Here is a 100,132-nt window from a genome sequence, read left to right on the forward strand (position 1 = left end):
CGAAGCCGTCGGTGTTGTCGCCGTACAGCGTGCCGTCGTCGCGGCAGACCAGCGTGTTCACCGCGCCGATGCGTTCGGCCAGGTCGGAAACATCGTCGCAGGCCCGCAGCGCGGCTTCCTTATGGGGGACGGTGACGTTGGCGCCGGCGAAGCCCAGCATGGGCAGGGCGCGCACGGCGGTCGCGAAGTCCTCGGGGCGGACGGGCAGGGGAATGTAGGCGCCGTCGATGCCGTGCTCCTCCAGCCACCAGCCGTGCAGGCGCGGGCTTCGGGAATGCGTCACCGGCCATCCCATGACGCCGGCGACGCGGGTCTTGCCGGACATCATCATGGTGTCAGAACCCCATGATTGCGCAGCACGTCCAGAAGCGGCAGCAGCGGCATCCCCAGGATGGTGAAGTAGTCGCCCCGCACGTGGGTGAACAGCTGCGCCCCCAGCCCCTCGATCTGGTATCCGCCGACGGAGTGAGTCGCGTCCTCGCCCACCTTCTCCAGGTACTCGGACAGGAAATCCTCGGAGAACGGCCGCATGGTCAGCTTGGCGCTGTCGATGTGGTGCCAGATGCGCTTGCCGCCCTGAACGACCACGGCGCAGGAGACCAGCTCGTGCGTCCGTCCGCGCAGGCCGTGAAGCTGGGCACGGGCGGCTTCGATATCGTGCGGCTTGTCGTACCACAGCCCCTCGCACGCGAGCATCTGGTCGGCGCCGACCACCAGGGCCTCGGGATGCTTGCGGCTGACGCGGGTGGCCTTCAACTCGGCGAGGGCCTCGGCCACGTCGCCGGGCTTGGCGCCTTCGTTCTTCATGCCGGCCTTGACGCCGTCCTCGTCGACGCGCGGCACCTCGACGGTGAACGGCACGCCGGCATCGGCCAGCATCTTCTGCCGCGTGCGGCTGCCGGAAGCCAGGATCAACTGGGTCATGGAGGCTCCTTCGCGGGGGGTCCCTGGTTCGGTTGTAGCGCCCCGAGAAGGGATTTTGAACCACCAAGACACCAAGACACCAAGGCTTTCCGACTGCGCCGGAATTTGGTGCGAGGGAGGCCAGGCCTCCCTCGCGCTCCCGCGATTCCTTTTCATCATCATGGCGAAGACCGGGCGACAACGGCTGCCGGAATGATGATGGCGCGCCTTCGCGCGCTGTCTTGGTGCCTTGGTGTCTTGGTGGTTCTACAACAACCGCCTCACTCCGCCCGGTTCCGGTGCAGCTGCATGATGGCCGCCGCCGCTTCCTCAATGCTGCGGCGGGTGACGTCGATGACCGGCCAGCCGTGGCGGGTGAACAGGCGCCGGGCGGTCAGGACCTCTTCGCGCACGCGCTCCACGTCGGCGTAATCGGTGTTGGCCTCGTCGTTCATCACCTTCAGCCGCGTCTTGCGGATGTCGGCCAGGCTGCGCGGGTCGCGGGTCAGGCCCACCATGAGCGGGCGCTTGAGGCGCAGCACCTCGTCGGGGATGCCGATGCCCGGCACCAGCGGCACGTTGGCCGCCTTCAGGCCGCGGTTGGCCAGGTACATGCAGGTGGGCGTCTTGGAGGTGCGCGAGACGCCCATGATGATGATGTCCGCTTCCCCCAACCGGTCCATGCCCTGGCCGTCGTCGTGTTCCATGGAATAGTGGATGGCGTCGATACGGCGGAAGTAGTCGGCATCGGGCACATGCTGGCGGCCCGGCTCGCGGCCCACTTCCACCTGAAGATAGCCGCCCAGCGCCTGCATGACGGGATCGAGCACGGGGATGAAGGGCACCTCCGCCTCGCGGCAGCCCTGTTCCAGCAGGGCGCGGATTTCCGGGTCGACGACGGTGCACAGCACCACGCCCGGGGCGGCCTGCACGCCTTCCAGCGCCCGCAGGGCCTGGCCGCGGGTGCGCACCAGCCACCACAGGTGCTGCTCGGCGTGCACCTCGGACAACTGCACCAGGCAGGCGCGGGCGATGGCGCTGACGGTCTCGCCGCTGGAGTCCGAGATCAGGTGAAGATGGAAGCTGCGCACGATGGATCCTCTTTCCTTCCGCAAAAACGCGACTCGGTGCCTGTGGATAACGCCCGCGAGTCGGGGATAAGTGGCTGCCGCGCCCCCGGGGCGAAAATTTCACACACCTTGCCCCTGCGACCGCCCCCGATGCCGCGCTCATGGGGATTGTGCGGCGCGGCTTGCGGGGGAGTCGTGGACAAGGCACTCTGGTGGCCGAGTTATCCACGTTATCCCCAGGGTTCTCCACCGTGTGTGCGACTCGGCGGAGTCCAGGGCGAGTCTGGCGGGACGTCCCCGTCCGATCCACAGTTTCACGTGAAACACCCACAGGCCGTCCGAGTCGCTGTGGACAAACCTGGGGACGGACTCTAATCCACAGGATTCACAGGACCAACAAGCCACTACAACATTTCACCCCAACACCCCTCTCTGTTATGAGGGACCGTGGAAAACAGCCCGGAACCGCCATGCCTGAGACCTCCGAGAAGCGCTTCCTCCGTGTCCTGAACGGAGAAACGCTCAGCCCGCCCCCCATCTGGCTCATGCGCCAGGCCGGCCGCTACCTGCCCGAATACCGGGAGGTGCGGGCCAAGGCCGGCGACTTCCTGACGCTCTGCTACACGCCCGACTACGCCGTCGAGGTGACGCACCAGCCGCTGCGCCGCTACGGCTTCGACGCCGCCATCCTGTTCTCGGACATCCTGGTGATCCCGCACGCGCTGGGGCAGCCGCTCCGGTTCGTGAAGGGCGAGGGGCCCAAGCTTGATCCGGTGCGGTCGGTGGAGGAGCTGGGCAGCCTGGACCCATCGCGCGTCCTTCCCACCCTCGCGCCCGTGTTCGAGACCGTGCGGAGGCTTGGCAAGGAGATACCGCCGGCGACCGCGCTCATCGGGTTCTGCGGCGCGCCCTGGACGGTGGCCACCTACATGGTGGAAGGCGGCGGGTCCAAGGACTACGCCAACACCAAGAAATGGGCCTACAGCGACCCCGAGGGCTTCGACCGCCTGATCGGGATGCTGGTCGACGCCACCACGGCCTACCTGATCGAACAGGTGGACGCCGGCGCCGAGGCCCTGCAGATCTTCGACAGCTGGGCCGGCGTGCTGGCCGACGACGCCTTCGAGCGCTGGTCCATCCGCCCCATCGCTGACATCACCCGCCGGGTGAAGGAGGCGCGGCCGGGCACCAAGGTCATCGGCTTCCCGCGCGGCGCCGGCCCCATGTATCCCGCCTTCATCGAGAAGACGGGCGTGGACGCCGTCAGCCTGGACACCACCGTGCCGCTGGACTACGCCCGCGACCACATCCAGCCGCGCTGCCCGGTGCAGGGCAACCTGGACCCCATCCTGCTCATCGCCGGCGGCCAGGCCATGCTGGACCGCATCGACCGCACGCTGGACGTGCTGGGCAAGGGGCCGTTCATCTTCAACCTGGGCCACGGCATCACGCCGGAGACGCCGCCGGAGAACGTGGCGATGATGGTCGAACACATCCGAAAGGCCGGTTCCTGACGTAGAAGCCTCCGTCCACCCGTTTCGCGTTCCCAGCCGCAATCGGATTGCCGATGAAGAAGCTTGCCGTCGTTCTTTTCAACCTGGGCGGTCCCGACAGCCCGGAGGCCATCCGGCCGTTCCTGTTCAACCTGTTCAACGACCCGGCCATCATCGGCGCGCCGAAGCCCGTTCGCTGGGCGCTGGCGCAGGTCATAAGCCGCCGCCGGGCGCCGGTGGCGCGGGAAATCTACGCCAACCTGGACGGCCGCTCGCCCCTGCTGCCCCACACGCAGGACCAGGCGACGGCCCTTCAGGCGGCGTTGAAGGGCGCGGCCGACGAGGTGGGCGTCTTCATCGCCATGCGCTACTGGCATCCGTTGACGGCCGAGACGGTCAAACGGGTGAAAGATTTCGGGGCCGAAAAGGTCGTCCTGCTGCCGCTCTACCCGCAGTATTCCTCCACCACGTCGGGCTCCTCCATCGGGGAATGGACGCGGGAGGCCGCCCGGCAGGGGCTGACGGCCGATACGGTATCGGTCTGCTGCTACCCCACCGACCCCGGCTTCGTGCGCGCCCAGGCGGCCCTGCTGGCCGAGACGCTGGATGCGCTGGAGGCCGAGCGGGGCGATCTTCCGCCGCCGCGGGTGCTGTTCTCCGCCCACGGCCTGCCCAAGAAGGTCATCGAGGCCGGCGACCCCTACCAATGGCAGGTGGAGCAGACGTCGGCCGCCGTCGCCGCGCACCTGAACCGCCCGGACCTCGACTGGAAGGTCACCTACCAGAGCCGCGTCGGCCCGCTGGAATGGATCGGCCCGGCCACCGACGACGAAATCCAGGCGGCGGGGGCGGAGAAGCGGCCGCTGGTGGTGGTGCCCATCGCCTTCGTGTCGGAACACTCGGAAACGCTGGTGGAACTGGACATCGAGTATGGCGAACTGGCGGAGCAGAGCGGCGTGCCGCTCTACCGCCGCGTCTCTACCGTGCTGTCGGCGCCGCCGTTCATCGAGGGGCTGGCCGGGCTGGTCCGCCAGGCGGCGGCCTCCGGCGACACCCCCGTCAGCGAGAAGGGCGGCCGGCTGTGCCCGGGGACCTGCGGCCGCTGCCCCAACCGCACGTCCGCCCATGCTCACGGCGAGGCCGCCGTCGCGCCGGCGCAGGCCGCCCTTTAAACCACCCGGACCGAGCCGAGGGGAGACATCAACCGTGCTGGACTACGGCAGCGAAATCTACAACTGGGTCAAGGTGTTGCACATCATTTCGGTCATCACCTGGATGGCCGGCCTGTTCTACCTGCCCAGGCTTTACGTCTATCACGCCATGGAGGGGGCGGGGACGCCCACGTCGGAAACCTTCAAGGTCATGGAGCGCCGGCTGCTGAAGGGGATCATGAACCCTTCCATCATCGTGGTGTTCATCACCGGCCTGCTGCTGATGTTCCCCACCTGGGCGACGGCGGGGTGGATGCACACCAAGCTGCTGCTGGTGCTGCTGATGGCCGGGATGCACGGCGCCTACGCCAAGTGGCGCAAGGACTTCCTGAATGACACCAACAGCCGCGGCCACAAGTTCTATCGCTGGATGAACGAGGTTCCGACGGTTCTGCTGCTGGCCATCATCCCGCTGGTGATCTTCAAGTGGTTCTGACCTTTGGTGGTCCTTGATGCGGACGGGCGGTGCCTTTCGGGGCTGCCCGTCTTGTTTTTTCTGCTTTCCTGCCCATCTTCCGCTGGCGCGGTGGAACGAACGGAGCCGTTGATTGTTCCGGCTGTAAGATTCGTTTGACTTGCAAACCCGTTTGCGTATGGTGACCTGAAACGCGGGCCCGTCCTGGGCCCGCCACAAACGCACCCACCCCACATTCGCGACAATCCGGCCACGGGCCCGGCGCCGTATCAGCCTTCATCCAGGGCTGACCCCGCTCCATACCGACATATCGCCTGTCGACCGGATCGCCTCGCGCATTCTCCCCCGCCGTTGCCGCCTAGCCGGTCCCCATTCCCGTTTGATATCGCCTGGAAAGATCATGCACCTTCAGGAGCTGAAGCAGAAATCCCCCGCCGAACTGCTGGCGTTCGCCGAGGAACTTGAGGTCGAGAACGCCTCGTCCCTGCGCAAGCAGGACATGATGTTCGCCATTCTCAAGCAGCTCGCCGAGAACGACACGCCCATCTACGGTGATGGTGTGCTGGAGATTTTGCAGGACGGATTCGGGTTCCTCCGGGCGCCGGAAGCCAACTACCTGCCGGGGCCGGACGACATCTACGTCAGCCCCAGCCAGGTGCGGCGCTTCGGCCTGCGCACCGGCGACACGGTGGAAGGCCAGATCCGCGCGCCCAAGGACGGCGAGCGCTACTTCGCGCTTCTCAAGGTCAACCAGATCAACTTCGAGGCGCCGGAGGCGGTGCGGCACCGCATCAACTTCGACAACCTTACGCCGCTCTACCCCGACCAGAAGCTGAACCTGGAAATCGACGATCCGACGAAGAAGGATCGCACCGCGCGCGTCATCGACCTGGTGGCGCCGCTGGGCAAGGGGCAGCGCGCCCTGCTGGTCGCCCCGCCGCGCACCGGCAAGACCGTGATGCTGCAGAACCTGGCGTCCTCCATCGCCGCCAATCACCCCGAGGTCTACCTGATCGTGCTGCTCATCGACGAGCGGCCGGAGGAAGTGACCGACATGGCGCGCAGCGTCAACGGCGAAGTGGTCTCCTCCACCTTCGACGAACCCGCCCAGCGCCACGTCCAGGTGACCGAGATGGTGCTGGAAAAGGCCAAGCGCCTGGTGGAGCACAAGCGCGACGTCGTTATCCTGCTGGACTCCATCACCCGCCTCGCGCGCGCCTACAACACCGTCGTGCCGTCGTCGGGCAAGGTGCTGACGGGTGGTGTGGACGCCAACGCCCTGCAGCGGCCCAAGCGTTTCTTCGGTGCGGCCCGCAACATCGAGGAAGGTGGCTCGCTCACCATTATCGGCACCGCGCTGATCGAGACCGGCAGCCGCATGGACGAGGTGATCTTCGAGGAGTTCAAGGGCACCGGCAACTCCGAGATCGTCATGGACCGCAAGCTGTCCGACAAGCGCATCTTCCCGGCCATCAACATCACGGCCTCGGGCACCCGCAAGGAAGAACTGCTGGTCGAGAAGTCCACGCTGTCGAAGATGTGGGTCCTGCGGCGCATCCTGTCGCCCATGGGCACCCAGGACGCCATGGAGTTCCTGCTCTCCAAGATCAAGGAGACCAAGAACAACGCCGACTTCTTCGAGAGCATGAATACCTGATTCCCCCCGCCAAGGGCCGCCGCGCGAGACACCGCCGGCGGCCCTTTCCCTTTCCGGGCCGGCGAGCCGGCTCGTTCCGCCCGGGCAACTGTCCTTTGTTTCTGGCGAGTCGCATCCCGTGAAGATCCTTCGCACCCTGTTCGGAAACCTGCGCCACGGCACCATGCACCGGGTGCCCTTCTTCTGGCATATCGCCGGGCTCTGGGCCGTCGGCGGCGCGGCGGTCATGGCGGTCGTCGTCGGCATGGGCATCAACCAGCCGACCGACGGCATGACGCCGGAACAGGCCGGGCAGGCGGTGCGCGATGCCCTGGGGCCGGTGGTGCATACGGTTCTGGTGGTCCTGGCGGCTGTGCTGGTCTTCGCCCAGGTCAACATTATGGCCAAGCGCCTGCGCGACACGGGATTGCCGGGATGGCTGACGCTGGTGGCCGTGGTGGCGGTGACCGGCCTGGTCTCCGGCTTCATCAGCCCGGCGGCGGGCGGCTTGGTGAACATCGTCTTCTGGCTGGCGCTGCTGTTCACGCCGCCGGTGGTGTTTGCGCGGCGGAAAAGCGGCTGAGGGTGCGCGAGCGAGGCCACCAAGGCACCAAGGACACCAAGAGGGTGTGCTGATTGTGGCGGCGGTGCATCATTGGCTGACGGTAGTTTTTGAACCACCAAGACACAAAGACACCAAGAAGATGTGCGGGCGGTAAGGCCGTCGCGCCAACGGACCGACCCGCTTTCCGGCGGCGCCGGAATGATATGTGAGGGAGGCACGGCCTCCCTCACGCTCCCTCGATTGTTATTCATCAACACATCGGGCAGACCGGGAAAGGCTGGCTGACTAAGGAATGATGGCGCGCCTTCGCGCGCTGCCTTGGTGCCTTGGTGTCTTGGTGGTTCCCTTAAACAACCGCCGGCCACCGGAGCCATAACGTGTTTCACGTGAAACACAAAAAAGGCCGCCGCTTCATGCCGAAGCGGCGGCCTTATCCGTCAACGGCTCGGATTTACGGCATCAGCACCGTGGAGCCGACGATCTTGCGGGCCTCCAGGTCCTTGTGCGCCTGGACGGCGTCTGTCAGCGGGTAGACGGTGGCCTTCTCGATGGTGACGGCACCGGTGCCGATAACCTCGAACACCTCGGTCGCCGACTCGATCAGTTCCGGCCGGGTGCCGCAATAGCCCATGAGCGTCGGGCGGGTCAGGAATAGCGAGCCTTTGGCGGACAGAATGGCCGGCGAGAAGCTCTCCACCGATCCCGAGGCGTTGCCGAAGCTGACCATCATGCCGCGGCCCTTCAGGCAGTCCAGCGAGCCCTCCCAGGTGGTCTTGCCGACGCCGTCATAGACGACAGGCACGCCGACGCCGTTGGTGATCTCCTTGACGCGCGCGACGAAATCCTCGGTGGAGTAGTTGATGACGTGGTCGGCCCCGAGCTTTTTCGCCACCTCGGCCTTCTCGTCGGAGCCGACGGTGGTGATGACTTCCGCGCCGATGTGCTTCAGCCACTGGATGGCGATCTGCCCCAGCCCGCCGGCGCCGGCGTGGAAGAGGACCTGCTCGCCGGGCTGGACCTTGTAGAGGCGGCGGAGGAGGTATTGCGCCGTCAGGGCGCGCAGCATGTGGCCACCGATCTGGTCATCCGCCAGGTTCTCCGGCACGCGCACCAGCTTTTCCGCCGGGATCAGCCGCTCGTCGGCATAACCGCCGATGGGGCCCGTGGCGTAGAAGACCCGGTCGCCTTCCTCGAATTCCGTCACACCGTCGCCGCGGGCCTCCACCACGCCCAGGCCTTCCAGGCCGATGCCCGAGGGCAGGTCCACCGGATAAAGGCCAGTGCGGTGGTAGGTGTCGATGAAGTTTACGCCGCAGTGACTCTGGCGCAGAAGAACCTGGCCGGGGCCGGGGGCGCCGACGTCAACCGTCTCCACCTTCATCACCTCGGGGCCGCCGGTTTCGTGCATGCGGATCTGTGTCGCCACGGTTTCCTCCAAAAAATGTCGTCAGTTGAAAATGCGGGGCCTGGTCAGGCCGCCGGTTGGGGCAGGGCGGCCCCCTCCAGCAGCAGCAGGCGCTTCTTGGTGTCAACGCCCTCTGACCCCGTATAGCCGCCTAGCGCCCCGTTGCCGCCGACGATCCGGTGACAGGGGATCAGGATAGGCAGGGGGTTCTTGCCGCAGGCGCCGCCCACGGCACGGGCCGATGTACCCAGGTCGGCGGCCACATCGCCATAGGTGCGGGTGTGACCATAGGGGATGGACCTCATGGCCTGCCACACCCGGCGCTGGAAGGCGGTGCCGCCGGCCGGGTTGAGCGGCAGGCTGAAGGCCATGAGGTCGCCGGAGAAATAGGCCTCCAGCTGCCGCCGCGCTTCGGCCAGCAGCGCGGTTTCCTCCTGGTCGGGCACCCAGCCCCATTCCACGGCGACGATGGCACCGTCGGCCTCGAACAGGGTGATGTCCCCGACCGGGGAATGCAGCGAGATCTGGCTCATGGGGTCTCCGCGCGAGGAAAGGGCCTGGACGGGGCGCCGGGAGCTTGACCTTAGCGCGCCGCAAGCTGCGCCCGCAAATCCTCGGCATCGGTGACCGGGGCGGAACACACCGTGCCGCGGCAGACATAGGCGGCGGCCTGGCCGTCCACCGGCGTCTTGCCGTGGGCCGGGTGGCTCTGGGGCAGGGCGGCGGGATCGGTCGCCCGTTGCAGGATAAGCCCCGGAGCCGGCGCGTCCAGGGCCGCTTCCGCCAGTGCCCCGGCAGCCGATCCGGTGCCGGCGATGACCACCTGCACGGCGTCTTCCAGCACTTCGAATCCGTGCAGCAGCGTCGCCCCGTGGGGATAGCTGTTGAGCGCCAGCGCCCGGAAGTGCTCGATCAGGTCGATGGCGCGGCGGCGGTAGCGCTCCTCGCCCGTCAGGTGCCAGAGCGTCGCCAGCACCACGGCCATGGTGCCGTTGCCCGACGGCGTGGCGTTGTCCTGGGCGGACTTGGTGCGCAGGATCAGGTCCGTGGCGTCGGCGGCCGTCAGGAAGTAGCCGCCGGCGGCGTCGTCCCAATATTCGGCATCCAGCACCGCCACCCAGCGGCTTGCGTGGTCGATGAAATCCGCCACACCGGTGACCTGATGCAGCGTCAGGGCAGCGCGGGCCATGTTGGCGTAGTCGTCGAGCATGGCGACGTCCTGCAGCCGGCCCTTGCGGAAGCTGTGGCCCAGGCGGTCGCCGGGGCGGCTCATGGTGTCGCGGATACCGTCGTAGGCGGACCGCGCGAGGTCCACCCACTCGGGCCGGCCGAAGGCGGCGCCGGCGCGGGCCAGGGCATGGATCATCAGGCCGTTCCAGTCAGCGAGCACCTTGTCGTCGCGGCCCGGCATCACCCGTTTGTCCCGCTCCCGCAACAACAGCATGCGGGCCCGGTAGAGCTTTGTTTCCAAGGCCGGTTCGTCGCCCACGTCGGAAAAGTTCCGGTTCAGCACCGTTTTGCCTTCCCAGTTGCCGCCGGGGCGCACGTCGTAGGCGCGCTTGAACAGGGCGGCGTCGGCGTCCGTGCCGAGCACGCGGTCGATTTCGTCTTTGGTCCAGACGTAGAAGCGGCCCTCCTCGCCTTCCGTGTCCGCGTCCAGGCTGGAGGCGAAGGCGCCGTTCTCGGCAATCATCTCGCGCTCCAGCCAATCGACCGTTTCCTCGACCCGCGCCTGGAGGAGGGGGCTGCGCGTCTCCTGCCAGACGCTGGTCATCAGGTCGATGAGCTGGGCGTTGTCGTAGAGCATCTTCTCGAAGTGGGGCACCAGCCATTGCGCGTCGGTGGAGTAGCGGGCAAAGCCGCCGCCCAGGTGGTCGTAGATGCCGCCCTGGCACAGGCGGTCGAGCGTCAGTAGCACGGCGTCGTGCAGTTCCTGCCGCCCCGTGCGGTGCCACGACCGCCACAAGGCGTCGAAGGCGAAGACCACCGGGAACTTCGGCGCCCCGCGCAGACCGCCCCATTCCGGGTCGACGTGGCCGGCAAGGCTTTCCGCCAGCTGGTCGACGACGGGTAGGGCGAGGGCGGCCGGCGGTTCGCTGCTTTGGGGCAGGTTCAGGCCCTTGCGCAGCGCGTCCACCAGGGCGCCCGTATTGTTGGACACCTTCTCCGGGGACTGGTGATAGGCGTCCGCCACCTGGCGCAGCACGTCCTTGAAGCCGGGCCGGCCGAAGGCGCTGTCCTTCGGAAAGTAGGTGCCGCCCCAGAAGGGCTCGCCGTCCGGCGTCAGGAACATGGTCAGCGGCCAGCCGCCCCTCTGGCCCATGAGCTGCAGCGCACTCATATAGATGGCATCGACGTCGGGGCGTTCCTCGCGGTCGACCTTGATGTTGATGAACAGGTCGTTCATCACCGCGGCCGTCTCGGCGTCCTCGAAGCTTTCGTGGGCCATGACGTGGCACCAGTGGCAGGCGGCATAGCCGACGGACAGCAGCACCGGCTTGCCCGCCGCCTTCGCCTCGTCCAGCGCGGCCTGGCTCCACGGCCGCCAGTGCACCGGGTTGTCGGCGTGCTGCAGGAGGTAGGGGCTGGTTTCCTGGCCGAGCTGGTTGCCGGACATCATGCGGTCTCCCTCTGGGTCGGGCCTGAGACGTTTGGCGCGGAGCAGACATTGCGCACCCGGTGCGCGTGGCTTACTTTGTGTTGCCATGCCTCTGTTGCAACCGGACGCGGGGAAGGGGGACCCTCATGAAGATCAGCATCGACATAGACTGCACGCCGGAAGAGGCGCGCACCTTCCTCGGCCTGCCCGACGTGAAGCCCATGCAGGACGCCATGATGCAGGAAATCCAGAACCGCATGATGAGCAGCCTGAGCGCCATGGAGCCCGAGGCCCTGTTCAAGACCTGGCTGCCCGTCGGCGTCCAGGGCTGGGAGCAGATGCAGAAGGCCTTCTGGAGCCAGATGAGCCGGGCCGCGCAAGGCGGCTCGTCCTCCAAGAGCAAGGAGTAGCGTTTCCGTGACCGCCGCCGCCGCCGATCCCGCGCCGTACTACCGCGCTCACGTCTTCGCCTGCACCAACGCGCGGCCCGAGGGGCACCCGCGGGGCTCCTGCGCGCGGCGCGGCTCGGAAAAGCTGCGCAACTACATGAAGGCGCGCGCCAAGGAACTGAAGATCGAGGGCGTGCGCATCAACAACGCCGGCTGCCTCGACCGCTGCGAGCTGGGCCCGGTGATGGTGGTCTACCCGGAGGGCATCTGGTACGCGGTCCGCACCTTCGCGGACGTGGACGAGATCCTGCAAACCCACCTGATCGACGGCGGCCGGGTGGAGCGCCTGATGCTGCGCCCCGAGGAGACAGAGCGCGAGCAGATCGCGGGGCGCGTCGGCGAGGCGGCGGAGTAAGGTGCAGGGCTCCGGTGGCTTGGTGCGGTTATAGCCACGAAGACGCGAAGGACACCAAGAGGGTGTGCTGACTTCGGTATCGTGGCGTCAGCGGTGGGCGGTGCTTTTTGAACCACCAAGTCACCAAGACACCAAGACAGCGCGCGAAGGCGCGCCATCATTCCTTCTGGTGATGCTTGACCCGGTTTCGGGATTGTTATGATTAGGACGCGAGGGAGCGCGAGGGAGGCCGTGCCTCCCTCGCATTCATATTCCGGCGCAGCCGGAAAGCCTTGGTGTGTTGGAGTTTTAACGGCGCCGGCCACGAAGCCGCAGCACCCCCGTCAGCACACCCGCTTGGTGTCCTTCGTGTCTTGGTGACCGCGCTGCACAGAAGCCGACCGCTGATCCGCGTTCACCCGCTCCCTTGGTGTCTTGGTGTCTTGGTGGTTTAATCCCTGGCAGCACAACGCCAGGATAGTTCCATGACACCCACCATCTTCGCCCCCGCCACGGCTCCGGGCCGAGCCGGCGTCGCCATCGTCCGCATCTCCGGGCCGCTGGCCGATGCCGCCCTTTCGGCCCTGACGGCAGGCGCGCCTCTGCCTCAGCCGCGAAGGGCCGCGCGGGTCAGGGTGTCGGGCGAGGGCGGCGAGCAGGTGGACGACGGCCTGGCGCTGCGCTTTCCCGCCCCTGCCAGCTTCACCGGGGAGGACGTGGTGGAGCTTCACCTCCACGGCAGCCGTGCGGTGATGGAGGCCGTCATGGCGCTGCTGTCGGCGCAGGAAGGCCTGCGCGTGGCCGAACCCGGGGAGTTCACCCGGCGGGCCTTCGAGAACGGCAAGATGGACCTGACACAGGCCGAGGCGCTGGCGGACCTCATCGACGCCGAAACGGCGGCCCAGCGGCGGCAGGCCCTGCGGCAGATGGACGGCGCTCTGGCGCGGCTCTATGACGCCTGGCGCGACCGGCTGGTGCGGGCGCTGGCGCACCTGGAAGCCTTCATCGATTTTCCCGACGAGGAGTTGCCCCCGGCGGCCGAGCGCGCCATCTGGGGGAGCGTCGAGGGCCTGACCGCCGAGATGCGGTCGCACCTGGACGACGGCCACCGGGGTGAGCGCCTGCGCGACGGCCTGCACATCGCCATTATCGGCCCGCCCAACGCCGGCAAGTCGAGCCTGCTGAACGCCCTTGCCCAGCGCGAGGCGGCCATCGTCTCCGACATCGCCGGGACGACGCGCGATGTGGTGGACGTTCACCTGGACCTGGGTGGCTACCCGGTGGTGCTGGCGGACACGGCGGGCTTGCGCGAGGCGGCGGAGACCATCGAGTCCGAGGGCATCCGCCGTGCGCGGGCTCGGGCGGAGCAGGCAGACCTGCGGCTGGCGGTGTTCGACGGGGCGGAGTGGCCGGCGGTGGATGACCACACGCTGTCGCTGGTTGACGACTCGGCGCTGGTGGTGGTCAACAAGGCGGACCTGGGTGCGGTGCCCGAGGCGCCGGCGGTGAACGGGCAGCCGGCGCTGCCGTTGTCGGTGAAGACCGGGCGCGGGCTGGATACCCTGCTGGAGCGGCTGACCGCGCTGGTGGCCGATCGGCTTTCGGGCGGTTCGGCGGCGCCGGCGTTGACGCGGGCCCGCCATCGGGCGGCGCTGGCGGAGTGCGTGGACGCTCTGGCCCGCGCTCAGGCTGCCGACCTGGCGGAACTGGCGGCCGAAGACCTGCGGCTGGCGGTCCGGGCGCTGGGCCGCATCACCGGTCGGGTCGAGGTGGATGAGCTTCTCGACGTGATCTTTCGCGATTTCTGTATCGGCAAATGATGATGACCAAGGGCTTTGACGTGATCGTGGTCGGTGGCGGCCACGCGGGAACCGAGGCGGCGGCGGCGGCCGCCCGCATGGGCGCGGCGACGCTGCTGCTGACCCACAAGGTGGAAACCGTCGGCGAGATGTCGTGCAACCCCGCCATCGGGGGGCTCGCCAAGGGCCACCTGGTGCGCGAGGTCGATGCGCTTGACGGCATCATGGCCAAGGCCATCGACCGGGGCGGCCTGCAGTTCCGCATGCTCAACCGCAGCAAGGGGCCGGCGGTGCGGGGGCCGCGCGCCCAGGCCGACCGCAAGCTCTATCGGCAGGCGGTGCAGGACCTGCTGGCCGAGACGCCCAACCTGACCATCCGCGCCGCCGCCGTGGAGGACCTGGACCTGGACGACCACGGGCGTGTGCGCGGAGTGGTGACGGGGGAGGGCGAGACCATCCCCTGCGGTGCCGCCGTCATCACCACGGGCACCTTTCTGCGCGGGGTGATCCATCTGGGCGAACAGACCTGGCCGGCGGGGCGCGTCGATGAGGCGCCGGCGCTTGGTCTGTCGAAAACCCTGGAACGGGCGGCGCTCGCGCTCGGCCGCCTGAAGACGGGCACGCCGCCGCGGCTGGACGGGACGACCATCGACTGGGCGAGCCTCGACAGCCAGCCGGGCGATGACCCGCCGGTGCCGTTCTCGTACATGACGCGCGCGATCACGCAGACGCAGATCCATTGCGGCATCACCTACACGAGCCCGGCGGTGCACGCGATCATCCGCGACAACCTGCACCGGGCGCCCATGTACTCGGGCCAGATCGAGAGCATCGGCCCGCGCTACTGCCCCTCCATCGAGGACAAGGTGGTGCGGTTCGAGGACCGCGACCGCCACCAGATTTTCCTGGAGCCCGAGGGCTACGACGATCCCACCGTCTACCCCAACGGCATCTCCACCAGCCTGCCGGAGGACGTGCAGGAGCAGGTGGTGCGCCTGATCCCCGGGCTGGAAAAAACGCGCATCATCCGCCCCGGCTACGCCATCGAGTACGATTTCGTCGACCCGCGCGAGCTGCGGCCGAGCCTGGAGGTCCGCAAGGTGCCGGGCCTGTTCCTGGCCGGGCAGATCAACGGCACGACGGGCTATGAAGAGGCGGCGGGGCAGGGGCTGCTGGCCGGCCTCAACGCCGCGCGGCTGGTCAGCGGGTCGGAGGCCTGGACGCCGGATCGCGCCGACGGCTATCTGGGCGTGATGGTGGACGACCTGGTGACGCTGGGCACGCAGGAGCCCTACCGCATGTTCACCAGCCGCGCCGAATACCGGCTGCTGCTGCGTGCCGACAATGCCGACCTGCGCCTGACGCAGCCGGGCATTGATTTGGGCGTCGTCGGTCCGGAACGGGCGCGGGCCTTCGCGGAGAAGGTGGCGCTGCTGGAGGAGGGCCGCGCGCTGATGACCGCGTGCGCCATGACGCCGAAGGAGTTGAACGCACGCGGACTGAAGGTCAACCAGGACGGCGCCCGCCGCTCGGCCATGACGCTGCTGGGCTATCCCGAAGTTGACATGGCGCGGCTCCGCGATCTGTGGCCGGAGCTGAACGCGCTTCGGGCCGACGTGGCGGAACAGCTTGAGATCGAGGGCCGCTATGCCGGCTACCTCGGCCGCCAGGAAGCCGACATTCGGGCCTTCCGCAAGGACGAGGCCCTGCGGCTGCCGGACGGACTGGACTATGCGCAGGTCGGCGGGCTGTCCAACGAGGTGCGCCAAAAGCTTGCCGCCGCCAAGCCGTCCACCCTGGGGGCGGCGGCGCGGCTGCCGGGAGTGACACCAGCGGCGGTGACGGCATTGCTGGGCTACGTCAAGCGGCGCCGAACCGACGCAGAGGTAGCGCCCGCCGAGTAAGCCGGGCTATAAGAAGGGCTCCCGATGTTTCACGTGAAACACAGGAGCCCTTTTTTACAGCCATGCCTCAGCCTCCCATGACCCCGGCGGAGTTTCAGGCCACCACCGGTGTTTCACGTGAAACACTGGACCGTCTGAGCCTCTACGCCGAACTGCTCGTCAAGTGGCAGAAAAAAATCAACCTCGTCGGCCCGGCGACGATTCCAGACCTGTGGCGCCGCCACATGCTGGATTCGGCGCAGCTTTGGCCGCGTCTTCCGGCAGGCCTGCCCCGGCTCATCGACATCGGATCGGGCGCGGGATTTCCGGCGCTGGTGCTCGCCATCATGGGCGTGCCGGACGTGCACGTAATTGAGTCCGATCAGCGGAAATGCACCTTCATGCGCGAAGTGGCCCGCCAGACGGGCGCACCGGTGACGGTCCACACTCAGCGAATCGAGCAGGTGACGGACCTCCAGGCGCCGGTCGTGACCGCGCGCGCCCTTGCCGCACTGCCGAAATTAATAGACTTGGCAGCGCCTCTTTTGGCTGAAAATGGCGAGATGCTGCTTCTGAAGGGTCAAAATATAGACGAAGAATTGACCCAGGCCCGCAAAATCTGGATATTCGAAGACACACGTTCCCCGAGCCAGTCCGACCCGTCCGGTGTCGTTTTGCGCCTGCGAGAGGTTCGCCCCAATGAATAGCCTGTCTCCGTCCCGCCGCCCGCGCATCGTCGCGATCGCCAACCAGAAGGGCGGTGTCGGCAAGACGACCACCGCCATCAATCTGGCCACCGCCCTGGCTGCCGCCCGCAAGAAGGTGCTGATTATCGACCTGGACCCTCAGGGCAATGCCTCCACGGGTCTCGGCATCGGCCGCGGCAATCGCAAGATTTCCAGCTACCACGTCCTGATGGGCGAGGCTGCGCTGGATCAGGCCGTCATCAAAACCAGCGTGCCGGGCCTGGACCTGGTGCCGTCCGCCGCCGACCTGGCGGGCGCCGAACTGGAACTGGTCGACGTCTCCCGCCGCGAGGGGCGGCTGCGCGATGCCGTCTCCCACCGCCTGGCGGAGATGGACTACGACTACATCTATGTGGACTGTCCGCCGGCTCTCGGCCTGCTGACCCTGAATGCGCTGGTGGCCGCCGACAGCGTGATCGTGCCCCTGCAGTGCGAGTTCTTCGCGTTGGAGGGTGTGAGCCACCTGATGAAGACCATCGAGCGGGTGAAGAAGGCCTTCAATCCCGACCTGGACATCCAGGGCATCGTGCTGACCATGTTCGACCGCCGCAACAATCTGTCCGATGCGGTCGCCAGCGATGTGCGGGACTACTTCAAGGGCAAGGTCTACGACACCGTGATCCCGCGCAATGTGCGGGTGTCCGAGGCACCGTCGCATGGCAAGCCGGTGCTGCTCTATGATCTCAAGTCCACCGGCGCACAGGCCTATGTGCATCTGGCGGGCGAAGTGTTGAAGCGCGAGAAGCAGGAGGTCCGGGCATGAGCGCTGCACGCCGCGGACTCGGCCGGGGCCTGTCCGCCCTGTTCGGGGATGAGGAAGACACCACCACCGCCGGGGCCGAGGCCTCGGGCGCAACGCCGTCCGGCCCCGCCGCCGCCGGGGAGCAGGAACAGAGCGACCGCCTGACGGCCGAACGCCTGGTGCCGGTCGGGCGTCTGCGGTCCGGGCGCTTCCAGCCGCGCAAGGACTTCGACCAGCAGGCTATCGACGATCTGGCGGAAAGCATCCGGGAGAAGGGCATCATACAGCCCATCCTGGTGCGCACGCACCCTGACGACGCGGACCTGTTCGAGATCATCGCCGGCGAACGCCGGTGGCGCGCCGCCCAGCAGGCGCAGTTGCACGAGGTGCCGATCCTCGTCAAGGCGTTCACCGACCGTGAAGCCCTGGAAGTGGCGCTGGTCGAAAACCTTCAGCGCCAGGACCTGAGCCCGCTGGAGGAGTCCGAGGGCTACCAGCGCCTGATGGATGAGTTCCAGCACACCCAGGACGATCTGGCGAAGGCCGTCGGCAAGAGCCGCAGCCACGTCGCCAACATGATGCGCCTGCTGGCGCTTCCCGACCCGGTGAAGGGCATGCTGCGCGAGGGCCGCCTGACGGCCGGTCATGCCCGCGCCCTGCTCAATTCGGAAAACCCGGAGGTCCTGGCGGAGCGGGTGGTATCCCGTGGCCTGAACGTGCGCCAGACCGAAAAGCTGGCGATGACCGAGGGCAAGAAGCAGCCCCGTAAAAAGAGCGCCGCCAAGTCCGCCGAGAAGGATGCGGACACCCTTGCGCTGGAGCGGGACCTGTCGCAGCTTCTGGGCCTGAAAGTGTCCATCACCTTTGCCGGCCGCGGCGGCACGCTCGCCATCGAGTACGATACGCTGGAGCAACTGGACGACATTCTTCACCACCTGTCCGACGGCGCCCACCGCGCTCCCGGTTCCGAGGACGAGGAGCCGCTGACCGAGGGCGAGGACCTGGAGGCGGCCGTGGCCGCCGACCTGGAAAGCCAGGTGGGGGAAGAGGACCTGAAGTCCACGGTATGGGAGCAGGGGCTTGATGCACTCGGCCCGGCCGACGTGCCCGAAGGGGCGGGGACTGAGGATGCCGGCGGGTCCGACGACGCCGATCGGGACCCGGGGGCGGGCCTGGACGAGGACACTGCCGCCGGTCACGCCCTGACGGTGGAGGAGGCCGAGGCCGCGCTCGCCGACAGTCTGGACGAGGACAGCATCGACTGGTCCGACGATGCCGTTGGCGACGAGGACGAAGGCGACGCCGCCTTTGATCCCAACGCCATGAAGGATGTCCTTCGCGAGGAAGGGCTCGACGCGCTCTACGACGAAGAGGCCGACGCGACCGGCGAGGGCGAGGGCGAGGGCGAGGCCGAAGGCGACGGTGAGGGCGGCCCGGCCGAGGCATCGGACGCCGCGCCCGACAAGGACGCGCTGCGGGAGGAGGGCCTGGATGCCCTGTACGGCTCGGAAGAGACCGCGTCCGAGGATGACGCGACCGACGAAACCGACCGCGCCTGACGGCCTGCGGCCGTTGCGCCTGATGCACCGATACGTCGCCGCCGCCGGACTTCTTCTGGCGGCGGCGATGCCGGTTGCGGCCCAGGAACCGGCGGTGGGCGACCCCGATCCCCGCGCCCAGGCGCTGGTGGAGGATCTGCGCCGCGCGGTGCTGCAGGCCGAGCGCAGCGGCGCGGCGACGGCGGCATTCATCGAGGAACTGCGCGCCCTCATCGCCCGCTACGACGCGCCCTATGCCCAGCTTGTGGTGCGCGACACCTTCCAGGATGGCGCCTATCGATCGGACCCGCGATGGGTCGTCGTGTCGGGACAGTGGCAGGCCGTCGCCGGCAGCGTCGTCAGCCCGCCCACCGGTCCGGCCCTGGCGCCGCCGGACCGCCCCCCGGATGACGCCGAGCGGCTGCAGGAGCAACTCGGGGCCGTGACCCGGCTGGTCGAGCGCCTGCGCGGCCGCGCGACCTCTGCCGATGGTGAGAAAGACGCGCCGCCTCCGACCATTCCGGCGCCTGTGCCCCAGGCCGGCGCCGAGAGCGCGCCTTCGGCCATGTTGGCGCTGCCGGTGCATGTGCCGCCGGTATTCCGCCTGACGGCGCGGGTGACGCTGGAGGACGATCCCGAACGGCATGACGCCGGCCTGTCGGTGCGCGACGGCGAGGGCGAAACCGGCTACCGCGTTCGGCTGGGGTCCTTCGCCTCGCGCTCGCGGGTGGAACTGGAACGCCTCACCGACCGCGGCCCCCGCACGCTCGGCAGCGAGGTTCTGGACGACTCGCTGGCGGGCGGGCCGGTTCACAGCATCGCCCTGGAGCGCGACCAGGACGGGCGCCTGACCGTGCGGGTGAACGACGTGGCGGTGGTCAGCGTGGAAGAACGGCAGGAGTCCGCGCGGCTTGAGCACGTCATGCTCGAGCGCATGGCCGGCCGGTTGATCGTGTCGCAGGTGGAGGTCTGGACCGCCGTGCGGTGAGCGGCGCCGATCCGTCAGCGAAAAAAGGCCCGGCACCAGGGTGCCGGGCCGCAGTCGACCGGAGGTTGGGTTGGGAGCGGTGATCACTCCGCCGGATGCGCAAGCCCCGACGGGTGATGCGCGGACGACCCCGTGGGCACACCCGTGTAGTCGGTGCCCAGGTCGTCGCGCCACGGACGCCAGCGTTCCAGGAAAACCAGACCGCCGGCGATGACGGCCGCGAGGATGAGGGCCAACGCCCAGTAGGGCAGGCCGGTCATTTCCGCGATGGTAAGCTTGCCGGGCCCGCCCGAGAGCGCCGGACCCAGCACCGGTTCGGCGTAGCCATAAGCCATGGCGCCGAAGATGGCGCCGGCCAGGATGAACCAGCTGTCCTTGTATCCGGCGCCGATCTGGGCCAGCACCGTACCGGGGCAGGCGCCCGCAATGGCGATGCCGGCGCCGAAGATCAGGCCGCCGATCAGGTTGTTGAGGTATTCCGTGCCCTTGGGGTGCAGGGGCGCGAGGCCGCTGCCGTTGAGCACGGCCAGCACCACCAGGCCGGTGGCGATGGCGGTGAGGAACATCTTGAGCATGATCCAGCTGCGCAGCTGGAACTGTCCGATCATCACGCCGGGTTCGAAGACGCGCCCCTTTTCCAGCGCGATGCCGAAGACCAGGCCCATGGCGAGGCCCAGGATGACGAGCCAGAGAACGGTCATGGCGGAGCCTCCTTAGACCTTGCGGTACATCATGGCGACGGCGATGCCGCCGACGAACATGGCGACGATGGTCAGGATCGAGCCGACCGCCAGTTGTCCGACGCCGGAAATGCCGTGGCCGCTGGTGCAGCCGCCGGCCATGCGGGCGCCGAACAGCATGACGAAACCGCCGGCGAAGGCCATGGCCGCGCGCCCGCCGAATCCCGAGACGGGCAGGGCGGCCCGCCACAGCGGCGACATGCGCGGCCGGCGGGTCTTCGCCAGACGGGTGGAGATCAGGGCGCCCAGCGCGATGCCGACGACCAGCGCGCTCTGCCACGCGTACTTGGTCGACGTCATGTACTTGGCGAAATAATCCATGTCCCGCACCGCCGGGTCGAACACCGACGCCACGTAGCCAGCCACGGATACGAAGCTCGACGAGGCGCCCAGCGCCGTGTCGGCCAGCAGAAAGGCGGGAATTTGGAGCAGGCCGATCACCACGCCGGCGGCGTAGGGGGACCAGGCCTTGTCGGTCAGCGACAGCATCGCATCCTCCCGAGAACGTCTTTTGTATCCGCAAAGTCTAATATTAGAGCGGACGGATATGCAAGGCGTTCAGAGGGAGGACCGGATGTCCCGGGTCCCGGGTGCCGCGGTGTCAGCCGTCGGCCTTGGCGGGCTTGGCCTTGGCGCCCTCGGCGCCGCCCGCGTCGCCGGCGCGCATCTGCACAAGGCGCTCGACCCGGTGCAGGTTCTTTTTCGCGACCTGGGCGTTGCGGACGATCTTGTGTTCCTCGAACACGGCGACGGCCTCGCGGTAGGCGGCGGCGGCGGCGTTCAGGTCGGCCGGGCTGTTGGTGCGCTTGGATTTGGCGAACAGCGCCGCGCCGATGTTGTTTTGCAGGTTGGCCCAGAAGACCGGCGCCTTGGCCCGGCCATAGACCTTCGCCACACCCTGGAACACACCGACGGCCTGGTCGAGGAATTCGCCGGTGTGGGTGAATTCGCCCAGGGTGGTCAGCAGGCGCCCGACGCTGACCTGCATTTCCGCCCATTTTGCCGGATGGCTGGCCTTGGTCCAGACCGAGCACGCCAATTGGTAGGCCTGGACGGCCTCGCGCAGATGGGCGGTGCGGTTGTCGATCTGTCCGCGCCGCTGATAGATCCAGCCAAGAAGCGCCTGGATGGCGGCATATTCCTCGGGCATGGTCTCGCGGGTGATGATCGCCGACGCGGCCTGCGCCATGGTGGCGGCTTCCTCCATGCCGGCGCTGTCGCGGCCCTCGGCGGCAATGGCGGCAAGGGCGGCCGAGAGGTGGCAACGGATGCCGGCGACCATGGATTCGCCCAGTACCTCCGTCCCGTGGCCGAGGGCGCCGCGGTAGCGCTGTACGGCCTGCTCCACATCCGCCATGCTGTTGCGCAAGGTCGGGTGCAGGGCCAGGTTGCCGAGCCATGCCTGGCCGGCAGGCATGCAGCTTTGCGGCAGGCCGTTGCGGGCCAGCACACGCATCCCGGCGGTGACGGCGGCGCGGAAACTGTCGGCGCGCGCCTTGCGGATGTCGTCGTCGGCGGGGCGGGCGGCGGCCAGCACCAGCATTTCCAGAACGTCCGCCTGTTCGTCGGTCAGGTCGGCGGGCAGGTCCAGGTGTTCGGTCGGCAGCGGCGCGCCGGACCCGAATTCCATGGGGGCGGGCAGGGTGACGAAGCGGATGCGCAGGACGCCGCGCCCGATCTCGCTCCACAGCAGGACCTCGGCGCCGGCCTTGTCCAGGGCGTTGCGGCCGGCCTGGGCGGCGGAGGCGATGCGCGCGGGAAGCTCGGTGCCCGAGGCGACCGCGCGGGGGTGCAGGTCGACGGTCAGGCTGGTGCGTCCGGCCAGGGCCTGATGCAGGTGTTGCTGCAGGCTGCCGGTGTCGTCGCCGGTCACGGGCGCGATCAGAACGCGCACCGGTCCCGCGGCGACGGGCCGCTTCGGCGCGGCCGGCTGCGCGGACGTGCGTCCACCACCCACCAGGCGGCGGAAATTGTCGAACAAGGCCATATGTCCCCCGTGACCGGAATGGCGCGCCGATCCGATCAGGTGACCGGCACGCATACCCCCTACGATGGAACTATGCCACAAAGTTGAGTTGGTTCAAGTGATTGCCATCATAGGACAAGCGCACCATCCGTGCGTGCCGGTCAGTCCGTCAGGCCGACGAGGGACGAGGGCGAGGGGCGAGGGCGGACGGCGGTGGCGTCCGGCGGAGGTGTCACTCGCACCACGATTCGCGGCGCCCGCCCTCATAGGGGCGGGCAAGGCCGGCATCGGTGAGGACGCGGGCGAGGTCGCGCCCGCTGGCGTCGGCGACGCGGGCGAGTACCCGGCCGCCGAACTTGTCCTGCTCGATGCCGGTCAGCATGACCACGCCGCCCACGGTTTCCACCGCGTCTTCCAGGGCCGCGCGGGCGGCCTGGGCGCGCTGCTTCTCCTCGTCGCAGCGCCCGCGCATTTCGGGAGCGTCGATGCCTGCCAGCCGCACGATGGTCTCGACGTCCTGCGACAGCCAGATGCGCGCCTTCACGCGCAGCGAATCTCCGTCGATGACGTCGACCACCCGGGCCTCTACAGGCCCGGGCAGGGCATCGGCCCAGGCGGCGGTGACGGGAACGGCGGCCACCGCGGCGGACAGGATAAGGCGGAGAAGGGTCTTGCGACTCACCATGGCTCCCGGCTCCCAATTACTCTCTTTAAGAGAGAATACCGCGAGAACAATCTTAAAGGGAGTCAAAAGTGTATCTGCGTCTATAGAACATTACAAGAACAAAAAGCGCCGCAACACCGTTGCGCAATGAAAATGAAACCCGTACGCCGGTCGGTCAGAAGTCTGAGACGCGGCCCTTGCGCTCCCAGTCCCCATAGCGGGTGGGCTCGGGCCCCCGCGGACCACCGACCTCGTCCTCCTGCGACGGCGGCATGTCGCGCAGGTTGACCTTGCGCACCCCGGACGTGCCGGCCTCGCGCTCCGCGGCGGCCGTCTCGGTCTGGTCGGCAGGGGCGGCACCGGCTTCCTCGGCGGCGGCGGGATCGATCTTTTGGTCCTTCTCGGACATGGCGAAATCCTTGGTACTGGCGGGTTGCTGCACTGCGGCATGCCTCTTGATCGACGGCGCGCCGCACACTATTCATGAATACGGATATAGCGATGGGAGAGTCCCATGAACACCCTTCGCGTCGGTCTTCTGCTCGCCGCCATGACCGCCCTGTTCCTGGTGGTCGGCTGGCTGATCGGCGGCACCGCGGGCATGGTCGTCGCCCTGGTGGTCGCGACAGGCATGAACGCCTTCGCCTACTGGAATTCCGACCGCATGATCCTGCGCATGTACAAGGCGCGGGAAGTCGACGCCCACACGGCGCCGCAGCTTTACGGCATCGTGGAGCGACTGGCCCACCGGGCGGACCTGCCCATGCCGCGCGTCTACGTGATCGAGAGCGCCCAGCCCAATGCCTTCGCCACCGGCCGCAACCCGCGGAATGCGGCCGTCGCGGCCACGACGGGGCTTCTGCGCCTGCTGAACGCCGAGGAACTGGCCGGGGTCATGGCGCACGAGCTGGCGCACGTGAAGCACCGCGACATCCTGACGGGCACCATCACGGCGACGCTGGCCGGCGCCATCGGCATGCTGGCCAACTTCGCCCTGTTCTTCGGCGCCACGTCCAACGACGAGGAGGGCAGCCCCCTCGGGTTCGTGGGGCTGCTGCTCATGTCCATCCTGGCGCCGCTGGCGGCCATGATCGTGCAGATGGGCGTCAGCCGCTCGAACGAGTACGCCGCCGATGCCGCCGGCGCCGAGATCTGCGGTCAGCCCCTGTGGCTGGCGAGCGCGCTGGAAAAGCTGGAAACCGGCACGCGGGCCATCGACAACGTCCGGGCCGAGAACAACCCCGGCACGGCGCACCTGTTCATCGTCAACCCGCTGCACGCCCACGCCGTGGACAGCCTGTTCTCCACCCACCCCAAAACCGCCAACCGCATCGCCCGCCTGCGCCAGATGGCCGGGACCGACGGCCTGGGAACGCTCGCCGCCACCGGCCCCTGGGGTTGACGCGCATCCATTTCTTTTTCGCAACGAACCGGTGCCCCGGCTGTCCTCGGGTTGTCCTTGTGGCGCCGGGCCGATCGGCGTAAAGAGCCTGCATGACCGACCGCCGCCGACCCTCCGACCCCGCGTCCGCCCACTCCCGCAAGGGGGCCGTCAGGGCACCGCGCCCGCCGCGCGATCCTGTACTGGCCGCGCGCCATGCCGCCGTGCGCCTGCTGCAGGCGGTGCTTGACGACGGCCGGGCGCTGGATGAGCCCTTCGAGACGGAAACCCGCCTGCTCGAACCCCGCGACCGCGCCTTCGTGCGCCTGCTGGTGACCACGACTCTGCGGCGCCTGGGGCAGATCGACGGCGTGCTGAAGGCCTTCCTGCAGCGCCCGATCGCCCGCCGGCACGGTGCGGTGAAGCACGTCCTGCGGCTGGCGGCGGCGCAGATCCTGGTGCTGGAGACGCCGGCGCATGCCGCCGTCGACACCTCGGTGGAGCTGACGAAGTTCCTGAACGCCCCCGGCCTGACGGGGCTGGTGAACGCGGTCACCCGGCGTCTCGCGCGGGACGGGGCTGCGGTCCTGGCGGACCAGGACGTGCGCCTGAACACGCCCCGCTGGCTGTGGCAGACGTGGCTGGAGGCCTACGGTGAGGCCGCCGCCCGGCGCATCGCCGAGGCCCACCTCCACGAACCGCCGCTCGACATCACCGTCAAGGCCGACGCGCCGGGCTGGGCGGAGCGGCTGGAGGCGGAGGTGCTGCCGACCGGCTCGCTGCGCCGGCGCGGCCCCGGCATGGTCGCAAGCCTGCCCGGCTACGACGAGGGCGCCTGGTGGGTGCAGGATGCCGCCGCCACACTGCCGGCGCGCCTGCTGGGCGACGTGGCGGGAAAGACGGTGGTCGACCTGTGCGCCGCACCGGGCGGCAAGACCGCCCAACTGGCCGCCGCCGGCGCGCATGTGATCGCCGTCGACCGCTCCGGCGCCCGGCTGGCGCGCCTGCACGACAACATGGCACGGCTCGGGCTCGCCGACCGGGTGACGGTGGTGGAGGCCGACGCGACGACCTGGCGGCCGGACACGCCCGTGGACGCCGTGCTGCTGGACGCGCCCTGTACCGCCACCGGAACGATCCGCCGCCACCCCGAAGCCCTGCGCCTCAAGAAGGCCGCCGATGCCGAGGCGTTGACGGCGCTGCAGGATGCGCTGCTGGCGGCGTCGGCCGAGATGGTGACGCCCGGCGGCACGGTGGTCTACTGCGTCTGCTCGCTTCAGCCCGAGGAAGGGGCGGCGCGCCTGGCGGGGGCGGCGGGGCTGGCGGTCGATCCGGTCCGGCCGGAGGAGATCGGCGGCCTGGCGGAGTGCGTCACGGCCGAGGGATACCTGCGGACTCTGCCGTTTCACCTGGGCGAGGCCGGCGGCATGGACGGGTTTTTCGCCGCCCGCCTGATCCGGACCTGACCCCCGGGCCGCTCCTTCGAGGTAAGATCATCCCCGACCATCGTAGCGGGCGTTGCCGCAAGGGTTGATGCGCGGATGCGGACGTGCGCCGTGGCTGCCCCCTATGGGGCATTGCCGCCGAAGTCATACTCTAATACCGTCAAATCCTTGTTCCGCGATACCGCCGCAACAGGGAGGCCGGGCAAATGTTCGCAGACGGATTCTTGAAGTCTCTTCTTGACGATTATGGCGGAAAGGTCGAATTCGACATGCCGCCGTCCGATCAGGCCGGAGACGAAACCGATGACGACGGCTGGAGCGTCTCGTTCGACGTGCGCGGGGCGGAAAACCACGGCGCCGGCAGCACCGGTTTCACGCTGACGGCCTCGCTGGAAACGCCGGGCGCCGACGCCTCGGTTTCCGTCACCGGAACCATCGACGACGTCGACGCCTGGTGGGCGTGAGGCTCCGTCCTCAGTCCACGGCCAGGCCCAGGACGTCGAACATGGAATACTTGCCGGGGGCGCGGCCGTCGCACCACAGGGCGGCGCGCACCGCGCCCTTGGCGAAGACGGTCCGGTCGCTGGCCTTGTGGGTCAGTTCCACCCGCTCGCCGTCGGCGGCGAAGACCACCGTGTGATCGCCCACCACGTCGCCGCCGCGCAGGGTGGCGAAGCCGATGTCTCCGGCCTGGCGCGGCCCGGTGTGGCCCTCGCGCGCCCAGACGGCGGCCTCGTCCAGCGCCACGCCGCGCCCGGCCGCCGCCGCACGGCCCAGGCCGAGCGCCGTGCCCGAGGGCGCATCGACCTTGTGACGATGGTGCATCTCGACGATTTCGATGTCGTAATCAATCCCCAGCGTGGCGGCGACCTTCCGGGTCAGGGCGAACAGCAGGTTGACGCCGACGCTCATGTTGGGGGCGAGCACGATGGGGGTCTTCTCGCCCAGACGCCCGATTTCGGCCTCCTGCTCCGCCGACAGGCCGGTGGTGCCGATGATGAGCGCGGTGCCGGCCTCGGCGGCGAGTTCGGCATGGCGCATGGTGGGCTCGGGCCGGGTGAAGTCGATCACCGCGTCGGCGGCCTGGAACAGGGCCTTCGGGTCGGCCGAGACGGTGACGCCGGCGTCCTCGGCGCCGACCAGCGCACCCAGGTCGCGGCCGATGGCGGGGCTGCCCTCGGGCTCGGTGCCGCCGGCAAGCTCCGCGCCATCGGTCTTCAGCACCTCGCGCACCAGCATCTGCCCCATGCGGCCGGCGCAGCCGACGATCCCGATCTTCATGGCCTGTCTCCGTATCCGTAGTCGTGTTGCCCGTGGTGTCAGCGTTATAGCAACAGCGGCGCGTGCTTGACACCCGCCGCGATGCCGCGCACTGTTCGGGGCATGAGCACGCACGCGATCCATACCGCCCTCTGCACGGGCCGTTGGTGGCGCCCCGACTGACGGGGCGGCCGACCACTCGCGCGCAAGCACGACACGCCGCCTCGGGGACGAGGCGGCTGTTTCTTTTTCCGAAGCATCACGCGGGCCCTGCCTGGGCCGTCTCTCCCCGGATCGAGAGTTTCGACCACCGAGAGAGAGAGACACCGACCCATGACAGAGCCCTCGCCCACCCCCTACCGCACCGCCGGCGGCCTGGCCGTGCGCCGCGCCGTGACGCCGCTGCCTTACGCCGGGGCCACCGAACCACTCGCCGCAGCCCTGGACCGCCGGCCGGGAGTCCTCTTGGCGTCGTCCTACGAGTTTCCCGGCCGCTACAGCCGTTTCGATCTGGGATTCCGCGATCCGCCGCTGGTGCTGACGGCGCGGGGACGGGCGATCGGCGTGCGCGCCCTGAACGATCGGGGCCGCGTGCTGCTGCCGGCGGTGGCTGCCGCCTTCGACGGCCAGGCCCATCTCGGGCACGTGACGGCCGATGGCGACCGCGTCACGGCCACCGCCGCCGCGCCGCCGGAGCGTTTCGCCGAGGAGGACCGCAGCCGCCAGCGCTCGGCCTTCTCCGCCGTCCGGGCGCTGACCGAGCTGTTCGGCAGCCCCGAGGACCCGCTGCTCGGCCTCTACGGCGCCTTCGGCTATGACATCGCGCTGGCCTTCGAGCGCATCCCCCACCGCCTGCCGCGCCCGGCCGATCACCGCGACATGGTGCTCTACCTGCCCGATTCGGTGACCTGGGTGGACCATGCGGCGCGGCGGGCGATCCGCGTCGACTACGATGTCACCGCCCCCGACGGCACGGCGACCGACGGCCTGCCGCGCGCGGTGGCCGACGATCCCTTCGTCGCCGCGCCCGACCGGCCCGTGAAGGACGACATGGCCGACGGCGCTTACGCCCGGATCGTTTCGCAGGCGATACCGCGGTTCGCGCGCGGAGAGATGTTCGAATGCGTCCCCGGCCGCGTCTTCCGCCGGCCGGCCGCCACGGCGCCGTCGGTGCTGTTCCACCGGCTCAAGCGGCGCAATCCGGCGCCCTACGGGTTCCTCATGAACCTGGGCGGCGGTGAGCATCTGGTGGGGGCAAGCCCCGAGATGTACGTCCGCGTCACCGGCGGACGGGTGGAAACCTGCCCCATATCGGGCACCATCAGGCGCGGCGCCGATGCGCTGGAGGACGCCGAGAACGTCCGCAAGCTGCTCAACTCCGCCAAGGACGAGGCGGAGCTGACCATGTGCACCGACGTCGACCGCAACGACAAGGCCCGCGTCTGCGACCCCGCCAGCATCCGGGTCATCGGGCGGCGGCAGGTGGAGATGTACTCGCGCCTGATCCACACCGTCGACCATGTGGAGGGCCGCCTGCGGGCCGGCTATGACGCCCTGGACGCCTTCCTGACCCACTGCTGGGCGGTCACCGTCACCGGCGCGCCCAAGCGGGCGGCCATGGCCCATATCGAGGCCGTGGAGCAGAGCCCGCGCGCCTGGTACGGCGGGGCGGTCGGCATGGTCGGCTTCAACGGCGACATGAACACCGGCCTGACGCTGCGCACCATCCGGCTGAAGGACGGCGTGGCGGAGGTGCGCGCCGGCGCGACGCTGCTGTTCGACAGCGATCCGGCGGCGGAAGAGGCGGAAACGGTGCTCAAGGCGAGTGCGCTTCTCGACGTGCTGGACCGCGACGATGCCGCCGCCGCGTCCGCGTCCGCGTCTGCGCCCGCGCCGGCGTCCGCGCCACTGCTGCCGGGGGCGGGACTGCGCGTGCTGCTGGTCGACCACGAGGACAGCTTCGTCCACACCCTGGCGGGCTACCTGCGGGCGGCGGGGGCGGAGGCCGTCACGCACCGCGCCGGGTTCGATCCGGCGCTGCTCGACGACCTCGCGCCCGACCTGGTGGTGCTTTCGCCCGGTCCGGGGCGGCCGGCGGATTTCGATCTGTCGGGGACCCTGTCGGCGGTGCTGGCGCGCGGGCTGCCGGTGTTCGGCGTCTGCCTGGGCCTGCAGGGCATCGTGGAGCATTTTGGCGGCACCCTCGGGCAACTGCCGACGCCGGTGCACGGGAAGCCCTCGACCGTGCAGCTGAAGGCCGGCGATCCGCTGTTCGCGGGGCTGCCGGAGACGGTGACCGTGGGACGCTACCACTCCCTGTACGCCGCGGCGCTGCCCGAAACGCTGGAGGCGACGGCGCGCAGCGAGGACGGCATCGTCATGGCGGTGCGGCACCGCACCCTGCCGGTCTGCGCCGTGCAGTTCCACCCCGAAAGCCTGCTGACCAGCCGCGGCGACGCCGGCGCGGCCATGGTCGCCAACCTGTTCCGCGCGCTGGAAAAGGGGCGTCGGCAAGCCGCCTAGGGCTCAGGCGAGGCCGGTGCCGGCCCATCCGGCCACACCGGCCAGCCGCCGCACGCGGTGCGGGCTCATGCCGCCCAGCGCCATCACCGGCCGGGGCGCCGTGCGCGCCCACAGGCTCGCGCGCCAGGGGCCGAGGGTGGCGGCCCCGGGATGGCTGGCCGTCGGAAACACCGGCGACAGCAGCGCCGCGTCGGCCTTCAGGCGGCCGGCGATGGCGAGCGCGCTGCGATCGTGTGCGGCGATGGTGAGCAGGCCCCCCGTCCGCCGGCGCCACAGCAGGGCAGGGGAGAGGATGCCGTGGCGGGCCAGGCCCTCGGGCAGGTGCAGGCCGTCGGCCCCCAGCCGCGCGGCAAGGCGCCAGTCGCCGGCCACCAGAAAGCTGATCCCGCGCCGGCGGCAGACGGCGGCGAGGTGCACGCCCAGGCTTTCGCGGTCCGGCGCCTCGTAATGGCGGAAGACGATGGCCGCGCCGCGCGGCAGCGTCGCGGCCACGGCCGCCGGATCGGGCATGCGGCGCGTGTCGGTGACGGTCAGGGTGGGGACGCGGCGCGTCTTTGCGCCGGCGCGGCGGCTTGCTAAGGTGCGGGTCTTCATGCCCCCGATCCTAGCCACGGACCCGATCCCGCGCCATGACCGCTGACGATTTCGATTCCGCCGCCGCCCTTTCCGAGGTCAAGGAGGCCATCGCCACGGCCGAACGCGACGCCGCCCGGCGCGAAGGCTCGGTGACGCTGGTGGCCGTTTCCAAGGTGCACGGGGCGGATCGCATCGTGCCGGTGCTTCAGGCCGGACACCGCGTCTTCGGCGAGAACCGCGTGCAGGAGGCGCAGGGCAAGTGGCCGGCGCTGAAGGAGCGGTTCGCGGGTGTGGAACTGCACCTGATCGGTCCGTTGCAATCCAACAAGGCGGGCGACGCCGTCGCCCTGTTCGACGTGATCGAGACGGTCGACCGGGAAAAGATCGCCAGGGCGCTCGCCGCCGAGATGGACAGGCAGGGCCGCCGCGTGCCCGTGCTGGTGCAGGTCAACACGGGGAAGGAGCCGCAGAAGGCCGGCATCGACCCCGAGGACGCCGACGCCTTCATCGCCCGCTGCCGCGACGACTACGGGCTGGAGGTGCGCGGCGTCATGTGCATTCCGCCTGTGGACGAGGAACCCGCCCTGCATTTCGCCCTGCTGCGCGAGATCGCCCGCCGCAACGGCCTGCCGGTCCTGTCCATGGGCATGAGCGACGACTACCCCACGGCCATCGCCCTGGGCGCGACCCATGTGCGCGTCGGCACGGCGGTATTCGGGCACCGCCCGGTGAAAGGGTAGGCGCGGGGCGGGCAGGGGAGGCCGCCGCGGCCGCCCGGTCAGGGCGCCGGCGGATGATCGTCGGCCAGGCATTTGTCGTGGTCGGACAGGATCTCGATCACGCGGCACCGGTCGACCGTTCCGCACTCGCAATGCTCCGTCATGCGCTCCAGTTCGGCTTCCAGAAGCTTGAGCCGCTGGATGCGGTGGCGCACCGACTCCAGGTTCCGGCGCGCGATGCGATCGGCCTCCGCGCAGGAGGCCGTCGGCGTTTCCGTCAGCCCCAGCAGATCCCGGATGTCGTCGAGCGGGAACCCCAGGTCGCGGGCATGGCGGATGAAGGTCAGGCGCTCGGCGTGGTGACGGGTGTAGACCCGCTGGTTGCCGGCCGTGCGCGCCGGCGGCGGCATGAGGCCCACCTGCTCGTAATAGCGGATGGTCGGAACCTTGCAGCCGCTGGCCTGCGCCAGCCGGCCGATGGAGAACGTGGGGTCGGCCATGAGTCGCATTTTCCGCTTGAAGCTATAGCGACTAGAGAATTTAGGGTGCCGGCAATGAAGGTCAAACCCGTGAAACGCTGAGGAGCCGACCATGGCCGGTCAATGCTGCGGCGCCAACGCCCGATTCGACGGCACGTCGCGCGCCTACCGCCGCGTGTTGTGGGCCGTCATCGCCATCAACGCCACCATGTTCGTCGTCGAGATGGCGGCGGGCCTGGCGGCGCGGTCCCAGGCGCTGCAGGCCGACGCGCTGGATTTCCTGGGCGATTCGGCAACCTACGGCATCAGCCTCGCCGTCATCGGCATGGCGGCGACGGTGCGGGCCAAGGCGGCGCTGGTGAAGGGCATCAGCCTGTCGATCATGGGGCTGTGGGTGCTGGGCAGCACCCTTTACCGTGTCACCGTGCTGGGCACGCCCGAGGCGCCGGTGATGGGCGCCATCGGTTTCCTGGCGCTGCTGGCCAACCTGGGCAGCGTGCTTCTGCTCATGCGCTGGCGCAACGGCGACGCCAATGTGCGGTCGGTGTGGCTGTGCAGCCGCAACGACGCCATCGGCAACGTGGCGGTGATGCTGGCCGCCAGCGGCGTCTGGGCCACCGGAACCGGCTGGCCGGACGTGATCGTCGCGGCGATCATGGCGGGGCTGTTCCTGTGGTCGGCGGTCCAGATCATCGGCCAGGCCCGCCGGGAACTGGCCGATGCCGCCACGGCGTCGGCGTCGGCGCCGGCGGAGTAGAACGCCGGGTCAGCGCCGCCGACCGGCCGCCCGCGCCACCTGCATCAGCGCGCGGGCGCACATTTCCTCGGCCGGCAGGCCGGTGGACTTGCAGTCGATTTCCGCCTCCAGCAGCAGGTCCAGGGCCTGGCCGATCAGCGGCACAGTCCAGCGCCGCATCTGGCCCTGGAAGCGGTTGGCGACCTTGAAGAACACCGGCGGGCGCAGCGACTTCATGGCCGCCTCGGGGCTTTTGCCGGCCTCCACGGCGCCGACGGCCAGGTGCAGGCGCTGGAAATGACGCTGCACCATGCGCAGGATCTGCACCGGGTTGGTGCCTTCGCGGAACAGGCGGTCGAGCATGCGCTGCGTGCCGGCGACGTCGCCATCGGCGACGGCGTTGCTCAGGTCGTCCAGGCCGAGCGATGCCGAATCGCCGACACAGGCCGCGGCGTCCTCCAGCGTCACCTCGCCGCCGGCCGCACCCTTGTAGAGCACCAGCTTCTCCAGCTCGGCGCGGGTCAGTTGCCGGTCGCCGCCCAGGTGCGAGAGCAGGAAGGCCATGGCGTCCGCCGAGGTCCGCAGGCCCGCCGCCCCCAGGGTGTCGCGCACCACCGTCTCCAGCCCCGCGCCCTCGTCGGCGTAGCACGGCAGGGCCGCGGCGATGTCGGCGCCCTCGCACAGTTTGCGCAGCGACGACGACTTGGCCAGGTCGCCGGCCTGGAGGATGACCAGCGAATCGCCCTTGGGGTCCTCGATGAACGGCTTCACGCGGGCCGTGACGGCGTCGGCGGCGTCGCGCAGGCGCACGACGCGCCGTCCGCCCGTCAATGCCATGGCGGCGGCCTCGTCGGCCAGACGCGACGGATCTTCCTTGAGCGTCGCGGCGGTCAGGTCGGCGACGCGGAAGGGGTCGGACGGGTCGTCGACAACGGCGCGCGTCAGCTTGTCCACGCGCTCGCGCACAAGGCCGGTGTCGGGGCCGTAGACCAGCACCACCCGGACCTTGGGATCGGGCCGGGCGACGAAGGCCTCGATGCGCCCGCCGGTGAGCTTCACGCCTCCTCCTGCTCCACGAAGAACGCGGACAGGCGGTTGACGATCTGCTGGGCGACGTCTTCGGCGGCCCGGCGCTCGGCATCCTCGCGCGAGACGATGGCGGCGTACTGGTCGTCCAGGATGTTGTAGCTGGCGATGGACCGCGCGGTCTTCTGCAGCACCCGCTCGTCGCCGCGTGTCAGCTCGTAGTCGACGGTATAGAAGATGTTGGCGCGGGTTGCGGTGGCGTCCTTGCGGATGCCGACCTCGGTGCTTGTCAGATCGGCCGAGAAGGTGAGGGTGTAGACCTTGGGCACGTTCCGCCCCGCCGCCGCCACCTGGCGCTCGATCTCGGTGCGCATGATCTGGCCGACGCGGTCGCCCGCCCGGCCGACGCGGATCGCGGCCAACTGGCGCGAGACCGTGCCGTTGCGGGCGCCGCCCCCGTACATGGGCTGGTAGCCGCAGGCTGCGGTGGCGAGCGCCAGGCCCGCCGCCCCGGCGCCGCGCAGCAGGGCGCGGCGCGTGGTCAGGCCGCGGCCGCTCATTTCGCCGCCACCACGTTGACGATCTTGCCGGGCACGACGATCACCTTGCGCGGCGGCTTGCCGCCCAGCTGCGCCTGCACGTTGGGCAGGTCCAGCGCCAGCTTTTCCGCCTCGTCCTTGGGGCAGTCCTTGGGCACCTCGATGGTGCCGCGCAGCTTGCCGTTGACCTGCACGGCCAGCGTGACGGTGGCGTCCACCAGCATGGACGGGTCGGCCTTGGGCCACGGCGTTTCCGCCAGGATGGTGTCGTGGCCCAGGCGCTGCCAGATCTCCTCGGCGATGTGCGGCGTCATGGGGTTGAGCAGCCGCACCACCGTTTCCAGACCGAACCTGACGGCGGCGGGGTCGGCCTTGCCGTCCTTGACGGCATCGGCGACGGCGTTGGTCAGTTCGCGCACGCGGGCGACGACGGTGTTGAAGCGCAAGGCCTCCAGGTCGGCCGTGACGCCGTCGATGGTCTTGTGGGCGGCCTTGACAAGCGCCAGCGACTCGTCCGCCGCGCCCTCGGGCGACGGGCCGCCGGGCACGGCGGGGCCCAGGTCCATCCCGGAGCCCACGGCGAGGCGCCACAGGCGGTTGAGGTAGCGCCAGGCGCCCTCGATGCCGGCGTCGGACCAGTCCAGATCGCGGTCCGGCGGGCTGTCGGACAGCATGAACAGGCGCGCGGCGTCGGCCCCGTAGGTGTCGATGATGTGGGTGGGGTCGACGGTGTTGCGCTTGGACTTGGACATCTTCTCCGATCGGCCCACCGTGATGGGCGCGCCGTCGGAGACGCGCTTGGCGGTGCCGTCGGGCAGCTTGTCCACGTCCCCCGGCTCGACCCACTTGCCGTTCGGGTCCTTGTAGGTTTCGTGGTTGATCATGCCCTGGGTGAACAGGCCGGCGAAGGGCTCGGCGGCCGACAGGTAGCCGCAGTCCCGCAGCGCGCGGGTGAAGAAGCGCGAGTACAGCAGGTGAAGCACCGCGTGCTCGATACCGCCGATGTACTGGTCGACGGGCAGCCAGTGGTCGGCGCGCGCCTTGGAGAAGCCCACCGAGTCGTTGGTCGGGTCGGCGAATCGGGCGAAGTACCACGACGACTCGAAGAAGGTGTCGAAGGTGTCCGTCTCGCGCCGGGCCGCCTTGCCGCAGGTGGGGCAGTCGACGTGCTTCCAGGTGGGGTGATGGTCCAGCGGGTTGCCCGGCGTGTCGAAGGACACGTCCTCGGGCAGTTCCACGGGCAGCTGGTCCTCGGGCACGGGAACGGCGCCGCAGCTGTCGCAGTGGATGATGGGGATGGGGCAGCCCCAGTAGCGCTGGCGGGAGACACCCCAGTCGCGCAGGCGGAACTGGATGGTGCCGGTGCCCTTGTCCAGCGTCTCCAGCTTTTCGATGGCGGCCCGCTTGGCGGTTTCCGTGTCCATGCCGTCCAGGAAGCCCGAGTTCACGGCGACGCCGGGATCGGTGTAGGCTTCGGTCGCGTGCACCGCCATCTCGCGCGAGAAGGTGTCCACGTCGGCGTCCGTCGGCGCCACGACGGCCTTGACCGGCAGCTTGTATTTGCGGGCGAAGTCCATGTCGCGCTGGTCGTGGCCGGGGCAGGCGAAGATGGCGCCGGTGCCGTACTGCATCAGCACGAAGTTCGCCACCCACACCGGCAACTCCCACGAGGGGTCCAGGGGGTGGCGGACCGTCAGGCCGGTCTCGTAGCCCTTCTTCTCGGCGGTCTCGATGGCCTCTTCCGAGGTGCCGATGCGGTCGCACTCGGCGATGAAGTCCTTGAGCTTCGGGTCACGCTCGGCCAGCGCCGCCGCCAGCGGGTGGTGCGGCGACAGGGCGACAAAGCTGGCGCCGAACAGCGTGTCCGGGCGGGTGGTGAAGACCTCCACGTGCGGCAGGTCGTAGGCCAGCTTGCCGGCCGGCTGCGCCACGATGTCGAAGTTGACGCGCGCGCCCTCCGACTTGCCGATCCAGTTGTGCTGCATGGTCCGGACCTTCTCCGGCCAGCGCGGCAGGTCGTCCAGCGCGGCCAGCAGGTCGTCGGCGTAGTGGGTGATCTTGAGGAACCACTGGTTCAGCTCGCGGCGCTCCACGGGCGCGCCGGAGCGCCAGCCCTTGCCGTCGATCACTTGCTCGTTGGCGAGCACGGTGTTCTCCACCGGGTCCCAGTTGACCCAGCTTTTCTTGCGGTAGGCGAGGCCGGCCTTCAGGAAATCCAGGAACATCTTCTGCTCGTGCCGGTAGTACTCCGGCTCGCAGGTGGAGATTTCCCGGCTCCAGTCGATGGACAGGCCCATGGGCTTGAACTGGTCGCGCATGGCCGTGATGTTCTCGCGCGTCCACTTCCCCGGATGCACGCCGCGCTCGATGGCGGCGTTTTCCGCCGGCAGGCCGAAGGCGTCCCAGCCCATGGGATGCAGCACCGCATGGCCCTGGGCGCGCTTGGCGCGGGCCACCACGTCGCCCAGCGTGTAGTTGCGCACGTGCCCCATGTGGATGCGCCCTGAGGGGTAGGGGAACATCTCCAGCACGTAGTACTTGGGCCTGTACTGGTCCTCGGTGGCGGTGAAGCAGCCGCGGTCGTCCCAGACCTTCTGCCACTTTTCCTCGGTTTCCTTGACGGTGTAGCGGTCGTCGGGACGCGACATCGTGGGCAACTTCCTGCTTGGGTCTGTGTGGAACGTGTCGGGCGAAGAAGGCCGGCGCGGGCGGCGCCGGTCAGCCTTCGTTGGAGGCCATGCGCAGTTCGCGGGCACGCATCAGCACGGCGTCCTCAAGCTCGGTGGAGACGCCCGGCGCGACCGGCGCGTCCACCCAGCCGCCGTTCTGCGGGTCGCGGACCTGGCGGAAGACGGTGACCTTCAGGCCGTCGGCGCGCAGCTCGCGGCCCAGGATGTAGGCGTTGGCCTTGAAGCGCTCTCCGGGCGTGGCGGGGTCGGCGTACCAGTCGGTGATGATGACGCCGCCGAAGGGATCGGCGGAAACCAGCGGCATGAACGACACGGTGTCCAGCGTCGCACGCCACAGCCAGGCGTTGACGCCGATGCCGGTGCCGCCGCCGTTGGAGTCCGTGTCGTCGCCGAACAGGTTCAGCCCGCCCTGGCCGAAGACCGTCTCGCGTTCCTCAAAGGACTCACGCATGGTCTGCATCTCGTAGGTCCCGCCGGGATTTTTCCGGCGTTCCTTGTCCGTCGGGAACACCGCCTGGGTCTGGCTGCAGGCGGCGAGCGCCACCACGGCGGCCAGCGACACCAGGACGCTGCGGACGGCGGGGGTGCGGCGGCGGGCGCTGAACGTGGTCTTCATGAACTCTCTCTCATCATGCGACATGCGGTCCGCGACGGCGGCCGGTCCCGTTTGCGGGTCCGGCGACCGTGTCGGCCACCTTTATATACCGCGCGCGAGGCAAGGGCGCGAGAGCCGACTGGCCGAAGGGGTTGTTGCAGCGCTGCCACAGTGTGCAGAAAAGAACACGTTTCTCCGGATCGGCGAATTGACCTTTCTCATACCTCGTGGCTAATTGTCCACCGTAGCCGCTGGGGAGAAGCCTCCATGGGGGTCCCCCGGCGGGATATCAGTTTCGGCTTTGCAAACACGATTTGCGAGAGAAGAGGAAGACATCATGAAGAAGGTCCTGCTTGGCACCTCCGCGCTGATCGCCGCGGCTGCCGTTTCCGCTCCGGCCATGGCCCAGGAGCAGATCCAGCTCGGCATCGGCGGTAAGATGGAGCAGTACTTCGGCGTCACGTCGATGGACGACAACGACTACACCGGCGTCCCGGCGACCGTCGAGAGCACCTCGACCGGCATCAACACCGACACCGAGGTGTACTTCACCGGCGCCACCACCCTGGACAACGGCCTGACCGTCGGTGCCGTGATCCAGCTCGAGGCCGGTGTCGGCGCCGCCGGTGCTGACGAGCAGTACGCCTACATCGAAGGCGCCTTCGGTCAGATCGTCGCCGGTCAGCGCAACGGCGTGAACGGCATCCTGGCCCACGACGCCCCGCAGTTCGGCATTGCCGAGACCGACGTCATGGGCTTCGTGACCTGGAACGGCGTCGCCAACAACCACTTCAACCCGGCCGGCTACACGCAGAACTACTTCCGCGGCGCCACCTCGGGCACCTTCACCGACACCACCATCTCCAGCGATGACGCGTCGGTGTCCTACATCACCCCGACCCTGGCTGGCTTCTCCGCCGGTCTGACCTGGACCCCGAACCCGGGCGGTGCGCTGCAGGCTGACCAGAACGCTGGTTCCAGCAACCAGTGGGAAGCTGCCATCGCCTACAACGGTGAGTTCTCGGGTGTCGGCATCGGCGCCGACGTCGCCTACATCACCGACGACGGCCAGAACGTCCCCGGCGGCACCGACGCCGACGACCAGACCATGTGGCGCGCCGGCCTGGTGCTGTCCTACGCCGGCTTCCAGCTGGGCGGCAGCTACATGAACGTCGACGACGTGAACCGCACCGCCAGCACCCCGACCGTCGCGTTCGAGGACGAGCACACCGCCTGGAACGTCGGCGCTGGCTACGAGACCGGCCCGTACGGCGTGTCCGTGACCTACAGCCGTGCCATCCTGGACTTCGACTCGGCCGCCGCTGGCGTCGCCCAGATCGACGAGGACAGCTACGAGCAGGTCATGCTGAACGGCACCTACGACCTGGGCCCCGGCATCACCGCCGCCGGTTCGGTGTTCTGGGCCGAGGGTGAGCGCGACTTCAACGCCGTCGCCAACACCGCCGGCACGGCCGACGTGTCGCGCGATGGCACCGGCGGCATCGTCGCCCTGCAGCTGTCCTTCTAATCGAAGGCTGCTTCAGAACAGTCAAGGGAAGGGAGCGGCATTCGCCGCTCCCTTTTCCTTTTCCGGCATGACGAAGGCGGGTGCTCCCCTGGCGGAGGCGCCCGCCTTCGTCATGCGTCATGTATGCCGTGGCTGGTTTTATCCCAGCGCGCCACGCTGCCCACAGCAGAACGCTGTCGCGCTCGGGGCGGCAGCCCCAAGCCCCGCTTCATGGGCGCGCCACGCGCCCACACCCGCGATCTGATGGCGGCTCAGCGAAGTCGCAAACGCCTTCGCCAGCGGCCGTCCCGTTCATCATTGAAAAACTGGATGGTTTGGAAGGCCGGGCCTTCCAAGCGGGCGCGGGCGGCAGCCCGCTTGCCGACGGCAAAATAAAAGAAGGCCGGTGCCCTTCCGGGTACCGGCCTTTCCCGTCGCGATGAACGACGCTGCGGTCAGAGGATGAACTTGCTCAGGTCGCCCTTCTCCGCCAGGCCGCCGACGCGCTCGTGCACCAGCTCGGGTGTGATGGGCACGGTTTCCCCGGTGCGGTCGGAGGCCGTGAAGCTGATCTCTTCCAGCAGGCGCTCCATCACCGTGTGCAGGCGGCGGGCGCCGATGTTTTCCACCGACTTGTTGATGTCGGCGGCGAGGCCGGCGATGGCGTCGATGGCGTCGTCCTGGAAGTCGAGCGTCAGGCCTTCGGTCTCCATCAGCGCCTTGTACTGCTTGATGAGGCTGGCCTCGGGCTCGGTCAGGATGCGCTTGAAGTCGTCCTTGGTCAGCGCCTTCAGTTCCACGCGGATGGGCAGGCGGCCCTGCAGCTCGGGCAGCAGGTCCGACGGCTTGGCCAGGTGGAAGGCGCCCGAGGCGATGAACAGGATGTGGTCGGTCTTCACCGTGCCGTGCTTGGTGGCGACGGTGGTGCCCTCGATCAGCGGCAGCAGGTCGCGCTGCACGCCTTCACGGGAGACGTCGCCGCCGCGGGCATCGGACCGCGCGGTGATCTTGTCGATCTCGTCCAGGAAGACGATGCCGTTGTTCTGCACCGATTCGATGGCCTCGCGCGTGACCTCTTCCTCGTCCAGCAGCTTGTCGCTTTCCTCGCGCACCAGCACGTCATAGCTGTCGCGCACCATCATCTTGCGCGGCTTCTGGCGGCCGCCGAAGGCCTTGCCGAACAGGTCGTTGAGGTTGAGCATCCCCATCTGGGCGCCCGGCATGCCTGGAATGTCCATGGTGGGAAGCTGGCCGGCGCCGGTGTCCTGCACCATGACCTCGATCTCGCGGTCGTTCAGCTCGCCCTCGCGCAGCATCTTGCGGAACTTCTGCCGCGTCTCCTTGCTGGCGTTCTGGCCGACCAGGGCGTCGATGACCCGTTCCTCGGCGTTCAGCTCGGCCTTGGCGAGGACCGACTTGCGCAGGCGGTCACGGGTGTCGTTGATGGCGATTTCCACCAGGTCGCGGACGATGCTTTCCACGTCGCGGCCGACATAGCCCACTTCCGTGAACTTGGTCGCCTCCACCTTCAGGAAGGGAGCCTGCGCCAGCTTCGCCAGCCGGCGGGCGATCTCCGTCTTGCCGACGCCCGTCGGGCCGATCATCAGGATGTTCTTGGGCAGCACTTCCTCGCGCAGGCCCTCGGGCAGCTGCTGGCGGCGCCAGCGGTTGCGCAGCGCGATGGCGACGGCGCGCTTGGCCTCGCCCTGGCCGACGATGAAGCGGTCCAGCTCCGAGACGATTTCGCGGGGGGAGAAACTGGTCATAGCGCTTCCACCGTGAGGTTGTCGTTGGTGTAGATGCAGATGTCGCCGGCGATCTTCATGGCCTTGCGGGCGATGTCCTCGGCCTCCATGCCGTCCACGTCCACCAGCGCGCGGGCGGCGGACAGGGCGAAGGCGCCGCCCGAGCCGATGCCGATCAGGCCGTCCTCGGGCTCCAGCACGTCGCCGTTGCCGGTCAGCACCAGCGAGACGTCGGCGTCGGCAACCGCCATCATGGCTTCCAGCCGGCGCAGGTAGCGGTCGGTCCGCCAGTCCTTGGCAAGCTCCACGCAGGCGCGGGTGAGCTGGCCCGGATGCTGCTCCAGCTTGGCCTCCAGGCGTTCGAACAAGGTGAAGGCATCGGCCGTGGCGCCGGCGAACCCGGCGATGACGCTGCCGTCGGCCAGGCGGCGGACTTTGCGCGCGTTGGCCTTCATGACCGTGTTGCCGAAGGAAACCTGCCCGTCGCCGGCAATGACGACGCGGCCGTTCTTGCGCACGGACAGAATGGTGGTGCCGTGCCAGGTGATGTCGGAAGAATCTTGGCTCATGGAACCCGCTGCGGTTGGTGGGTCCGAACGGCCGCCCGGGCGGGGGCCGTGGCTTGGAATGAGCCGGAAGATGGGAAGATGCGGGCTCGGGGTCAACCCTGCCGAGGAGCGCAACAACCATGAAGTTCAAAATGAACGCTCGCCCTTTTCGGTTGCCAAAGCCGGAAAGCAAAGGTATTGCTATGGGTTAAGAGATACGTATTCCGTGTATCAGGCGGCGCCGTCGTGGCTCCGCTGATCCTGGTGGGGAGCAACGGTGGCGAGAGCATCCAGCAGCGGCGGCATGAGCCCGGCGAACCTGCGCGAGATGATCACGATGGTCGTCAAGGCGGCGCGAGAGGCCGGGCAGACCGAATGCGTGACGCATCTTCTGCAGGCGCGCGATGCCGTGACGCCGGACTCCGCGACCGGTTCAAAGACGCCACGCCGCTGACCGGCGGCACCTGTCCGCGCGGCGTCCGGCACGGGACCCCATGCCCAGAGGATGATGATCACCCCCGATCCCGGCCGATCTGCCTGTCACCCGCCCTGATCTTGAGGTCGGGTGGTGCGGCCAAACCGGATCAATCGCGGCGGCCGACGGCCTTCAGCATCTTCAGAACGGCTTCCCGCTGCTCGTCGCTGGGCAGGCGCCAGTAGGCGTGAACCAGTTCCAGCGTCTCGTTCTTTTTCATGGGGTCCTGCTCGAACGGAGCCTGCGGCATTTCCGCCAGGCCGGCCATGGCGGGCAGGTTCTGGGTGGGGCGCTTGCCGGTGACCTCGTCGTCGATGTCCTCGAAAAAGTACTGAATCGGCACGCCCATGACGCGCGCGATGTCGTACAGCCGCGAGGCCGAGACCCGGTTGGAGCCGCGTTCGTACTTCTGGATCTGCTGGAACGTCACGCCGACGGCAGCGGCGAGCTGTTCCTGGCTGAGGCCCAGAAGCGTCCGGCGAAGCCGCAGGCGGCTGCCCACGTGCACGTCGACCGGATCGGGCCCATATTCCTTGGCCGTAATGGGTTGCCGGCGTTTCTCAAAAGGTTTTTGGTTCTGCGTCACAGCGATACACCGTTGTAAATCATGAGGTCCGATCTATGCTAACCGGAGCGCAGTCAAGATATCGCGCTCCGGTTTGCGGCTCCAGTTGTTTCACAACCGCACCAACGCTCAAGACGTGCAGTTTTCACTTCTGAACTGCCGTCTAAGGCATTCAAAGTCATGAAGGATACCCTCGCGACATGCGTAAAGCGTCCGTCGATCGTGTCACCAAGGAAACCGAAATCAGTGTCAGCCTGAACCTGGACGGAACCGGGCAGTACGACGTGTCCACCGGAATCGGCTTCCTCAACCACATGCTTGAGCAATTCTCGCGCCACAGTCTCATCGACCTGACCGTGCGTGCGAAGGGCGACATCCACATCGACTTCCACCACACGGTGGAAGACACGGGGCTGGCCATCGGCATGGCGTTGACCAAGGCGCTGGGCGATCGCAAGGGAATCCGCCGCTACGGCAGCCAGGTGATCGTCATGGACGAAACCTCCACCGAAGTCTCCCTGGACCTGTCGAACCGCCCCTACCTGGTGTGGAAGGTGGCGTTCACGCGCGACAAACTGGGCGACTTCGACACGGAACTGTTCAAGGAATGGTATGCAGCGCTGGCCCAGACGGGGGGCATCACGTTGCATGTTGCGAACCGTTATGGCGAAAACAACCACCACATCATTGAAACTTGCTACAAGGCCCTGGCCCGCGCCCTGCGCCAGGCGGTCGAGATCGACCCCCGGGCCGTGGACGCGGTGCCCTCCACCAAGGGTGTGCTGGGCGGCTCGCTGTAGGGCACCCGCCGCCTCGCGAAGTGCGAGTATGGCGGCAACGGAAAACGCCGCGCCAGGGGAATGGCGCGGCGTTTTTGCTTTGTCACGTCGGTCGCCCGGCGGTCACAGGGCGGAGACGGTGGGGCTTGGTGCCGGTTTTCCAGGCTGTCAGGACAGCGGCTGGTCGCCACCAACGGCGCCGCAAGGGCGACTGGCGGAGTGCGCGGCCTGCCGCGCTCCCGTCGACGGATCATAGGCCGATTTCGTGACAACCTCTTTCGCAGGAATATCGGGTATTCCTGTTCGCCGACCCGCGACACGCCCGATGGCCAAAAAAACCGGAGAGCGCGAGAGGCTGCGCCTCTCGATCGGGGTTCCGGGGGCGGAAGCCCCCGGACACCGTGTCCTCCAGTCTCCGCCTTACGCCGCCGAGGCGGGCTGGCTCACCGGCACCAGCGCGCGCGCCGGACCCTGCCAGGTGACCGAGGCGAAGGTGCCGCAGGCCGGGCAGGTCGGCGCCCACTGCGGCGGCACATGGCTGCAGCTCTCGCACTGCCAGTGCGGCGGCACTGCGGAGCGGTCGCCGCTGGCGGCGTTGTCGGCGGCGCGCTTCAGCCAGTCCAGGGCGGCCTTCGTGTCGTTCATCTCGCCCTCTTCCACGCGCGCCATCAGGCGGGCGAAGCGGGGCCCGACGGGCTCCTCCGTCAGCGGCTTGAGCTTGGCGCGGGCCTGGCCCCACAGTTCGGCGTCCAGGGCGGCCTCGGCCGACAGCAGGCGGCTTTCCCGTGCCTCGGGATTGACCTGGGCCAGGGCGTCGGCCCGCTTGGACCGCTTGAGGGCCCCCTCCTCCTCGAACAGCGCCAGGTAGGCCGCGCCCAGGTCGGGGTGCGGGCTGCGCTTCCAGGTGGTCTCGATGACGTGGGCGGCCTTGCGCTCCTTGTTGTCCTGCTTGTAGGCGCGGGCCAGCAGCAGGGCGGCGGGCACGAAGCCCGGATCGCTGTCGTGCGCCTGCTTGGCCAGCTTCACGCCTTCCCACAGGGCGCCGTTGGCCAGTGCCCCTTCAGCGCGGGCGATCAGCAGGGTGGCGCGCAGGGTGTTCAGGCGCTCGCCGGTGAAGATGCCCGCCTTGGCGCCGGCGTCCAGCGTGCCCTGGGCGGCTTCGTACTCGCCGTTGCCGGCCTGCAGGTTGAACAGGGTTTCGCCGGCCCAGGCGGGACGGCCCTTGGCGAAGGCGCGCTCGGCGTATTCGCGCGCCCGCACGCGATCGCCCGACGCCAGCGCCTGATCCATCAGGCCGCGCAGGGCGGGCAATTCGGTGTCGGAGTCGTCGAGCAGCGCCTCGAAGCGCTTGCGCGCGTCGTCGCCGTCGCCGGACAGCAGGGCCGCCTGGGCGGCCAGAAGGCGCGTCGCCTGCGGCGCGTCGAGCAGCTTTTCCGCATCGCCGGCATAGGACCGCGCCCGGCGGGCATCGCCCGCCGCGACGGCGGCATAGCCGCTGCCCAGGGCCGACAGGCCGCGCTTGCGGCGCTTGTCGCGCACGCTTTCGCGCACCACGCCGGGAATGGCACCGATGCCGCGCAGAATGCGCAGGACGGCCCAGATGATCGCCACCACCACAAGGATGGCCAGCAGCAGGATGGGCACCGAGGTGTCCACCCGCCAGCCCTGCCAGACCAGAGTCACGTCGCCGGGGCGTTCCGCCATCCAGACGGCGCCGGCAACGATAAGGGCGACGAGAACGATATAGCCGAGAACCCGTAGCATCGGATCAGCCCCCCGTTCCGGTTGCACCGCTGGCGCCCGTGGCCGCGCCCTGCCCCGCCGCGCCGCCGGCATCGGGGCCGGTGTTCGCGCCGGTGTCGGACGGATCGGTGCCGCGCTCGGTGGCGGCGAAGCGCGCCAGCGCCTCGGACGTCAGGTCGGAGACGACATCCTCGGCGGCCAGGCGGGCCCGGGCGGCGTCGATCCAGCCTTGCGCGGCGGCGGCGGCCTCGCCTTCCAGCTTGGACAGCTCGTTCAGGGCGGCCTGAAGATTGCCGGCATTCAGCGCGCTGTCGGCGCGGGCGACCACGGCGGGCGCGCTGTCGCCCACGGCCTCGCCGTCGGTGCGGCGCACGGTGACCAGGCCCATGACCCGCTGGACGGTCTTCTGCACCCAGGCCGGCGCGTCGTCGGGGGCGGCGGCGGCGCGGATGATGTCGGCGCTCAGGCGGTCGAACCGTTCGCCCAGCATCTCGCGCGTCGGGATGCCGGTCTCGGCATGGGCGGTCAGCACGCCGTCGTCGGGCAGCGAGACCTTGGGCATCTCGTCGGCGATGGCGCGCACGGTCCGCAGTTCGGCCTCGTACGGATTGCCCTGGTCGACGGCCTGGCGCAGCTGCGCGGCGGTCAGCACGAAGGCCAGCGCCGTGTCCTGGCGCGAGGCCATCTGCTGCGCCATGCCCTGCACGCGATCGAGCCGTTCCTGCATGGCGAGCACGGTGGAGGCGTCGGCGGTGCCGCGGCGGATCTCCTCAAGCTCCTGGCGCAGGGCCTGGACCTCCTGCCCGGCGGCCTCGCCGGCGGCGGCGACCTGCTCCAGCGCCTGCGGGTCCAGGTTGGACAGCACCTGAAGCTGGCTTTCCATGTCGGCCAGGCGCTGCGTCACGTCGGGCGGCAGTTCGGCCGCGGCCGCGGGGCGGTCGGCGACCTCGGACACGCGGCTCTGCAGGTTGCCGATCTGGCTGGAAAGGTCCGACAGGCGGGCCTGCAGGTCGGTGACCTGGCCGCGCAGGGCCTCGTTCTCGGCCTGCACCTCGGTCAGGCGCTGGTCGGCCTGCGGGTAGGCCGGCAGGAAGCCCTGGTAGGCGGCCGGAATGCTGTCGCGCCAATAGGGCATGGAGCCGTAGGCCACGCCCAGCGCAACGATCACCACGCCGACGCCGATGGCCGTGTTGCGCACGGGGTGGCCCTGTTTCTTCGCCGGCTGCCCGCCGCCCGAGCCCGATCCGCCGGGGCCGCCGGTGGTGCGGCCCGGGCCGCCCGGCCCCGAGGACGAGGGGGAGGACGCCGCCGTCGACGTCGACGTGCTGGTGGAGCCGCCACCCGCCGTCGCCGTCGAGGACTTGGTGCCCGCCGTGGCCGGCGGCACGCTGCCCACGCCGCCGGCGGCGGTGGCGTCCTTGTCGGACCCGGGCTTGCCCTTCTCCTGGGCCTTGCCGTTGTCCTTGTCGGCGTCCTTGCCGCCGCCCTTGGCCGTGCCGGAGCCGCCCTTGCCTTTTCCGGAGCCGCCCGGTCCGTTGCCGCTGGCGGGCGAGCCGGCGTCCGCCTTGCCCTTGCCGGTGTCGGAGGCCCCGCCCTTTCCGGCGGGCTTGCCCGTGTCCTTGTCCTCGGTCTCCTTGGCGTCCTTCTCCGGACGGTCGGTCATGACGATGTCTCCCTCGGCATCAGCGAACACGCCGGCGGCCCGGTCGGCGTCGAACAGCGCCAGGAGCGAATCCTGGTTGGGTTCGGCGGCCGTCCGGACGCGGGCGAAGGGGATTGGGCGCAGATCGTCTGCCACGGCCTGCGACAGGCAGTACGCCACGATGTCCGCGCAAGCGTCCGCCACTTTCGCCTTGCGTGCAAGGTCCACGAAGATTTTCGCGGTACGCGGCGAATAGAACAACGCGGCGTGGACACCCTTGGTGGCAAGAAGGTCGGCGGTTTCACGCGACAGCGCAACGGCTTGACGGGTTTCGTACAGGCGCTGGCGGCGGACGGTGAAGCCCGCGTCCTCCAGCAGCCCGGCCAGATCGCCGGCCACGTGCGTGCCGGCGGCGTGGACCAGCACGCCGTCTTCGGGCCGGGCCTTGGCGCGCACCAGCCCGGCCAGCGCGGTCACGTCGCCGTCGGCGCTGCGCACCTGGGAAAAGCCGCGCTCCCGCGCCGTGGCGGCAGAGGCGTCGCCGACGCAATAGGCCGGCAGGGCAAAGGCTTCCGGGTGGTCGCGCCCCAGGGTCTCGGCCAGCGAGCGGGCGCCGTTGGCCGAGGTGATGAGGAAGCCCTGGGCGCCGGTGGTGTCGACCTTGGCGGCGGGAATGGTGGAGATGCTGAACAGCGGCTCGATCACCGGCTCGACTACCCGGTCGCGCATCAGGTCGGCGGTCGTCCGGGCGTCGGCGAGGGGGCGGGTGATCAGGACACGCATCAGCGGCTTTTCCACCTCATTCCGTGGACATGATGAAGTATTCGGGGCCGCAATGGGCCTTCAGCTCCTTGCCCGCGTCATCGGCCAACGCATGCGCCTCCGACACGGGTCCCTCGCGGAAGGTTTCCAGCAGCCCCGTGCCGTCGGGACGCACCACCAGGCCGTCGAAGCGAATGGTATCGGGGCCGGTGAAGCGGCACCATCCGCCGATGGGCGTGCGGCAGGACCCGTCCAGCCTGCGCAGGAAGGCGCGTTCGGCCGTCACGCAGGTGTACGTCTCCTGGTGGTTCAGGGCCTCCACCAGGGCGATGGACTCGGAGTCCCCGGCGCGGCAGGTGATGCCGATGGCGCCCTGCCCCACGGCGGGCAGCATTTCCGTCGGCTCCAGGGCGGCGGTGGCCTTTTCGGCCATCCCTAAGCGGTTGAGGCCGGCCATGGCGAGCATGGTCGCGTCCACCTGGCCCTCGTGCAGCTTGCGCAGGCGGCTCTGGACGTTGCCGCGGAAGTTCACCACCTGGATGTCCGGCCGGCGCGCCTTGATCTGGGCGCCCCGGCGCAGGGACGCGGTGCCGACGACGGCGCCTTCCTTCAGTTCGGCGATGGACTTGGCGGTCAGGCACATGAAGGCGTCGCGCACGTCCTCGCGCGGCAGCAGGGCCGGCAGGACGATGCCGTCGAGGATGTTGGTCTCGACGTCCTTCATGCTGTGCACGGCGATCTCGATGTCGCCGCGCAGCATGGCGTCGTCCAGCTCCTTGGTGAACAGAGCCTTGCCGCCGATCTCCGACAGCGGGCGGTCGAGGATCTTGTCGCCCGTCGTCTTGACGTCGATGATCTCCAGCCGGCCGGGCTCGGCCAGGTCGGGGTGGGCGGCGATGAGGCGGTCGCGCACCTCGTGGGCCTGCGCCATGGCGAGCGGAGAGCCGCGGGTGCCGATGCGAATCGTGCGATGCGTGGTCATGACCAGGATTTGTAAGGGCTGACCCCGATGGTGAAAAGGGATAAATAGGCGGCCATGATCGTACTCGGACTTGAAACAAGCTGCGATGAGACGGCCGCCGCCCTTGTCGACGGCGACCGCAACATCCTGGCCGAGGTGGTGCTCTCGCAGTTCGAGGAGCACCGCCCCTACGGCGGCGTCGTGCCGGAAATCGCCGCGCGCGGGCACCTGGACCACATCGACCGCCTGACGGCGGAGGTGATGAAACGCGCGCGCCTGCCCTTCGACGCCATCGACGGCGTGGCGGCCACCACGGGGCCGGGACTGATCGGCGGCGTGATCGTCGGCGTGATGACCGCCAAGGCCATCGCCGCCGTGCACCGCAAGCCCTTCCTGGCGGTCAACCACCTGGAGGGCCACGCCCTGACTGCGCGGCTGACCGACGACGTGGCCTTCCCCTACCTGCTGCTGCTGGTTTCGGGCGGGCACTGCCAGATTCTGGCGGTGGAGGGCGTGGGCCGGTACCGGCGGCTCGGCACCACCATCGACGACGCGGCCGGGGAAGCCTTCGACAAGGTGGCGAAGATGCTGGGGCTCGGCTATCCCGGCGGACCGGCGGTGCAGGCGGCGGCAGAGGCCGGTGATCCGGCGCGCTTCCCCTTCCCGCGCCCCATGAAGGGACGGCCGGGCTGCGATTTTTCCTTCTCCGGCCTGAAGACGTCGGTGCGCCAGATGGTGGAAAAGCTGCCGCCGGGGCCGTTGGCCGAACAGGACAAGGCGGACCTGGCGGCCGGCTTCCAGGCGGCGGTGGTGGAGTCCATCGCCGACCGGGTGAAGCGCGCCCTGCGGGAGTTCAGGGGCTCGGCCTTCGTGGTGGCGGGCGGCGTCGCGGCCAACAGCGCGTTGCGCGCCCGTCTGACCGCGCTGTCCGCCGAGGCCGGCCTGCCCTTCATCGCGCCGCCGCTGCGCCTGTGCACGGACAACGCGGCGATGATCGCCTGGGCGGGGCTGGAACACTTGCGCCTGGGCCGCACCGACCCGCTGGACACCCGACCCCGCCCGCGCTGGCCGCTCGACCCCGACGCGCCCAAAAGCCGGGGCGCCGGGGCGGTGAAGGCCTGACCTAATCGCGCGCCGCGCCCACTCGCGCGCCGCGCTACGCCACGTCCTTCAGCTTGCCGATGAAGGTGCCGACGCTGTCGGACATGGTGCCGGCGTGGTCGGACAGCGTATGGGCGGCGGCGTCGACCTCGCCCACCGCGGTCTCGGCGCCGGCCGCGGCGGTGTCGACGCGGTCCACCACCGTGTGGACCTCGCGGGCGTGCTGGGTGGCCTGCAGGGCGTTGCGGACGATCTCGTCGGTGGCGGCGCACTGTTCCACCACGGCGCCCGCGATGGCGGTGGAGATTTCCGTCAGGTCGGAGATGATGCCGCCGACCTCCTGCATGGCGTCGGCGGACTCGGTCACGGCCGACCGCACGCTGCCGATCAGCCCGCTGATCTCGCCGGTGGCCTGGCTGGTCTGGTTGGCGAGTACCTTGACCTCGTTGGCGACCACGGCGAAGCCCTTGCCGGCGTCGCCGGCGCGGGCGGCCTCGATGGTGGCGTTGAGCGCCAGCAGGTTGGTCTGGCTGGCGATGGTCTCGATCAGGCTGATGATCTGGCCGATGTCGTTGGCGGCCGTCTGCAGACGGTCGACCACGGCACGGGCGTCGCCCAGCTTGCGGTCGGCGGCCTGGCTGCGGCCGGAGATGTCCTGAACCTGGCGCTCGATCTCGCGGATGGAGGCCGACAGTTCCTCGGCGGCGGCGGAGACCGCCTCCACGTTCTCGCTGGCCTTTTCGGCGGCAGAGCGGGCGTTGGCGGCCTCGCCGCGGACGGTCTGCGTGGCGTCGGTCATGGTCTTTGCCGAGGCTCCCAGCTGGGTGGCGGCGGCGGACAGGCCGCCGACAATGCCGCCCACCGTGCCCTGGAAGTCGCTGCTGTGGCCTTCCACGGCGCGGTTGGTACGGGTCCTTTCGATCTCGAAATAGACTTCCAGGCTCATGGTCAGGTCGAGGAACAGCGCCGCGTGCACGGCCTTCATGGCGCGCACGGCAAGCCTGGGCTTGCGCTTGTAGAAGGTGATGACGTGTTCCGTCAGCGCATCAAGGAAGAAGCTGTAGCCAGCCAGGTAGAGGCGCGGGGGAATGCCGTACTTGGCGTGGGCGCCGCCGATGCGCCGGCAGTTGGCCTCGTACTCCGCGGTCCAGCGGCCGGCAAACAGGAGGTCGATCCAGTGGCGGCGCTGGGCGGCCTTCACGTGGTCCAGCGTCTTGTGATTGCGGAAGGGTTCCGCCATGCCCGGCGTGGCGAGGATGAAGGCGTAGAAGGCGTCGATCACCTCGTCCACATGGGCCGTCAGCACCGGGCGGGCGAGTGCGAGGTCGGCAAGGGTTTCGTCGGTGATGCGCAAGGCGGACAGGGTCTGCGGTTCCATGACTTTTCTCCCCGGGTGGCGTCCTCTTCATGGGACTGTAGGCACCGGGCCTTTCCTGGAGTGGCCGGCGCCAGCCTATTGAGGACCAACGGAAAGCGCCGGGTAAACGCGAATAGTCAGGGGTGATACACGCCTCGGCTGCTTACATGAATTCATTCTAAGGTACATATACCTTTTCGCGGCGCAGCATGACCTTGCCGGGCTTGTGGATTCCCGCGGTTTTTGGCGGAACAGAAGGCAAAGACATGACACGAGCAAACGTTTGCGTCCGTTTTCATTCCCAGGCCAAATGGTATACTTTATAACTACCGGGTTCCAAAGGTGAGGTTGCCACCGGATCACAGCCGGTCGGCGGCCGGATCGTGCGCCTTGTGGCGCGCCCGCGCGGCGTCGGGGCTGCGCACGGCATAGCAGTAGGCGCAGCCGTGCGGACAGGTGTCATAGCCTCCGATATCGCGGCTGGCGGCGCAGGCGCAGGTCTTGCGGTGCGGCCGGGCGAGCGCCCTGAGCGGCCGCCCCGCCACGTCGGACAGGCGGGCGGCGTCGACGCAGGCGGCCTCCCCCACTCCGGCGGCGGAGGGCGCCAGGTCCCGCAGGTGCGGCTGGCCGCACAGCGACAAGGCCAGGCCGTGGCCTCGCGCCCGGGCGGCAAGCCCCTCCAGCACCGCACGCTTTTCCGCGTCGTCGGGGTCGTGCCATGTGAAGCCGTGGGCGGCGGCGGCGCGGTCCATGTTGCGGGCGGTCTTGCGATAGACCTGGGCGATGCTGACCACGCATTCATCCGTCGCGCCCGCCAGAGCCCCCGCCAGCCGGTCGAACGTCTCGGCATGCCACGCGGGCGGCGTGAGGCTGGTGAACAGCACGGGGTCGTAGCGCCACACCGCCGCCCGCGGCCCGAAGCGCGCGTGCACGGCGTGCAGGGCGTCCACGGCCTTTTCCGGTGCGACCACGGCACGGTCGATGGCGCGGGGATAGCCCAGGATGGTGTGGTGGACCAGGAACGGGAAGCCGCGCGCCGCCACCTCGTCGAGCACCGGCAGGAAGGGGATGACGTTGCGCGTCCAGAACACGAAGCCGTCCACCGCATCCGGCGTCAGCGGAATGGTCGAGACCTGGGCGGCGTTGTAGGGGTTGGGCACGCGCACGACGCCGTCGTCCAGGCGGCGGCGGAACCAGTCGCCGTAGAAGGCCGGGATGTCGGTGCGGTAGCTCGCGGAGATGATCACCGGTCGCGGGCAAGGCCCTTGAGGCTGAGAAGATCGGCGCCGACCGCCTGCTTGATGGCCTCCAGCGCCCGTTCCAGTTCCTCCGCCCGGTCGCGCAGGTCCTTCAGTTCGTCCAGTTCCTGACGGCTGGGCGGATTGCGGCTCTGGGCCATGGCGAGCGCCACGCCGATGTGCTTGGCGCGGTAGTGGCTGATCTGGCGGGCGATGTCCACCAGCTCGCGCGGGTCGATCTCGCCCACGTAGCGGCGGTAGACGGGGCGCGCCTCGTCGGCCAGGACGCTGTCCATGTGGCGCAGGAACTGGGACGCCGTGACGTAACCGCTGTCCAGCAGCGCCTCGAGCGCCGGCGCCACCGGCCGGCGGCCGGCGCGGGTGTCGCGGATGTCCTCGTCGTCCATGCCTGCCCTTTGCCCTTGCGTGAGGGTCCAGTATGGCCGCTTGGGCGGGCTTGCGCAACGGCGCCGCCGGAGGCTTCTACATTCATCGAAAAAGCAAAGGATTCTGCCGAGTCGCGCCGAACTTTCGGCGGCATATTGCCCCATCCTTGTCACAGAATCGGCGGGCTGGGACAGGTAGTCTGGTGCGGCTTTCAATCCATGGCAGGAGGCTTTGGCAATGCGGTCGTTGATTCGCAGGGATCATCACTCCAACACCGGCTCGCAGTCCGGCGCCGAGGAGCCGCGGTCGTCGTCCGCGTCCCCGGCCCAGCCGGCGGGGTCGGGCACCAACCCCTATCCGCCGCGCCCCGGCGGCCCCACGGTCGGCGGAAAGCCGGTCGAAGGATCGGCCCGCCCGTCGTGGCTGCAGCCCGAGGGCGGCGCGGACCCGTCGTCCCCCTCTCCGGCCGAGCCGGCCGCCGGTGAACAGGCCCAGCCGGCGGCGGCCACCCCCGCCGCGCCCCCGGCGGAGGACCGGCGCTCGACGGAAAACACCCTCATCGTCGGACCCAATATAAAGCTGAAGGGCGAGATCGCGGCCTGCGACACGCTGGTCGTGGAAGGCACCATCGAAGCCGAGATGGACAGCCACCACATCGCCATCGCCAAGGGCGGCGTGTTCAGCGGCAAGGTAACGGTGGACACCGCCGAAGTCGCCGGCTCGTTCGACGGCAACCTGACGGTGCGCGACCGCCTGCTGGTGCGCAGCACGGGCCGCATCTCGGGCACCGTGCGCTATGGCGCGCTGGAGGTGGAGAACGGCGGCCGCCTGGCCGGCACGCTGGATCTGCTGGAGGACGGCGACCGCAAGGCGTCCGGCACCGCCGGCCCGTCGTCGGCGGCGGTCTCGCCGCTCAAGACCTCTGAGCCCAAGGCCAAGCCCGACGACAAGGAAAGCACGCCCCCCGCCGCCACCGGGACCTGATCCGGCGGCGCAAGACCGAGGCGAGAGAGGAGAGCGGATGCCGGTGCGGTGTCCGCTCTTTCCTTTTGTGTGGCGGCGCCGCCGATGATTTTTGCAGGGGCGGCCGCTGGCGGGCGCGGATGCCGGCCAAAGAAAAAGCCCGGCCGCCGCGTCGGGGGCCGGGCTTTTCACGTCTGGCGGTGCGCCGGAGGTCGATCAGGCGGTCTGGTTGCCGTCGTCGCCCTCGGTCTTCTCGCCCTGCGCGCCCTCGCCTTCCTGCTGGGCCTTGGCGGCGGCGATGCGCTCGCGGTAGAGCTGCACGAAGTCGATGGGCTGCAGCATCAGCGGCGGGAAGCCGCCGTCGCGCGTCACCTCGGAAATCAGGTTGCGGGCGAACGGGAACATCAGGCGCGGGGCCTCGATCAGCAGCATGGGCTGGACGTGTTCCTTCGGCGCCGTGCACTGGACGACGGCGCCGTAGACCAGTTCCATCACGAAGCCCGGCTTGCCCTCGACGGTGGCCTTGATGTCGAAGTGGGTGGTCACCTCGAAGTGGTTGCCGCCCAGGTGGCGGGCCTGCACGTCGACGCTGATGGGAATCTCCGGCGCCTTCTTCATCTCGCTGAAGATCTGCGGCGCGCCCGGCACCTCGAAGGACAGGTCCTTGATGTACTGCCCGGCGATGGACAGGCCCGGACGCTGTTCCTGCTGCTGCTGGTCGCCGGCCGCGCCGGCGGCGCCATTTTCCTCTGCCATGAAACTCGGTCTCCCTGAGGTCGATGTGTTGCCGAAGGCCTAGCACGCCCGCACCCCACAGGCAACGGGGTAGGCCGGCACCGTCAGGAGCGGGGCGGACCGGGGCGCGGCGGCATGTCCTCGGGCGGCGGCGCGTCGTCGCGGTCGCCGTCGCGGTGGCCCACTTCGCCCTCGGGCCGGCCGGGGGTGACATCGCGGTAGTCGCCGTCTATCTCCGCCCCGCTGCCCGGCGTGCCCGGCCCGTCGGCACCGAAGGCCCCGCCGCCGGACTGGCGGTGGTGGTGGTGGCCCGAGGCGTCGGTATAGGTGGCGCTGTAGTGCATCTTGCCCCGCTTGACCAGCGCCGGGACGATCGTCCGGCGCAGGGCGTCGCGGAATGGCGGCAGGAACAGCAGCAGTCCCGTCGCGTCGGTGACGAACCCCGGGGTGAGCAGCAGCGCCCCTGCAAACAACAGGCAGGCGCCGTCGAACACCTCGCGCAGGGGCATCTCGCCCCGGTTCAGGCTGTCCTGGGCGCGGCGCATGACGGCCAGGCCCTGCTGTTTCAGCAGCGCCGTGCCCGCCACGGCGGTCAGGATGACGATGCCCAGCGTCGGCCACAGGCCGATCAGCCCGCCGACCTGGATGAAGACGCCGATCTCGATGACGGGAACGGCGATGAAAAGCACCAGAAGAATGAGTGGCATGCTTGCCCTGCGTCCCTTCGCGGCTTATGTACGGAGGGACCGCTTGCCCCGCCGCAAACATCGGACTGTCGCGGACGACTTTGCTTTGTTATCCCGGCCCGTCCCATGTAGCGTAGGGAAGCACTTGGGTCCAGCCCCGACGATGGAGCGGCAACGGACATATGAGCCAGGGTATTCAGTTCGTCGACATCATTTTCCTCGCGCTCGTCGCGGGATTCCTCATTCTGCGCCTGCGCAGCGTGCTCGGCCGCCGCACCGGCGACGAGGAGTCACGCCGTCGCCGCGCCGAAGAACGCATGGGCATGAGCCGGCGCGAATCGCCCGCCGAGGAACGCGGCAACGTCATAGAACTGCCCGGCCGCGGCCAGCAGGCGCCCGAGCCCGAGGAGCTGGACCTGGGGTCCTATGAAGGGACACCGCAGGAGGATGGCATCCGCGCCATCCACGCCCGCGATCCGTCGTTCGAGCCCAACGGCTTCCTGCGCGGCGCCCGTGCCGCCTTCGAAATGATCGTCGAGGCCTACGCCAAGGGCGACAAGGAGACGCTGCAGCCGCTGCTGGCCGACGAGGTCTATCAGGGCTTCGCCGGGGCCATCGACCAGCGCGCCGCCGCCGGCGAGACCATGGAAACGCGCATCCTCGGCATCACCAAGCTGGAGATCCGCGAGGCTGCCATGCGCGGCGACGACGCGATGGTGACCGTGCTGTTCCAGTCCGAGCAGCTGAACATGGTGCTGGACGCCGACGGCAACGTGATCGAGGGCGACGAAAAGCACCCGACGGACGTGACCGACGTGTGGACGTTCGCCCGCGACGTCACCAGCCGCGATCCCAACTGGAAGCTGGTCGCCACCACCGCGCCGGAGTGATCCGGCCGGCGGCACGGCAAGCCTGTGCCGCCCCACCCTTCTTCCTTCATCGGCCGCGGCCCTGGCCGCGGCCGTTCGCTTGAGCGGATTCCCCAGAATGCGTCATCCCGCCGCCGCCCCGTCCCTCCGGCTGCCCACCGCCGTCCGGCGGGTGGCGGCCGTTGCCGGCCTCGCCGCCGCCCTCGCCGCCTGCGGCGAACGCCCGGCTCCCGAACCGACCGCCGAGGGCCCGCCGACGGCGGTGCTGACGCGGGTCTCCTTCGACGCCCTGCCCGGCTTCGGCGCCGACCCGGTGGCCGAGGCGCTGCCGGCCCTGGACCGCAGTTGCGAGCGCATGGCCGGGCGCAATGCCTGGCCCGACAGCGCGCCCTCGGGCCTTGCCGAGCCGTCGAGGGGCCTGTGGCCGGGTGCCGATGCCTGGCGCGAGGCCTGCGCCGCCCTGCTGGCCGTGCCCGAGGGCGACGACGCGGCCCTGCGCCGGGTGCTGACGGAGGAATTCGCGCCCTACGCCGTCGCCGATCCCGCCAAGGAGGAAGACGACGGCGGCCCGGCCACGCCCGGCACCTTCACGGGTTATTACGAAGCCGAACTGAAGGCGGCGCGGGAGCGCGGCGGTGCTTACCAGACGCCGGTCTACGGCGTGCCCCAGGATCTGGTGACCATCAATCCGGCGGCGTTCGACGACAGCCTGCCGTCGACGCGCCTGGTGGGCCGGGTGGAGGACGGCCGGCTGGTGCGCTACTGGACCCGCGCCGAGATCGAAACCGGCGCGCTGGAAGGCCGGGCGCCGGTGCTGCTGTGGGCGGAAAACCCTGTCGACCTGCACGTCCTGCATATCCAGGGCTCGGGCCGCGTCGCCCTGCCCGACGGCTCGACCACGCGCATCGGCTATGCCGGCAACAACGGCTGGGGTTTCGTCGGCATCGGCCGGGTGATGCTCGACCGCGGACTGGTGGAGCCGGGCAAGGCCTCCATGCAGGACATCCGCGCCTGGCTGAAGGCCAATCCCGACCAGGCGGATTCGGTGATGCAGGCCAACCCGCGCTACATCTTCTTCCGCGAGATCACCGGCGCCGGCCCCATCGGCGCCCAGGGCGTGCCGCTGACCCCGCGCCGGTCGATGGCCGTGGACCCGCGCTTCATCGCCTATGGCACGCCGCTGTGGCTGGACACGGTCGACCCCGACGGCCGCCCGCTGCAACGCCTCATGGTCGCCCAGGACACCGGCTCGGCCATCAGGGGCCAGGTGCGCGGCGACTTTTTCTGGGGCACCGGCGAGGCCGCGCTGGAGCACGCCGGCCGCATGAAGAGTACCGGACGGTACTACGTGCTGCTGCCCAAGGCGACGGGAACGGGGGCGTAGGAGCGCGGCGCCGACCGGAAGCGCGAGGAGCCGCGCCCCTCGCAAGAGTCCCATTACGCGCCAGCGCAAGGCCTCCCGCCCGTCAGGCCGCCGGCTCGGCCTCCCGCACATGCGTTTCAGGGCGCGGTCCGCCGCCGGTGACACGGGCCAGGAACGACAGGATATGCGGTGCCGCGGCTTCGATGCGGTCGACGCTGTCGTGGTCGCAGCGGGTGTAGACGATGAGGCTCACGTCCTCGTCGGTGCGGCGGTTGGCATGGATGGCGTAGGCGTCGGAGACGGGCACCACGCGGTCGGTCTCGCCGTGCAGCAGCAGCACCGGCGCCTGGGCGCGGCGGATGGTGTTGCGCGGCGCGATGTCACGGAAGCGCCAGCCGATGCGCCATTCCACGTAGCGATTCACCAGCCAGCCGATGGGGCGGTAGGGTACGCGCACGCGCTCCATGAAGCGGCGCATGGTGGTTTCCGGGTCGGCGAAGGCGGAAATGGCGACCACCCCCACCAGGTCCGACCGCCGCGACGCCAGCAGGAGGGATGCGCTCGCGCCCAGGCTGTGGCCCAGGATGGCGATGCGGTCGCGGTCGATCTCGGGTTCGGTGCGCAGCCAGTCCACGGCCGCCGCCAGATCCTCGGCGAAGCGGGGCATGCTGGCGAAGGTGTCGCGGTCGCTGCCGCCGTGGCAGCGGCTGTCGACCATCAGCAGGGCATAGCCGGCCCGGTGCAGGGGCGCGACCACCGGCAACAGCTGGGCGCTGTTCGACCCCCACCCGTGCAGCACCGCCAGGGCCGGGGCCGGGCGCCTCACGCCGTCCGGGGCCGGGATGTACCAGGCGGCGAGCCGCTTGCCGTTGACCGCCGTCAGTTCCACCGACGCGTAGGCCATCCCCAGGTCCGACGGCAGGGTGTCGGGAGCCACGCGATCGGGGCGGAAGCCGACGTCGATGAGCACCAGCCCCGCCACGGCCAGCACCAGAAGGCTGCCGACGACGGCCAGGCATCCGATCAGCCAGGGGTCCATGGCGGCCTCCATCGCAAGCGGGTCAGGCGGCGCCGGCCGTGCGGGGCCGGGCCTGCAGCAGGGCCTTCACGCGGTCCCTCAGGGCGTGAAGGCGGCGGTCGGGGATGCCCATCTCGTCCAGGTGGTCGACGGTGGACATCAGGTATTCGGCGCAGGAGCCCAGGCCGCCCTCGGCGTGGGCGATGACGCGGGCGGCGTCCTCCAGGGCCAGCTTGCCGGCGTAGCGCGGGGCGCCGTGGTTGATGGTGAAGGCGATGGCGCGCACCGGTCCGGCATCGGTGCGCACCGTCGCCCATCGGGGGGTGTAGCCGTCGGAGACCATCTCGCGGCGCCAGACGATGTCCAGTTCCTCCCACGCCTGCGCCGCCCGGATGCGGAACGCGACGCCGCGGCACGAGCCGCCGTTGTCCAGGCCGAGCACCAGCCCCGGATTGTCCGGCGAGCCCCGGCCGAGCGGCGTCCACAGGCAGAAGCGGCGGTGCCAGCCGGGTAGCGTGCCCAGGCGTTGCTCGGCATGGTGAAAGGCCGGGTTCCACATGAGCGACCCGTAGCCGAACACCCACACGTCCTCTGCCGGTGTGCCGCGCCCGCCCAGCATGGCGGCGATGGAGGCATGGCGTTCCTCCTCGGTCGTCACGTGGATGGAGACGCCGCTGCGCTCCAGCATGTCCTGCAGGATCCCGTCGCGGATGCTTTCCCGGGTCAGGCTCACCGATGATCCCCTGTCGTCATATCCGTATTTCCTTAAACATAGGGTTCCTGTGCGGCCGGCGAAATGGGGCAGGCGCCGCCTCTTCGACGGGAGAAGTGGCCCTATGCGAAAGGGGAAACCCCGTGCTTTAGTCAGCCGCACCCTCACCCCGACCGGAACGCCAAGCCCTTGACCACCGCCGCAAACGGCCACGAGACACTGTCCCTGCGCGGGGTGATCGCGCGGGTTTTCCTGCCGTTCGCGCTCGGGTATTTCCTGAGCTACCTGTTCCGTTCCGTCAACGCCGTCATCGCGCCCTACCTGCGCGAGGACGTGGGGCTGACGGCCGGTGACCTGGGGCTTCTGACCAGCGCCTACTTCCTGGCCTTCGCCGCGGCCCAGTTGCCTATCGGCCTGGCGCTGGACCGCCTGGGCCCGCGCAAGGTGGAAGGCGTGTTGCTGATCTTCGCCGCCATCGGCGCCGGGCTGTTCGCCGTGGCCGACAGCGTCGGTGCCCTGGTTGCCGCCCGCGCGCTGATCGGGCTGGGTGTGGCGGCCTGCCTGATGGCGGCGCTCAAGGCCATGACCCAGTGGTTCCCGCTGGACAAGCTGCCGGTGGTCAACGGCATCGTCGTCGCCTCGGGCGGCGTCGGCGCCCTGGCCGCGACCGCGCCCACCGAATGGGCGGTGGAGGCCATCGGCTGGCGGCCCGTGTTCGGCGTGCTTGCGCTGGCGACCGTCGCCGCCGCCGTCATCCTGTGGGCCGTCGTTCCGGACAGGAAACGGCCCGCCGACGTGCCCGAGGAGACGCTGCCCCAGGCGCTGGGCAAGCTGGGGGTGATCTTCAAGAGCCGCGCCTTCTGGCGGGTGGCGCCCGCGGTGGCCATGAACCAGGGCGGTTTCATGGCGATTCAGGGCCTGTGGGCCGGCCCCTGGCTGCGCGACGTGGCCGGGCTGCCCAAGGGCGAGGCGGCGACCGTGCTTCTGTTCATCGCCGTCGCCATGGTCTGCGGCCAGATCGGCATCGGCCTGATCGCCGAGCGCCTGGGCCGGCTGGGCGTGAGCACGCTGACGGTGGTGGCGGTGTGCATGGCGGGCTTCATCGGCACCGAAGTGCTGGTGGCTGTCGGCTGGACGGCGGCGCCCCTGCCCCTGTGGATGGCCTTCGGGTTCCTCGGGACGGTCGGCATCCTCTGCTACGCCGTGCTGTCGCGCCAGTTCTCGACGGCGCTGGCGGGGCGCAGCAACACCAGCGTCAACCTGACCATGTTCATTGCCGCCTTCGCCTTCCAGTGGGGCATGGGCGCCATCATCGATCTGTGGCCGGCGGATGCGGAAGGCCGCTATCCGGCCGAGGCCTACGGCGCGGCCATCGGGGCGGTGGTGGTGCTGCAGGTGGCGGCCTGGGTGTGGCTGATCCTGCCCCGCCGGCAATCCTGATCCGCGCGTGCGGGTACGTCGCGAAAGTTTATTTTTTCCAATGGCATCGGTCCATCACGGTTGTTACTCTTTTGCACCCGGTCGGGGCCGGGAGCTTGCTTGAGAGACGACCCAGCCAAGAGGGCATGATCCACCATGAAACGACGTGATTTCCTGACCGGCGCCGCCGTCGCCGGCGTTGCCGCCACCGGCGCCGGAACCCTGGCCGCCCCGGCCTATGCCCAGGGCAAGCAGGAATGGAAACTGGTGACGACCTGGCCGCGCAACGCGCCGGGCGTGGGCGTGAATGCCCAGCGCTTCGCCGACTACGTCACCGCCATGAGCGACGGTCGCCTGTCGGTGCGCCTGTTCTCGGCCGGCGAGTTGGTGCCGCCGCTGGAGGCTCTGGACGCGGTGCAGAGCGACACCGCCCAGATGGCGCACTCCACGCCCTACTACTGGGTCGGCAAGACGCCGACGCTGAACTTCTTCTCCACCATCCCCTTCGGCCTGATGGCGTGGGAGCTGTCGGGCTGGCTGTACTTCGGGGGCGGTCAGGAACTGTGGGACGAGGTGTACGCGCCGTTCGGCGTCAAGCCCTTCTACGCCGGCAACTCGGGCGTCCAGGCCGGCGGCTGGTTCAAGAAGGAAATCAACACGCTGGACGACATCAAGGGCCTGAAGATGCGCATCGCCGGCCTGGGCGGCGAGGCCATGCGGCGCCTGGGCGCGGCGGTGACGCTGACCCCGCCGGGCGAGATCATGCCGTCGCTGATGTCCGGTGCGGTGGACGCCGCCGAGTGGGTGAGCCCCTGGCTCGATATCTCTTTTGGGCTTCAGAAGGCGGCCAAGTACTACTATATGCCCGCCTTCCACGAGCCCGGTCCGGCCCTTGAGGTGACCGTCAACAAGGAACGGTACGACGCCCTGGACGACGACCTGAAGGCGATCATCCAGCGCGCCGCGCAGGCCTCGGCGGGCGAAAGCCTGGCCGACTTCACCTATCACAACATCGACGTCTTCGACCGCATGAAGAAGGAATACCCCGAGGTCGAGGTCCGCACCTTCAACGACGAGATCCTCCAGGCGCTCGCCGGCGCCACCAAGGAGATCCTCACCGAGCTGCGCGCGCGCGACGAGCTGACGGCGCGGGTGCACGACAGCTACATGGACTTCAACCGCAAGGCCCAGAACTATCAGAACCGCGCCGACCTGCCGGTGCTGCAGATGCGGCGGTTCCTGACCGACATGGGCTGAGGCCGGGCGGCATCATGCCGCGCGATGAGCCGAATAAGCGAAGACGGGGCGGGGCGCGGCGGCGCTTCGCCCGTTTTTTCGGAGGAGGGATCCGCCGTTCGCGCCTTCAACGCCGGCCGGGGCGCCGGGCGTTGAGCGGACATCGGCAACGGAGGTGGAGCCCCATGAGCATTACCCAGCGCGAGGAACGGCGCGTGCTTGGCAACGACGAGTTCGACGTCGTGCGCGCCACCCACTACCCGCACATCTGCGACCTGGACCAGACGGCGCTCAAGGACCGGCAGCAGCGCCTGCGGGAGCTGCGCGACAAGGCCCGCACCCAAAGCCGTCAGCAGCGCCGGCAGGCCCGCGGCAAGGGCAAGGAGCCGCCCTCCGAGCGCGGCTTTTCGCTGAAGGAACAGGCCTTTGTCGGCGCCATCAAGCGGGTCAACCGCGAACTCAGCCGCTTCCATCGGGCGGAGCGCCGCGAGAGCCAGCGCGAGATCATGCTGCGGGCCCTGGAGCAGAAACGGGCGGCGCGCAAGCGCAACCACCCTTCCGCCGGCCGCACGCCCGAGACTGGCATGTCGGCGACACCCGCCGATCCCAAGCAGGCCGACATCGCGCCCAGCCCGCCGCCGCCGGCCGACGCGCCTGAGTAATACGCCTCGATGATTGAAATCATCGAGGCTGCGTTCATTCGCCACGCAGGCTCACGCGCCATAAGGCGCGGCGGCCGGTCGGCCTTGCCGGGCGACAAGTGTACGATTTCAAGTGTCACCCGGTATAAGGCGCCGCGGACGGTCCAGGGTGCGAGGGAAAGGCCCGGCCTCGCCCTCGCGCTCCCCCGCGAACCTGGGGACGGCAGCGGCGGTCGGTGGGGCGCCGAGGGCGGCCCGACGCGCCTGCGCGCCCCTCTGGCCGACAGCGGGAGTGGAGTCCTGCTTTCGAGGCTGTAAAGAAATCGGTGGACGTTCACCAGAGGGAGCGCGGCAGAATGGCCAGCACCGTATGTGGATTCCTGCTTTCGCAGGAATGACGGGTGATTTTTTGTTCTAGGACAGTATCTTAAGAAATCCGTCGCTCCTGCAAAAGCAGGGGCCCACGCACTCCGTCAGCCGCCCTTGCGACGCCTCTTCTGGCAGTCAGCCGATTTCTTGACACCCTCTTTCGCAGGAATGGCGGGTAAGAACAGCCTAGAACCCCGCGCGCCCGGTGAACGGTTTGCCCGTCACCAGGCTGACGATGTGGGCGCCCAGCACCAGCATGACCAGCAGCGACAGCGCCATCACCAGCCGGGCCGGGAAGCGCCACGGCTTTCCCGGCACGTAGGGGCGGCGGTCCAGCCAGACGGACAGGCCGAACAGGGCCGCTGCCGCGCCGAAGGCGGTCGCCGTCGTGGGCAGGTCCATGCGGACGTCAGCTGCCCAACTGGTCGAGGCGGCGCTCCACCTCGGCCCGGTCGGGAGAGCCTTCGGGCAGCGCGTCGCGCAGGCGGGTCCAGTAGTCGCGTGCCTCGTCCGTCTCGCCGGCGGTGGCGGCGTTCTCGCCCAGCAGCTTGAGCGCGGCGACGTCGGCGGGTTCCACGGCCAGGATGGCGCGCAGGGTGTCGTAGAAGGCGGCGTCCGGGCGCGTCAGGCCCTCCACCTGGGCCGTCGAGGCCTGGGCGTTGGCGAGACCGCGCAGGGCGTCGAGGTTGTCGGGGTCCTGGTCGACGGCGCGCTGGTAGGCGTCGACCGCGTCCTGCGGCTGCTGGAGCACCAGATAGGCGCGGCCGAGACGCAGCCAGCCGTCCACGTCCTCGGGGTTCTCCTCCAGGCGCTCGGCCAGGCCCGAAACCATGCCCTGGATCATCTCCTGCTCTTCGGCGGTAAAGCCGCCGCCGCGCTGGGCGCGCTCGGCGTCGGCCTGGGCGCGCATCCCGGCACCCGGATCGGCGTCCTCCGCACCGGCCTCCGGCACTTCGGCGCGCGGTTCCGGCGCGGTGTCGTCGCCGCCCTGCCCTTCCGGAAGGGCGGCGGCTTCGGTGCCCTCGCCGGGCAGGTCGAGCGGATGGACCGGGCCGACACCGATGGGCGGAATGCTGTTCTGCATGGCCGCCTGCCGGATGGCGTCCTGGATCATGGGCATCCACGGCGCGTCGGCGGGGCTTTCGGCCTCCAGGTCGCGCCAGATGGCGATGGCCGTGCGGGGCTCGCCCTGCTGCAACTGGAACAGGCCCATGTAGTAGCGCGAGCGCGGGTCCTGGCGGCTCTTGGACAGCGCGTTGCGGAAGGCGACGGCGGCCTGCGGCGTGACGGTGCCCTGCTGGGACGCCACATGCGCCTCCCCCAGGGCCGCCCAGGTGTCGGGGTCGGTCTGGCCGCGCTCCACCGCCTGCCGGAAGGCGCGCAGGGCGGCGTCGTAGCGGCCCAGCGCGGCGTAGGAGCGGCCCAGCATGGCCCAGCCCTGCGGGTTGTCGGGCTCGGCCTCCAGGCGCTCGGCCAGTTGCTCGGTCAGCTGGACCATCTCGTCGGCGGCGCGCTGGTCCATGTCCATGCGCTCGGCCATGCGCTCTGCGTGCGGCTGGTCGGGCATGCCGGGCGTGCCCAGGTAGATGTACATGGCCAGCGCCCCGGCCGGCACGATGATGACCGAGGCGATGCCGGCCACCCGCGCCCACCCCGACAGGGGCTGCGGGCCGGCGGCCTGTGCGGCCTTGCGGTCCTTGGCCTTCTTGCCCTTGGCGGTGACCGGTGCCTTTTCCACAGGCGCGGCGGCCAGGATGCGGCGCTCGATCTCCAGGCGGGCGGCGGCGGCTTCCTCGTCGCTGAGCAGGCCGCGCTCGCGGTCGCGGTCCACCTCCTTCAGCTGGTCCTTGTAGACGGCCAGGTCATAGGTCGCCTGGTCCACCGGGCCCTGGGGCCGGCGCAGCAGCGGCATGACGAGCAGGAGGATGACGGCGCCGGTGATGAGCGCGAGGGCAATCCAGAAGGCGATCACGATGGGGGCTCGGCTCTAGCTCTTGGAGGAAGTGTCGGTGTCGTCGCGCAGCAGCGCGTCCAGGCGGGCGCGTTCCTCGGCACTGAGGCCTGCGGGCCGCACGGTCTCCGCCGGAACGCCGCCGGTGCGGCTGCGGTAGTAGGCATAGCCGGCACCCGCCGCCAGCAGCAGGAAGATCGCCGGACCGAACCACAGCGCATAGGTCGACGCCTTGAAGGGCGGCTCCAGCAGCACGTAGTCGCCGTAGCGGTCGACCATGAACTGCAGGACCTCTTCGTTGGTGTCGCCGGCGGCGATGCGATCGCGCACGATCAGGCGCATGTCGCGCGCCAGTTCGGCGTTGGAGGCATCGATGCTTTCGTTCTGGCAGACCACGCAGCGCAGGTTCCGCGAGACCTCGCGGGCGCGCTCTTCCAGCTTGGGATCGTCCAGCATCTCGTCGGGCAGCACCGCCCCCGCCGGAAGCGCGACGGCGACGGTGACGGACAGGGCGGCGGCGGCGGCCAGGGTGCGGAGGCGGTTCATGCTCATGACGTGCGCAGCTTTTCGATCAGGGGCTTGAGCGTCTTTTCCCACACCTCGGCATTGACGGGGCCGATGTGCTTGTAGCGGATGACGCCCTGCTTATCGACGACGAAGGTTTCCGGCGCGCCGGTGACGCCGAAGTCCACCGCGACCTTGCTGTCCGGGTCCAGGCCGACGTGGTCATAGGGGTCGCCGTACTTCTGCAGCCAGCGCATGCCGTCGCGCGGGTCCTTCTCGCGCCAGTCGATGCCGTGGATGGGGACGAAGCCGCTTTCCTTGATCTGCATCAGGAAGGGGTGCTCCACCTGACAGGCGACGCACCACGAGCCGAAGATGTTGACCAAGCTGACGTCGCCTTTGAGGGACTCCGACGTCAGCGGCTTGCCGCGGCCCGGCAGGGGCTCCAGCGCGAATTCGGGCACCGGGCGGTCGATGAGCACGCTGGGCAGCTCGGCGGGGTTTTCGCCCAGCTGCTTCACGAAGAAGCCGATCAGCACCAGGAACACCAGGGTCGGCGCGATGAAGACCAGGCGCTTGCCCCAGCCGGAGCCCTTGGGCTCCTGCTGGGGCGCGTCGGCGGTCTGCGTGTTGGTCTCGGACATGGTCGGTCGGTCCTAGGCTGTCGTTCAGGCGCTGGCCGGCTTGGCCCCGGCGGTGGCGGCGGCCACCTTGCGGCGCGTCGGCGCGCCGACGCGGTGGCGGCGGTCGGTCAGCGAGACGAAGCCGCCCAGCGCCATCAGCCCCGAGCCGTACCACAGGAAGGGCACCAGCGGCTCGAAGTAGATGCGGGTGACGAAGCCCGGCCCGTCCTCGTTGGGGTCGCCCACGACGGCGTAGAGGTCGGCCCAGCCGTTGGTGTGGATGGCGGCCTCGGTGGTGGGCATGGGCGGGCTGGTGTACTCGCGCTTCTCGGGGTCGAGCTGCGCGATGGGCTCGCCGTCCTTGGTGACGCCGAAGTGCCCCTTCACGGCCGAATAGTTCGGGCCTTCCACGCGCTCGGCGCCCTGGAAGGTGAACTCGTATCCCGCGACCGTGATGGTCTGGCCGGCCACCATGACCTGCACGCTTTCCTGCTTGTAGGCCGAGGCGGCGGTGACGCCCGCGACGATGAACGCCATGCCGAGGTGGGCCAGCGTCATGCCGAAGGCGGCGCGCGGCAGGCGGGCGAAGCGGCGGCCCGACTCGGCCAGCGGCGCCTTGAACAGCTTCACGCGCTCCGCCAGTTCCACCAGCGTCGCCACCAGCAGCCAGACGGCCAGGCCGAAGCCGAAGGCGGCCAGCACGTCGTCCAGCGCACCGCCGGCCAGCACCCAGGCCAGCCCGAAGGCCAGTAGCGCGGCACCGGCGGCGGCCTTGAGGCGGCTGAGCGCGCCGGCCAGGTCGCCGCGCTTCCAGCTCAGCATGGGGCCGAAGCCCATGGCGATGACCAGCGGGATCATCAGCGGCACGAAGACGGCGTTGAAGAACGGCGGGCCGACGGTGACCTTGCCCAGGTTCAGCGCGTCGGCGAACACGGGATACAGCGTGCCCAGCAGCACGGTCGCCGTGGCGGTCGCCATCAGCAGGTTGTTGAGCAGCAGCGACCCTTCCCGCGAGATGGGGGCGAACAGGCCGCCGCCCTTCAGGTCCGGCGCGCGCAGGGCGTAAAGCAGCAGCGCCCCGCCCAGGGACACGCCCATAAGCAGCAGAATGAACATGCCGCGCGTCGGGTCGCTGGCAAAGGCATGGACGCTGGTGATGATGCCCGAGCGCACCAGGAAGGTGCCCAGCAGCGACAGGCCGAAGGTCAGGATGGCGAGCAGGATGGTCCAGCTTTTCAGCGCGTCGCGCTTTTCCACGACGACGGCGGAATGCAGCAGCGCCGTGCCGGCCAGCCAGGGCATGAACGAGGCGTTCTCGACCGGGTCCCAGTACCACCAGCCGCCCCAGCCGAGTTCGTAATACGCCCACCACGACCCCAGCGCGATGCCAAGCGTCAGGAACGTCCAGGCCAGCAGGGTCCAGGGCCGCACCCAGCGCGCCCAGGCGGCATCCACCTTGCCCTCGATCAGGGCGGCGACGGCGAAGGAGAACGCCATGGAGAAGCCGACATAGCCCAGGTACAGCATGGGCGGATGGAAGGCGAGGCCGGGGTCCTGCAGCAGCGGGTTCAGGCCGTTGCCGTCGATTGGCGCCGGGTCCAGCCGCAGGAAGGGATTGGAGGTCAGCAGGATGAACAGCAGGAAGCCGCCGGTGATCATGCCCTGCACCGCCAGCGTGCGGGCGCGCAGGGCCGGCGGCAGGTTGCGGCCGAAGAAGGCCACCGCCACCGAATAGGTCACCAGGATGGTGATCCACAGCAGCAGCGACCCCTCGTGGTTCCCCCACACGCCGCTGATCTTGTAGAGCATCGGCTTGTCGGTGTGGGAGTTCTGGGCCACGTTGATGACCGAGAAGTCGCTGACGACGTAGGAATAGGTCAGCGCCCCGAAGGACGTGCCCACCAGCAGGAACATGGCGATGGACGCCGGCCGGGCCAGGTCCATCATCACCGCGTCGCCGCGCTGGGCGCCGATCAGGGGCACGCTGGACTGCACCAGCGACACCATGAACGCCAGCACCAGGGCGTAATGGCCGAGTTCAGCGATCATCGCTTCGCATCCCGTGTCCGTTAAGGCGGCGCGCCGCCCGTATCAGGGGGCGGTCGCGCCGGCAAGCATTGCGTCAGTTGGTGGCCTGGGCGGGATCGACACCCTCGGCGGTGCGGCCCAGCTTCTTTTTCCAGTCCGGGTCGCTCTCGGCCAGGGCGTCGGCGACTTCCGGCGGCATGTAGTTCTCGTCGTGCTTGGCGAGCACTTCCTGGGCGACGAAGACGCCGTCGGCGCCGATGGTGCCCTCGGCCACCACGCCCTGCCCCTCGCGGAACAGGTCGGGCAGGATGCCGCTGAAGACCACCGGCGTGGAGGCGGCGTAGTCGGTGACGTTGAAGCGCACCATTTCGCCGGACTTCTTCACCGTGCCTTCCTCGACCATGCCGCCCAGGCGGAACCTCTGGTCGGCCTCGACCGTCTTCTCCTGAAGGTCGGACGGACTGTAGAAAAACACCAGGTTGTCCTGGAAGGCGGTCAGCACCAGGCCGGCGGCGGCGAACAGCATCGCCATGCCGGCCCCGATCAGATACATGCGGCGCTTCTTGCGGGTCATCGGCTCTCTCCTGCGGCGCCGGCGGGCGCCTTCTCGGTCTCGCGCGCCTGGGGCTGGCTCTGGCTCTGTGCCGGGGCGGCCGGGCCTGCGCCGCGCTTGCCGCGCGGGCGCCGGCCGCGGGCGGCCTGCAGGGCCTCCAGGCGGCGTTCACTGGTCTTCAGCAGGCGCCAGGTCAGGGCGAAGACGAGCGCGAGAAGACCGAAGGTGATGATGTAGGACGGCCAGACGAAGCCGGCATACCCGCCCATGTCCAGGAACTCTTGCACGTTTCCAACTCGCTTCTTGTCTGTCTCGTCAGCCCGTCAAGCCGTGGTGCGGGGCGCCTTCAGCCGTGCACCTGGCTCATGGATATGGCGCGCACCTTGGCCTCGGCGATCTCGCCGCGCATGCGCAGAAGCGCGACCGTGATGTAGTAGGCCTTGAAGGCGAACGCCATGAGGAACAGCGGGGTCAGCATGGCGGGATCGATGGCCGGGCCGTCCATGCGCGCCACGCTGGCCGGCTGGTGGAGGGTGTTCCACCAGTCGACGGAAAACTTGATGATCGGCACGTTCACCACGCCCACCAGCGCCAGCACGGCGGCCGCCTTGTACCCGCGCTGCGGATCGTCGAAGGCGTTCATCAGCGCCATGTGGCCGAGGTAGAGGAAGAACAGGATCAGCATGCTGGTCAGGCGCGCATCCCACACCCACCAGGTGCCCCACATGGGCTTGCCCCACAGCGCGCCGGTGACCAGCGCGATGAAGGTGAACGCCGCGCCGACGGGGGCCGAGGCCTTGGCAAACAGGTCGGAGACGGGATGCTTCCAGATCAGCGCCACCGCGCTCGCCACCGCGATGGCGGTGTAGACGAACAGCGCCATCCAGGCCGCCGGCACATGCACGTACATGATGCGCACCGTCGCGCCCTGCTGGTAGTCCTCGGGCGAGGCGACCAGCGCGTAGTACAGCCCGGCCAGGGTGAGGATCACCGTCAGCCCCGCCGCCCACGGCAGGATGGCGTTGGCCAGCTTGAGAAATCGGTTGGGATTGGCGAAGCGATGCATGGTGCTCTCTGTCATGCGTCACGCGGCCCTGCGGCCTGCGTGAGGGGGTGCCGCGTGTCCAGTCTTTCGGCCCGGCGTGAGCCGTACATTAGAGGATGACGCCTGAACGTCACCTTAACCATTGTCAATTCGGCGCACACCCGTCAATTCACCAAACCGTATCCGCGCGCCGGCGCCGGGCCTATTCCACCGCCTGGCGCAGCGCCGCCGCCGTGGCCCAGGGGCACAGCGCCGCGGCGCCCAGCAGAAAGCCGCCCAGGATCAGCAACTGCGCCTTGAACGGCAGGTCCATGATGGCGGCGTCGACGGCGGACACCCCGAAGACCAGGACCGGGATATAGAGCGGCAGAACCAGGAGCGAAAGGAGAACACCGCCCCGCCTCGCGCCCAGCACAAGCGCGGCGCCCACGGCGCCGATGAGCGACAAGGTAGGCGTTCCCAGCGCGAAGGCAACCACCAGAACGCCGAAACCGTCGGCGTTCATGTTCAGCAGCACCGCCAGCAGCGGGGCCGCGGCCAGCAGCGGCAGGCCGGTGGTCAGCCAGTGCGCGGCGACCTTGCCCAGCACCAGCACCGACAGGGGCTGGGGGCTGCGGGTGATGAGGTCCAGGCTGCCGTCCTCGTAATCGGTCTGGAACAGCCGGTCGAGGGACAGCATGGAGGCCAGCAGGGCCGTCACCCACAGCACGCCGGCGGCGACGCGCTCCAGGATGCCGGGCTCGGGTCCGATCCCGAAGGGGAACAGAACGACGGTCAGCACGAAGAAGGTGACCACCATCATGCTGTCGGAGCCCTGGCGCAGGGCGAGGCGCAGGTCGCGGCGGACGACGGCGAGGAAACCGCTCACGGGCGCACCCCCTCGGTCCAGGGCTCGTCCTCGGCGACCGCCATTTCCGCATCCAGGCCCGACAGCGCGGGGTCGACGGCGAAATCGTCCATCTGCAGCACCTTCGCGCCCGGCAGGGAGACGTCGGTGTGGGTGGACAGAACGACCATGCCGCCGCGCGCGCGGTGCTCGGCCAGCAGGTGTTCCACTGTGGCGACGGTGGCGCGGTCGAGCGCGGTGGTCGGCTCGTCCAGCAGCCACAGCGGCGCCGGGGCGGCCAGCAGGCGCGACAGGTTCACGCGGCGCTTCTGCCCGGCCGACAGCCAGCGGCCCGGCACCTCCAGCAGGTGGCCGATGGAAAAGGCGTCCAGGGCCTTTTCAACGGTTTCGCGCGACCCGTCGCCGGCCCACAGGCGCGACCAGAAGGCGACGTTTTCGTGGACCGTGAGCACCGGCTTGATGGCGTCGTGGTGACCGATGTAGCGGCTGCGCCCGCCGTGCGCCTCGGGGTCGTCGGCGACGGGCTCGCCGCCCCAGGTCAACTGCCCGGCCGAGGGGCGCAGCAGGCCCGCCATCATGCGCAGCAGGCTGGACTTGCCGCTGCCGTTGGGGCCGAGCAGCAGCAGCGCCTCGCCGGGGCCCAGCGAGAAGGACAGGTCCGCGAACACGATGCGCTCGCCACGGATGCAGACGAGGTTTTCCCCTGCGAATTCCGCTGCGTCAAAGGCTTGGTCGGTCATGGGGCGGGAGGATAGGCGACGACGGGCGGCTTGTCCCGCCGAAAGTTATGGACGCGCAGGCGGAAACGGAAGCGGAAGCGGCCGGCGCCGGAGGGGAGAGGAGGGGAGGCGCCGGCCGCCACGCTGCGGCTCCGGCCGGATCGAGGGGCATGCCCGGCCGGGAGAAGAGGTCCGGGGGAAGGACCTGACGTTAAGATGGCCCGCGAATGTGGCGCAATTGCGATGGGATGGTGGCGGGACGGGGGTATTTCGGATGCGTATCGCGTCTAGCTCGCCTTCCTGTCATGCTCCACGAACTTGCGGAGCACCGCGTTGATCCGCGTCTGGTAGCCGGGGCCCTGAGCTTTGAAATGCTCCACGATGTCCGTATCCAGGCGCAGCGAGACAGGGGTCTTCGGGCGGGGCTCGACGTAATCCGCGTCTGCCCACCATTCCTTGGACCGCAGCGGCGGCGCGTCGGGATTGTCGGCGACGGCCCGCGCGATATCCTCTTCGGACTGGGCGTCAAGGGCCCGCAGTTCGTCGGGATCAGCCCTTTTCAAGGCGTGCCTGCTGATACGTTTCTCGTTCGTCACGGCTGGCTCCTCTCGCCGAGATGATCCGGCAGACATTGGGTTCGCGGATGGTGAAGACGAGCGTCACGAAACGGCCTTCGATGCAGCCGGTGGCGATAAAGCGGTCCTCGCCATAGTCCTGCCGGTCATCGGCCTTCACCAGAACGCCCTTATCGAACAGCAGCGCGGCGGTCTCGGAGGAGAGGCCGTACTTGGTTTTGTTCGCGGCGTTCTTTCGCTCGTCCCATTCGAAGTCCGTTCACTGGATCCGTTCCAGCACCGCTCCCCCCTTCGGCACCTGCCCATACATCTGTATATACACCCGCCGCGCGCCGACCGCAATGCACCCCCACCGCCATTGACGGCCGCGCCCGCCTCGGCTACCTCCATCGCGGGCCGGCCTTCCACCCGCCGGTGTCTTCAACAGCCAGACGGATCACACTCCATCATGAAGCGCATCTTTTCGGGCGTTCAGCCCACCGGCAACCTGCATCTCGGCAACTACCTGGGCGCCATCCGCAACTGGGTGCGGCTGCAGAACGAGTACGAGTGCATCTTCTGCGTCGTCGACATGCACGCCATCACCGTCTGGCAGGACCCCGCCGAGCTGAAGAAGGCCACCCGCGAGGTCACCGCGTCGTTCATCGCCGCCGGCATCGACCCCGAAAAGCACGTACTGTTCAACCAGTCCGCCGTGCCGGCGCACGCGCAGCTGGCGTGGGTGTTCAACTGCGTCGCCCGCATCGGCTGGCTGAACCGCATGACGCAGTTCAAGGAAAAGGCCGGCAAGCACCGCGAGAACGCGAGTGTCGGCCTGTACGCCTATCCCAACCTCATGGCCGCCGACATCCTGTCCTACAAGGCCACCCATGTGCCCGTCGGCGAGGACCAGAAGCAGCACCTGGAGCTGTCGCGCGACATTGCCCAGAAGTTCAACAACGACTTCGAGGCCGAGGTCTTCCCCCTGCCCGAGCCGCTGATCTTCGGCTCGGCGACCCGCGTCATGAGCTTGCGCGACGGCACCAAGAAGATGTCGAAGTCCGCGGAAAGCGACTTTTCGCGCATCAACATGACCGACAGCGCCGACACCATCGCCCAGAAGATCCGCAAGGCCAAGACCGACCCCGAGCCCCTGCCGGAAAGCCTGGACGGCCTGGACAGCCGGCCCGAGGCCGCCAACCTGGTGGGCATCTACGCCGCGCTGCGCGACATCGACCGCGCCCAGGCCATCGCCGAGGTGGGCGGCAAACCCTTCAGCGAGTTCAAGGGCATTCTGACCGAAGTTGCGGTCGAGCACCTGGCGCCCATCAACGCACGGATGCGCGAGCTGCTGGACGACCCGGCCCAGATCGACGCCGTGCTGCACCGGGGCATGGAGCGGGCGCGCGCCATCTCCGAGCCGGTCATCGACGAGGTCTACGAAAAGGTCGGCTTCCTCAAGCCGTAACGCCGGGCAACACACGAAGACGGGCGCATACAGAGAATCCCTCTGGCGTGGCGGGCGCGGAAACCCTATGACTCAAGGAACCGACCGCCACCGCCCGACGGAGCCCATGCCCCGCCGCTTCGCCGCCTTTCGCCGCTTGAGCCCCCTGCGCGCCGCCGCCACGGCGGCCTGCGTGGCGCTGTCCTTGTGGCTGGGGGCCATGGCGGCCAAGGCGGTCGAGCAGCCGCTTGTGGCCGACCTGTCCAAGCACCTGGTGGCCATCACCACCGGCTTCGCCGGCACCGACGTGCTTCTGTTCGGCGCCACCGACGCGCCCGGCGACGTGGTGCTGGTGGTGCGCGGGCCCGAGCAGGAAGTGGTCGTCCGCCGCAAGGACAAGCTCGCGGGGGTCATCTGGGCCAACGTGGAGTCGGTCACCTTCGAGGGCGTGCCCAGCTTCTACAAGATCGCGGCCAGCCGGCCACTGCTCGACTTCCTGCCGCCGGAGCTGCGCGAGCGCCACCGCATTGGCTTCCGGCACCTGGACTTCCGGGCCCCGGGCACCGAGGGCATGGCGCCCGCCGCCCGCGAGGCCTTTCGCGAGGCGCTGGTGCGGCTGAAGGTGGACACGGGCCTCTATCAGGAGCGGGAGGGCGGCGTGCGCACGCTGGCCAACCGCCTGTTTCGGTCGGAGCTTTACTTCCCCTCCAACGTGCCCACCGGGACCTACATGGTGGAGGTCTACCTGGTGCGCGACGGCGAAGTCGTTTCGGCCGAGATCACGCCGCTGGTCATCAGCAAGGTGGGCATCGGGGCTGAAATCTTCCATTTCGCCTACACCCAGTCCGTCCTATATGGATTGGCCGCCATTCTTGTGGCGGTGGCGGCGGGCTGGCTGGCCGGGCTGGTCTTCCGCAAGACCTGAGCCTCTGTTTAAGGGTTTCCACGATGTCCGACGCCTTCACCACCGACGGCGCCCCCACGGGCGAGGCCGCATCCCTGGTCGGAAACAAGGGAGGGCGGCCGCGCACCTTCCTGGTGGTCGTCGACGAATCCGAGGAGATGGGCGCGGCCCTGCTGTACGCGTCGGCACGGGCGCGCGCGACGGGCGGCGTGGTGGCGCTGCTCAAGATCATCGAGCCGCCCGAGTTCGCCCACTTCGCCGCCATCGGCGAGCGCATGGCCGACGAGAACCGCGAGGCCGCGGAGCAAACATTGCACCGGTTCGCCGCAGAAACCGTGAAGATGTCCGGTCGGCCGCCGGTCCTCTACCTGCGCGAAGGCCATCCCGAGGAAGAGGTGCGCGACCTGCTGGAGACCGACGGCGAAATATCGGTCCTGGTGCTGGCGACCGGCACGGGGGCCGAGGGTCCGGGCCCGCTGGTGTCCGCCCTGACCGGCAAGGCGGCGGGCCGTATCCGGGTGCCGGTGACCATCGTCCCGGGCAACCTGACCGAGGACGAGATCCTGCGCCTGGCCTGATGCCGGCGGGAGCGCCGTCTTGACCGGCGCGGCACTTCGGACCATTTATTGCCCTAGCGCAGATGTCAGACATTCGACGCGCGCGCGCCGCCGCGCCGCTCCCGCCGGAGCGCCGGCCGCGCCGTCGCCGTACCAGAGGGATGCCCCACGATGTTCATCCAGACCGAGCCGACTCCCAACCCCGCGACGCTGAAGTTCCTGCCGGGCCGTCAGGTGATGCCGGCGGGCACGGCCGATTTCACGTCGCCCGAGGAGGCCGATCCGTCGCCGCTGGCCACCCGTCTGTTCGGCATCGACGGCGTGACGGGCGTGTTCCTGGGGGCGGACTTCGTGACCGTCACCAAGCAGGAAGGCCGCGACTGGCAGGTCATGAAGCCCATGGTCCTGGGCGCCATCATGGAGCACTTCACCAGCGGTCAGCCCGTTATCCGCGAAGACGCGGTACAGGGTGACGCCGCCGCCGACGAGGAAGACGACGAGATCGTCGCCCAGATCAAGGAACTGATCGACCAGCGCGTCCGCCCGGTGGTGGCCCGCGACGGCGGCGACATCGTCTATCGCGGTTTCAAGGACGGCGTGGTCTACCTGCACATGCAGGGGTCCTGCTCGGGCTGCCCCAGCTCCACCATGACGCTGAAGAACGGCATCGAGAACATGCTGCGCCACTTCGTTCCCGAGGTGCGGCTGGTGGAAGCCGTCAACGGCTGATCTTTCGCACTGCCGAAGACCGACATGGGGCCGCGCCTGACCGGGCGCGGCCCCATGTGTTGTGGCATGTCGCCGCCGCGTCACGGAACGGCAACAAAATCTTGACTTCCCCGTCAGGTTTACCCAAAAGGATCGTACACATGCGTTCGATCGCGCATGCGCGCCGGGCCTTCGGGAGCCAGCCGGGACCGTGACCAGGTGGGGCGCCTTGCCGAGACGAACATCGATGAAACCGCCGCCGGGGCCTTCTCCGGCGGCGGTTTTCCTTTCGGCCAGACCGATCCCGAGACTACACCTGCCGGAAACCTTCACCGCGGCCGCCTTCCGCCACGGCGGCGACGATGGCGTCGGCGTCCAGGCCGTAGGCGTGATGCAGGTCGGCGATGCTGCCCGACTGCCCGAAGTGCTCCACCCCCAGCGCCTGCACGCGGTGGCCGCGCACCCCGCCGAGCCACGAGAGCGTCGCCGGATGGCCGTCGATGATGGTCACCAGCAGGGCGTCGCGGGGCACGCGCGCCATCAGCCGCTCCACGTGCGACGGCCGTGCCCGCCCCTCGCCTTCGCGGCGGCGGGTGCGTTGCGCGGCGCGCCAGCCGGCGTCCAGACGATCGGCGGAGGTGACCGAGAGGATGCCGACGCCGCCCGGCGTCGTGGTCATGCGGCTGGCGGCCTCCAGCACATTGGGCGCCACCGCCCCCTGATAGGCCAGCACGACCGACGTTGCCGGCGTCGGCTCGCGCAGCCAGTAGCCGCCGGCGACGATCTGGTCGCGTAACGGTTTGTCGAGCGTGCGGCTCGGCTGCTCGATGCCGCGGGTGGACAGGCGCAGGTAGACGCTGCCGCCCTTCTCGTCACGCAGCCAGTCGTGTTCCGGCGCGGGGTCCGACCCGTCGCGCTGGATGTAGTCCAGGCTCCAGGCCAAAATGGCTTCCAGTTCGTCCACCCAGGCCGGTTCGAAGGCCGCGAGGCCATCCTGCGCCATGCCGATGAGCGGCGTGCCGACGGACTGGTGGGCCCCGCCCTCGGGCGCCAGCGTGACGCCGGACGGCGTGCCCGCCAGGATGAAGCGGGCGTCCTGGTAGCAGGCGTAGTTCAGGGCATCCAGCCCGCGCATGACAAAGGGGTCGTACAGCGTGCCGACGGGCAGCAGGCGCTCCCCGAACAGGTCGTGCGACAGGCCGGCGGCGGACAGCATGAGGAACAGGTTCATCTCGGCGATGCCCAGTTCCACATGCCGGCCCTCGGGCGAAAGCTGCCACTTCTGCATGCTGGGCACCTTCTCGGCCTTGAAGGTGTCCTCCTGCGGCAGGCGCGAGAACAGCCCGGTGCGGTTGATCCAGCCCGTCAATCCGGTGTTGGACGCCACGTCGGGCGAGGTGGTGAGGATGCGCGTGGCATAGTCGTCCTTCGACCGGCCCAGTTCGTCCATCAGCGTGCCGAAGCCGGCCTGCGTGGACATGGTCTCCGCCGGCCGCCACGTCAGTCGTTCCGGGACCGAAACGCGGGGGGCGGAGAGGCGCCGACGGCCCTTGGCGTTGAAGGGAACGTCCTTCAGAAAGGTTTTCAACTCCGCGGCCGGTGTCTCCAGTCCCTCGAACGGCGCCCATTCCTCGCCGTCGCGGATGCGGTGGGCCTGCCTGAAGGCGGCCATCTGCTCGGGCGTCATGATGCCGCCGTGGTTGTCCTTGTGGCCGGCCAGCGGCGTGCCGTAGCCCTTCACCGTGTAGCAGATGAAGACCACCGGCCGGTCGGTCGGTGCGGTTTCGAACGCCTCCAGCAGGGCCGGCAGGTCATGGCCGCCCAGGTTGGTCATCAGCGCCTGCAGGTCGTCGTCGGAGTGCGATTCGATGAAGGCCTGGAGCGGCCCCTGGTCGCCCAGTTCGTCCAGCAGGCGCTTGCGCCAGGCAGCACCCCCCTGGAAGGTGAGCGCGGAATAAAGCTGGTTGGGGCAGGCGTCGATCCACTCCCGCAAACGGTCGCCGCCGGGTTGGGCGAAGGCCTCTTGCAGGCGGTGGCCGTATTTCACGGTCACGACCTCCCACCCGAAGGCGCGGAAGACGCCGTCGAAGCGGGCATAGAGCCCCTCGCGCACGACTGCATCAAGGCTTTGCCGGTTGTAGTCGATGATCCACCAGCAGTTCCGCAGGTGGTTCTTCCAGCCTTCCAGCAGGGCCTCGTAGATGTTGCCCTCGTCCAGTTCGGCATCGCCCACCAGTGCGATCATGCGCCCGTCGGGCCAGTCGCGCTTCCAGCCCTTGCCGTCCAGGTAGTCCTGCACGATGGAGGCGAACACCGTCTGCGCCGCTCCCAGGCCGACCGAGCCGGTGGAGATGTCCACGTCGTCGGTGTCCTTGGTGCGCGACGGATAGGACTGCGCGCCGCCCAGGCTGCGGAAATCCTTCATCTTGTCCACCGACTGGTGGCCCAGCAGGTACTGGATGGCGTGGAACACCGGCGAGGCGTGCGGCTTGACCGCCACACGGTCCTCGGGACGCAGCAGGTGGAAATACAGCGCCGTCATCAGGGTCACCATGGAGGCGCAGGACGCCTGGTGTCCGCCCACCTTGAGGCCGTCGTGCTTGGGGCGCAGGTGGTTGGCGTTGTGGATCATCCAGTGCGACAGCCACAGCGCCTTGCGTTCCAGCGCCGACAGCATGGCGAGGCGGTCGGCGTCGACGGTCGGCGGCGAGGCGGCGGCGGTGGCGGCGGCGGAACGGTCATCGGGCATGGAACAGGGGGTCCTTGGTGGCCTGGGAGAACCCTCTTATGTCGTTGGAGAGCCGGCCGCCTTCAACCCAAGCCATTGCGGGACGGCGGGCGCTGGGGGGCCGTTGCCTGCTAATCCTCCACCACCACGAACACGCCCGGCAGGTCCGGGCCGGCCGGAAGAAGGTCGGCGGGGCGGCGGCCGGCGGCATGGTCGGCCGGGGTGAACAGGGCGCCCTCCAGGTAATCCCGCCGCGTCGGCGCCGTTCCGGAATCGAAACGCTCCACCGTCACGGCGCCGCCGAGGCCAAGCGCCTGCACCGCCGCGTTCAGGGCCGTGGCGATGCCGTAGACCAGGAAGGCGTCGCGGGCCGGGGCCCCCCGCGGCAGGCCGCGGGCGTCGGCATCGGCGTGCAGGGCGACCACGTCCACGGCGCCGGCCAGGGCGGGATGGTCGACCTCCGTCAGGTCGTCGCGCCAGTGGGAGCACACCAGCCGCCCCTCCAGCCGGAAAACCGCCAGGCATACGTTGTCCAGCGAATCGGCAGTGACGCGCGCCGGCCCGAGCGGCAGGCCGATGGCGGCGAAGTCGCGCTTCAGGCGGTGCAGCTCGGCCTCGGGCAGGCGGTGGCGGACGGGGCGTGCCCGTCGCACGGGCGCGGCCGACGGCGCGGGGGCCGCAGCCTCCGTCCTTGCGCTTCTGTCGTCCGTCCGCCGTGCCATGATGTGCGTCCCGCACCCCGGTTGCCGTCACGGCCGTGAAAGCAAGGGGCAGGCCAGAGCCGGCGGGGCAAGGTTTCTTTGTCGGGCGCGGCACGCGCGGGGCCGGCGGCCGGCTGTCAAGAGGCGGGATTGCCGGGGCGGCGGCAAGTTTTTCCCCGCGCCCGGCGGGATGTTCCGGTAGGCTTCCGCCCATGCCGCACGTTCACCACGACTCCCAGGACACGGCACCTCCCGACCGGTCGCCCTCGCCGCTCGCCGAGCCGGCCTATCGGCGCCTGTTCGCGGCCCAGGTGGCGTCGCTGCTGGGGACGGGCCTGACGACCGTGGCGCTGGCGCTTCTGGCTCACGACATGGCCGGCGGCGACGCCGGTGCGGTGCTGGGCACCGTGCTGGCGCTCAAGATGGTGGCCTATGTGGTGGTGGCGCCGGTGTTCGGCGGCGTGGCCCACCGGCTGCCGCGCAAGGCGACGCTGATCGCGCTGGACGTGGTGCGGGCGGCCATCGTCGCCGCCCTGCCCTTCGTCACCGAACTGTGGCAGGTCTACGCCCTGATCGTCGCGTTGAACGTGGCGGCGGCAGGCTTCACGCCGACCTTCCAGGCGACCATTCCCGACGTGCTGCCCGACGAGGCCCGCTATACCCGCGCCCTGTCGCTGTCGCGCCTGGCCTACGACCTGGAAAGCCTTGCGAGCCCGACGCTGGCCGCGCTGGCCCTGACGGTGATGACCTACGACGGCCTGTTCCTGGCCGACGCCGTGACGTTCCTGGTGTCGGGCCTGCTGGTCGCCGGCGCCGCCCTGCCCCCGCCGCGCCCGGCGGAGCGCACCCGCGGCGTGGGCGCCAACCTGACCTTCGGCCTGCGCGGATACCTGAAAACGCCGCGCCTGCGGGGGCTGCTGGCGCTGCTGCTGGCGTCGTCTGCGGCCGGGGCCATGGTGATCGTCAACACGGTGGTCTACGTGCAGGAGCGCCTGGGCCTGTCGGAGACCCACACCGCCTGGACGGTGGCGGCGGCGGGCGGCGGCTCCATGCTGGCGGCGCTGATCCTGCCCCGGTTGCTGTCGGCCGCGCGGGACCGGGCGCTGATGCTGGGCGGCGCGGCCCTGCTGTTGGCGGTTCTGGCGGTGACGGCATGGCGCCTGCCCGACTGGCCGGGGCTGGTGATCCACTGGGCGCTGCTGGGGCTGGGCACCGGCCTGATCCAGACGCCCGCCGGCCGGCTGGTGCGGCAGAGCTGCAATGCCGGCGACCGCCCCGCCTTCTTCGCCGCGCAGTTCGCCCTGTCGCACGCGGCGTGGCTGGTGGCCTATCCGGTGGCGGGACTGGTGGGGGCGGCCCATGGCCTGGGGACTGCGCTATGGGCGCTGGCGGGGCTGGTGGCGCTGGGCCTGGGCGCGGCGGCGTGGCTGTGGCCGGCGCGGGATGCCGAGGTGCTGGAGCACGTCCACGATCCCGTCGATCACGAGCACCTCCACACCCACGGGCCGCACCATGCCCACGATCACGAGGGCTGGGAAGGCCCGGAGCCGCACCGCCATCCCCACCGGCACGAACCGGTGCGGCACCGCCACGCCTTCGTCATCGACCTGCACCACCCCGACTGGCCGAACCGGGGCTGAGGCGGCGGTCTCCCGGCCCGTCACCAGCGCCCGGCCGTCGCGGCGCGATCAGACACCGCAGGCCTTGCTGATCGCCTCGTGCGCGGCGGTGAAGCCGCTGAGCGAATAGGTGTCGGTGGTCTCGGTGCCGCGCTCGCTGGTGCCTTCCACCGTCAGGGTGCGGCCGGCGCGCATGCGCTGGACCATGTCCTTGTCGGTGGCCGTGTCGCGGGCCCAGGCGCGTCCGCCGTGGGTGAACAGGCTGTATTCGCGGCCGTCGATGTTGGCGGTGACGTCGCTTTCGTCCTTGTAGTCGTAGCCGGCGACCACGCTGACCACGTCCGAGGTGCCGTCGGCGGGGCGGTGGGTGACCAGCACGAAAATGTCGCCGCGCTTGTCGTAGTCGCCTTCCGCCTTCTTGGGCTGGCTGGCCATGTAGCACACCTTGTTGCCGTCCTCGGTGTAGGTGTAGGCGGTCCAGTCGGTGTAGGAGCCCAGGATCTCGGGTTCTGCGTCCTGGGCCTGCGCGGGGGCGGGCGCCACGGCGGCGGCCAGCGTCGCCGCGCACAGGGCGGCCATGGTCAACAGTCCCGGGCGGATGGCGCGTCGCATGATGATCGTCTCTCCGTTGTCGTAACCGGCGGTCGGGAACCTGAAAGGCCGACGCGGATGTGGGATGGCCGGCCGCACGACACAAGCCTACGACGCGCAGCCGATTTCGTCAGTGCGTTTGCACGTCCCGGTAGGGGCAACGCCTGACACCTTCATACCGTGCCGACCTCTTGCTGTCTAAGCCCGGCGGCGGGGTGGCTTGCCGGCACCGGCGGTGGCGGCCTCCTCCACCTCCGCCAGGGGCGGCTGTTGGCGGAACGGGTCCATGGAGCGGAACACCGGGCCGCCGTGCACGTGCTCGGGCAGGTCCTCGGTGGGGCCGCCCGGGCGCACGGGCCGGTCGGCGAAGCGTCCGCGGCTCAAGAGCCGGTCGTACATCACCAGGACCCCCGCGATCCCCACGTTCAAACAGAATTTGGACGGAATCTTGACGATGAAGTCGCACCGCTCCTGCATCCCGGGCGACAGGCTGCCGGCCTCGGGCCCCAGGATGTACGCCGCCTGGATGGGGTGGCGGAAGCTGGGCAGGGCGATGGCGTCGTCGGTCAGTTCCACGCCCACCAGGCGGCAGGTGCGGGGCAGCATCATATCGTCGGCGCTGTCGAATTCGTAGTACGGCAGCGCGCCCAGCGCGTCGGAGGTATCGACGCGGTGCAGCTTGCGCCGCTCGTACTGGGCATCGACGGTGAACACGAAGCTGGCGTCGAAGGCATGGGCGGAGCGGAACAGGTTGCCCACGTTGAAGGGCTTGTGGATGCGCTCGACACCAATGCCGAAATAGCCGCGCATGACGGTCGTCTCTCTCTGTGATCGCACTGTTCAGGGGTGTTATAACGCGGCAAACTTAAGGAATTGCACAAACCAATCAAGCAGGAGGTGGTTTCATGCGGGCTGTCGTGGTCAAGGAATGGACCGCGCCCGAGGCGCTGACGGTGGGCGACATGGACGCGCCGCCGATGATCGAGAACGGCGTGCGCATCGCCATCCACTGCGCCGGGGTGAACTTCGCCGACGGCCTGATGGTGCAGGGCAAGTACCAGGAAAAACCGCCGTTTCCCTTCGCGCCGGGGCTGGAAGTGGCCGGCGAGGTGACCGAGGTCGCGCCCGGCGTCTCCCACGTCTCCGTCGGCGATCGGGTGATGGCGGTGGTCGACCGGGGCGGCTTCGCCGAAGAGGTCGTGGCCCACGCACCCGACGTGATCCGCATTCCCGACGACATGGACTTCGCCACCGCTGCCGCCTTTCCCGTGGCCTACGGCACCAGCCAGTTCGCGCTGGCCGACCGCGCCAAGCTGAAGAAGGGCGAGGTGCTGGTGGTCCACGGCGCGGCGGGCGGCGTCGGACTGACGGCGGTGGAGTGCGGCAAGGCCCTGGGCGCGACAGTCATCGCCACCGCCGGCGGGCCGGAAAAGCTGGCCGTGGCGAAGGAGCACGGCGCCGATTACGGCATCGACTACAAGACCGAAAGCATCAAGGACCGGGTGCGCGAACTGACCGGCGGTCGCGGGGCGGACGTGATCTACGACCCCGTCGGCGGCGACGTGTTCGAGCAGTCGTTGCGGGCGACGGCGCCCGACGGCCGGCTGATCGTGATCGGTTTCGCCGGCGGAACGGTTCAGCAGATTCCAGCCAACATCCTGCTGGTGAAGAACGTGGACGTCATCGGCTTCTACTGGGGCGCCTACCGCAAGCTGGGGCCGGAGCGCATCCACAAAAGCTTCGCCCAGTGCCTGCGCTGGTACGAGGACGGATTGCTGAAGCCCCGCGTCAGCCACCGCTTCCCGCTGGAGGACGCCGGCAAGGCCATCCTGGCGCTCAAGGACCGCAGCGTGACCGGCAAGGCCATCGTTACGGTGCGGTAACCATCACGGCGGAGCGAGGGAGTCCCATGCGACAGCACCAGATCGTCCTGGAGATCGCCACGCGCGGCACCGGCTTCGTGGAGATCACGCGGCAGGTGGATGGCGCGCTGGCGGAGGCCGGCATCGGGCAGGGGCTGGTGACGCTGTTCATCCAGCACACCAGCGCCAGCCTGACCATCCAGGAGAACGCCGACCCCGACGTCATGCGCGACATGACCAACGCGCTGGAGCGCCTGGCCCCGCGCGACCCCTCGCTCTACCGCCACACTACGGAGGGGCCGGACGACATGCCGGCCCATATCCGCAGCGCGCTCACCGACGTGTCGCTGACCATCCCCGTCCGCGACGGTCGCCTGGCGCTCGGTACCTGGCAGGGTGTCTTTGTCTGCGAACACCGCGCCCAGCCGCATCGCCGGCGCGTGGTGGTGCATGTGCTGGGGGAATGATGGAACAAAGTCATGACGCGTTGCGTTATATAACGTGAGGCGTTATTGTCTGGAGCATGATCCTGTCGTTCAAGTGCTCCGAGACCGGGCGCATCTTCGGCGGCCGTTCAAGCAGGCGGTTACCGCCCGACATTCAGAGGACAGCGCTGCGCAAGCTGCGATATCTGAATCGGGCGCACGTCTTGGAGGACCTTCGGGTTCCACCGGGCAACCGCCTTGAAGCTTTGCGCGGTGACAGGCAAGGCACCCACAGTATCCGGATCAACGGCCAGTGGCGTATCTGTTTTCGGTGGGACCAGGATCCCGGAGGACCGAGTGATGTCGAAATCGTCGACTACCATGACTGACATGATTGAAGAATGGCTTCCCAATCCCCATCCGGGTGAAATTCTGTCAGAGGATTTCCTCAAGCCCATGGGCTTGAGTCAAAACGCGCTTGCCCGGGCTGTTGACGTGCCGCCGCGCCGGATCAATGAGATCGTTCAGGGAAAGCGGGCCATCACGGCCGATACCGATCTGCGTCTCTCCCGCTACTTCGGCGTCTCCGAGGGATTGTTCATGGCGCTTCAAAACGACTACGACCTCATAAAGCGCCGCCGGCAGATCGCCGATCAGCTCGACCGCATCACCCCGCGCGCCGCCTGAATCGGACGCCGGGGAAACGGGGACTCGCCACGGCTGTATCATTCCGGTAGAACCGGAATCACGCGGCGGCCGGTGGGCGGGGCGTCGCAGGCTGAAAGAGCGCGCGGCGGACCGTGTCGAACCGGAAAACCTTTCATACCCGGACCCTGAAGGCGATCATCTTCGATCTCGACGGCACCATCGCCGAGACCGAGGACGCGCACCGCGCCGCTTTCAACCGCGCCTTCGCCGCCGCCGGGCTGGGCTGGCACTGGGACCCCGCCACCTGGTCGGGCCTGCTGGAGATCGCCGGCGGCCGCAACCGCCTGCACGCCTGGCTTGCCGACAACCGGCCGGAGCTGCTGCAGGGGCCCGAGGCGACCCACCTGCTCGACACCCTGCACGGCGCCAAGGACCGCCTCTACCGCGAAATCCTCGAGGCCGGGGAAATCCCCCTGCGGCCGGGCATCCGCGCCCTGATCGAAGAGGCGCGGGCGGAGGGTCTGAAGATCGCCATCGCCACCACCTCGCGCCGGGCCATCGCGCAGCGGGTGATTGAGTGCTGCCTGGGCGAGGGCGCGCTTGCGTGGTTCGACGCCTTCCTGGGGCACGAGGACGCCACCTACCGCAAGCCCCACCCCGACATCTACCGCCGCGCGAGCGCCCGCCTGCGCCTGCGCCCGCGCGACTGCCTAGCGCTGGAGGACAGCGCCATCGGCGTCGCCAGCGCGGTGGCGGCCGGCGTGCCGGTGGTGGCGACCGTCAATGCCTACTCCGGCGACCGCCCGTTCGAGGGGGCGCTGGCGGTGCTGTCGGACCTGGGGGCCGAGGCCGCGCCCTTCCGCCGCATGGCGGGGCCGGCAGAGCCCGCGCAGACTCCGGCGCGGGCCGGACTGGCGCTTCTGTCGGCGTGGCACGAGGCTGCGGTCGCGCCGGGGCGGGAGGGCTCGGCGGACCGGCGGCGGCGGGCCGCGGACGGCGCCGGGCGGCTGTCCGACAACCTTTTGGCAACCTCCTTCCGGCCATAATCCCACCCTGGACCATCGGCCCTTGGCGAACGACCGATGGACGGATGCCCTATGCCTTCGGTACAAGAAGGGGTGGGATCGAGTGGGGAATGAGGGATTTGCCGGTTCATTTCATCAGCTTCCGCTGGCGCCGGACGGCGCCCTGGCGCGTCGTGGCGGGGCTCTGCCTGGGCCTCGGCGCGGCGGCGGCCGTGGGCGGGCCCGCTGGGCCGGTCCTCGCCCAGCAGCCGGACGCGGCGGCCGAGGCCACCGGAGCCGCCGCACCGCCGCCGCCGACGGCAATGGGCGCCGGCGCCGGGCCGGCGCTCGCCCAGCCCATGGACCAGGACCCGCGCCCGCCCGCCGTGCCCGGCACGCCCGATGCGGCGCAGGCCGTCGCCCAGGGCCGCACCTGCCTGGAGGAAGCCCGCCGCCAGGAACAGGCGCTCGACATTCCCGAGGGCCTGCTGACCGCCGTCGCCCTGGCCGAATCCGGCCGCTGGGACGCGCAGGCCGGCGCCCTGCGCGCCTGGCCGTGGACGCTGAACGTGGACGGCACGGGCCTTTACTTCGACAGCATGGCCGAGGCCCGCGCCGCCGCCGTGGACGCCCTGCGCCAGGGCATCCGGCAGGTGGACATGGGCTGCATGCAGGTCTCCATGGCCTGGCACGCCCGCGCCTTCGAGACGGTGACCGAGGCCCTGACCCCCATCGACAACGTGGCCTACGGCGCGCTTTACCTGCGCCAGCTCTACGACCGGCACGGCGAGTGGGGGGAAGCGGTGCGCCGCTACCACTCCGGCGATGCGGCGCGGGGCGAGGCCTATCTGCGCCGGGTGCTCGACCTGTGGCAGGGCGGGGCCGAGACGCAGGCGGACCTGCCCGGCCGCATGGTCACCGCCGACCGCCGCGACAGCCCGCACCACAAGGCCGCCGACCGCCTGAAGGCCGGCGACCACGCGCAGGCGCTGGGCCTCTACCGCGGCATTCTTGAGCGCAACCCCGACGACCGCACGGCCCTGGCCGGACGGGCGCTGGCGCTGGAAAACCTGGACCGCCCGCGCGAGGCCGCCGCCGCCTGGACCGACTACCTGCGGCGCGAGCCGGAAAGCCGGCAGGCCGCCGACCGCCTGGGGATGCTGGCCCGCGCCGGCCTGCCCGCCGCCGAGGCCCGCAGCGTGCTGTCGCGGGCGCTGGCCGTGGCGCCGCGCTCCGTCACCCTGCTGGATGCGCTGGCGCGGCTGGAGCTGGCCGCCGGCGACGCCGCGTCCGCCGCCGGGCTTCTCGGCCGCGCCGCCACGCTGGCGCCCGAGGACGCCGGCGCCCAGTACAACGCCGCCGTAACGCTGGACCGCGCCGGCCACATGCGCGAGGCCGCCGGCTTCTACGAGGCCGCCCTGCGCGCCGCCCGCAAGAACCCAGCCGCCGCCGCGGCGCTGCCGCTGGACCAGGCGCGCGACCGGCTGGGCTGGCTGCGCGGAAGGCTGGCCGGCCGGCCATGAGCCCTGCCCACCGCACCCGCACCCACACCCTTAACCGCACTGACGCCAACCGGATGGACCTTCGATGAGCGAGCAAGAGCTGGACATCACCGACCTCCTCGCCTTCACCCACCAGCAGGGCGGGTCGGACCTGCATCTGACCAGCCAGCGCGAGCCCATGCTGCGCCTGTCGGGCGAGCTGCGGCCGGTCAAGACCGGGCCGCTGGAGCCCGACACGGTCAAGCGCATGCTGACCAACATCATGTCCGACGAGCTGCGCGCCGAGTACGAGCGCGAGCAGGAATGCGACTTCGCCATCAGCTTCGGCCGCGACAGCCGCTTCCGCGTCAATGCCTTCACCACCATCACCGGGCCGGCGGCGGTGTTCCGCACCATTCCGACCAAGATCCCCAGCCTGGCGGACCTCAACGCGCCGGACATTTTCAAGAATTTCGCCGACAAGGAAAAGGGTCTGGTGCTGGTCACCGGCCCCACGGGCTCGGGCAAGTCGACCACGCTGGCGGCGATGATCGACCACATCAATGAGACCCAGAACAAGCACATCCTCACCATCGAGGACCCGGTGGAGTTCGTGCACGACAACAAGCTGTCGCTCATCAACCACCGCGAGGTGGGCAAGCACACCAAGTCCTTCGCCCGCGCGCTGAAGTCCGCCCTGCGCGAGGACCCCGACGTCATCCTGGTGGGCGAGATGCGCGACCACGAGACCATCAGCCTCGCGCTCACCGCCGCCGAGACCGGCCACCTGGTCATGGGCACCCTGCACACCAGCAGCGCGGCCAAGACCATCGACCGCATCATCGACGTCTTCCCTGGCGACGATAAGGAAATGGTCCGCGCCATGCTGGCGGGCTCGCTCCAGGCCGTCATCAGCCAGAAGCTGATGAAGAGGATCGGCGGCGGGCGCGTCGCGGCGCACGACATCCTGGTGGGCACCGACGCCGTGCGGAACCTGATCCGCGAGAACAAGGTGCCGCAGATCTTCTCCATGATGCAGGTCGGCCAGCGCTACGGCATGCAGACGCTGAAAGACAGCGTGCAGGCGCTGGTGGACCAGGGCGTGGTCGACGAGTCCGAGTTGAAGGCCTTCGCCAAGGGCGACGAGGAGTACCAGGCCCAGCGTGCCGCCCAGGCCGCCGGCGGCAAGGGGGGCGGCGGCGGCGGCGGTCCCCGTCAGGAGCCCGCCCGGCGCCCGGTGGCGCGGCAACAGCCTGCCCCGCCCGCCGCCGAGCCGTCGCCGGCGCGCGAGCCCGAACCGGCCGCCTCCGAGGCCTCGGCCGGCGGCGGCGGGCGCGGCAAGCGCGGCATCCGGTCGTTCTTCGGCTAAGGGGGGAGAAACGGCGCCATGATGCTCGACTACCTGCACGCCTGGCTGACGGACCTGTCCGGCCCCAAGGGCTCGGACCTCTACATCACCGTCGGCGCACCGCCCATCCTGCGCGGCGACGCGTTCACGCCGCTGATCGACGATCCGCTTCAGGCCGGCCACGTCCAGGCCATCGTCGACGAGTTCCTGACCGACGAGCAGCGCGCCACCTTCGAGCGCGAGCGCGAGTTCAACATGAGCTACATGATGGAGGGCGTGGGCCGTTTTCGCGTCAACATCTTCATGCAGCGCGGCCTGCCCGGCTTCGTCATCCGCAAGATCACCACCGAGATCCCGACGCTGGCCGACCTGCACCTGCCCGACCAGCTGTACGGGCTGGCGGAGGCCAAGCGCGGGCTGGTGATCATGGTGGGCGGCACGGGCTCGGGCAAGTCGACGACGCTGGCGGCCATGATCGGCCACCGCAACAAGACCGCGCCGGGGCACATCATCACCATCGAGGACCCGGTGGAATACGTGCACGAGCACGCCCGCTGCATCGTCACCCAGCGCGAGGTGGGGGTCGACACGGCCAGCTTCGAATCGGCGCTCAAGAACGCGCTGCGCCAGAAGCCAGACCTCATCCTGCTGGGCGAGATCCGTGACGCCACCACCATGGAATACGCCATCAACATCGCGGAAACCGGCCACCTGTGCCTGGCGACGCTGCACGCCAACAACGCCAACCAGGCGCTGGACCGCGTGCTCAGCTTCTTCCCGCAGGACATGCACCGCCAGGTGCTGCTGAACCTGTCCATGAACCTGAAGGCGCTGCTGTCGCAACGGCTGGTGCGCACGACGGAAGGCGGCCGGCGCGCGGCGCTGGAAATCCTGCTGAACGAAGGGCTGGTGACCGACCTTATCCGCAAGGGCGAGGTCAAGGACCTGAAGAAGGTCATGGCCGAGAACCGGGCGCTGGGCATGCTGACCTTCGACCAGTCGCTGCTGGACCTGGTGGGCGCGGGCGTCATCGACGAGGACACCGCCATCGCCGAGGCCGACACCCCCGCCGACCTGAAGATCGCCCTGCGCGAACAGAAGATGGGCGGCGAGGCCGGGCTGACGGGCGTGGACACCTCGCGCCTGTCGCTCTAGCCGGCCGGCCGGGTCATGGACGCACGCCGGCGCCACCGCCAGGCCGGGCGGACGAACACGCACACCACCGTGCTGGTCCTCATCGTCGGGCTGCTGATGGTGGCCGTCGCGTGGAGCGGCCGCGACCTCTATCGCGCCGTCCAGGCCTTCATGACCCGCCAGGACATCGAGTCGGTGCGCAGCATGGTGCTGCGCTACCACCACCGCTGGAACGCCCTGCCCGGCGACGACCCCCGCGCCGCCGCCCGCTGGGGCCTGCCGCCGCCGCTGACCCCGGCGGATGACGGCGCATCGCGCGACACCACGGGAAACGGCCGCATCGACGGCCCGGTGCTGGCCCTGGTGGACGTGCGTACCGAAGGCCACATGGCCTGGCGCCACCTGGAGGCCGGCGGCAGCGGCTGGGACGGCGCCTGGGGCCGGGTCGGCTTCGCGCGGGCGCCGGTCAACCGCTATGGCGGGCTGATGGCGCTGGCCACCGGCGCCTTCGGGCTGGAGGGGGCGGCGCTCTGCCTCACCAGCGTGCCGGCCGAGGCGGCGCGCGCCCTGGACGCCCGGCTGGACGACGGTGCCGCCGAAACGGGCCGCGTGCGCGGCGGCACTCCCGACGCAAACGGAACATTAAGGCGTGCCGGTCTACCTTTGGAGGAAGATCGGGCGGCCGTGCTGTGCGCCGGCGTCGCCCCTTCGGGCGGCTAGCCCAAAGGTCATATGAGGTATGCCACGGCTCAAAACGTCTTCAATTTGAGTTATGTTACCCCTATCTATCGCGTGCCATTGCGCGATGGGGCCATGGCCCATGGGCCGGCGCGCGCGATGGCCGACGACTTAGCGAAACCGTCCCTCTGGTGAGGGGGACGCCGGGGCGGTGGCCCGTCACCGGCGGTGTGGGAACAGAAGGAGAGGTTCCGTGCTCAAGACTTTCCGCGAGCGTCTGGCGCTGAAGCGTGACCGCCAGTCGCAGAAGGGTTTCACCCTGATCGAGCTGTCGATCGTGCTGGTCATCATCGGCCTGCTGATCGGCGGCGTCATCAAGGGCCAGGACCTGATCGAGAACACCAAGACCACCAAGGCGATGCAGGAACTGGAAGCCGTGATCGGCGCCACCCAGGCCTACATCGAGCGCTACGGCGTGCGCCCGACCCAGGACGACACCAACCGCTTCGGCCTTGGCACCGTGGCACAGGACAATGCGGCGATCACCGGCGCGCAGGAAACCGCCACCATCGAGCGCATGCGCCAGGCCGGTCTGCTGCCGCTTGAGCCGGGCACGGCGCAGGTGACCGGCACCTTCCCGCAGCACGTCTTCGGCGGCAACATCGTGGTGACCGACTCCTTCCGCCTGGGCTTCCAGGGCGGTGCCGGCGCCGCGGCGACCCCGACCACGAACACCGTCTGCCTGGTGGGCGTGCCCAGCTCCATGGCCTCGGCCGCCGACGCCAAGTACGACGACGGCGTCGCCAACACCGGCTCGGTGCGCGGCTTCTGGCAGACCAACCAGCAGCCGGACATCGACGACACCGACACCACGGCCGCCGTCGCGAACTTCGGCTGGACCGATCCGGACAGCGGCATCATCTGCCAGGTCGTCCGGTAAGGTTGCTTGAGTGCAAGGGCGGCGCGCCACGGGCCGCCGCCCTTTCCTTTTCCGCATCAGTCGGGAGTCGCACCCCTTGGTCAGACCGCACAGCGCCGACCAGCGCGGCTTCAGCCTCATCGAAATCTCGATCGTCCTGGTGATCATCGGCCTCCTCCTGGCGCTCAGCGCCGAGTTCGCCGGCAATTACCTGGAGAAACAGCGCTACGCCAACGCCAGCAGCAAACTGTCGGCGATAGAGAAGGCGATGGTGCGCTTCGTCGCGGTCACGGGCCGTTTGCCCTGCCCGGATACCAATGCCGACGGTGTGTCCGACGGATCGCCGGGTAGCTGTCCCAACATTACCGGCTTCGACTCGGCGCTGGGTCTCGGCACCGTACCGTACGAAACGCTGGGCATTGCCCGAGATATCGCGACCGATCCGCAGGGCACCCTGTTTGCCTACGCGGTGTTGGAAGACCTTACCGACACCGGATCGCCACCCTCCACGCCCGCACCCTTCACGATTACGCAGCCGGCACAGTTGCAGAACGAGGGCTTCGAGGTGCAGGTCGACAACGCCACAGTACAGGACCCCACGCTTGATCCCAGTGCGGGCGAGCTGCCGACCGGTGCTGCATATATCCTGATGGCGGAGTTGTGGTACGACGATCCGGCAACCAACGGTGAGGACGGTCTGGGCGACGCCATCGACGCAACAACCAACGACATCGACCTCGCTCCCTCGTACATCAGTGAGCTTGTGCGCCGCCCGACCGTCGCGGAGGTGGCACGCGAGGCCGAACGAATGAACTTCTCGTCGTGAACAGCTGCGAGAAAGGCTCCGTCCTGCCGATCATGGCGGCCATCGTGACGGGCATCGGCCTTGTCGTGGCTGGCATCAGCGTGTTCGTGGAGGAAGAAGAGTCTACGCGCCTGGAAACCTCGGCTCATCCGAAGCTGGAGCGCATCGCCGATAGTCTGGTGACATACTACAAGGCCACCGGCGCGCTGCCCTGCCCGGCGGATGGCCGGGCCGGCGATGGCGAGCCCGCCAAAGATGCCTCCGATGAGTGCGACGCAAACCTGGACGCCGAATACGCCGTCGTGCCCTATGTCGCGCTCGGTATGGCCGACGCCCTTGATCCTTGGGGTCAGCAGATCAGCTACAGGCCGCACTCCGAACTGGCGAAGAGTCCACCGCCGTCGCCGCCGTTGGAAGACAATCGGTTCACTGTCGATGATCCAATGAACGTTTGCGCCGATTTTGAAGCGGCGTCCTGCACTCTTGTCAAATCGGGTGCCGACGACGCTGCTTTCGTCATCTTCAGTCACGGCCGTCCTCGCGCGGGCTCAGAGGACGGCGAGAGCGTATACGGGAACGGAGCTTTCGACGCCGCGGGCAACCGCAATCTTCTACCCCAAAACCCTGCCGAGCTACACAACATCACTACGCCGCCGGGCGACGATGTGAATTATTTCGCCGAACCCCGCACGGCGCCGGCCTTGATGGGCGGCGATCCCGAAAATGACGTTCCCGCCGAGGCCTTCGAGCAGATCCTTGCCTATCGCGAAGTCGATAAGGACCTTGGGGCGTCTGACGGCACCGGCGGCACCGAGGACGACTACGACCTGGACCTGAACAAGGACTCCCAGCACGACGAGTTCGTCACCACCAAGGACGAATCCTCGGGCAGCGACAAGTCGCAGCCGGCGGCGCTGGGCGAGCGCCAGGGCGACAACAAGAACTGGGTCGGCTTGGGGAACAACAACAACGACGATCGCGTCGGCGAGGGGCAGAACAGCCGCGCCGCCTGCGCCTGGTATCCCAAGGCCCTGCGATGGGAGCGCGGCGAGACCATGCGCGGCGCCTTCGAGTTCCAGTTCGCCCCCGGCGAGGCGGACGAAACCGAAGACCAGGAGCACGGCGGCGGCTTTACGCTCGCCATCACCGCCGGCCCGCGCCGTGTCACCGATGCCGACGGCAACGCCATCTGCGGCGAGGGCAACGACAACAGCAACATGGGCCTGGGCTACAAGCACGGCACCTTCGGGCTGTCGGGCAAGTACGACCCGGATTTCGACTGGGATTTCTTCTTCGGCGGCCAGAAACCGCCGCTGTTGGGAACCGGCACCGATCTGCGGATGCCGAAGATGGCCATCGAGTTCGACACCTTCAACAACGAGTACGGCGACGAGGACAACCTGGAGCGCAACCACGTCGCGCTGCTGACCACCTGGGACAAGGACTACATCGGCAACGGCAACGGCAACAATCCGTCCTGTCCGACGACGCTGAACCTCAACGCCGCGACCTATGATGCGACCGTGCCGCGCTCGGGCACCTCGGCGCGGGCCTGCACCTACGACGCCAGCCTGGCGTCGTGGCTGGAATTCGTCGGCAAGGGCAACACCAAGCAGGAATACCCCGCGCCCTGGTTCACCGGCAGCGGCGGCGCGGCGCCCTATGTGACCCGGTTCGAAATCGCGCGCCTGTGCGACGACACCTGCACCACCTGCGGCATCGCCGAGCCGGACAGCTACACCACCAACACGGAATACAAGGACAGCCGCGACCACATGTGGGTCCGCGCCTGGGTCCAGAAGAAAGAGGACATGGTGACGGAGAAGTTCCTGACGGAACTGTCCATCAACCTCGTCGACATTGATGAATACAAGACCGGCGGCCGACCGGCGAATTTCATCAACTATTGCGGCAAGGACCCGAGCATGCAGTTCCAGAACAGCGCCCTGAACCAGTCCAGCTTCCGCCGCGACATGGTGATGTTCGACACGGTCAAGGTGGGCCTCACCGCCGCCGCGCCCAAGAGTGGCGGCGGCGCCAAGGGCTCGGGCATCTCCATCACCGACCTGCGGGTCAAGCTCGCCCCCTGACCGCGGGGAGCGCGAGGGGGCCGCGCCGGCTCCCTCGCATCCTCTGGCGGCGCGGGCCGCCGTCCTCGGCCATGGTGATGTTCGACACGGTCATGGTGGGCCTCACCGCCGCCGCGCCCGGGAGTGGCGGCGGCGCCAAGGGCTCCGGCATCTCCGTCACCGACCTGCGGCTCAAGCTCGCCCCCTGATCGCGGGGAGCGCAAGGGGGCCGCGCCGGCTCCCTCGCATCCTCTGGCGGCGCGGGCCGCCGTCCTCGGCCATGGTGATGTTCGACACGGTCAAGGCGGGCCTCACCGCCGCTGCGCCCGGGAGAGGCGGCGGCGCCAAGGGCTCCGGCATCTCCGTCACCGACCTGCGGGTCAAGCTCGCCCCCTGACCGCGGGGAGCGCGAGGGGGCCGCCCCGGCTCCCTCGCATCCTCTGGCGGCGCGGACCGCCGTCCTCGGCCATGGTGATGTTCGACACGGTCAAGGTGGGCCTCACCGCCGCCGCGCCCGGGAGTGGCGGCGGCGCCAAGGGCTCCGGCATCTCCGTCACCGACCTGCGGGTCAAGCTCGCCCCCTGATCGCGGGGAGCGCAAGGGGGCCGCGCCGGCTCCCTCGCATCCTCTGGCGGCGCGGACCGCCGTCCTCGGCCATGGTGATGTTCGACACGGTCAAGGCGGGCCTCACCGCCGCTGCGCCCGGGAGTGGCGGCGGCGCCAAGGGCTCCGGCATCTCCGTCACCGACCTGCGGGTCAAGCTCGCCCCCTGATCGCGGGAAGCGCGAGAGGGCCGCGCCGGCTCCCTCGCATTCTCTGGCGGCGCGGGGCGAGGCGTGTTTTCGAGGGTGTATGGAAACCGGTGGCCGCTCCCCGACAGGCACTCAGCAGGACGGTCAGCACCGTAGGTGGATTCCTGCTTCCGCAGGAATGACGGTCTTTTTTGTAATATAAGACAATATCTTGCGATAATCCGCCGCCCCTGCGAAAGCAGGGGCCCACAGACGCCGTCAGCCGCCCTTGCGACACCTTTGGGGTCGCCCGCAGATGTCTTGACACTCTCTTTCGCGGGGGGCGACGGTCGGTTGAGTGTCTGACTCAGTGCCCTTTCTGTGTGGCAATCCTGCGAACGAGGCGGCGAGGAAATCCGGCGTCGCTGGTTCATGCCGCGCCGGTGGCCTCAACGACCGCCACCGCTTGGAGTCCCGCCTGCGGTCCGTCGGACGGCGGCGCCGACACGCGGCCCCGCCCCCCCGTCCCGGGCCTGGACCTGGGGCTACTTGCACTTGACCGGCAGGCCCTTGATGCCGAGACGTTTGAACTTTTCCTCCGCCAGTTCGACCGCCTCGCTGTTCGAGTCGGCGGTGACGTGGGTCATCTTGTGGGGGCTGCCGTTCTTATAGGTCCAGCATTCGTAGGACATGCTGGCCGCCGCCGAGCCGGCGCCAAGGGCCAGGGCGGTGACGGCCGCGATGGCGGCGCCGGCGACGGTCGCCAGGGTCGGATGCGTCATGGTCAATCTCCTCAAGAGGCGCGAAACACGCAACAACGGTATGGGTTCTCGTCCCGCCGCGCAACTTGAGGATGCCTTGAGCAGCAAATAAACCTCAAGCGCCGGCGCCGCCGCCTTACCTGTCGGTTGCCGTCCCTTGAGCGCGGGACGCGCGACGGGCCGTGCCGGGTCCCTCAGTACGCCTTGCCCTCGACCACCGCGGCATGGGACGGCAGGAAGGTCTGGTGCGGTTCCAGGCGCACCAGCCGGGTGGTCTCACCCCAGTCGACGGCCAGGGTCACGGCGCGGTCGTCCACGTCGGCTATGCTGAACAGGTGGCCGGCGTCGCCCGGCCGCAGGGCCTGGCCGTTGATCCACACCGTCCATTCCCCCGGCGCCCGGTAGAGCAGGCCCGACAGGTACAGCGGCTGGGTCAGGCGCGGCTTGGGCGGGGCGGGCATGGCCGTGCCGTCGCCGTCGTCGGCGTCCTCGCGGATCAGGCCGCCTTCGCGCAGCGCCGCCTCGATGGTCAGGCGCTCCCTGAGGGTGAACATCAGCGTGCGGGGCGGCGCGGTGTCGTCGCGCGCCGGGGCCACCACCTCGGGTGCGGGTTCCGCCGCCGCGGCCGCCGGGCTTTCCGGGCCGGGCGCGGTGGCCGCCGGCTGGGAGGGGGCACTTGGCCGGGCCGGCGTCTGGGCGGCCAGCGGCCCGGCCGCCGTCAGGGCAAGGGCGGCCAGGGCAACCGGCCGAACGGAGCGGAACAGGCGGGATGCGGTCATTGCGTGGCCTCCCCGCTTGCGGCCGGCGCCGCCGACAGCCAGTGATAGGTCAGGCGCCCGCGCACCAGCGGCACGGGCAGGCCGCTGCGCAGGGTCTGAAGCTTTTCTGGCGTCACGTCCTCGCGCGTCAGCACGGCGCTTTCCAGCACCAGATAGCCGGGCAGGCTGCCGCCGATGTCGCCCATCAGGTCGAACAGGTCGGCGTCCAGCATGCCGTCGGCCGCCATGACGACGGGGGCCGTCAGCATGCGGTACTCCGTGCCGGCGATGCGGTGGGACGGGCCCTGGCTGCGCGGGTGCAGGGTGATGTCGCCCTGCAGCCGGTGCGAGGCCAGCTGGCGCTCCAGCGCGCGGCGGGCCAGCAGGCGGTTGCGCTCTCCGAACAGGCCGCGCGCCAGCACCTGCTCGTAGCGGCCGGTGTTCTGCTGGACGAATTCGATGTCGCGGCGCAGGCGCATGGCCTCGCCCTCGACGCGCGTCACCTCCTGCTGCAGGCGCTGGGCGTCCTGCCCCCAGGTCTCGACCAGGTGCTCGCCGCCCAGGAACAGGACGCCGCCCAGGGCCAGGGTCACGCCCATGACGATGACGGAAACGCGCGTGCGGCGGCTGAGCCGGGCGAAGGCGCGGGCGATGTCGGCGGTGGTCATGACGCGGCCCCCCGGCTGATTTCGACGCGCATGGTGAAGCCTGCCTCGGCCTGTCCGCCCGCCGCCGCCGGGCTGCCGTCGGCCGCCGGTCCGGCGACCGTGCGGGCGGTGCCGTGCAGCGTGTCCATCCGCACCGACGCCGACAGGGTCTGGTCGGGCAGCACGGCCACCGGCGGGCGGACCAGCACCACCTGGGCATCGGGCAGGGCGGCGGCCAGGTCCTGCATGATCCGGGCGGACAGGACAAGGGCGTCCTCGGCGGTGGCGGGATCGTCCAGGACCATCTCCAGCCGCGCCCACAGGCCGTCGCCCTTGGGGGCGCCGCGGCCGACCTGGCCCGAGCCGCCGCCGCCGCCGCCGCCGCGCCCGCCGCCGCCCTGGTTCTCGGCCTGGACCTGCGTCACGGCGCCGTTCTCAAGCTCCAGCCGCACCACGTGGGCGCGGTTCTGAAGGCCGGCGTCGACGGCGCGCAGGAAGGGCACCACGGCGCGGTCGGCACCGGCCATGGTGTCGGCCAGCGCCAGGGTGTCGCGCATGACCTGGGCATCGTAGGGCAGCGCCGCGTGCTCGGACTGGACCGCCTGCAGGCGGCTCTGGGCGGCGGGCAGGGCGATCTCCAGCCGTTCGATGCGCTGGTGGGTGTCCCACAGGGCGGTGCCGGCGGAGTAGGCATAGAAGGCCACGCCGCCGATGGCCGCCGCCGCGCCCAGGGGTGCCAGGGCCTCGCCCAGCTGGCCCAGTTCGGACTTCTGCTCGGACGGCCGCGCCAGCGTGAGCGCCGGCTTGGCCTTGCGGGCGAACCACGCGGCGTGCAGCACGTCGCCATAGGGCTGTTCGGGCTTGCCGACGCTGCCCAGGCCCAGGCGCTCGCCCACCGCATGGGGGGTGGTGACGTTGACCGACTCCGCCTCCCACTGCTGGGCCGTCAGCGCCTCGGCCAGGTCGGGGTCGACGATCAGCGCCAGGTCCAGCGCGTCGCCCTCGCGGTAGCCCATGCGCTTGACGTAGGTGAGCGTCTGGCGGAAGTCGCGCACCATCATGGCGGCGGCCTCGTCGGCGGGCATGTCCTCGGGCGGGGCCGGCGTCAGGCGGGTGAGCATCATGCGGCCCTGCTTGGCGACGATCTGGCGCAGCCCGCCCGACACGTTCATGGTGGTCATGATGCGCCAGCGCACGCCGCCGCGCGCCTTGGCCTCGGCCTCGAACAGGGCGTTCATCAGGCTTAAGGATTCCAGCGGCAGCAGGTGGATGCCGGCCTTGGGGTTGCGCAGGCCTTCGTACAGGCGCACCCAGGCGCTGACGTGCTCGCTGCGGGGCAGGCCGCAGAACAGGTAGAACAGCTTCTTGCCGCGCGGATCGCGGCCCTGCGGCATGGCGGCCTTCCAGATGTCGCCCGGCGTGGCGACGGCGGCATGGCGGCGGGTGACCTTGGCCTGGTCCATGCGCCCGACCTTGGGCACCGGCTCGTCGCGGTAGATCTGTTCGAAGGTGTCGGCCAGCAGGGCGACGGGGGTTTTCGGGTCCTGGCGCAGGACCGATTCAATCTCGGCCCCGCCCTCGGCGGCCTCGGCGGGGACGATCCAGGCGTTCTTGACGGTCTTGCCGGAGTACAGGGTCAGGACCGCGCAGTCCTCGCCGATGGTCAGCACGTACTTGCGCCGGCCGCGCCCCGACAGCGAGAGGGAACCAAGCGATAGGGATGCCATGCCGCGCCTCACCCGCCGATGTTTTCAAAGGAGTCGTAGACGGGGCCGAGCACGCCCAGGATGATCCAGATCATCATCAGCCCGGCCACCACGGTCAGCGCGGGTTCGGCCATGGCGATGATCTTGTCCACCGTGTCGTCCACGTCGCGGTCGTAGAAGTCGGTCACGTTCTCCAGCGTGCCCGACAGGTTGCCGCTTTCCTCGCCGATCTTGACCATGCGGGTGACCAGCCCGGGAAACTGGCCCGACTGCTTCATGGCCGACGACAGGGGCTCGCCCGTCTGCACCTGGTCGCGGACGGTGGCCAGCGCCTCGGTCAGGCAGCGGTTGACCACCACGCGCTGGGCCGTCTCCAGGCACTGCAGGATGGGCACGCCGGAATTGAACATCACGGCGAAGAAGTGGGAAAAGCGCGACAGGCTGATCTTGCGGATGGTCGGCCCCAGAGTGGGCAGGTTCAAGAGCACCCAGTCCACCTTGTAGGCGAAGGCATAGGACGTCTTGACGCCCGCGCGGATCAGCACGAAGGCCGCCACCGGTCCCAGCAGCACGACGTACCAGTAGTTCGTCATGAAGTCGGACGTATGGATCAGCGACAGCGTCACCGCCGGCAACTCGGTCCCCTGCGCCTCCAGGAAGCCCACCACCTGGGGCACCACGTAGGTCATCATGAAGGTGAACAGCACCACGATCATGACCAGGATGAAGCTGGGGTAGCGGATGGCCTTCTTGACCTTGGCGTTGACCTCGTCGGTCCACTTCAGGTGCTTGACCAGCTGGGCGAAGCTTTCGGTGATGTTGCCCGATTCCTCGCCGGCCGCCAGCAGCGAGGTGAACACCGGGCCGAAGATGCGCGGGTGCTTGCCGAAGGCGTCCGACAGGGCGGCGCCGTCGCTGACATCGCGGTAGATTTCGGCGATGACGTTGCGCAGGCGGGCGTGTTCGGTGCTTTCGCGCAGGTCCGACAGGGCGTCGATCAGCGGCACGCCGGCGCCCGACAACTGCTCCAGGTGCATGCAGGTCTGGATCAGGTCGCGGGTCTTGATCTTGGGCGCCAGCGCCAGCGTCAGCTTGCGTTCCTTGACCACGCCGGCATCCACCAGCTCCAGCCCCAGTTCGTGAAGCTGCTGGAACAGGTCGGTCTCGTTGGTGGCGTTGATCTGCCCCCGGACCGAGCGGCCCTTGTCGTTGATGGCGCGGTAGGCGTACTGCGGCATGGCGTTACAACCTGTCGGTGATGTTCACCGCCTTCGTCAGGGCCGTGATGTCCATGATGCCGTCCAGCACCTTGCCGATGCCGTCCTCCACCATGGGGATGAAGCCGAACTGGCGCGCCTGCTCGCGGATGTGCGACAGCGGGGCGTCGGCGATGATCATTTCGTCGATGGTGTCGTTGAAGGGCAGGATTTCCGAGACGCCGACGCGGCCGCGGTAGCCGGTGCCGCGGCACTTGTCGCAGCCCACCGCCTGGCCGATCTGCGGCGGGTCGGCGGGGTCGACGCCCAGGATGCGGCATTCGTCCTCTGTCGCGGTCTTGAAGGTGCGGCAGTCCTCGCACAGCTTGCGGCCCAGGCGCTGGGCGACGACGCCGATGATGTTGCCGGCCATCAGGCTGGGGCGCAGGCCCAGGTCCTGCAGGCGCGGAATGGCGCCGGCGGCGTCGTTGGTGTGCAGCGTGGTGTAGACCTGGTGGCCCGTCATGGCGGCGCGCACGGCCATGCCGGCGGTGTCGCCGTCGCGCACCTCGCCCACCAGGATGACGTCGGGGTCCTGGCGCATGAGGGTGCGGATGCCGTCGGCGAAGGTCATCTGGCTGCCTTCGCGGATCTGGCTCTGGCGGATCAGCGACAGCTCGAACTCGACTGGGTCCTCGAGGGTCATGATGTTGAGGTCGAGCGAGTTGATGTAGTTCATGATGGCATAGAGCGTCGTCGTCTTGCCCGAGCCTGTCGGGCCGGTGACGATGATGATGCCCTCGGGCCGCTTCACCATGCGGGTGAGCATCTCGAAATTGTGCTGCGAATAGCCCAGGTCGCGCATACTCACCTGGGCCGACGACTTGTCGAGGATGCGCAGCACCAGGTTCTCGCCGTGCACGGTGGGCAGCGAGGAGACGCGGAAGTCGATGCGCTTGTTGGCCATGGACAGGCTGAAGCGGCCGTCCTGCGGGTTCAGGCGGTCGGCGATGTTCATGCCCGACATGATCTTCATGCGGTGGCTGAACGCGCCCCAGTGCTGTTTGTGGATGGTGCGCACCTGCATCATCATGCCGTCGATGCGGTAGCGCACGCGCAGGAAGTTGCCTTCCGGCTCGAAGTGGATGTCCGACGCCTTGCTCTTCACCGCGTCCAGCAGGATGGCGTTGACCAGGCGCACGACCGGGTGGGTGTAGCCGCCGCTGGTGTCGTCCAGGGCGGCGGTGTCCAGGTCGCCCTCCCGCAAGGAGTCCAGCTCGCGCAGGATGCCGTCGATGGACAATTCGTGGCCGTAGTACTGGTCGATGGCCTGCTGGATTTCGGTGTCGGAACACACCAGCGGCTGGATTTCCCAGTCCGGCGGCAGGTAGCGCTTCACCTGGTCGAGCGCCAGCACGTCGTAGATGTCGGCCATGGCCAGCCGCGCCGTCTTGTCCTGCACCGTCGAGGGGAAGACGCGATAGCGGTTGGCGATTTCCAGCGGGATCATCTTCAGCAGTTCGGGGTCGACCATGCTGCCTTGCGGGTCGAACCGCTCGAACCCCGAGTCCTCGGCCAGCACGGCGGACAGCGCCTGTTCGGTGATGAAGCCCAGGTCGACCAGAAGCTCGCCCATCATCTTGGGGCTGTTCTTCTTTTCCTGCAGCGCGACGGCCAGCTGGTCCTTGGAGATCAGGCCGCGCTCCACCAGCTTGTCGCCCAGGCGCACCGGCGGCTTGCCACCGCCCTGGTCGGCGGGGGCCGGTTTGGGCGCGGCCTCGGTCGCCGGGCGCGGCGCCGACTTCGGCCGGCCCTTCGCGGCCGTGTCGAAGCGTTTCGCCTGCGGCTGCGGCTGCGGCTGCGGCTCCGGCTCATCCTGCGGCGCGGCGGCGGCGGCGGCCGCGGCCCTGGCCGGCGCGGCAGCCGGGGGGGGGTCGGGCGGCGG

General features: G+C 69.3%; 98 protein-coding genes and 1 pseudogene (1 of these 99 running past the window's edge). 46 read left to right on the forward strand and 53 right to left on the reverse strand.

The window, feature by feature from the left end:
• The 3 genes from C882_RS04750 to C882_RS04760 form a co-directional block, all read right to left on the reverse strand.
• Positions 1–331 carry the 5' portion of a shikimate dehydrogenase gene (locus C882_RS04750; RefSeq protein WP_009539415.1) on the reverse strand. It extends 518 nt beyond the left edge of the window, so the window shows 331 of its 849 coding nt (coding positions 1–331); the start codon lies at positions 329–331; its stop codon lies off the left edge, out of view.
• A complete protein-coding gene (locus tag C882_RS04755; RefSeq protein WP_009539416.1) occupies positions 328–924 on the reverse strand; it encodes a Maf family protein in 597 nt (198 codons plus the stop codon). The genes C882_RS04750 and C882_RS04755 overlap by 4 nt, the downstream gene beginning before the upstream one ends.
• Positions 925–1,184: 260 nt before the next feature.
• The gene (locus C882_RS04760; RefSeq protein ID WP_009539417.1) at positions 1,185–1,994 is read right to left on the reverse strand and encodes a pyruvate, water dikinase regulatory protein; all 810 of its coding nucleotides are present in this window, start codon (positions 1,992–1,994) and stop codon (positions 1,185–1,187) included.
• A 449-nt stretch (positions 1,995–2,443) separates the two neighbouring features.
• On the opposite strand from C882_RS04760, the gene hemE reads away from it, so the two are divergent.
• From hemE to C882_RS04785, 5 genes are all read left to right on the forward strand, one after another.
• Positions 2,444–3,487 (forward strand): uroporphyrinogen decarboxylase, encoded by a 1,044-nt coding sequence (gene hemE, locus C882_RS04765; RefSeq protein WP_009539418.1) that lies wholly within the window; start codon positions 2,444–2,446, stop codon positions 3,485–3,487.
• 53 nt (positions 3,488–3,540) lie between these two features.
• Positions 3,541–4,638: a ferrochelatase gene (hemH, locus tag C882_RS04770; protein ID WP_009539419.1), complete on the forward strand. Its 1,098-nt coding sequence runs from the start codon at positions 3,541–3,543 to the stop codon at positions 4,636–4,638.
• A 34-nt stretch (positions 4,639–4,672) separates the two neighbouring features.
• Positions 4,673–5,113, forward strand: a complete 441-nt coding sequence (gene hemJ / locus C882_RS04775) for a protoporphyrinogen oxidase HemJ (RefSeq protein ID WP_009539420.1) — start codon at positions 4,673–4,675, stop codon at positions 5,111–5,113.
• 379 nt (positions 5,114–5,492) lie between these two features.
• Positions 5,493–6,749: a transcription termination factor Rho gene (rho, locus tag C882_RS04780; RefSeq protein WP_009539421.1), complete on the forward strand. Its 1,257-nt coding sequence runs from the start codon at positions 5,493–5,495 to the stop codon at positions 6,747–6,749.
• A 118-nt stretch (positions 6,750–6,867) separates the two neighbouring features.
• A complete protein-coding gene (locus C882_RS04785) occupies positions 6,868–7,311 on the forward strand; it encodes a DUF805 domain-containing protein (RefSeq protein WP_009539422.1) in 444 nt (147 codons plus the stop codon).
• 433 nt (positions 7,312–7,744) lie between these two features.
• Here C882_RS04785 and C882_RS04790 read toward each other — a convergent pair whose 3' ends face one another.
• From C882_RS04790 to C882_RS04800, 3 genes are read right to left on the reverse strand one after another with little or no spacing between them, the layout of a single operon-like run.
• Entirely contained in the window at positions 7,745–8,719 is a 975-nt protein-coding gene (locus C882_RS04790) for a quinone oxidoreductase family protein (RefSeq protein WP_152415200.1), read from the reverse strand.
• Positions 8,720–8,763: 44 nt separating this feature from the next.
• Complete coding sequence (locus C882_RS04795) at positions 8,764–9,231, reverse strand: methylated-DNA--[protein]-cysteine S-methyltransferase (RefSeq protein WP_009539424.1); 468 nt, start codon at positions 9,229–9,231, stop codon at positions 8,764–8,766.
• A gap of 50 nt (positions 9,232–9,281) precedes the next feature.
• Positions 9,282–11,315 (reverse strand): thioredoxin domain-containing protein, encoded by a 2,034-nt coding sequence (locus C882_RS04800; RefSeq protein WP_043643768.1) that lies wholly within the window; start codon positions 11,313–11,315, stop codon positions 9,282–9,284.
• Positions 11,316–11,443: 128 nt separating this feature from the next.
• On the opposite strand from C882_RS04800, the gene C882_RS04805 reads away from it, so the two are divergent.
• The 8 genes from C882_RS04805 (at position 11,444) to C882_RS04840 (ending at position 19,776) form a co-directional block, all read left to right on the forward strand.
• Positions 11,444–11,707, forward strand: a complete 264-nt coding sequence (locus tag C882_RS04805; RefSeq protein WP_009539426.1) for a DUF6489 family protein — start codon at positions 11,444–11,446, stop codon at positions 11,705–11,707.
• 7 nt (positions 11,708–11,714) lie between these two features.
• On the forward strand, positions 11,715–12,101 hold the full coding sequence (locus C882_RS04810; RefSeq protein WP_009539427.1) for a (2Fe-2S) ferredoxin domain-containing protein: 387 nt from the start codon (positions 11,715–11,717) through the stop codon (positions 12,099–12,101).
• A 464-nt stretch (positions 12,102–12,565) separates the two neighbouring features.
• A complete protein-coding gene (mnmE, locus tag C882_RS04815; protein ID WP_009539429.1) occupies positions 12,566–13,900 on the forward strand; it encodes a tRNA uridine-5-carboxymethylaminomethyl(34) synthesis GTPase MnmE in 1,335 nt (444 codons plus the stop codon).
• Between the two features lie 2 nt (positions 13,901–13,902).
• The gene (mnmG, locus tag C882_RS04820; RefSeq protein WP_043643602.1) at positions 13,903–15,783 is read left to right on the forward strand and encodes a tRNA uridine-5-carboxymethylaminomethyl(34) synthesis enzyme MnmG; all 1,881 of its coding nucleotides are present in this window, start codon (positions 13,903–13,905) and stop codon (positions 15,781–15,783) included.
• Positions 15,784–15,860: 77 nt separating this feature from the next.
• On the forward strand, positions 15,861–16,469 hold the full coding sequence (gene rsmG / locus C882_RS04825) for a 16S rRNA (guanine(527)-N(7))-methyltransferase RsmG (protein WP_009539431.1): 609 nt from the start codon (positions 15,861–15,863) through the stop codon (positions 16,467–16,469).
• Positions 16,462–17,271, forward strand: a complete 810-nt coding sequence (locus C882_RS04830) for a ParA family protein (protein WP_009539432.1) — start codon at positions 16,462–16,464, stop codon at positions 17,269–17,271. The genes rsmG and C882_RS04830 overlap by 8 nt, the downstream gene beginning before the upstream one ends.
• Positions 17,268–18,809 carry a ParB/RepB/Spo0J family partition protein gene (locus C882_RS25225; protein ID WP_009539433.1) on the forward strand — a complete coding sequence of 514 codons (1,542 nt, stop codon included), beginning with the start codon at positions 17,268–17,270 and terminating at the stop codon, positions 18,807–18,809. The genes C882_RS04830 and C882_RS25225 overlap by 4 nt, the downstream gene beginning before the upstream one ends.
• On the forward strand, positions 18,778–19,776 hold the full coding sequence (locus tag C882_RS04840; RefSeq protein WP_043643604.1) for a hypothetical protein: 999 nt from the start codon (positions 18,778–18,780) through the stop codon (positions 19,774–19,776). The genes C882_RS25225 and C882_RS04840 overlap by 32 nt, the downstream gene beginning before the upstream one ends.
• 83 nt (positions 19,777–19,859) lie before the next feature.
• Here the strand turns inward: C882_RS04840 and C882_RS04845 are convergent, their stop codons facing one another.
• From C882_RS04845 to C882_RS04865, 5 genes are all read right to left on the reverse strand, one after another.
• Positions 19,860–20,477 (reverse strand): YeeE/YedE thiosulfate transporter family protein, encoded by a 618-nt coding sequence (locus tag C882_RS04845; protein ID WP_009539435.1) that lies wholly within the window; start codon positions 20,475–20,477, stop codon positions 19,860–19,862.
• 12 nt (positions 20,478–20,489) lie between these two features.
• Positions 20,490–21,005, reverse strand: a complete 516-nt coding sequence (locus tag C882_RS04850) for a YeeE/YedE thiosulfate transporter family protein (protein WP_009539436.1) — start codon at positions 21,003–21,005, stop codon at positions 20,490–20,492.
• A gap of 112 nt (positions 21,006–21,117) precedes the next feature.
• On the reverse strand, positions 21,118–22,497 hold the full coding sequence (locus C882_RS04855; protein WP_009539437.1) for a tetratricopeptide repeat protein: 1,380 nt from the start codon (positions 22,495–22,497) through the stop codon (positions 21,118–21,120).
• 217 nt (positions 22,498–22,714) lie between these two features.
• The gene (locus tag C882_RS04860; protein WP_043643611.1) at positions 22,715–23,167 is read right to left on the reverse strand and encodes a thermonuclease family protein; all 453 of its coding nucleotides are present in this window, start codon (positions 23,165–23,167) and stop codon (positions 22,715–22,717) included.
• A gap of 154 nt (positions 23,168–23,321) precedes the next feature.
• Positions 23,322–23,555: a succinate dehydrogenase assembly factor 4 gene (locus tag C882_RS04865; RefSeq protein WP_043643613.1), complete on the reverse strand. Its 234-nt coding sequence runs from the start codon at positions 23,553–23,555 to the stop codon at positions 23,322–23,324.
• Positions 23,556–23,660: 105 nt separating this feature from the next.
• On the opposite strand from C882_RS04865, the gene htpX reads away from it, so the two are divergent.
• The 3 genes from htpX to C882_RS04880 all read left to right on the forward strand — a co-directional run bounded on the left by htpX (position 23,661) and on the right by C882_RS04880 (position 26,436).
• Entirely contained in the window at positions 23,661–24,548 is an 888-nt protein-coding gene (htpX, locus tag C882_RS04870) for a zinc metalloprotease HtpX (protein ID WP_009539440.1), read from the forward strand.
• Positions 24,549–24,640: 92 nt separating this feature from the next.
• Positions 24,641–25,993: an RsmB/NOP family class I SAM-dependent RNA methyltransferase gene (locus tag C882_RS04875; RefSeq protein ID WP_009539441.1), complete on the forward strand. Its 1,353-nt coding sequence runs from the start codon at positions 24,641–24,643 to the stop codon at positions 25,991–25,993.
• Between the two features lie 203 nt (positions 25,994–26,196).
• Complete coding sequence (locus C882_RS04880; RefSeq protein WP_152415201.1) at positions 26,197–26,436, forward strand: SRPBCC family protein; 240 nt, start codon at positions 26,197–26,199, stop codon at positions 26,434–26,436.
• Positions 26,437–26,446: 10 nt separating this feature from the next.
• On the opposite strand, the gene dapB is transcribed toward C882_RS04880, so the two are convergent.
• Positions 26,447–27,253 (reverse strand): 4-hydroxy-tetrahydrodipicolinate reductase, encoded by an 807-nt coding sequence (gene dapB / locus C882_RS04885; protein ID WP_009539443.1) that lies wholly within the window; start codon positions 27,251–27,253, stop codon positions 26,447–26,449.
• A 312-nt stretch (positions 27,254–27,565) separates the two neighbouring features.
• Here dapB and C882_RS04890 point away from each other — a divergent pair, with 312 nt between their 5' ends.
• Positions 27,566–29,755 (forward strand): anthranilate synthase component I, encoded by a 2,190-nt coding sequence (locus tag C882_RS04890; RefSeq protein ID WP_009539444.1) that lies wholly within the window; start codon positions 27,566–27,568, stop codon positions 29,753–29,755.
• 3 nt (positions 29,756–29,758) lie between these two features.
• On the opposite strand, the gene C882_RS04895 is transcribed toward C882_RS04890, so the two are convergent.
• Positions 29,759–30,349, reverse strand: coding sequence for a thiamine phosphate synthase (locus C882_RS04895; protein ID WP_009539445.1), 591 nt, complete (start codon positions 30,347–30,349; stop codon positions 29,759–29,761).
• 35 nt (positions 30,350–30,384) lie between these two features.
• On the opposite strand from C882_RS04895, the gene C882_RS04900 reads away from it, so the two are divergent.
• Positions 30,385–31,071, forward strand: a complete 687-nt coding sequence (locus tag C882_RS04900; RefSeq protein ID WP_009539446.1) for a YggS family pyridoxal phosphate-dependent enzyme — start codon at positions 30,385–30,387, stop codon at positions 31,069–31,071.
• Positions 31,072–31,109: 38 nt separating this feature from the next.
• Here C882_RS04900 and C882_RS04905 read toward each other — a convergent pair whose 3' ends face one another.
• Entirely contained in the window at positions 31,110–31,550 is a 441-nt protein-coding gene (locus C882_RS04905; RefSeq protein WP_009539447.1) for a MerR family transcriptional regulator, read from the reverse strand.
• A 91-nt stretch (positions 31,551–31,641) separates the two neighbouring features.
• On the opposite strand from C882_RS04905, the gene C882_RS04910 reads away from it, so the two are divergent.
• Positions 31,642–32,286, forward strand: coding sequence for a cation transporter (locus tag C882_RS04910; RefSeq protein ID WP_009539448.1), 645 nt, complete (start codon positions 31,642–31,644; stop codon positions 32,284–32,286).
• 9 nt (positions 32,287–32,295) lie between these two features.
• Here the strand turns inward: C882_RS04910 and holA are convergent, their stop codons facing one another.
• From holA to C882_RS04930, 4 genes are all read right to left on the reverse strand, one after another.
• Entirely contained in the window at positions 32,296–33,324 is a 1,029-nt protein-coding gene (gene holA, locus C882_RS04915) for a DNA polymerase III subunit delta (RefSeq protein ID WP_009539449.1), read from the reverse strand.
• Positions 33,321–33,851, reverse strand: a complete 531-nt coding sequence (gene lptE / locus C882_RS04920; RefSeq protein ID WP_009539450.1) for an LPS assembly lipoprotein LptE — start codon at positions 33,849–33,851, stop codon at positions 33,321–33,323. The genes holA and lptE overlap by 4 nt, the downstream gene beginning before the upstream one ends.
• Entirely contained in the window at positions 33,848–36,478 is a 2,631-nt protein-coding gene (gene leuS, locus C882_RS04925; RefSeq protein WP_009539451.1) for a leucine--tRNA ligase, read from the reverse strand. Before leuS ends, lptE begins: the two co-directional genes overlap by 4 nt.
• Positions 36,479–36,548: 70 nt before the next feature.
• Complete coding sequence (locus C882_RS04930) at positions 36,549–37,136, reverse strand: DUF3576 domain-containing protein (RefSeq protein WP_009539452.1); 588 nt, start codon at positions 37,134–37,136, stop codon at positions 36,549–36,551.
• A gap of 316 nt (positions 37,137–37,452) precedes the next feature.
• On the opposite strand from C882_RS04930, the gene C882_RS04935 reads away from it, so the two are divergent.
• Positions 37,453–38,643 carry a porin gene (locus tag C882_RS04935; RefSeq protein ID WP_009539453.1) on the forward strand — a complete coding sequence of 397 codons (1,191 nt, stop codon included), beginning with the start codon at positions 37,453–37,455 and terminating at the stop codon, positions 38,641–38,643.
• A 434-nt stretch (positions 38,644–39,077) separates the two neighbouring features.
• Here the strand turns inward: C882_RS04935 and hslU are convergent, their stop codons facing one another.
• Both hslU and hslV read right to left on the reverse strand, forming a co-directional pair.
• On the reverse strand, positions 39,078–40,388 hold the full coding sequence (hslU, locus tag C882_RS04940; protein WP_009539454.1) for an ATP-dependent protease ATPase subunit HslU: 1,311 nt from the start codon (positions 40,386–40,388) through the stop codon (positions 39,078–39,080).
• Positions 40,385–40,936 carry an ATP-dependent protease subunit HslV gene (gene hslV / locus C882_RS04945; protein ID WP_009539455.1) on the reverse strand — a complete coding sequence of 184 codons (552 nt, stop codon included), beginning with the start codon at positions 40,934–40,936 and terminating at the stop codon, positions 40,385–40,387. The genes hslU and hslV overlap by 4 nt, the downstream gene beginning before the upstream one ends.
• A 283-nt stretch (positions 40,937–41,219) precedes the next feature.
• Between hslV and C882_RS24940 the strand changes: the two genes are divergently transcribed.
• Entirely contained in the window at positions 41,220–41,369 is a 150-nt protein-coding gene (locus C882_RS24940; RefSeq protein ID WP_160166768.1) for a hypothetical protein, read from the forward strand.
• 130 nt (positions 41,370–41,499) lie between these two features.
• On the opposite strand, the gene C882_RS04950 is transcribed toward C882_RS24940, so the two are convergent.
• Positions 41,500–41,898, reverse strand: coding sequence for a helix-turn-helix domain-containing protein (locus C882_RS04950; RefSeq protein ID WP_236262472.1), 399 nt, complete (start codon positions 41,896–41,898; stop codon positions 41,500–41,502).
• 257 nt (positions 41,899–42,155) lie between these two features.
• On the opposite strand from C882_RS04950, the gene hisB reads away from it, so the two are divergent.
• The gene (gene hisB, locus C882_RS04955) at positions 42,156–42,755 is read left to right on the forward strand and encodes an imidazoleglycerol-phosphate dehydratase HisB (protein ID WP_009539458.1); all 600 of its coding nucleotides are present in this window, start codon (positions 42,156–42,158) and stop codon (positions 42,753–42,755) included.
• A gap of 399 nt (positions 42,756–43,154) precedes the next feature.
• Here hisB and C882_RS04960 read toward each other — a convergent pair whose 3' ends face one another.
• The 3 genes from C882_RS04960 to hemC are packed head-to-tail and all read right to left on the reverse strand — an operon-like array spanning position 43,155 to position 47,863.
• Positions 43,155–44,498 carry a heme biosynthesis protein HemY gene (locus C882_RS04960; RefSeq protein ID WP_009539459.1) on the reverse strand — a complete coding sequence of 448 codons (1,344 nt, stop codon included), beginning with the start codon at positions 44,496–44,498 and terminating at the stop codon, positions 43,155–43,157.
• Between the two features lie 4 nt (positions 44,499–44,502).
• Complete coding sequence (locus C882_RS24540) at positions 44,503–46,902, reverse strand: uroporphyrinogen-III synthase (RefSeq protein WP_152415202.1); 2,400 nt, start codon at positions 46,900–46,902, stop codon at positions 44,503–44,505.
• 16 nt (positions 46,903–46,918) lie between these two features.
• Positions 46,919–47,863 carry a hydroxymethylbilane synthase gene (gene hemC, locus C882_RS04970; RefSeq protein ID WP_009539461.1) on the reverse strand — a complete coding sequence of 315 codons (945 nt, stop codon included), beginning with the start codon at positions 47,861–47,863 and terminating at the stop codon, positions 46,919–46,921.
• Positions 47,864–47,917: 54 nt separating this feature from the next.
• Between hemC and tsaD the strand changes: the two genes are divergently transcribed.
• Positions 47,918–48,964, forward strand: coding sequence for a tRNA (adenosine(37)-N6)-threonylcarbamoyltransferase complex transferase subunit TsaD (gene tsaD, locus C882_RS04975; protein WP_009539462.1), 1,047 nt, complete (start codon positions 47,918–47,920; stop codon positions 48,962–48,964).
• 34 nt (positions 48,965–48,998) lie between these two features.
• Here tsaD and C882_RS04980 read toward each other — a convergent pair whose 3' ends face one another.
• From C882_RS04980 to C882_RS04990, 3 genes are all read right to left on the reverse strand, one after another.
• Positions 48,999–50,321, reverse strand: a complete 1,323-nt coding sequence (locus C882_RS04980; protein ID WP_009539463.1) for a globin-coupled sensor protein — start codon at positions 50,319–50,321, stop codon at positions 48,999–49,001.
• 338 nt (positions 50,322–50,659) lie between these two features.
• Entirely contained in the window at positions 50,660–51,547 is an 888-nt protein-coding gene (locus C882_RS04985) for a DUF1848 domain-containing protein (protein ID WP_009539464.1), read from the reverse strand.
• Positions 51,544–51,945, reverse strand: a complete 402-nt coding sequence (locus tag C882_RS04990) for a hypothetical protein (protein ID WP_009539465.1) — start codon at positions 51,943–51,945, stop codon at positions 51,544–51,546. The genes C882_RS04985 and C882_RS04990 overlap by 4 nt, the downstream gene beginning before the upstream one ends.
• A 217-nt stretch (positions 51,946–52,162) precedes the next feature.
• On the opposite strand from C882_RS04990, the gene C882_RS04995 reads away from it, so the two are divergent.
• Positions 52,163–52,909, forward strand: coding sequence for a bactofilin family protein (locus C882_RS04995; protein ID WP_009539466.1), 747 nt, complete (start codon positions 52,163–52,165; stop codon positions 52,907–52,909).
• Between the two features lie 195 nt (positions 52,910–53,104).
• On the opposite strand, the gene secB is transcribed toward C882_RS04995, so the two are convergent.
• Positions 53,105–53,644 carry a protein-export chaperone SecB gene (secB, locus tag C882_RS05000; RefSeq protein WP_009539467.1) on the reverse strand — a complete coding sequence of 180 codons (540 nt, stop codon included), beginning with the start codon at positions 53,642–53,644 and terminating at the stop codon, positions 53,105–53,107.
• Between the two features lie 83 nt (positions 53,645–53,727).
• Positions 53,728–54,330: an FxsA family protein gene (locus tag C882_RS05005; protein ID WP_009539468.1), complete on the reverse strand. Its 603-nt coding sequence runs from the start codon at positions 54,328–54,330 to the stop codon at positions 53,728–53,730.
• A gap of 161 nt (positions 54,331–54,491) precedes the next feature.
• Between C882_RS05005 and C882_RS05010 the strand changes: the two genes are divergently transcribed.
• Positions 54,492–55,199, forward strand: a complete 708-nt coding sequence (locus C882_RS05010; protein ID WP_009539469.1) for a Tim44/TimA family putative adaptor protein — start codon at positions 54,492–54,494, stop codon at positions 55,197–55,199.
• 97 nt (positions 55,200–55,296) lie between these two features.
• Positions 55,297–56,562, forward strand: coding sequence for a murein transglycosylase A (mltA, locus tag C882_RS05015; protein WP_009539470.1), 1,266 nt, complete (start codon positions 55,297–55,299; stop codon positions 56,560–56,562).
• Positions 56,563–56,644: 82 nt separating this feature from the next.
• On the opposite strand, the gene C882_RS05020 is transcribed toward mltA, so the two are convergent.
• The gene (locus C882_RS05020) at positions 56,645–57,580 is read right to left on the reverse strand and encodes an alpha/beta hydrolase family protein (RefSeq protein WP_083875688.1); all 936 of its coding nucleotides are present in this window, start codon (positions 57,578–57,580) and stop codon (positions 56,645–56,647) included.
• Positions 57,581–57,602: 22 nt separating this feature from the next.
• Positions 57,603–58,292 (reverse strand): gamma-glutamylcyclotransferase, encoded by a 690-nt coding sequence (locus tag C882_RS05025; protein WP_009539472.1) that lies wholly within the window; start codon positions 58,290–58,292, stop codon positions 57,603–57,605.
• A 168-nt stretch (positions 58,293–58,460) separates the two neighbouring features.
• Between C882_RS05025 and C882_RS05030 the strand changes: the two genes are divergently transcribed.
• The 3 genes from C882_RS05030 (at position 58,461) to C882_RS05040 (ending at position 61,588) form a co-directional block, all read left to right on the forward strand.
• Positions 58,461–59,711 (forward strand): MFS transporter, encoded by a 1,251-nt coding sequence (locus C882_RS05030; RefSeq protein WP_009539473.1) that lies wholly within the window; start codon positions 58,461–58,463, stop codon positions 59,709–59,711.
• Between the two features lie 135 nt (positions 59,712–59,846).
• On the forward strand, positions 59,847–60,947 hold the full coding sequence (locus tag C882_RS05035; protein WP_009539474.1) for a TRAP transporter substrate-binding protein: 1,101 nt from the start codon (positions 59,847–59,849) through the stop codon (positions 60,945–60,947).
• A gap of 164 nt (positions 60,948–61,111) precedes the next feature.
• On the forward strand, positions 61,112–61,588 hold the full coding sequence (locus tag C882_RS05040) for a hypothetical protein (RefSeq protein WP_009539475.1): 477 nt from the start codon (positions 61,112–61,114) through the stop codon (positions 61,586–61,588).
• Between the two features lie 534 nt (positions 61,589–62,122).
• On the opposite strand, the gene C882_RS05045 is transcribed toward C882_RS05040, so the two are convergent.
• From C882_RS05045 to C882_RS05100, 12 genes and pseudogenes are all read right to left on the reverse strand, one after another.
• Positions 62,123–62,338, reverse strand: a complete 216-nt coding sequence (locus C882_RS05045; RefSeq protein WP_009539476.1) for a hypothetical protein — start codon at positions 62,336–62,338, stop codon at positions 62,123–62,125.
• 7 nt (positions 62,339–62,345) lie between these two features.
• Positions 62,346–63,908: a c-type cytochrome biogenesis protein CcmI gene (ccmI, locus tag C882_RS05050; protein WP_009539477.1), complete on the reverse strand. Its 1,563-nt coding sequence runs from the start codon at positions 63,906–63,908 to the stop codon at positions 62,346–62,348.
• A gap of 15 nt (positions 63,909–63,923) precedes the next feature.
• Positions 63,924–64,439 (reverse strand): cytochrome c-type biogenesis protein, encoded by a 516-nt coding sequence (locus C882_RS05055; protein ID WP_009539478.1) that lies wholly within the window; start codon positions 64,437–64,439, stop codon positions 63,924–63,926.
• Positions 64,436–65,035 carry a DsbE family thiol:disulfide interchange protein gene (locus C882_RS05060; protein ID WP_009539479.1) on the reverse strand — a complete coding sequence of 200 codons (600 nt, stop codon included), beginning with the start codon at positions 65,033–65,035 and terminating at the stop codon, positions 64,436–64,438. The genes C882_RS05055 and C882_RS05060 overlap by 4 nt, the downstream gene beginning before the upstream one ends.
• A 24-nt stretch (positions 65,036–65,059) precedes the next feature.
• Positions 65,060–67,063, reverse strand: a complete 2,004-nt coding sequence (locus C882_RS05065) for a heme lyase CcmF/NrfE family subunit (RefSeq protein WP_009539480.1) — start codon at positions 67,061–67,063, stop codon at positions 65,060–65,062.
• 73 nt (positions 67,064–67,136) lie between these two features.
• Complete coding sequence (gene ccmE / locus C882_RS05070; RefSeq protein ID WP_009539481.1) at positions 67,137–67,616, reverse strand: cytochrome c maturation protein CcmE; 480 nt, start codon at positions 67,614–67,616, stop codon at positions 67,137–67,139.
• Positions 67,613–67,882 carry a heme exporter protein CcmD gene (gene ccmD / locus C882_RS05075; protein ID WP_009539482.1) on the reverse strand — a complete coding sequence of 90 codons (270 nt, stop codon included), beginning with the start codon at positions 67,880–67,882 and terminating at the stop codon, positions 67,613–67,615. The genes ccmE and ccmD overlap by 4 nt, the downstream gene beginning before the upstream one ends.
• A 59-nt stretch (positions 67,883–67,941) precedes the next feature.
• Complete coding sequence (locus tag C882_RS05080; RefSeq protein ID WP_009539483.1) at positions 67,942–68,661, reverse strand: heme ABC transporter permease; 720 nt, start codon at positions 68,659–68,661, stop codon at positions 67,942–67,944.
• 181 nt (positions 68,662–68,842) lie between these two features.
• Positions 68,843–69,508 carry a heme exporter protein CcmB gene (gene ccmB / locus C882_RS05085; RefSeq protein ID WP_009539484.1) on the reverse strand — a complete coding sequence of 222 codons (666 nt, stop codon included), beginning with the start codon at positions 69,506–69,508 and terminating at the stop codon, positions 68,843–68,845.
• The gene (gene ccmA / locus C882_RS05090; protein ID WP_009539485.1) at positions 69,505–70,227 is read right to left on the reverse strand and encodes a heme ABC exporter ATP-binding protein CcmA; all 723 of its coding nucleotides are present in this window, start codon (positions 70,225–70,227) and stop codon (positions 69,505–69,507) included. Before ccmA ends, ccmB begins: the two co-directional genes overlap by 4 nt.
• 266 nt (positions 70,228–70,493) lie before the next feature.
• A complete protein-coding gene (locus C882_RS05095; RefSeq protein ID WP_009539486.1) occupies positions 70,494–70,802 on the reverse strand; it encodes a BrnA antitoxin family protein in 309 nt (102 codons plus the stop codon).
• Positions 70,756–70,968: pseudogene (locus C882_RS05100) on the reverse strand (BrnT family toxin); the annotation flags it as partial. The pseudogene C882_RS05100 and the gene C882_RS05095, both read right to left, overlap by 47 nt.
• Positions 70,969–71,229: 261 nt before the next feature.
• Here C882_RS05100 and trpS point away from each other — a divergent pair.
• The 4 genes from trpS (at position 71,230) to C882_RS05120 (ending at position 74,397) form a co-directional block, all read left to right on the forward strand.
• Positions 71,230–72,228, forward strand: a complete 999-nt coding sequence (trpS, locus tag C882_RS05105) for a tryptophan--tRNA ligase (protein ID WP_009539488.1) — start codon at positions 71,230–71,232, stop codon at positions 72,226–72,228.
• A 67-nt stretch (positions 72,229–72,295) separates the two neighbouring features.
• Positions 72,296–73,132, forward strand: a complete 837-nt coding sequence (locus C882_RS05110; RefSeq protein ID WP_009539489.1) for a TIGR02186 family protein — start codon at positions 72,296–72,298, stop codon at positions 73,130–73,132.
• 23 nt (positions 73,133–73,155) lie between these two features.
• A complete protein-coding gene (locus tag C882_RS05115) occupies positions 73,156–73,689 on the forward strand; it encodes a universal stress protein (protein WP_009539490.1) in 534 nt (177 codons plus the stop codon).
• A 150-nt stretch (positions 73,690–73,839) separates the two neighbouring features.
• Positions 73,840–74,397 carry a NifU family protein gene (locus C882_RS05120; protein ID WP_009539491.1) on the forward strand — a complete coding sequence of 186 codons (558 nt, stop codon included), beginning with the start codon at positions 73,840–73,842 and terminating at the stop codon, positions 74,395–74,397.
• Positions 74,398–74,686: 289 nt separating this feature from the next.
• Here C882_RS05120 and C882_RS05125 read toward each other — a convergent pair whose 3' ends face one another.
• A complete protein-coding gene (locus C882_RS05125) occupies positions 74,687–77,125 on the reverse strand; it encodes a pyruvate dehydrogenase E1 component (RefSeq protein ID WP_009539492.1) in 2,439 nt (812 codons plus the stop codon).
• A 110-nt stretch (positions 77,126–77,235) separates the two neighbouring features.
• Positions 77,236–77,757 (reverse strand): hypothetical protein, encoded by a 522-nt coding sequence (locus C882_RS05130; protein ID WP_043643617.1) that lies wholly within the window; start codon positions 77,755–77,757, stop codon positions 77,236–77,238.
• 260 nt (positions 77,758–78,017) lie between these two features.
• On the opposite strand from C882_RS05130, the gene C882_RS05135 reads away from it, so the two are divergent.
• Positions 78,018–79,445, forward strand: a complete 1,428-nt coding sequence (locus tag C882_RS05135) for an MFS transporter (RefSeq protein ID WP_009539494.1) — start codon at positions 78,018–78,020, stop codon at positions 79,443–79,445.
• A gap of 48 nt (positions 79,446–79,493) precedes the next feature.
• Here C882_RS05135 and C882_RS05140 read toward each other — a convergent pair whose 3' ends face one another.
• Positions 79,494–80,036 (reverse strand): invasion associated locus B family protein, encoded by a 543-nt coding sequence (locus C882_RS05140; RefSeq protein WP_009539495.1) that lies wholly within the window; start codon positions 80,034–80,036, stop codon positions 79,494–79,496.
• 177 nt (positions 80,037–80,213) lie between these two features.
• On the reverse strand, positions 80,214–80,825 hold the full coding sequence (locus C882_RS05145; protein ID WP_009539496.1) for an RNA methyltransferase: 612 nt from the start codon (positions 80,823–80,825) through the stop codon (positions 80,214–80,216).
• 95 nt (positions 80,826–80,920) lie between these two features.
• On the opposite strand from C882_RS05145, the gene C882_RS05150 reads away from it, so the two are divergent.
• The 12 genes from C882_RS05150 (at position 80,921) to C882_RS05200 (ending at position 92,409) form a co-directional block, all read left to right on the forward strand.
• Positions 80,921–81,898, forward strand: a complete 978-nt coding sequence (locus C882_RS05150) for an NADPH:quinone oxidoreductase family protein (protein ID WP_009539497.1) — start codon at positions 80,921–80,923, stop codon at positions 81,896–81,898.
• 26 nt (positions 81,899–81,924) lie between these two features.
• Positions 81,925–82,344 carry a secondary thiamine-phosphate synthase enzyme YjbQ gene (locus tag C882_RS05155; protein ID WP_009539498.1) on the forward strand — a complete coding sequence of 140 codons (420 nt, stop codon included), beginning with the start codon at positions 81,925–81,927 and terminating at the stop codon, positions 82,342–82,344.
• Between the two features lie 56 nt (positions 82,345–82,400).
• Positions 82,401–82,691 (forward strand): type II toxin-antitoxin system RelE/ParE family toxin, encoded by a 291-nt coding sequence (locus C882_RS23880; RefSeq protein WP_083875690.1) that lies wholly within the window; start codon positions 82,401–82,403, stop codon positions 82,689–82,691.
• Positions 82,684–82,989, forward strand: coding sequence for a HigA family addiction module antitoxin (locus tag C882_RS05160; protein ID WP_236262478.1), 306 nt, complete (start codon positions 82,684–82,686; stop codon positions 82,987–82,989). The genes C882_RS23880 and C882_RS05160 overlap by 8 nt, the downstream gene beginning before the upstream one ends.
• A gap of 113 nt (positions 82,990–83,102) precedes the next feature.
• Entirely contained in the window at positions 83,103–83,996 is an 894-nt protein-coding gene (locus C882_RS05165) for an HAD-IA family hydrolase (protein WP_009539500.1), read from the forward strand.
• Between the two features lie 89 nt (positions 83,997–84,085).
• Complete coding sequence (locus tag C882_RS22965; protein ID WP_160166769.1) at positions 84,086–85,477, forward strand: transglycosylase SLT domain-containing protein; 1,392 nt, start codon at positions 84,086–84,088, stop codon at positions 85,475–85,477.
• Between the two features lie 64 nt (positions 85,478–85,541).
• Positions 85,542–86,804 carry a type IV pilus twitching motility protein PilT gene (locus tag C882_RS05175; RefSeq protein WP_009539502.1) on the forward strand — a complete coding sequence of 421 codons (1,263 nt, stop codon included), beginning with the start codon at positions 85,542–85,544 and terminating at the stop codon, positions 86,802–86,804.
• 18 nt (positions 86,805–86,822) lie between these two features.
• Entirely contained in the window at positions 86,823–87,938 is a 1,116-nt protein-coding gene (locus tag C882_RS05180; protein WP_009539503.1) for a PilT/PilU family type 4a pilus ATPase, read from the forward strand.
• Between the two features lie 15 nt (positions 87,939–87,953).
• Positions 87,954–88,637 (forward strand): hypothetical protein, encoded by a 684-nt coding sequence (locus tag C882_RS05185; protein WP_009539504.1) that lies wholly within the window; start codon positions 87,954–87,956, stop codon positions 88,635–88,637.
• Between the two features lie 211 nt (positions 88,638–88,848).
• Positions 88,849–89,535: a type II secretion system protein gene (locus tag C882_RS24545; protein ID WP_009539505.1), complete on the forward strand. Its 687-nt coding sequence runs from the start codon at positions 88,849–88,851 to the stop codon at positions 89,533–89,535.
• Between the two features lie 76 nt (positions 89,536–89,611).
• On the forward strand, positions 89,612–90,340 hold the full coding sequence (locus C882_RS05195) for a prepilin-type N-terminal cleavage/methylation domain-containing protein (protein WP_009539506.1): 729 nt from the start codon (positions 89,612–89,614) through the stop codon (positions 90,338–90,340).
• On the forward strand, positions 90,337–92,409 hold the full coding sequence (locus tag C882_RS05200; protein WP_009539507.1) for a hypothetical protein: 2,073 nt from the start codon (positions 90,337–90,339) through the stop codon (positions 92,407–92,409). The genes C882_RS05195 and C882_RS05200 overlap by 4 nt, the downstream gene beginning before the upstream one ends.
• 1,255 nt (positions 92,410–93,664) lie before the next feature.
• Here the strand turns inward: C882_RS05200 and C882_RS05205 are convergent.
• The 6 genes from C882_RS05205 to C882_RS05230 all read right to left on the reverse strand — a co-directional run.
• Entirely contained in the window at positions 93,665–93,901 is a 237-nt protein-coding gene (locus tag C882_RS05205; protein WP_009539512.1) for a hypothetical protein, read from the reverse strand.
• A 173-nt stretch (positions 93,902–94,074) separates the two neighbouring features.
• Positions 94,075–94,659 (reverse strand): hypothetical protein, encoded by a 585-nt coding sequence (locus C882_RS05210; RefSeq protein ID WP_009539513.1) that lies wholly within the window; start codon positions 94,657–94,659, stop codon positions 94,075–94,077.
• The gene (locus C882_RS05215) at positions 94,656–95,306 is read right to left on the reverse strand and encodes a hypothetical protein (RefSeq protein ID WP_009539514.1); all 651 of its coding nucleotides are present in this window, start codon (positions 95,304–95,306) and stop codon (positions 94,656–94,658) included. Before C882_RS05215 ends, C882_RS05210 begins: the two co-directional genes overlap by 4 nt.
• Entirely contained in the window at positions 95,303–97,012 is a 1,710-nt protein-coding gene (locus C882_RS05220) for a hypothetical protein (RefSeq protein WP_009539515.1), read from the reverse strand. Before C882_RS05220 ends, C882_RS05215 begins: the two co-directional genes overlap by 4 nt.
• An 8-nt stretch (positions 97,013–97,020) precedes the next feature.
• Positions 97,021–98,229 carry a type II secretion system F family protein gene (locus C882_RS05225; RefSeq protein ID WP_009539516.1) on the reverse strand — a complete coding sequence of 403 codons (1,209 nt, stop codon included), beginning with the start codon at positions 98,227–98,229 and terminating at the stop codon, positions 97,021–97,023.
• A gap of 4 nt (positions 98,230–98,233) precedes the next feature.
• On the reverse strand, positions 98,234–100,132 hold a 1,899-nt coding region (locus C882_RS05230; RefSeq protein ID WP_236262482.1), incomplete at its 5' end, for a GspE/PulE family protein.

This window comes from Caenispirillum salinarum AK4, assembly GCF_000315795.1.
GTDB classification, from domain to species: Bacteria; Pseudomonadota; Alphaproteobacteria; order Rhodospirillales; family Rhodospirillaceae; genus Caenispirillum; species Caenispirillum salinarum.

What these genes read in the sequence shown, in the direction of transcription:
- C882_RS04830 (WP_009539432.1), top strand. Translation starts at nt 16,462, where the DNA reads ATGAATAGCCTGTCTCCGTCCCGCCGCCCGCGCATCGTCGCGATCGCC.
- C882_RS05065 (WP_009539480.1), bottom strand. Translation starts at nt 67,063, where the DNA reads ATGATCGCTGAACTCGGCCATTACGCCCTGGTGCTGGCGTTCATGGTG.
- C882_RS05060 (WP_009539479.1), bottom strand. Translation starts at nt 65,035, where the DNA reads ATGTCCGAGACCAACACGCAGACCGCCGACGCGCCCCAGCAGGAGCCC.
- C882_RS05120 (WP_009539491.1), top strand. Translation starts at nt 73,840, where the DNA reads ATGTTCATCCAGACCGAGCCGACTCCCAACCCCGCGACGCTGAAGTTC.
- C882_RS05225 (WP_009539516.1), bottom strand. Translation starts at nt 98,229, where the DNA reads ATGCCGCAGTACGCCTACCGCGCCATCAACGACAAGGGCCGCTCGGTC.
- mnmE (WP_009539429.1), top strand. Translation starts at nt 12,566, where the DNA reads ATGACACCCACCATCTTCGCCCCCGCCACGGCTCCGGGCCGAGCCGGC.
- C882_RS05215 (WP_009539514.1), bottom strand. Translation starts at nt 95,306, where the DNA reads ATGACCACCGCCGACATCGCCCGCGCCTTCGCCCGGCTCAGCCGCCGC.
- C882_RS05150 (WP_009539497.1), top strand. Translation starts at nt 80,921, where the DNA reads ATGCGGGCTGTCGTGGTCAAGGAATGGACCGCGCCCGAGGCGCTGACG.
- C882_RS04895 (WP_009539445.1), bottom strand. Translation starts at nt 30,349, where the DNA reads ATGAAGACCCGCACCTTAGCAAGCCGCCGCGCCGGCGCAAAGACGCGC.
- C882_RS05160 (WP_236262478.1), top strand. Translation starts at nt 82,684, where the DNA reads ATGACTGACATGATTGAAGAATGGCTTCCCAATCCCCATCCGGGTGAA.
- C882_RS05045 (WP_009539476.1), bottom strand. Translation starts at nt 62,338, where the DNA reads ATGGACCTGCCCACGACGGCGACCGCCTTCGGCGCGGCAGCGGCCCTG.
- trpS (WP_009539488.1), top strand. Translation starts at nt 71,230, where the DNA reads ATGAAGCGCATCTTTTCGGGCGTTCAGCCCACCGGCAACCTGCATCTC.
- C882_RS04890 (WP_009539444.1), top strand. Translation starts at nt 27,566, where the DNA reads ATGACAGAGCCCTCGCCCACCCCCTACCGCACCGCCGGCGGCCTGGCC.
- C882_RS05110 (WP_009539489.1), top strand. Translation starts at nt 72,296, where the DNA reads ATGACTCAAGGAACCGACCGCCACCGCCCGACGGAGCCCATGCCCCGC.
- C882_RS05005 (WP_009539468.1), bottom strand. Translation starts at nt 54,330, where the DNA reads ATGCCACTCATTCTTCTGGTGCTTTTCATCGCCGTTCCCGTCATCGAG.
- hisB (WP_009539458.1), top strand. Translation starts at nt 42,156, where the DNA reads ATGCGTAAAGCGTCCGTCGATCGTGTCACCAAGGAAACCGAAATCAGT.
- secB (WP_009539467.1), bottom strand. Translation starts at nt 53,644, where the DNA reads ATGGCAGAGGAAAATGGCGCCGCCGGCGCGGCCGGCGACCAGCAGCAG.
- C882_RS05205 (WP_009539512.1), bottom strand. Translation starts at nt 93,901, where the DNA reads ATGACGCATCCGACCCTGGCGACCGTCGCCGGCGCCGCCATCGCGGCC.
- hslV (WP_009539455.1), bottom strand. Translation starts at nt 40,936, where the DNA reads ATGAGCCAAGATTCTTCCGACATCACCTGGCACGGCACCACCATTCTG.
- mltA (WP_009539470.1), top strand. Translation starts at nt 55,297, where the DNA reads ATGCGTCATCCCGCCGCCGCCCCGTCCCTCCGGCTGCCCACCGCCGTC.
- leuS (WP_009539451.1), bottom strand. Translation starts at nt 36,478, where the DNA reads ATGTCGCGTCCCGACGACCGCTACACCGTCAAGGAAACCGAGGAAAAG.
- C882_RS05145 (WP_009539496.1), bottom strand. Translation starts at nt 80,825, where the DNA reads ATGCGCGGCTATTTCGGCATTGGTGTCGAGCGCATCCACAAGCCCTTC.
- C882_RS04960 (WP_009539459.1), bottom strand. Translation starts at nt 44,498, where the DNA reads ATGCTACGGGTTCTCGGCTATATCGTTCTCGTCGCCCTTATCGTTGCC.
- hslU (WP_009539454.1), bottom strand. Translation starts at nt 40,388, where the DNA reads ATGACCAGTTTCTCCCCCCGCGAAATCGTCTCGGAGCTGGACCGCTTC.
- C882_RS04805 (WP_009539426.1), top strand. Translation starts at nt 11,444, where the DNA reads ATGAAGATCAGCATCGACATAGACTGCACGCCGGAAGAGGCGCGCACC.
- C882_RS05210 (WP_009539513.1), bottom strand. Translation starts at nt 94,659, where the DNA reads ATGACCGCATCCCGCCTGTTCCGCTCCGTTCGGCCGGTTGCCCTGGCC.
- tsaD (WP_009539462.1), top strand. Translation starts at nt 47,918, where the DNA reads ATGATCGTACTCGGACTTGAAACAAGCTGCGATGAGACGGCCGCCGCC.
- C882_RS05035 (WP_009539474.1), top strand. Translation starts at nt 59,847, where the DNA reads ATGAAACGACGTGATTTCCTGACCGGCGCCGCCGTCGCCGGCGTTGCC.
- C882_RS04865 (WP_043643613.1), bottom strand. Translation starts at nt 23,555, where the DNA reads ATGTCCGAGAAGGACCAAAAGATCGATCCCGCCGCCGCCGAGGAAGCC.
- mnmG (WP_043643602.1), top strand. Translation starts at nt 13,903, where the DNA reads ATGACCAAGGGCTTTGACGTGATCGTGGTCGGTGGCGGCCACGCGGGA.
- C882_RS23880 (WP_083875690.1), top strand. Translation starts at nt 82,401, where the DNA reads ATGATCCTGTCGTTCAAGTGCTCCGAGACCGGGCGCATCTTCGGCGGC.
- C882_RS25225 (WP_009539433.1), top strand. Translation starts at nt 17,268, where the DNA reads ATGAGCGCTGCACGCCGCGGACTCGGCCGGGGCCTGTCCGCCCTGTTC.
- C882_RS05140 (WP_009539495.1), bottom strand. Translation starts at nt 80,036, where the DNA reads ATGCGACGCGCCATCCGCCCGGGACTGTTGACCATGGCCGCCCTGTGC.
- C882_RS04795 (WP_009539424.1), bottom strand. Translation starts at nt 9,231, where the DNA reads ATGAGCCAGATCTCGCTGCATTCCCCGGTCGGGGACATCACCCTGTTC.
- C882_RS04935 (WP_009539453.1), top strand. Translation starts at nt 37,453, where the DNA reads ATGAAGAAGGTCCTGCTTGGCACCTCCGCGCTGATCGCCGCGGCTGCC.
- C882_RS05055 (WP_009539478.1), bottom strand. Translation starts at nt 64,439, where the DNA reads ATGAGCATGAACCGCCTCCGCACCCTGGCCGCCGCCGCCGCCCTGTCC.
- C882_RS04980 (WP_009539463.1), bottom strand. Translation starts at nt 50,321, where the DNA reads ATGGAACCGCAGACCCTGTCCGCCTTGCGCATCACCGACGAAACCCTT.
- C882_RS04755 (WP_009539416.1), bottom strand. Translation starts at nt 924, where the DNA reads ATGACCCAGTTGATCCTGGCTTCCGGCAGCCGCACGCGGCAGAAGATG.
- C882_RS05155 (WP_009539498.1), top strand. Translation starts at nt 81,925, where the DNA reads ATGCGACAGCACCAGATCGTCCTGGAGATCGCCACGCGCGGCACCGGC.
- C882_RS05180 (WP_009539503.1), top strand. Translation starts at nt 86,823, where the DNA reads ATGATGCTCGACTACCTGCACGCCTGGCTGACGGACCTGTCCGGCCCC.
- C882_RS04930 (WP_009539452.1), bottom strand. Translation starts at nt 37,136, where the DNA reads ATGAAGACCACGTTCAGCGCCCGCCGCCGCACCCCCGCCGTCCGCAGC.
- C882_RS24940 (WP_160166768.1), top strand. Translation starts at nt 41,220, where the DNA reads ATGAGCCCGGCGAACCTGCGCGAGATGATCACGATGGTCGTCAAGGCG.
- C882_RS04875 (WP_009539441.1), top strand. Translation starts at nt 24,641, where the DNA reads ATGACCGACCGCCGCCGACCCTCCGACCCCGCGTCCGCCCACTCCCGC.
- rsmG (WP_009539431.1), top strand. Translation starts at nt 15,861, where the DNA reads ATGACCCCGGCGGAGTTTCAGGCCACCACCGGTGTTTCACGTGAAACA.
- hemE (WP_009539418.1), top strand. Translation starts at nt 2,444, where the DNA reads ATGCCTGAGACCTCCGAGAAGCGCTTCCTCCGTGTCCTGAACGGAGAA.
- C882_RS04850 (WP_009539436.1), bottom strand. Translation starts at nt 21,005, where the DNA reads ATGCTGTCGCTGACCGACAAGGCCTGGTCCCCCTACGCCGCCGGCGTG.
- dapB (WP_009539443.1), bottom strand. Translation starts at nt 27,253, where the DNA reads ATGAAGATCGGGATCGTCGGCTGCGCCGGCCGCATGGGGCAGATGCTG.
- C882_RS24540 (WP_152415202.1), bottom strand. Translation starts at nt 46,902, where the DNA reads ATGCGTGTCCTGATCACCCGCCCCCTCGCCGACGCCCGGACGACCGCC.
- C882_RS04995 (WP_009539466.1), top strand. Translation starts at nt 52,163, where the DNA reads ATGCGGTCGTTGATTCGCAGGGATCATCACTCCAACACCGGCTCGCAG.
- C882_RS04905 (WP_009539447.1), bottom strand. Translation starts at nt 31,550, where the DNA reads ATGGCCGACCCCACGTTCTCCATCGGCCGGCTGGCGCAGGCCAGCGGC.
- rho (WP_009539421.1), top strand. Translation starts at nt 5,493, where the DNA reads ATGCACCTTCAGGAGCTGAAGCAGAAATCCCCCGCCGAACTGCTGGCG.
- C882_RS05175 (WP_009539502.1), top strand. Translation starts at nt 85,542, where the DNA reads ATGAGCGAGCAAGAGCTGGACATCACCGACCTCCTCGCCTTCACCCAC.
- C882_RS05185 (WP_009539504.1), top strand. Translation starts at nt 87,954, where the DNA reads ATGGACGCACGCCGGCGCCACCGCCAGGCCGGGCGGACGAACACGCAC.
- C882_RS05020 (WP_083875688.1), bottom strand. Translation starts at nt 57,580, where the DNA reads ATGGACCCCTGGCTGATCGGATGCCTGGCCGTCGTCGGCAGCCTTCTG.
- C882_RS05220 (WP_009539515.1), bottom strand. Translation starts at nt 97,012, where the DNA reads ATGGCATCCCTATCGCTTGGTTCCCTCTCGCTGTCGGGGCGCGGCCGG.
- C882_RS05125 (WP_009539492.1), bottom strand. Translation starts at nt 77,125, where the DNA reads ATGCCCGATGACCGTTCCGCCGCCGCCACCGCCGCCGCCTCGCCGCCG.
- C882_RS04910 (WP_009539448.1), top strand. Translation starts at nt 31,642, where the DNA reads ATGGCCGGTCAATGCTGCGGCGCCAACGCCCGATTCGACGGCACGTCG.
- C882_RS04900 (WP_009539446.1), top strand. Translation starts at nt 30,385, where the DNA reads ATGACCGCTGACGATTTCGATTCCGCCGCCGCCCTTTCCGAGGTCAAG.
- ccmE (WP_009539481.1), bottom strand. Translation starts at nt 67,616, where the DNA reads ATGACCCGCAAGAAGCGCCGCATGTATCTGATCGGGGCCGGCATGGCG.
- C882_RS05115 (WP_009539490.1), top strand. Translation starts at nt 73,156, where the DNA reads ATGTCCGACGCCTTCACCACCGACGGCGCCCCCACGGGCGAGGCCGCA.
- C882_RS22965 (WP_160166769.1), top strand. Translation starts at nt 84,086, where the DNA reads ATGAGGGATTTGCCGGTTCATTTCATCAGCTTCCGCTGGCGCCGGACG.
- htpX (WP_009539440.1), top strand. Translation starts at nt 23,661, where the DNA reads ATGAACACCCTTCGCGTCGGTCTTCTGCTCGCCGCCATGACCGCCCTG.
- ccmA (WP_009539485.1), bottom strand. Translation starts at nt 70,227, where the DNA reads ATGACCGACCAAGCCTTTGACGCAGCGGAATTCGCAGGGGAAAACCTC.
- C882_RS04845 (WP_009539435.1), bottom strand. Translation starts at nt 20,477, where the DNA reads ATGACCGTTCTCTGGCTCGTCATCCTGGGCCTCGCCATGGGCCTGGTC.
- C882_RS05080 (WP_009539483.1), bottom strand. Translation starts at nt 68,661, where the DNA reads ATGCATCGCTTCGCCAATCCCAACCGATTTCTCAAGCTGGCCAACGCC.
- C882_RS05135 (WP_009539494.1), top strand. Translation starts at nt 78,018, where the DNA reads ATGCCGCACGTTCACCACGACTCCCAGGACACGGCACCTCCCGACCGG.
- hemC (WP_009539461.1), bottom strand. Translation starts at nt 47,863, where the DNA reads ATGACCACGCATCGCACGATTCGCATCGGCACCCGCGGCTCTCCGCTC.
- C882_RS04860 (WP_043643611.1), bottom strand. Translation starts at nt 23,167, where the DNA reads ATGGTGAGTCGCAAGACCCTTCTCCGCCTTATCCTGTCCGCCGCGGTG.
- lptE (WP_009539450.1), bottom strand. Translation starts at nt 33,851, where the DNA reads ATGAGCGGCCGCGGCCTGACCACGCGCCGCGCCCTGCTGCGCGGCGCC.
- C882_RS04840 (WP_043643604.1), top strand. Translation starts at nt 18,778, where the DNA reads ATGACGCGACCGACGAAACCGACCGCGCCTGACGGCCTGCGGCCGTTG.
- C882_RS05010 (WP_009539469.1), top strand. Translation starts at nt 54,492, where the DNA reads ATGAGCCAGGGTATTCAGTTCGTCGACATCATTTTCCTCGCGCTCGTC.
- C882_RS04800 (WP_043643768.1), bottom strand. Translation starts at nt 11,315, where the DNA reads ATGTCCGGCAACCAGCTCGGCCAGGAAACCAGCCCCTACCTCCTGCAG.
- hemH (WP_009539419.1), top strand. Translation starts at nt 3,541, where the DNA reads ATGAAGAAGCTTGCCGTCGTTCTTTTCAACCTGGGCGGTCCCGACAGC.
- C882_RS05040 (WP_009539475.1), top strand. Translation starts at nt 61,112, where the DNA reads ATGAGCATTACCCAGCGCGAGGAACGGCGCGTGCTTGGCAACGACGAG.
- C882_RS04990 (WP_009539465.1), bottom strand. Translation starts at nt 51,945, where the DNA reads ATGGACGACGAGGACATCCGCGACACCCGCGCCGGCCGCCGGCCGGTG.